The following is a 111,735-nucleotide window of genomic DNA, read 5'->3' as shown; positions in this document are numbered from 1 at the left end:
TCCAGCGACAGATCGTCCATGATCTCGTCGGTCGGGAACTCGGCGATCACGATTACGATCTCGCCGGTCAGCTTGCGAAAATCGTCCGGCAGATGCGCGTACGCCTCCAGCGCCAGAAACTCCATTTCCTCGATCGAGGGCGAGAGTTCGTCGTGCCAGGTGCGGGTCTTGTAGATGCGGGCCATGCGTTGTCCTTTGATCCCGGCATATAGGCTTTCGCACCGGACTCGGCAATGAAGCGGCAATTCCATGACGTCAATGGCTATGGAGGAATAAATTCCTTCTGACTCCGCTTGACTCTTGGAGCACCCTCTGGAATCTATAGGAACATAACAGGAACAATTGTGAGAGAAACTGACCGTTATGGCGACATCAGCCGTGGCGCGGGAGACTGTTTTTGCCCTGCGCCGCCAGATCGCGAAGATCGAGGGAACGCTGCCCGAGCGCCTGGCGGCGCCGGTTGGAGAGCGGCCTCGTGCGCGTGCTGACGACGATGTCGGCGCGCCCGACCTCGATATCGCGCCCGACATCACCATCATCCGGCGCGGCCTTGCCGTGGCGTCGCCGGATGCCTTCCTGCCCATCGGCGTCGAACGCCTCGATGCCGCGCTGAGCGGCGGCCTGCCGAAAGCCGCCCTCACCGAGATCCATGGCCTCGAGACCCGCAATGCCGGGGCGGTCGCCGGCTTTGTGCTGTCGGTGGTCAGCCTGATCCTCAGGGGGCAGAACCTGCCCGTGCTGTGGATCGGCAGCTCGGAGATTTTTCGCGAGGCCGGCTTTCCCTACGCCAGGGGATTGCAGGGCCTGTTTGGCATCGCGCCGGAGCAGTTGCTGTTTTCCGAGGCGGCGAAACTCACCGATGCGCTGTGGGTGGCCGAGGAAGCGGCAAAGATGACCGCGCTCGCCGCCATCATTCTCGAAATCCGCGGCAGCCCGCAGCGGCTCGACCTCACCGCAACGCGCCGGCTGCACGCCAGGGCGCAAACCGCCGGCCGGCCGGTGTTTCTGCTGCGCCAGGCCGGCGAGGCCGAACCGACGGCAGCACCTGTACGCCTCATCGTGTCGGCCGCAGCGGCTGCAAGCCGCCGGACCATCGCCGGGCCGCTCGCCGGCTCGATCGGCCGCCCCGCCTTCACCGTCAGCATCGGCAAGAGCCGCACCGCTCTGCCTGGACAATTCACACTGGAGTGGAACCCCGATGAACACAGTTTCGAAGAAAGACGGGAAGAACGGCCAGAGAATTCTGTCGCTGTGGTTTCCGCATCTCGGGGCAGAGCGGATCCTGCGCCAGCGCCTGGGACGGTCGTGGCGTTCCCGGCCGTCGGATCATTTGCCTCTGGTGATCAGCCATCGCGACCGCAGCGCCCAGCGCATATCGGCCCTCGACGAGCGGGCTGAGGCGCTGCACCTGAAGCGTGGCATGGGCATCGCCGACGCGCGCGCCATGCATCCCTCGATCGACATTGTCGAGGCCGATCCGGAAGCCGACCGCCGGCTGCTCGAAGGTCTCGCCGACTGGTGCGACCGCTACACGCCGCTGGTGGCGCTGGACGGCGCCGATGGCCTCTATCTCGACGTCACCGGCTGCACGCATCTGTTCGGCGGCGAGCGCGCCATGCTGGATGACATTCTTGCGCGCTTTTTCCAGCAGGGTTTCGATGTTCGCGCCGGGCTTGCCGCGACGCCGGGTGCTGCCTGGGCGGCGGCGCGCTTCTGTGGCGACCGCATCGTTCCCTCAGGCGAGGAGGAAGCGCTGCTTGCCCCTTTGCCGCTGGCCGCGCTACGCATCGAAGCCGATATCCGCGCCAGCCTGGAAAGTGTGGGCCTCCGCACCGCCGGCGCGGTCATGGCTGCACTGCGCGCGCCGCTCGCCCGCCGCTTCGGCGCCACCTTGCTGTTGCGGCTAGACCAGGCGCTCGGCCGTCTCGACGAGGCGGTGTCGCCGCGCCTGCCGGTGGCGCCGCTTTCGGTCGAGCGCCACCTCGCCGAGCCGGTCGTGTTGACCGCCGAGATCGAGCGGCTGGTGGAAATGCTGGCGGTGACGCTGAAGATCGATCTCGAGCGCCGCGGCGAAGGCGCCAGGATGCTGGCGCTGCTGTTGTTTCGCGTCGACGGCGCCGTCATCCGCATCGCCGTCGGCACCTCACGGCCCCTGCGCGAGCCGAAGCTGATCCAGCGCCTGTTCCACGAGCGGCTGACCGCGCTCGAGCAGGACATCGATGCCGGCTACGGCTTCGATCTGGTGCGGCTTTCCGTGCTGGCGGCCGCCGCCTTCGACATGCAGCAGGCCGATTTGACCGGAGAGACCGAGGACGACGGCGCCGACATCGCGCTGTTTGCCGACCGCATCCGCGCCCGGCTCGGCGACAATGCTGTGCTCAAAGCGGTCGCTGTCGAAAGCCATCTGCCGGAGCGCGCCGTCGCCACCATCCCTTTCTCGGAGGCGCCGCAGCGGACCACGCCGCCGAAAAGATCAGACAGGAAAGACGCGCCGCCGCCAACAACCATCTTCCCGCCGGAGCGGCCGATCCGGCTGTTCCGTTCGCCCGAGCCGATCGAAGTGCCGGCCACCGAAATGCCGGAGGGACCGCCGATGAATTTCCGCTGGCGCCGCGCGCTCTACCGGGTCGCCCGCGCCGAAGGGCCCGAGCGCATCGCGCCGGAATGGTGGCAGAAGGGTGAGGAGGACGCGCCGACGCGCGATTATTTCCGCATCGAGGACAGCGACGGCCGCCGCTACTGGCTCTACCGCCAGGGGCTCTACGGCGCCGGCCAGCCTTCGCCGCGCTGGTTCATGCACGGGGTCTTCGCATGAACGCGCTGACCGTCATCCCCTATGCCGAATTCGGCATCCAGTCGAATTTCTCCTTCCTGCGCGGCGCCTCCAAGCCGGAGGAACTGGTGGTGGCGGCGAAATTCCTCGGCTTCTCCTCGATCGGGCTTGCCGACCGCAACACGGTCGCCGGCGTCGTGCGCGCCTGGCAGCAGGCCAAGGTCGAGAAGCTCGCCTACCACCCCGGCTGCCGCCTGGTGTTCGGCGACGGCACGCCGGACATTCTCGCCTATCCGCAGAACCGCAAGGGCTGGGGGCATCTCTGCCGCATGCTGACGCAGGCCAATCTGCGCGACGAGAACGAGAAAGGTGCAACCCTTCTCCAGCGCGGCGACCTGCTCGAATGGGGCGACCTGCTGTCGCTGGCGGTGCTGCCCGATCTCTCGGCGAGTGCCGACGATCTCCTGGCATTGATCCGCCAGCTGAAGGAGCGTTTCGGCGCCAACCTGCGGCTTGGCGTGGCGCCGGACTACCGCGGCAATGACCGCTTCCGCATCGAGCAGGCGGCCGCCATGGCCGATATCGCCGGCGTGCCGCTGATGGCGACCAACGATGTGCTCTATCACACAGCCGAGCGGCGCTCGCTGCAGGACGTGCTTACCGCCATCCGCCTCAATGTGCCGGTCGCCGAGGTCGGGCTGGAACTGACGGCCAATGCCGAACGCCATCTGAAGCCGCCGCTGGAAATGGCCCGCCTCTTTCGCCGCCATCCGCAGGCTCTGGCCGAGACGCTGCGCTTTGCCGGCGAGCTCAGCTTCTCGCTTGGCGATCTCCAATACAATTATCCAGACGAGCCGACGCAATCGGGGCTCGGGCCGCAGGCCGAGCTCGAGCGTCTGGCCAGGGAGGGGGCCGCCACGCGCTATCCGGCGGGCGTCCCCGCTTCCGTCTCGCAGCGCATCGGCGAAGAGCTCGCTCTGATCGAGCGCCTGAACTATGCGCGTTATTTCCTCACCGTTTACGACATCGTCCAGTTCGCCCGCAACGAGGGCATTCTTTGCCAAGGCAGAGGCTCCGCCGCCAATTCGATCGTCTGCTTCTGCATTGGCATCACCGAGGTCGGCCCCGAGCGCATCGACACGTTGTTCGAGCGGTTCATTTCCGAGGAGCGCAACGAGCCGCCAGACATCGACGTCGACTTCGAGCATGAGCGGCGGGAGGAGGTGATCCAGTACATCTACTCCAAATACAGCGCCAAGCGCACCGCGCTGGCGGCGGCCGTCATCAGCTATCGCGGCCGCTCGGCGCTGCGCGAAGTGGCCAAGGCCATGGGCCTGTCGGACGATGTCCGCAGCGCGCTCTCCAGTTCGATCTGGGGCTGGTCGACCTCGGAACTCGGCGAGAAGGAAGCCCATGCCGGCGGCCTCGACCGCAACGAGACATCGACCCGTCACGTGATCGCCCACGCCAACGAGATCATGGGCTTTCCCCGGCATTTGTCGCAGCATGTCGGCGGCTTCGTCATCACCAGGGACCGGCTCGACGAGATCGTCCCCATCGTCAAGACGGCGATGGAGGCGCGCAAGATGGTCGAATGGGACAAGGACGATCTCGACGCGGTCAAGATTTTGAAGGTCGACGTGCTGGCGCTCGGCATGCTGACCTGCCTGAAACGCGCCTTCACCTTGCTCACCGATCATTATCCGGATGCGCGCGATGAGTATGGCCGGCCCTATGTGCTGGGCAGCCTCCCGCCAGAGGACAAGCATGTCTACGACATGATCGGCCGCGCCGACACGCTCGGCGTCTTCCAGATCGAATCGCGTGCCCAGATGTCGATGCTGCCGAGGCTCAAGCCGAAGGATTTCTACGACCTTGTCATCGAGGTGGCGATCGTTCGGCCGGGTCCCATCCAGGGCGACATGGTCCATCCCTATCTGCGGCGCCGGCAAGGCAAGGAGAAGGCCGAGTATCAAAAGCCGGAGCTGGAGGCGATCCTCAAGAAGACGCTGGGCGTGCCGCTGTTCCAGGAGCAGGCGATGAAGATCGCCATCGTCGCCGGCGGCTTCAAGCCGGGCGAGGCCGACGAATTGCGCCGTGCCATGGCCACCTTCAAGCGCACCGGCACCATTGGCAATTACCGCCAGCGCATGATCGACGGCATGGTCGGCAAGGGATACACCAAGGACTTCGCCGAGCGCTGCTTCAAGCAGATCGAAGGCTTCGGCGAATATGGTTTTCCCGAAAGCCATGCAGCCTCCTTCGCGCTGCTCGTCTATGCCTCGTGCTGGTTCAAGACCTTCTATCCCGACGTGTTCTGCGCCGCGATCCTCAATTCGCAGCCGATGGGGTTTTATCAGCCGGCGCAGCTGGTGCGCGACGCGCGCGACCATGGCGTCGATATCCGCGACGTCGACGTCAATTTTTCCGGCTGGGATTGCACGCTGGAGGAAGACGAATTCGACCCGGCCCGAATCCTGCCGCGCCATGCCCAGATGCGTGGTGTCATCGAGACAAAGCACGCCGTGCGGCTCGGCTTCAGGCAGATCAAGGGGCTGTCCAAGGAGCGCATGAAGCAGTTCACCGACCGGCGCGGCGCCGGCTATTCAAGTGTCAGGGATGTCTGGCTGCGCTCCGGCCTCGATGTCGACGACATCGAAAGACTGGCGCAGGCCGACGCCTTCCGCTCGCTCGGCCTCGACCGTCGTGAAGCCTTGTGGGCGGTGCGCGCGCTGGACGGCAAGAGTGCCGCCGAAAGACTGCCGCTGTTCGACCAGCCGGCGATCCGGCTGCGCGAACTCGAACCCGAAACAAAACTACCGATAATGCCGCTCGGCGAACATGTCATCCACGACTACCGTTCGCTCGGCCTGTCGTTGAAGGCGCATCCGGTCGCCTTCCTGCGCGAGCGGCTCGACCGCGCCGGCGTCATCCCCAATGCCAACCTTGGCGCGGTTCGCGACGGCAGGCGGGTTTCCGTCGCCGGCCTGGTCCTGGTGCGCCAACGCCCCGGCAAGGGCAATGCCATCTTCCTGACGCTGGAGGACGACAAGGCCGTCGCCAACGTCATTTTCTGGGAGCGGACGTTTACCCGCTTCCGTCCCATCGTCATGGGCGCGCGCTTCGTCAAGGTCACCGGCAAGCTGCAGTCGGAATCCGACGTCATCCATATCGTCGCCGAAAAGATCGAAGATCTGACGCCCTGGCTGACGGTGCTGCTGGAAGAGATGACGCCTGCCGTGCCGGTCCGGCCCGACATTGCGGCGCTGTCGGACAAGGCCGAGAGGGTCATGCCCAAGGGAAGGAATTTTCAGTAGGGCGCTTTCTCACCCTTCGAATTTAGCCGAGACACCGATCGCTTCGTCATCCTGGGGCGTTTCGGCTAATCTCGAAGGTCTGCGATTTACCGTCCAGCCTGCGCCGGCCCACTCAGCCGCGGCGGCGACAGCACGTCTTCCGCCGAAATCGTCCGCGCCTCGGAGGGCAACATGATCGGGATGCCGTCGCGTACGGGATAGGCGAGCTTGGCGATCCGCGAGATCAATTCGCCGCGCTCCGGATCCCAGACCAGCGGCCCCTTGGTCAGCGGGCAGGCCAGCAGCTCAAGCAGTTTCGGATCGACATTGGCCGTCTTGCCGTCACGCCCGTCCGCAGCCATCGTTCCTCTTCCCGGCCAATCACCGGCCCAAGATGCCTTGACACACCCTTACTGCAAACTCGAGCCAAAGTCCTCATTCTCGCGCGCCAGCGCCATTTCGGTGATGGCGATCAGTGTCTCGGCGCGGGCTCTCAAGTCGGGCGCTTCCAACAGCGCCTGTTTCTCGGCCGGGCCGTAGGGCGCCATCATCGACAGCGCATTGACCAGCATGGCGTTTTCGGCGCGGCTGACGCTTTCCCAGTCGGCCTCGAGCTCGTTCGCCTGCAGATAGGCGCGAAACGCTTTCAAGAGCGCCGGCCGGTCGACCTCGCTCGCCGCCTGGTCTTCGCTGAGATCGGTGAGGAACGGCGCCAGCTTGCATTGCCGGAACGGTGTCTTCACCGGCAGCTCATGCGTGATGCGGAACCGGCACACACCCTGCAGCGAAATCAGATAGCGGCCGTCGCCGCTCTCGGCCATCGAGATGATGCGTCCGGCGCAGCCGACATTGCACAGTTCGGGCTCGCCATCGGCGCGCAGCGCGCCGTCGAGGCTGGGCTGGACGATGCCGATCAGCCGCGCGCCGGCGATAGCCTCGTCCACCATCTGCAGATAACGCGGCTCGAAAATGTTGAGCGGCATGCGGCCACCCGGCAGAAGCAGCGCGCCGGCAAGCGGAAACACCGGGATGGTCGACGGCAGATCCTTGCCGACCCGGTAATGTGCGTTTCCGACCTGCACTTAAGTCCTCCGATCGCTTCGGGCGCGTCAGTATCGGCCTAATCTGGCGCAGCCGACGCCGGCCGCAAGGCCCCAAAACCATTCCGCCGGTAATTTCGCCGGCGAACGGCTCAGGAAAACAGCAGCGACGACAATTTGCGCCGCGCCGCCAGCGTCGCCTCGTCGGTCATGCCCCAGGCCTCGAACAGCTTCAAGAGCTGCGCCCTGGCGCCGTCCTCGTTCCAGGTGCGGTCGGCCTTGATGATGGCCAGCAGATTGTCGGCCGCCGCATGGCGATCGCCTCGCGCATTCTGGACCATGGCAAGGTCGAAACGCGCCTGGTGGTCGCCGGGATTGGCGGCCAGGCGCTGCTCGAACTCGGCGGGATTGCCAAGCGCTGCCGCTTCAGCCGCCAGCGTCATCTTGGCACGCAGCGCGGCAAGTGCGGGCGCATCCTTCTTGGCCTCCGGCGCCGTTGCCAGCAGCGCCTCGGCGCCTTGCGCGTCGCCGGCCTCGAACAGAAGCTCGCCCAACCCGGCGATCGCCTCGATCGTCTCCGGCGCCTGCGCCAGTATGGCGTCATAGATGTCGGCTGCGGTCTGCGCATCGCCCGCCGCATGCGCCTCGGCTGCCGCGGCCAAAGCTTCTGCGACCGGCGGCGCGCCATTGCCCTTGCCGCCGACCTTGGTGATGAATTCGCCGATCTGGCTCTCGGGGATGGCGCCCATGAAGCCGTCAACCGGCTGGCCGTCCTTGAAGGCGATGACCGCCGGGATCGACTGGATGCCGAGCTGGCCGGCGATCGAGGGATGATCGTCGATGTTCATCTTGACCAGCTTGACCTTGCCGCCGGCGGCCTTGACCGCCTTTTCCAGCTGCGGCGTGAGCTGCTTGCAGGGCCCGCACCACGGCGCCCAGAAATCGACCAGCACCGGCTGTTTCCGCGATTCCTGGATGACGTCGGCGGCGAAGGCGGCGGTCGTGGTGTCCTTGATCAGGTCAGCGGCGGCTGGTGCGACGCCCAATGCCGGCTTGGCCGGCTCGGCGCCGCCATACTGCAGGGAGGTGGTGTACTGGCCGGAATTGCCGCCGAATTGGCCGCCAAACGGATTGTTGTTGTCGCTCATGTCGTCGCCCTTCCGGTCGCGCCCCTCGCCAGCGGAGCAGGCGCGACATCCATGCTAGAGGTCAGTTTTCGTCATCCATGTGGCGATCAAGCCGAGACTTTCAAGATAGCAGCATCATGTCCGGTTGCCTCGACGAATCTGATGAGGTCGGCGGAAGTGATCGACGTCGTCGCCTCATTGATCAGCGGATGCGCATTGATGACGTCATGCGCCATCAAATCCTGGTCGAGCACCACCTTGACCCGTCTTTGGGTGTCGTTGATCAGCCCGAACACGGTGACGGCGCCCGAAATGACGCCGAGCAGCTCCATCAGCATCTCCGGCTTGCCGAAGGAGACACGGCTGGCGGCGCCGATGATCGTGTGGATCTGCTTCAGGTCGACGACCGCATCCTCGCCGACGCTGACCAGGAAGAAATTGTCCTTCTTGTCCTTGAGGAACAGGTTCTTCGTGTGGCCGCCCGAAATCTCGCCGCGCAGCGACTGCGAATCGGCGACCGTGTAGAGCGGCGGATGACGCACGGTCGACACCGATATGCCGAGATCGGCAAGAAAGGCGAAAAGCTCGGCTTCAGTCTTCGGCATCGATGGTCTTTCCCTATCTGGTACAAGTCTGGCCACGCGCAAAGCCGTTTACGGCCAATGATGCCGCCGAGACAAGACCGTCATGCGGGAAGTCAATGAATGACCAGCGTGGCCAACGAGGTTCGGCCAGGCGATTTGGCGCGACCAAAAAGCCCGTCATTTCCCTGTTGCAATCGCCGCGCTCTTCAGCCATATAGGCCCGGCTTGCGGCCCTAAGGCCGTGTGAGCGGGTGTAGCTCAGGGGTAGAGCACAACCTTGCCAAGGTTGGGGTCGAGCGTTCGAATCGCTTCACCCGCTCCAATTTCCTCAAAGGGAATCAAGCGATGAAGAGGCGCCTTTCGGGGCGCCTTTTGCTTACATGGCTTTCTAAACCGGCAATGAAGGCTCATTGTAAGCGCGTTGCGGGACTCTCGTTCTACCAGAGCAATTTCAGGAAAAGTGTGTGCGGTTTTCCGTCCGGAATTGCGTAAAAACAAAGAGAGAGATCGGTTCGCCGTTTCCGCGAAACGGTGAAACGGTCTAGAACCAGGCGCGGGTAAGACGGCGTGGCGCATAATCCCTTGGTTTCCAGTTCGGCGAACGGCGGCACCGCTGCCGAAGCACTCGCGTGGGTCGCGTTGCGGAACGCCGCGTCGGATTGCGGCTCAGGTTTGCGCTCGATCGACACGCAGCCCCTGCGCGCGCTCCCGGCAGGACGCAAGTGGGCGGGTGACATCGCCAAGGTGATCGTCGATGGCCTTGTGGCGGGAAGCCTGTCGGCGCCGGCGCAATTGGCTGCCGCATGGAACAGGTTCGGCGGCGCCATCACCGAGCTGATCGTTGCACTTGGCAAGATCTGGGACAATCCTGCGGCAGCTCGCCGCATCCAGTATCACCTTGAGCAAATGCTTCTCGACGCCGACGATCTTGCCGCGCCGCGCAGGCTGGCGCGGACGCTTGGAATTCGCGTCGACGCTCGAAACCCGACCGCAACCGACCTGCCTGAAGGTATCGATCAGATCTACGCCCATCTGATGATGGATGGCCGGATCAAGGCTGTCGTGCAGTTCGGCGTACTCGGGACAGTGACAAGGGATCATTGGATTGAATTGATCCGGAATGTCGTGCCCGCTGAGCGGCCCGGCCTTGCAGCTGAGGCATTGTCGACCTCAGCAGAACGCGGGCCCGATCCGGACAGCCATTTCGGCAAACTCGCCCAATTGGCCGCGCAAGCGCGGGAGTTGGTTCGGTCAAGCGCCGAACCTGCACAGCCTCCTGCAACGCCACGCCGAGGACGAATCGCGGACAGGAGTGATCGCACGGCGTTCTGGAACAGCTATTTCGCGACCGAGGATCCGTGGAAATACGGCTCGCTCTATGAGCAGGAAAAATATCAGCGGCAGCTCGAAATCCTGCCTGCCGGTTCCATCGGTCGGGCGCTTGAGCTGGCCTGCGCGGAGGGCCATTTCACACGGCAGCTGGCGCCGCGCGTGGGCCATTTGACCGCAACCGACATCTCCGCCATAGCCATCGAGCGGGCCCGTGCGCGATGCAGCGATCAGCCGAATGTTGAGTTCAGCGTACTCGATTTCGCTGCCGACACGTTGCCGGGTGAGATGGATCTGATCTTCTGTTCGGAAGTGCTCTATTATCTGGACGATCTCGCCGAGTTGCGGCGCATCGCCAAGAAATTCGCTGCGGCGTTGGCGCCTGGCGGCAGTTTCATCAGCGCACACGCATTCGTGCTGCGTGACAATGTCGAAAAGACGGGCTTCGACTGGAACACATTCGGTGCCCAAGCGATCTCCGAGACGCTGGCGGCGACCGAAGGCCTCGTGCTCGAGCAATCGATCCAGACCGAGCTCTACCGCATAGACCGCTTCCGCCGCCTGTCGCCGGACGATGTGGCGACGGAACCCGTGATCGATCATGTGCCAATCCGCGCGCCCATCGAAATCGGGGTCGCGCGAAATATCGTCTGGGGCGGTGCCCGGGCCTTGCGCCGCGACGTCGCACGCAGCGAGCAGCGCCAACGCATCCCTGTTCTCATGTATCACGGCGTCGCCGATGAAGGTCCGGCGGCGCTCGCCCGTTTTCGGCTCGCGCCCGCCGCATTCGCCAGCCAGATGGCATGGCTGCGCGCCAATGGCTTTCACGCGATCGGGTCCCAGCAGCTGGAAGGCTTCATCGCCGACCGTCAGCCTTTCGCCGGCCGCCCGGTGGTCATCACCTTCGATGACGGCTTCCAGAATTTCGCCGACCACGCCTGGCCGATCTTGCGCGCCAACGACCTGACCGCGGAAGTGTTCCTGGTGACGGACCTGGTGGGTGAAACTGCAGGATGGGACGCCGACAGCGGTCCGCCGGCGCAGCTTATGGGCGCCGGGACGGTGCGACGCCTCGCCGCCGAAGGCGCGTTCTTCGGCAGCCATATGGCGACGCATCGCGCGATCGATGGTCTGTCGAGCTCTGACCTGGCCGCCGAACTCCTGCGCTCTCGCATGTTCATCGAACGGTGGACAGGCCGGCCAACCACTGCGTTCGCGGCACCCTTCTCTGTCACCGACCGACGGCTCGGCCGGCTGGCCAGGGAGTGCGGCTATCGAGTGGGCTTCGGCCGCAAACACGGGCCGGCGGACCTCGATAGCAATCCCATCGACCTTCCGCGCATAGAGATACGCGGGGACCGCACGCTCGATGACTTTGTCGCCACTGTCGAGGCCGTGCTCGATGAACGCTGAACGTGTCAGTGTCCCGCCCCCAATGCGCGAGATACAATCGACGAGACGCCCCGCAGCGTAAGCGCATAGTCCCGTGCCGGCGCCGCCCTAAGTCCTGAGACACGCGAAGGATTCCATCCATTCGCATCGGGCAGGATTTCTAGTAGGCTGCCGCAAGGGAAACTGAGGGTTTCGGCGTGATTGTGGTCGACGATCGTCTTCTCGAAGGCAAGATGACCGAGATCGAGCAAGCGCGAGCATGGAGCCCGCGCGTCATCTCAAAATTCGAAACGCTCATCAGGAGCGGCGACGACCAGGCGCTCTATCGTGTCAATCCGCTGGCCTTCGCCCGCGACCGCGCAATCGCCGAGCCTGAAGCAATCGACCTTTTCCTTTACGCGGCCCGCTGCGGCCTGTTCGATATGAGCTGGGACGTGCTCTGTCCCCAGTCCGGGATGGTGCTCGACAGTTTCGGCGCCCTGCGCACGCTGCAGACGCATTACGTCTGTGGCCTGTGCGACGTATCGGGCGATACCGACCTCGACGACTTCATCGAGGTCTCCTTCTCCGTGTCGCCCCATCTGCGGCGTCTTCCGTTTCACGAACCCCAAACGCTCTCTGTCGAGGATTTTCACTGGAAGCTCCACTTCGGACATGACGGGCGGCTACCGGGGCAAGACGTTCGCTTTCTCGACGTTCTGCGCGGCTTCGTCCGGGGGATGACGTTCCTGCCGCCGGGCACCACAACAATGCTGCGCGCTGATCTCGGTCCGGGCTCCCTGTCGGGCGTCAACGTGCAGACACAGGCGGCATTCGCTGTACCCATATCAGGCGATCCGGTGTTGGCGCCGACACTTCTCAAGATCAACTATGACGGTAAGCGTTTCTTGCCGGCGTTGCCGGTCGTGCCACCCGGTCCGGTCGTCATTGAGGTTGCGAATACCGGATCCGGTCGTGGCGCGTTGCTTCTCATCAACTGGCCGCCCGAGCTTGTCGCGCTGACGACCAAACCGACGCTCGATTTTGACCCATATGTTTCCGGCGGCGCGCTGCTTGCGCGGCAAACCTTCCGCCACCTCTTCCGTTCCGAGCGTGTCGACGAGAAGGAGGGGCTCGGCATCCGGCAGATCACCTTCCTGTTCACGGACCTCAAGGGGTCCACCGCCATGTATGAGCGCCTTGGCGACCTCAACGCCTATGCCCTGGTCCGCGAGCATTTCGCTCTGGTCAACGCGGCGGTTCAGCAACATTCCGGAGCGGTGGTCAAGACTATTGGAGATGCGGTGATGGCAGTATTTTCGCGGCCATCGGATGCAATCTCGGCCGCACTCCACATCTTTGAAGAAATCGATCGCTTCAACAGCGACCACGACGGGCCGGGGATCATCCTCAAGATCGGTGCCCACTGTGGACCGTCGATTGCCGTGACGCTCAACGACAACCTCGACTATTTCGGCCAGACCGTGAATGTCGCCGCGCGCGTGCAGTCGCTGGCGGAGGCCGGGCAGGTCTGTATCTCCGAGGCCCTCTATCGCGCACCCGGCGTGAGCGACCTGCTTGCGGGCCGAAGCGTCGTCGCGTTTGATGCGCCTCTTCGAGGTGTAGAGGGGAATGCAACTGTCTATCGCATCATGCGAGGATAGACCGCCTGTTTGCCTCGTTCACAAGCCTATTGGGCGACCTGAGACACGGCTGACATCAGCTCCTTCGGGTTTGGCGCGCCAAACATGTACCGCCCACCCTCCGGCACCTCGGTGAAGCTCCAGCGGACGATCCCCTGCCGGTCCAGCAGGAACTGACCGACCAATTGTCCGTGCCCCGTTGCGATCATCTGCTCGTCGGCTTCGGTCAGTTCGTAGTGGTCCTTCTTGTCGAGGATTGCGCCGGCCGTCATAGGATCCATGGGACCGGGCAATTCGCCAGGTATGTCGACCCGCATACCCATTGCTTGGGCCATCGAGACCTTGTACGGCCAGTTCGTCTCGTTTTCGGTGAATTCGAGATTGGGCAGCCCAAAAGCACGATGTGAAGCGCGTTCCGGGTCGGAGGCCGCCAGCAGATTCGGCATCGGGTGATAGCGGAAATAGAGACGCGCACGTTCGATCGGTGTGTTGACCACCGTCAGGCTCCCCACGCCCCTTTCGCGCAGCTCCGGATCGAGCCGCGCCTGCGCGGCGATGTGGCGCCGACAGAAGGCGCAATGCAGACCTCGAAACAGGCCTACCAGCACCGGCTTTTGGCCGCGAAAGTCGTCAAGCGCGATTTTGCCTTCCTGGGTAATGGCGTCGAGGACCACGTTCGGCGCACGGTCGCCCGGCTGAAGCGGCAACAAGTCACTATGCGCGGACATTTCCAACCTCCACCCCCGGCTAGTCGAGAAACGGCAGCACCACAAGCCCTTCCGGGTCGAGCCCGTGCTGGGCGCATATACCCTGCGCCAAGGAAAAGTAGCGTTCGGCCTCGGGCAGATTGTCGAGGTCGAGATTAAGCGTTGCAAGACCATCATAGCACGGAAACAGCAATTGCGGTTCGCCCGTTTCGCGGGCTACGTCCAGTGCTTCGTGGAACAAGCCAACCGCCAGGTCGGGACGGCCGTTGCACTGGTGGATCTGCCCAAGCACGATCAACGGCACCGCCAGGTGTTCGCGCTGGTCTAGCGCCCGGTCGATCTCGATGGCCTTCTCGGCAGCAGGCACGCCCTCCGTTGGGCAGCGATCCGTGAAAGTACAACAAGCCACCGCCAGATTGACGAGGAGGCGCGCCTGGAAGCCCAGATCACCAATACGGCGCGCCACTTCAAGACCGCGCCGACAGACCTCCATCGCCTTGGCCGGATCGATGGTCGTGTAAAGCACGCCGAGATTGGTGTAGCCGCGGCAGGCCGCGCCCGGCAGATCGGCGGCTTCCGCCAATTCAATGCTGCGCTCAACCTGACGCACGGCTTCAAGGTTTCGCCCAAGGCGAGCCAGTGCGACAGCCTTGGTATTGAGCGCCTCGGCTGTCACAAGAGTGGCATCGCGCCCCACCTCGGAGACATGCCCCGTTGTCAGAGTGCCTACGCAATCCAGCGCTGCATCTGCCAATTTTGCCGCGAGCGCGTGATCTCCGCTACGGAACGCCTGTCGGCCACGCTCTTGCCACAGATGCGCCTGCTCGATCGGGGCATCCGCTCCGTCGAGGAGCGCTGCCGCTTCGGCATAGCGGGTTTCTGCGTCGTCCCGCTTGCCGACGTCCCAGAGCAGTCGACCTATCTTGCGCAAAACGCGCGCCGCAGCGACGCGATCGGCTGACGCGCGGTATGCCTGCAGCACCGTCTCGTAGTGCTGGTGCGCGATCTCGCGGCGGCCTGCCGGGCTGCTCAAATCGGCAATGCGCTCTGCAATTGCCAGTTTGAGCGGTGTTTGTGCCTTCTCGCCCAAGGCGTTCAGTGCGCGCTCGTAGAAACGAAGGGCGTCGTCATTGGCGTATATCATGCGAGCGCGATCGCCCGCCGCCTGCAGGTAATGCGCCCCTCTCTCGCGCTCGGCGCTCAGTGCGAAATGGTGACCGAGCACGGTCAAATCCTCGAGCCGTTCCGGCTTGTCGCCGCACAATCGCTCCAGGGCGGCGCCGACCCGCCCGTGGATGTCGGTCCGGCGTTGCAGGAGCAGATTCTGGTAGATCACGTCCTGCAGCAATGTTTGCGTAAAGCGGTAGCTTTGCGACGAAACCGAGCCTGATCCGGCAACTTCCTCGATGATTTCCGCATCGCAAAGCAGTTCGCAGCCGGCCTCCAGCCGGCCGGGGTCGGCCGTCACGGCCTTCAGAAGCGTGGCATCGAAGCGCGGGCCGATTACCGCGGCCTCTTGAGCCAACCGGCGTACCTCCTGGGGCAGCCGGTCGACGCGAGCAAGCAACATTGCCTGGATCGTGGCCGGGATGCCGGTTGCGACTTCGCCTGCCACGGTCCGCCATTGCTGACCCTCGCGCGTCAACACACCGCGATCGATAAGGCCACGAACGATCTCCTCGATAAAAAGCGGGTTGCCGCCCGCACGCTCGAGGATTTGGTCGAGAAGCCCTCCCGCGGAGTTTACCCAGCTCTCACCGAAAAGTGCCGCCACCAGGCTGCGTCCGTCATGGCTGCTGAGCGGCGACAGCCTGAGCGCTGTGTGACTGACCCGACTTGAGTCGAGCTGGTCGTTGTCCGGCGCCGGGCGATGCGTGACCAGCAGCATCAGCCGTGTGCGCTCCAGCCTGTCCATCACGAACCGGAGTGCCTCGAGCGAGACGGCGTCGGCCCAGTGCAGGTCTTCGACGACAATCAACAGCGGCGACAACGCAAGCCGCCGCTCGATGATTGTGCGGACTGCGTAGAGAATTTGCCGCCGCAGCTGCTCGGGCTCGACATGCTGCAAAGTGGCATCGGGGTCGCCAAGGCCAAGCACATGGTAGAGCAAAGGCATCAGCCGCTTCGCCTCCTCGCCCTGCAGGCCGAGATCGGTCAGCAAGGCTGCGAGCTTGTCCCGCATTTCGTCGCCATTGTCGTTTTGCATCATCCCGGCGGCGCTGCGCACCACTGCGCCCAGGGCGCCGAATGATTGTTCGCCCAGCGGTGAGCACGTAGCCTGCCGCACGGCGACATTGCGAAAACGATCCTCGTCGCCGACGCGGGCGACGAACTCCTTCACCAGCCGCGATTTTCCGATACCGGCTTCTCCGACGAGGCGGACAAGTTGGGCCGAGCCGCCGCACGCCTGGTCAAGGCTCGCCAGCATTCTGTTGAGCTCCGCATCACGGCCTATTATCGGCGCACTGAGGCCGAGCGCCTCGAGCCCACGCGCTGCACGCGGCGCGGCCAGCGGTGCATCCAGTCGATGGACGAGCACACTGCCGGCCTTGCCGCGCAAGGCGACATCGCCCAGCGACTCGTAAGAGAAGGCATGCCGGGTCAACCTGTGCGTGAGCTCGCCCACCAGCACCTCACCCGGCGCTGCCAGCGATTGCAAGCGTTGCGCCGTGTTCACCGTGTCGCCGGTCACCGAATAGGATTTGGCGGTGCCGATGCCCAATCCGCCGGTAACGACCGGACCCGTGTTTATGCCGATGTGGAGCAACAGAGGCGAACCGGAGTGGGCTGTGCTTTCACCGAGCCGCGCCGTCCGGGCGATCATGTCGAGAGCGGCGCGAAGCGCGCGTTCCGGATCGTCCTCATGCGCGACCGGCGCACCGAACAAGGCGAGCAGTGCATCCCCGATGAATTTGTCGACGAAGCCACCAAAGTTTCGCACGGCCGCCGTCAATTCCTTGAACAGCTCGTTCTGCAGTGCTTGCATGACTTCGGGGTCGAGCTGCTCGCTGAGTGTCGTGAAGCCGCAGAGGTCGGCGAACAGGACCGTTACCGTCCGTCGATCGGCGTCGGAGACGGGGGGCTGCCCTTCCTCGCTTTCGATGTTCGGCGACGGAGTTCGAGAGGGTGGCGCAATGGTCCGGCCTGGTGTCGGAGCAGGCCGTTCGGCGGCTTTTGCGGACGCACCGACGCTTGCCCCACATTTCGGACAGAACTCGAAATCGGGTGCGCAGGCGTAGCCGCAACTGGCGCAAGGCACGGGTTGGCGCCGGCCACACTTCGGACAGAAGGCGAAGCCGCCCTCAATCTCGAAACCGCAGCCCGAGCAGTCCATGGACACCTCACCAGAGCATGATACCGAAAAGTGTAAAGCGGTTTTCGGACGACATCATGCTCTATCTCTTTGACCGGGGTGATGACGCGTGATCTCGCCACGCTCGTCACGGCCAGCACAAGGATGAACCGATAGCCGTCAACCGGCAAGCGGCTGCGCAAAGAGGGCTGCCGATACCCGGCGGCTAGCCGCTGTTTGCAAAAGTTCCCTCCCAGCCCCCATCTTCCTGTATCGTGGAGATGAGGAGGCGGACGCATGAGCGAGAACCGTAAGCTGGCCGCAATCCTGGCCGCAGACGTGGTCGGATACAGCCGACTCGCGAGCGAGGACGAAGATCGTACCTTGGCGAGGTTGCGGACGCTGCGCAGCGACCTGATCGATCCGACCATCGCAGTGCACAACGGACGGGTGATCAAGCGCACCGGGGATGGGGCACTGGTCGAGTTCCGCAGTGTGGTGGATGCCGTGCGCTGCGCCGTTGAGGTTCAGAACGGCATGGCTGAACGCAATGCCGGCGTGCCGCAGGACCGCCGCATCGAGTTCAGGATAGGCATCCATCTGGGGGATGTGGTCGAGGAAAGCGACGGCGACCTGATGGGCGACGGCGTCAACATCGCCTCGCGCCTGGAGGGCGTCGCGGCGCCCGGCGCCATCTGCCTGTCCGAGGATGCCTATCGCCAGGTCAAGGCGAGGCTCGACCTTTCGGTCAGCGATCTCGGCAGCACGCAGCTCAAGAACATCGCCGAGCCGATCCGGGTCTATTCGCTGCAAGTCGGGGCCAAGGCGGCCGCGACCCCAGAACCCGCGACGAGCCGGCCGGCCACGGCAGCGCCGCCGAAACTGTCGATCGCCGTGCTGCCGTTCGCCAACATGAGCGGTGACGCCGAACAGGACTACTTCGCCGACGGCATCTCCGAAGACATCATCACGGCGCTGTCCAAACTGTCGCAGCTCTTCGTCATCGCACGCAATTCGTCGTTCACCTTCAAGGGCCAGAACGTCCATGTGCAGGACGTCGGTGCGAAGCTGGGCGTGCGGCATGTGCTTGAGGGCAGCGTGCGCAAGTCGGGCAACAGGGTGCGCATCACCGCGCAGCTCATCGATGCAATTTCGGGCGGCCATCTGTGGGCGGAGCGGTTCGATCGCGACCTGACCGACATATTCGCCGTGCAGGACGACGTGACGCAGCAGATCGTCGGTGCGCTGGCGCTCAACCTGACGGATGGCGCCCGTCCGCGGCTGGCGCCGGAGCCCCCGCGCAACACGGAGGCGTATGACTGTTTCCTGCGCGGCCGGGAGCTGTGGCACCGGCTGACGAAGGAGACGAACACCGCGGCCCGCGACCTCTTGCAACGTGCCACCGAGCTGGACCCGAACTTTGCCTCTGCCTACGCCTTCCTTGCCCTCACGCACGGCATCGATTACCTGAACAGGTGGGGTGCGTCACCGCCGGAATCGATGGCGCAAGCCGAAGAGGCCGCAACGCGAGCGGTAACGCTGGATGACAGCGATCCCTGGGCGCACTGGGCGCTGGCGATAGCCAAGCTGTACACACGACGGCACGATGAGGCCGTCGACGAGGTCGAGCGCGCACTGGCCCTCAATCCGAACTTCGCCGAAGCGCATGTCTGCCGCGGCGAAACACTGTACTATTCAGGCAGACCCGAGGAGGCCCTCGAGAGTTTCGCCCGGGGCAAGACCTTGAACCCATACTTTCCGGATGTGGTTCTGCACTTCCAGGCTTTGGCGTTGTTTCAACTGGCAAGGTACGACGAGGCCGTCGAGCTCTTGCTGCAACGGCTGGCTCGCAACGCTACCACCGATGTCTCGCGCGCGCTTCTGGCCGCCAGCTACGGCCATCTGGGCCGTTTGGAGGAGGCTCGCGCGGCGTGGCAGGAGGTGCTTCGCGTCAATCCCGACTTTTCGCTGGAATACCGTCGCAAAGTCTTGCCTTACAAGAACCCTGCCGATTTCGAACTCATGGTCGACGGCCTCCGCAAGGCCGGTGTGGTGCAATGATCGGGTAGCGGCCTGCTCAGACGCCAAAGGCCCGGCCGATCTTGCGCCATCGGGCGTTTTCGCGAACCAGTTTCAAGTCGTCGGTCGTCTCCGCAAATGTCCGCAAACGGTATTGCTGGAGCAGATCCGGAAAGAGCGCCCCTTCCGGCAGGCCGGCAAGCTGCTCGCGGACCGAGATTTGTTCATCGATGACCCGCATGCCCCAGGCATTTTCCCGAACCTGCAGTTCCCCAGCCAGATCGCGCTCCTCGGGAGCGTTTTCATCCAGCGCAGCCAGCAGGATCGAGTGGAAAAGCGCGACATAGCCAATCTGTCTCAGGCCACCCACAACCCGCACCCGCGGCAAAATGGCGAGCACAAGGAACATCAGGAACAAGTTCGGCAAAAGCACGCCGTCCAGCAGCGCCTGCCTGAGATGCAGCCGCTCGAATGGGATGGAAACACCATGCGGCCTGTCGGGCTCGATCAGGCGCCCGTTCTCCAGCACAAGCTTGCGCACGCGCTCTTCGCGAATGCCCCAGAAATAGTCAGTGGCATTGGGCAGGAATCTGCCGAATGGGCCCGATACGGCCTCTTGCAAGGCATGGTCGAGACGCTGGCGCCTTGCGGGCTCGAGGAGCAGCCTTGAAAGCAGGCTGCCATCATCGTCCAGATGCCGCGCCATGGCGGAAGCGGCGAGCCGATCGTCGATGAAAACCGGCCGGGCCATCCCGGAACGATCCCAATCGGCGACCAGATCCCCGTTGAGTTCTGTCAGTGCATCGGCGGCGGTTGCAAACACCTTGTCCTGGCTGGCGAGCAGTGTACCCAGCCAGCTTCTGGCATCCGTCTCATCGCCCACCGCTTCGAGCGCGCGCTTGTTGAGGGAGACGGGACCGGCCGCGCAGACGCTTTTGCGGCACAGTTTGTGGCGCCCCATGCCAAACAAATTGACCTTGTCGTCGCCGACTTCGAGCCATCCCGGCCCCTCCTGGCCCACGGTCTCCATGGTCATCGTCGTTCCCATGAAGCCGAAGAAGGCCGACAGCCCGTTTTCGACCGCGCCGAGCCAGGCAAGCAGCAGGGCATCGAAGGTGATCCGGTCCATCAGAAGCAGGCAGTGCAGGCCGGACTGGATCACTGGTCTGTGCTCGAATTCGTCGAGCGCCTTGCCGATCTCTTCGGGCCGCATGATCGCAGCAAGGCGCTGATGCAGAACGTCGCGCAGGATCGAGCGGGCAGCGATCGACGGGCCCGATGCAGGCCTTGCCACCGGTCGCCACAGATGGCGGGCGTAGTCGGAAACCGGCGCATTCCAGTTCTGCTCGATGTCATGCACCACTTCCGGGCAGAGCAGCGACAGCACGGCCAGAATTTCCGCCGGAGGCGCAGGGGCTGGGGCAAGGACGGCGGTCATCAGAACCGCAGCCGCGCCATGGTCAGGAGGTCGTGGTACCGCCCGTCGGTAAAGCCGGCCTTCACATGCCGGCCTTCGACCTCGAAGCCATGGCTGGTGTAGAGGCGGATGGCCGGTTCGTTGTCGGCATAAACGGTCAATTCGACCCGCTTCAGGGCGCGCCAGTTGTCGGCCACATCAAGCAGCGCGGCGAGTATCGCAGAGCCTATGCCCTTGCCGACAAAGCCATCGTCAAGGCCGATGTTGATCTCGCCTATATGCGAACGGCGTGGCGAACCCTGCACGACCAGGCTGCCATGGCCGACCACCTTGCCGTCCATCTCGGCAACGATCCAGGTGGTTTCCGGACCGGACTTGGCGATGCGCCGCTCCACCTGCTCCACCATCTCGAACGGCATCCTAAGCGTGCCCCAGCGAAAGCCGGGCATGTTGAAGATAGCGCAAAGCGCCTCCGCATCGCTTGGCCGGACGGCCCGGAGCTGCGGCTGGATCTTCTCTAGGGATGGCGAGGTCATGGTTTTCCTGGCGAAGGCTATCAGCCCCGCACGATGCACCGGACATCACCTGAAAATCCAGCCGTCTCTGCAGCCTATGCTGCCGATTGCGCGCTGAAATACCGGGAGGCGGCGGTGAGTTTGAAGACACCGCTGATGCCGATCCAGCCGAAAAGGGCGAGCCAGCACACTGTCCCGGTCGCCGTCCAGTCGATCCGGTGCACCGCAGCGTCGGTGATGATAAGGCCAAGAATGGCAAGCAGGCCAACCAGAAACTGCGCCAGGCCGAGCACCAGCAGCTCCTCGCGCGGTGCGCTTTTCCAGACGAGATATGCGCCGCCAGCGCCGGCGAGGAAGATGGCGCTGTAGATTTGGGCGTGAAAGGGATCGACCGGCCATGGCCAGGTGCTGCTGACCATCAGGGGAAACAGCAACATGCCGACGCCATAGAGCCCAAGGATCGCCGTTTCTGCCAACATGTAGCCGCGCCATGCGGGGTTCAGGGTCACGCCTTTTGCTGAAGGACGGGCCCTGGCCCGCCACAGGAACAGCCCGGATACCGCAGCCGAGGCAAGATAGACCAGGAACCATAGCCAGGTCGCTTTTCGCCCGAAGTTGAAATAGCCGAGATTGATCAACGAAACCGCCGACACGATGACGGTGAAGATGAAGGCCATGACCAGCACCAGCCTGCCGGGCGACCAGCGATTCCAGAGCAAGAGCGCCGCCATCACCGCCATTTCGGCGGTGTAGAAGCCGCCGAGGAAGCGGGCACTGAATGGCGTGACAGGCCAGGGCCAACGCGGCTTGACCAGTGCCGGCGCGAAAAACAGGCCGGCACCCACGATCAGGACGATGATGACCCCTAAGGAGAAAATGCGCAGGGCCGCCGGAAATGGCGGGTTGTCGGATGTCGGCATGGAGCAAGCCCCCAAAATGCATGCCCAATGTACCATCATAGTGCCGCTTGCGGCCGGTGAAAATCGGCGGACGGAAATTGAACTGTCACCAGGCTTGTCTATTCGAATGGCCGTACGGCCCGTTTCGGCGTAAAATGGCGGACTCGGACCAAGGAGCGGTCCGGTCAACCCGCCTCGGGTGGCGCATTTTCCGGAGCCTGCACGATGAACGAAGCTCAGGATCTGTTCTCGCTTCTGCGGCAATCGACCGATGTCGATCCGCAGGCAATCGACGCGATCCGGCAAACCATCGCGGAAGGCAAGGACCGCGAACTTTGCCGCATCAACGCGCTGGCCTTCGCCAGCAAGCATGGGCTCGACGAGGAACGCGCCATCAGCGCCTTTCTCCATGCGGCGCGGGTGGGACTCTTCGACATTTCCTGGAATGTTCTGTGCCCCGGCTGTGGCGGCGTGCTCGACACCAACGCCACGCTGAAAACGATGCAGAAGGACGAATACACCTGCGCGCTGTGCTCCCAGGGCTATTCGCCGACCCTCGACGAGATGGTGGAGGTGACATTCACCGTCAGTCCTCGCGTGCGCAGGATTGCCGCCCACAATCCACACGAACTGCCGCTGGTGGAATATTACCGCCAGATCTACTGGGCGTCCGGCGCCGATCTTCCGGAAGAGGATTTGGCGAAACATATGGAAGCGTTCTCGCTGGAGGATATCGAGCTTGCGCCCGGCGAAAAGGCGGTTCTGCAGATACAGCTTCCGCCCGAATTCGTCATCGTCTTCGAGCCGGTCACGCATTCAGCGCAATTCATCGACGTGAAGGGCGAACCGACCAAGGAGCGCCGAAGCCTCTCCTTGGTCTTCGACCGCGACCACGTCCAGAACCAAACGCTGGAGATGCAACCCGGCCCGTTGCGCATTTCGATCGAAAACAGGACCGACACCCGCGTGCTGCCGACGGTCTTCATCGCCGGCGACGCATTGCATGATTTACTGGGCAAACGCCGGCCCTTCCTGACCGCCAAGCGGCTCCTCACCAACCAGACGTTCCGAGATCTCTATCGCGCGGATACGCTCGACATCAACCAGCGCCTGAAGATCACCAGCCTGACCTTCCTGTTCACCGACCTGCGCGGATCGACCGAGCTTTACGAGCGGGTGGGCGATCTTTCAGCCTTCGATCTCGTGCGCGAGCATTTCCAGGTGCTGCACGAGATCGTCGCGGCGGAGGCAGGCGCGGTTGTGAAGACGATCGGTGATGCGGTGATGGCGACCTTCGCGACGCCAGATCGTGCGATTGCCGCGGCCCTCAGGATGCGCGATGCCATGCGTGCGCTCAATGACAAGAGCGGGCGCGAGGACCTTCTGCTCAAGATCGGAGTCCATGCCGGGCCCTGCATCGCGGTGTCCATGAACGAGCGGCAGGACTATTTCGGCCAGACGGTCAACATTGCTTCACGGGTTCAGAACCTTGCCAAGGCACAGGCGATCTTCGCCACGCGTGCGGTGGTCGACGACAATCTCACGGCCGATCTGTTGAAAAGGAACGCGCTGACGCCCGTGCCTCACGAAGTCTCGCTGCGCGGCATTGAGCGGGAGATAGCAGTCTATACGATCCCCTAAAAGACTCGTCTCCGCCCTCACACGCGCCTGCAGAGAAAATAACGATCGGCGGGCTCCGAAGTCGGCGCCGGCAGCCGTTGCAGCTGCGGGTGATCGAGCGGCGTGCCGCTCACCGCGTAGCCACCGACGCGAAGCATGCCCGCAATCAGATCGGGAAGCCAGGTGGCCGTCACCGCATCGCGATCGTCATAGCCGGTGCCGATGTCGGCATGGACCAGAGCGGCGTCGATGCCAATGAACCTCCTCGCCGTCTCGCGTATATCGCCGAGCACGAGATTTTCAGCGTCGGGAATTGAGCTGGTGTGTGCGCCAACTTCGCGGTCGAACACCACGATCCGGCGTCCGGGCAGGCGCTCGCGCAGATGGTGGAACGTCCGGCCATTGCCGAGCCCCAGCTCCAGCACAAGCCCCTCCATCGTCGCCACTTCGGGGCAGATTTGATTGAGAATGTCGCGCTGTGCGGTCATCCTGCTGATGAAATTGTCGAGGCGACTCATATGCGATTGTATGTCCTGAACCAGCAGCCCCAATTGAGGCTTGCCGCATATAGAGGCGAATGACGAACCCTGCAACAACCGCACAGGCTGTCGACAAGGATCATACCAGGTGGAATAGGCGGCCCGCCGCCGCGCAACTGCGATGTCACTTGTAGGGGTCTGCGGCGTCCCGCAAGCCGTCGCCGAGGAAGTTGAACGCCATGATGACGAGAACGACGGGGAGCATCGGCAAAAGCAGCCATGGATAGAACGCGATCACGCTGACGCTGCGCGCCTCGGTGAGCAGGATGCCCCAGCTGGTTATCGGCGCCCTCAGGCCGAGCCCGAGGAAGCTCAGCGCCGTCTCGCCCAGGATCATGCCGGGTATCGAGAGCGTCGCCGTCGCGATCAGATGCGACATGAAACCGGGAATGAGATGCCGCCGGATGATGCGGCTGCTCCCGGCGCCCATCAATTGCGCGGCCAGAACGTAATCCTCCTCGCGCAAGGCCAGAAGCTTTGAACGCACGGCCCGCGCCAGTCCGGTCCAGTCGAGCAACCCGAGGATGACGGTGATGCCGAAATAGATCAGGATCGGACTCCAGGTTATCGGCATGATCGCCGCCAGAGCCAGCCATAGGGGAATGCTGGGGATCGATTGCAGAACTTCGATTATCCGTTGAACGATCAGATCGAAGATACCCCCGTGGTAGCCGGCCAGCCCTCCGATGACGATTCCGAGCAGGAAGCTGAAACTGATGCCGACGAGGCCGATTGTCAGAGAAATGCGTGCGCCATAGATCATGCGCGAGAGCACATCGCGCCCGAGCCTGTCAGTGCCGGCCAGAAAGAGCTGGCCGTTTTCGGCCGGGCAGACAAAATGCCTGTCACCTTCGATCAGGCCCCAGAACTGGTAACTGTCGCCCTTGCAGAAGAAACGGAGCCGCTGAACATCATCCTGTTTGTCAATGTAGTTCCGCTTGAGCGTGTCCATGTCCAGCATCATCTGGCGGCCATAGACGAACGGCCCGATGAACTCGCCGTTGTGGAACAGGTGCACCTGCTGCGGTGGCGAATAGATATAGTCCATGTTGCGCGTGTGCAGATTGTAGGGCGCCAGGAACTCGCAGATCAGTATCCCGGAATACAGCACCGCCAGGAAGATGCCGGATATAAGCGCAAGCCGGTGCTTGCGGAATTTCCACCACATCAGCCGCAGCTGCGACGCCTGGAAGACCTTCGACTGCTCCGGCGTCATCGCCTCGACCGACTGCAGGTCAAAGGGCTCGATGGAAACGTAGTGTTGCAGTGGAGCGCCCGGAGCGGGCAGCGGCGATTGCGTGTTCATTTGGTGCTGCCGCCCTGCAAACGAATTCGTGGATCAAGCATCGCCAGCGCCAGGTCGGAAATCAGCACGCCGATGACCGTCAGGAAGGCGAGAAACATCAGGAACGACCCTGCCAGATACATATCCTGGCTTTGCAGCGCCTTGATCAGCATCGGCCCGGTCGTTTCCAATGACAGCACGATCGCCGTGATTTCGGCGCCGGAGATGATGGCCGGCAGGATCGAGCCGATGTCGGAAATGAAGAAATTGAGCGCCATGCGCAGCGGATATTTGACCAGCGTCTTGAACGGATGAAGGCCCTTGGCGCGCGCGGTCACGACATATTGCTTGTGTAACTCATCGAGCAGATTGGCGCGCAGCCGCCGGATCATGCTTGCCGTGCCCCCGGTGCCGATGATCAGGACCGGGATCCAGAGATGGGCGAGGATCGACTTCGCCTTGGCCCAGCTCATCGGCTCGCCGAGATATTGCTGGTCCATGAGATGGCCGATGGACGTGCCGAACCAGATGTTGGCGAAGTACATCAGGATCAGCGCCAGCATGAAATTCGGAATGGCAAGGCCGAGAAGGCCGAGGAAAGTCAGGCCGTAGTCGCCCCAGCTGTATTGATGCGTGGCGGAGTACATGCCGATCGGAAAGGCAATGAGCCAGGTGAAGATGATCGTGACGAAGGAAACCAGCACGGTCAGCCACATTCGGTCCCCGACGACGTCGCGAACCGGCAGTTCATATTCGAAGGAATAGCCGAAATCGCCGTGTAGCATCCCGCCGACCCAGTAGAAGTAGCGAATGACCGGCGGCTGGTCGAAACCATATTCCTTGCGCATCATCTCGATGCGATCGGAATCCACCGCTTCGCCCTGGGCCCGAAGCTCGGCGACATAGCTGTCGAAATAGTCGCCCGGCGGAAGTTCGATGATCGTGAACACCAGTGCCGATATGACCAGCAGCGTTGGAACCATCACGGCGATGCGCCAGACAAGATATCGAAGCACGCTCAGGAGCCTCCAAGCCAGAATGTATCCGGCATGTAGACACCGAAATAGGCAGTCGGGTCGTAGCCGTAGAGCGCCTTGTCAGGCATATTGCGCAGCCGCGAGGACACCAGAATCGGCTGATGCGTTCCGTTCACGGTGCCTATCGAAAACACCTGATCGGTGTAGATCGACAGCATCGAATTCCAGATTTCGGCGCGCTCCGTGGTTGCGGTCGATGCGTTCCAGCGTTCGAGCAAAGCCATCAGCTCGACCACTTCAGGAAGATCGGGCGCCTCGCCCATCTTGCCATGAGACAGGTAGTGCGCACCCCAGAGCGGCCATTGCAGCTGGTCGTCGATGGTGGGAGCCAGCTGATACGGGTTCATGTCGGCGGTCGCCACGCCATTGTCGATGCCCGACCACATCGACATCATGATCTGGCCGCCAAGCGCGCGGCTGCGGAAGATGTCGCGCTGCGAAGTCCGGATGAACAAGGCGATGCCGATCTTGCGCCAGTGATCGGTGATGAGTTCGAGCGCGTCGGTTTCCAGCGTGCTTTCGCCGGCCGTTTCCACGATGATCTTCGCAGAACGTCCATCGGGAAGCATCCGCAGGCCATCACCGTCACGTGCCTGAAGGCCGGCCTCGTCGAGCAGGGCATTGGCCTGGTCGGGATCATGGGCGACCCATGCTTTCGCGAATTCCGGCCGGTAGAGCGGGCTCTCCGGAAGGACTGTATCTGCACTTTCCTGCGCCAATCCGTAGAACACGGCCAAATTGATCTCGCGCCTGTCCACAGCGAGCGAAAGGGCGCGGCGCACGCGCACGTCACGCAAAAGGCCGCGCCACACCTGGTCGGCACAGTTCAGATTGGGCAGCAGCGCCAGCCGCGAACCCTGAGTGCGTTTCCACAGATGCATCTTCACCGGGTAGCGCTTCTCCGCGTCCTTCAGGAAAGCGTAATCCGTGAAGTCAATTCCCAAGCCTTGCAGGTCGCTCTCGCCCGCGCCGGTCTTGGCGGAGATGATCGCCGATGAGCTGACATTCATGATGATCCGGTCGACATAGGGCAGTTGCCGGCCATTCTCGTCTATTCGATGGAAGAACGGGTTGCGTTCGAAGATGAACTGCTCGGCCGGCGGCTTGGTCCGGTTCTGCCAGGGATCGAGCGTCGGCAGATCAGGGTTCTCCGGGCGATACTGCCGCGACATTCGGATATGCAGGAGCGTCCATTTCTTGGCCCGGTTCTCCTTCATCAGGCCGGCGAGCCGGAATGGATCCTGGTATTTCTTGTGGAACTGCTTGAGATAGGCGGCCGGCAGAACAAGCGATAGCGGCGCAGCCGCAGCGAGCTTGGGCAGGAAGTCGGGATTGGGCGCATCCCAACTGTAGCGCACCGTCAACGGATCGACGATCTCGAAGCGTGGCGGCTTGCCGGCCGCCATCAGGGCCGGAGCGAGCCCGCCTTGCGAAAGCTCATCGTTCAGCCAGACATCTTCCCAGCAATAGCGAAAATCCTCTGGCGTCAGCAGGCTGCCGTCGGACCATTTGTGTCCTTCGCGTATCTTGAAGGTGAAGATGCGATCATCCGCTACGTCGAAACTTTCGAGGATGTCGGCTTGCAAGTTAAGCTTTTCGTCATAGCCGACCAGCCGAGAATACCCGTAGATCGTCATCATCCGGATATCTTTCTGGCTGCCGATGATCGTCCGCAGCGTGCCGCCATACTCGCCGGGTTGCCGCCCCATGGCGGCGAGATTCAACGCGCGCGGGCTCTTGGGCAAGCGCTCGGCGAGTGCCGGCAGCGCCTTGGCCGTCAGCTGCGGCTGAAGAAAATCCGGCTCCAGATCGCCAGCGCGCGACGTGCCCGGCAGGAATGCCGAAGCCACGAGGCCAAGGAGGGTGCGACGGCTGATCAATGGCGCAACTCGCTGACATCGGCGGAACGTCTGGCCAGCACGAGATGGCCGCCGCCAAGATCGAGCGGCGACAGCATATCCTCTCCGCCCTCATCGCGGAATTGCGGTCCCCATGCGCTGGTGTCGGAAGCGCCGCCGAGCTTCAGCGTCTTGAAATCCATCGGCCGGTCGAGATCGGGGAAAGGGACTGCGGCGAGCAGTGAGCGCGTGTAGGGGTGGATCGGTTTCCTGAGCAGAATTTCGCGCGGCGCAAGCTCGACGATACGCCCGCCGCACATCACCGCGATGCGGTCCGCCATGTAGTCCACCACCGCCAGATTGTGGGATATGAACAGGTAGGTCAGACCCAGTTCTTTCTGCAGGTCCTTCAGAAGGTTCAGGATCTGCGCCTGGACAGAGACATCGAGCGCCGAGACCGGCTCGTCGCAGATCAGGAGCTCAGGCCCCAGCGCCAACGCGCGCGCGATGCCGATACGCTGACGCTGCCCGCCGGAGAAACTGTGGGGATAGCGCTGGATGAAGCGCGGATCGAGCCCGATTGCCTGCATCAGGCTCTTGACCGTGGCCAGTCGGGACGCGGCATTGCCGCGTTGATGGATTTCCAACGGCTCGCTCAAGATGTTCTCCACCGTCATGCGAGGGGAGAGCGACGAAACCGGATCCTGGAAGACCATCTGGATTTTCGCGCGCAGCAACTGCAGGGCCTCTCCCTCGGCGTCCAGAACGTCGATCGGTCCTTCACGGCCGTTGAAGACCACGGAGCCGCCGCTGGGGGTGACAGCCCGCATCAGGATCTTGCTGACGGTGGTTTTGCCGCAGCCGCTTTCGCCGACCAGACCCAGGCACTCACCCCGCCTGATGTCGAAGCTCACGCCGTCCACGGCGCGAACAGAGGTTTGATGGCTCCCGCCGAACCATGCGGACTTGCGGGTGGTGTAGACCTTTTTCAGATCCCTGACCGACAGCAGGATGTCGTCCGGCCCCTTCGAGTCCGGCGCTGTCTGTTTGCCCAGCAGGTTGCCGACATTCACCGGCACCTCGCGGAGCGCCTTTAGCCTCTCGCCGGGCTTCAGGTCGAAATGCGGAACGGCTGCCATCAGGCCCTTCAGGTAAGGGTGACCTGGCCGGCGGAATATCGCCTCCACAGGTCCCGCTTCCATGATCTCGCCATGGTACATGACCACCACCTCGTCGGCGACATTGGCGACAACGCCGAGGTCGTGCGTGATCAGCAGCATCGCCATGTTCAGCTTGGTCTGAAGCCCGCGCAGCAGTTGCAGGATTTGCGCCTGGATGGTTACGTCCAACGCCGTCGTCGGCTCGTCGGCGATCAACAGAGCGGGCCGACAGATAAGCGCCATGGCGATCATGGCGCGTTGCCGCAATCCTCCCGAAAGTTCAAACGGATACATGTCATAGGCGCGCTTGGGATTGGGAAACCCGACAAGACTGAGCATCTCCTCGGTCCGCGCCTTGCGCTCCGCTCGAGCCATGGGCGTATGAATCTGCAGAGATTCGCTGACCTGATTGCCGATCGTGTGTAGCGGCGACAGGGATGTCATCGGCTCCTGAAAGATCTTGCCGATGCGGCTGCCTCTCAACGCCCGGATTTCTGGTCCATCGCGCGGCATCTTCAGGATATCCTGCGTCGTGCCGGGCTTTTCGGGATCGGAAAACAGGATGCGGCCGCGAACATGGGCTGTGTTCGGCAAAATGCCCATCACTGCCTGGCTGAGAACCGATTTTCCGGAACCGGACTCGCCAACAAGCGCGGTAACCTTGCCCGGCAGGACGCGCAGATTTGCGCGCCTGACGGCATGCAGCGGTCCCCCGACAATGGCAAACGAGATGCCAACATCCTCGATCCGCAGCAAATCAACGCCTGCACTCATGCCCAACACCAGCCCCCACTCTGGCGGCTCTCCCGGCCTGCCCAGAAGCAAGACTAGCGCATTGTCAGCCTAGAGCAACTTGGATTCGAAACGAGTTCGCCTGTGGACGGCGACCGAACTGCCGACCCAAGGCGTTCGGATCAGATCGTGACGGTTACTGGAGCTTCCTCCGGTCGCCCGCCGACAGCCGCGCGGCATCACGATGAAGCAGCATGACCTGCTCGGCGTCCGATATCCGGTCGTGAAACGGCTCCAGCGCAACGTCTTCATCGAGTGCGAGAGCACCCGACAGGTCGGGTGAAAGCACCGTCAGCTTCTGCTTGATGCCGGCCAGTTCCTCCTTGCCGAGCGTCAGCCAGCCGTTGGCGCCGCAATAGCCCGCGAACTCTTTGCTGGCGAGAACGCTGTGCGGATATTTCTTGGTCAGGGTCTGGAGGCGCTGGACCTCGTTTACAGCCGAGCCGAAGACGGAGAATGTGAGCCGGTCGGTAAGCCCGACATTGCCGAACATCACATTGCCGACATGCAGGCCGATACCAAATTTTATGTCGTCCAACCCCTGCTCTTTTCTGCGCAGATTGAGCTCCATCATACGCGTGCTGGCCTTGTGCGCTGCCGCAAGAGCGGCCTGGCAGGCGATCTCGGACTGCGCGCGGTGCCTTTCGCAGGGATAGACGGCAATGAAGCCATCCCCCAGGAAACTCATGATCTGCCCGCCTTTGCGATTGAAAGGTGCAGCAATGGCATCGAAAAACTGGTTCAGCGTATCGATATAGAGTTCGCGGCCGGAGGTTTCGGCAAGCCTCGTCGACCCGCGCATATCGCCCATGACCAGTGCGGCCCGGATTGTGTCGCCCTCGCCGCGCTTGATCTGGCCGTCCAGCACGCGCCTGCCGGCGTCGCCGCCGAGATAAGTGGTCATCATGTTGTCGGCGAGCTTGGTGAGCACAGCCATCTTGGCTGCGATAGCGAGATGGTTCTGGACGCGCAGCAGCGCCGAAATCATGCTGTCGCTGAAGCCTGAAGCACTGTCCGTGGACCAGGACCCCATCATGCCCTGACTGGTGTCGCCGTTGAAGGGATGGACGAAAGCCATGTAATCGGTGACGCCCATAAGCCTAAGGTCATCGAAAACAGGAAACTCCGACCGCACCGACGGGTCGAGCCGGCGGCGCAGATGGTCGAGCTTGTTGCTGAGCAGATGGTAGTATGGGCTGGTCAGGAATCTGTCGGAATGAACGCCGTTCTCACTGCGGAAGCCTTCCACTTCCAGGCCCTGGCCGCGAAGCCAGGTGAAGCCAAGCGCGTCATAAAGCGGATGAAGCATCGAAAAGCTCAAATGCACCCGCTTCAGTGGCACGCCGGCAGCAGCCAGCCGTTCACAAAAGCCCTTTACCAAGGTTTCCAGGTCGTCGCCGGCCAGCGCCGATTGGGTCAGCCAATCGGCAACCTTATCCATGAGAATGCTGGAAATTTCTGCTTGCGTTGTGCTCATGCTATCCCGAAACCCGTCGAAGACGAGCCGTCTCCTTTGATCTGCCAAATCCTCGAAGTCAATGAAACCGGCTTCGGGGGCAAAAGCCGGCGAAGAATTTCCCGAATGACTGTCCTTGCAGGAAGGAAACAGGCCTAACTGCGTTTACTTCGCGAAACATTATGTGGCGAGGCTGCCCTCGGAGTGCAATCCCAATCCTGACATCGGGCAAAGAATTCGCCGGCTCAGCCGCCGTCAGGCCTTCACCACTGTCTCTCGGGCGAGCCCGAGGCGGCCAAAAACATTGCGTGTGTCGACGATCAGAAGTGCGTGATCAGCGATCACCTGATAGTCGATCGTGTCGTGGTCGGTTGCGATGACGACCGCATCGAACTCCTTCAAGGCCGCCTCGGTCAGCTCGACCGAGCGACGCCCCTTGATCGCCATATGCTCGCGTGTGGTCGGAATCTCGGTAACATGCGGATCGTGGAATTCCGCCTTGCCGCCCCATTCCTCGATGAGTTCAATGAGCCGCAGTGAGGGGCTTTCGCGGATGTCGGGCACATTTTTCTTGTAGGCGAGCCCGATGATGAGAATGCGCGAGCGGCTGAGCGCCTTGCCGCGGCGCCGGTCCAGCGCCTTTGCCAGTTCATCGACCACATGACGCGGCATGGCCGTGTTGATCTCCGCCGCCAGCTCGATGAAGCGGGTCGGCAGTTCGTATTCGCGCGCCTTCCAGGTCAGGTAGAAGGGATCGATCGGAACGCAGTGCCCGCCAAGGCCTGGGCCAGGATAGAAAGGCATGTAGCCGAAGGGCTTGCTCTTTGCCGCCTCGATCACCTCCCAGATGTCGATACCCATTGCACCGAGCACGACCTTCAACTCGTTGACGAGGGCTATGTTGACCGAGCGGAAGATGTTTTCAGTCAGCTTGACCGCCTCGGCGGTCGCCGTGCTGGAAACCGGAACGACGGTCTTGACCACGCTTTGATAGAAAGCCTGTACAAGCGTCGCTGCCTCAACGCCGTCGCCCGCCACGACCTTGGGGATCGTCGCGACTTCAAAGCTGCGGTTGCCGGGATCCTCGCGTTCGGGCGAGAAGCCGAGGAAGAAGTCCGTCTTCGAATGCAAGCCGGTTTCTTCCAGTATGGGCTTGATCACGTCGTCGGTGGTGCCGGGATAGGTGGTGGATTCCAGCACGATCAGCTGGCCGAGGCGCAGATGCTTGGCGATGGTGCCTGCCGTGTTCCTGACAAAGGAGAGGTCCGGTTCACGGTGTTTCGTCAGCGGTGTCGGAACGCAGATGATGATGACATCGCAGACGGCCAGTTCGGCAAAATCCGCGGTGGCGCGGAACCGTCCGCTCGCCACATGACCGGCAAGGGCCGTCGACGTTACGGCCTCGATATAGGATTGGCCGCTGTTCAGGCTCTCGACCTTCCCTGCTTCGATGTCGAAGCCGGAAACCGGGAAGCCGGCGCGTGCGATCGCAACCGACAGCGGCAACCCGACATAGCCCAGTCCGATCACACCGACTTGCGCGGTACGCGTCGAAATCCGGTTCAGAAGAGGGTCATATGTCGATCGTGAGGCGTCCAAAAATCTGCTTTCCCGTCAATTCGGACAGACTATCCGCTCCGTGGCGAGGCTCACCTGGTCCCGAGAACCGTGGCCGAGGCATATTGCGGAAAACCGATTTCCGCAAGCCGTCATCAAGCCGGCGCCTTGGCCTTCAGGCTCGCGGCAGCCATCGCATAGCCGCCGTCGGCGCCATCGATGAAATGAACGTGATCGGGCTGCAGCGGCGAGATGACGAGGCATGTCATCAAGGCCGATTTCTGGCGGTGCAGGCCATAGCTGCAGATGCCCGCTTCCTCCGCTTGTTTCAGCCGGCTCTCGATCCGTTGCAACACATCCGCGTCAACGTCGATGGTCATCTTCAAGCCGTCGTCGAACTTGCGGAAATCCGAATTGCTGGCCACCTCGCGTTTGTAGACCTTCGGATCGAAACGGCCGATCGTCCAGCCAAATCTGTCGGTGACGGCGGTAAGCGTCATCAGGAATATCACCCACAGCTTCGCCAGCCACCGCCGCCCTGGCGGCGCCGTGGCCCGCGCCTCGACATCGAGGCCGGCGGGCAGCAGACTGTAGGCCGGCCCGTCTACCGGCACCGGGTGGCCATCGCGTTCCTGCCTGCCGGCAAGGGCGATGATGTCGGACGCCAGAAACTGAAAACCGCGCAAATCTCGCGAAGCCCCTGGTATGGCTATGATCGAGACAATTTCGCCGTGCCGGGCTTCGATCGGGTTCCAGCGGCAGGAGAGGCCGGTCAGATCCGGCCGCGCGCCGGCCGGCGCGGGGTCGATGCGGTAGCGCCCCGCTTTCATCTCGGCTTCCGCCCAACTGCCGCCACCGCCGGCGAACATGGCATAGAACGCCGCTTCGGAGGCCTGGAACCGCGCCACGCGAACGTCGAGGCCTTGCGCTCTTATGTCCTTTATCGGCACGATAGCCGCACGCAAGGTCAGGTCCAGTTCGTCCGCCACCCATCTCTGGACAGAAGCCAGCGCGTTGCGAGCGATCTCCAGCGCCGAGCCGGGAAACGCCACGAGTGCGCCGTCGCCGCCGAAGACATAGGGAAGATCTTGCCGACCCAGCGCGTTGAGCAGCGCCGAAATGACGCTGGCGCCGGCCATATTGACGGTTTTATAGCGCCCGGCCCCGATCGCCTTGGTCGAGCCGACTATGTCGGCGGTGGCCAGCGCCCAGCCATCGGGGAGCGGCCGATAGTTATCGATATCGGCAACGCTTTCGAACTTTGCGAAGACCGGCAAAGAAGCGACAAACGGGTCGGACGCGACAGCTGTTTCCATGAGCATCAGATAGCATATTCCAGCGCTTGAAGGTGAAGTCGATCATGCGTCGAAATTGACTTGGCACAACTTTGCGATGATAGGATCGCGCAATGCGAATTGCCTTTTACGCGCCGCTGAAGTCGCCCAATGATCCCGTTGTCTCCGGCGACCGCCAGATGGCACGGATGCTGGTCAAGGCGCTGCAGCACGGCGGGCATAGCGTCGAACTGGCATCGGAGTTGCGCTTCTATCTACGCCAGCCGGAGCCGAAAAGTTTCGATGCGCTCAAGATCGAGGCCCGGGACGAAGCCGCGCGGCTGACAAGGCTTTGGCAGCGTGACGGCAAGCCCGATCTCTGGTTCTGCTATCATCCCTACTACAAGGCGCCCGACCTGATCGGGCCCGAGCTGGCGTCGGCCTTTGCTGTCCCCTATGTGACGGCGGAAGCCTCCTATTCCAGGCGGCGCAATGCCGGCTTGTGGGCCGATAGCCAGGCGTTGGTGGCGCGAGCCATCGAACAGGCGGCGCTGAACATCTGCTTCACGCAAAGGGATCGGCAGGGACTGGCGGATGTGATTCCTGACGCCGCTCTCGGCATGCTTTCGCCTTTCATCGACACATCGGCATTCCGGGAAATGCCGGCCCGGGGTTGTCCGACGCGCCTCGTCACCGTTGCCATGATGCGCCCGGGCGACAAAGTCGACAGCTATCGAATGCTGGCGCAAGCGCTCGGCTCGATCGGCCACCTGCCCTGGACCATGTCGGTCGTCGGCGACGGGCCTGCCCGTGACGAGGTCAAGGCGCAATTCGCCGGCTTGCCCGCCGACCGTATCGAATGGCTTGGCGCGATCGAGCCGGCCACCGTGCCGGATGTCCTTTACACCAAGGGAATCTACGTCTGGCCGGGTTACGGCGAGGCCTATGGCGTTGCCTATCTTGAAGCGCAGGCCGCCGGCCTTCCGGTGGTGGCTCAGGACATTGCCGGCGTGCCGGAGGTCGTGCGGGATGGCCAGACCGGGTTTCTCACCCCGCCGGGCGATGTGGCGGCGTTCGCTTCCGCCATTGCAAGGCTTCTGGCCCATAACGACGAAAGAACCATGATGGCCGCGGAAGCCAGGCGTTTCGTCCTCGAAGAGCGCTCGCTAGGTGGTGCGGCGGCGCGTCTGGCCGAACTTCTCAAGAAGATCCCGGTCTCATGACATCCGATCCGGTCTGGCAGCCCTTGGTGGAAGAGCTGGCGCGCCTGCAACGGGCGGACCGCAAGGCGGGGTTCTGGCTGCGCGACGATGACACCGTGGATCCGACGCCTGCGCTTGATCGGCTGCTCGACCTCACCGGTGAATTCGCGGTTCCGGTCACTCTGGCTGTCATTCCGGCCGAGACCGACGGCAAGCTTGTCGTCCGGCTTGACGAGGCGCCGCATGCCACGGTCGCCATCCATGGCTGGGCGCACCGAAATCATGCGCCCGCGGACCAGAAAAAGCAGGAGCTCGGCCCGCATCGGCCACGCGAGGCGGTGCTCGACGATCTGGCTCGCGGGCTGTCGCACATCACCGGCCTGCACGGCGCACGTGCCGTTCCGATGCTGGTGCCACCCTGGAACAGGATCGACGCCGGCCTGGTATCCGACCTTGGATCCATAGGATTTGCGGCATTGTCGGTCTATGGGCCGCCGAAGCCGGCTCCCCTGGCCGTCATCAACAGCAATGTCGACATCATGGATTGGCATGGCACGCGCGGCTGCCGCGACCATGGCCTGTTGGTTCAGGCCATCATCGCGCAATTGCAGCATGCATTCGATGGCGGCGAACCGGTCGGCCTGCTCACTCACCACCTCGTCCATGATGAATCGGCCTGGCTTTTCCTTGAACGGCTATTCGCAGTCACCGCTCGGACTGAAGCCTGCACATGGCTTCCGATCCGGACATTGATCGGGCGCAGCGCCGCTAGAGCATGATCCCGAAAAGTGGAATCCGGTTTTCTCGGACAAACGGTTTCCGTTTGCCCAGAGATCATGCTCAAACAAGGAGAGAAAAATAGCTCAACGCTTTTTGTGCAATGAGACCGGGAATTGGAGCGTCTGGCCATCCCGCGCGGCAAAAGCGCCGGCAAACCTGTCCTTGGCCAGTTTCTCCATCTCGTCCAGTTGCTCGTCGGTGCGTGTCGGGTCGTGGTGAAACAGCGCGAGCCCCCGCGCACCGGCCGCCTCACAGAGCTTGACGCCCTGTTGCCATGTCGAGTGCCCGTTGCCGCGGCGGCGTTCCATTTCCTTCTCGGTGTAGGTGCAATCGTAAATGACGAGGTCGGCATCGTCGATCAGGCCGAGCACCGACTGATCGAGTTTGCCCGGCTCGTGCTCGGTGTCCGTGATCACCGCCACGACGCGGCCGCCCCATTCGACCCGGTAGCCTATGCAGCCGCCCGGATGGGTAAGGCTGCCGGTCCGAATCACCACCCCTTCGCGCGGCCGAAGCACGTCTCCTGACACAAAGTCACGGCAGTCGAGCCTTGCCTTGCAGACGTCCATTTTCACCGGAAACCACGGTGGCCGCATGAACTCATCGATCATCTGCCGGGTCGTCATGCGTCCTGCAAGATGCCCGGACCAAAGCGTAAGCTTGACGCTCGGGTCAAAGATCGGCGCAAAAGCCGGCAGCCCGATGATGTGATCGTAATGGCAATGGGTGAAAAACAGGTCGAAATCGGTCACATCCGACGCCTGAAGCGCCCTGCCGGCAGGCCGCAGGCCAGAGCCCGCGTCGAACAGAAGCGTATGCTGGCCGCATCGCATCTCAATGCAGATTGTGTTGCCGCCATAGCGAGCGAATTCTGGCCCGGATACCGCAATGCTGCCGCGCACGCCCCAAAATCGGACCAGGAAAAAATCGTCGTCCATGCTAGCTTTCGCCCATCGTAGCTCTAGGCGCTTCGTGCGTCGATCAGATCCGCAGTCGTATGGCTTAGCCGATCGGCAAGAACCCGCAATATCTCGATGGTCATCTCCGGGAACTCCTTCATAAGCCTCAGGAAATGATCCTTGCGGATTCTCAGGGCCTCCAGATCACTTGCCGCTCTGACGGTGGCAGTGCGGGAACTGTTGCACAATATGGCGATCTCGCCGACGATCGAATTTGGCAGCAGTTCGGCAACTTTTATCGGCCCGTTGTCGGAATCGACCAGAATATCCGCCGTGCCTGAAAGGATGACATAGGCAGCGTCTGCCTCGTCGCCCTGCCGGAAAAGGATCTGGCCGGCGCCGTAGTTCACGCGATCCGACGTGAACGCGAGCAGCTTGAGCTTTGCTGGCTCAATGCCAGAGAACAAGGGAACGCGTTGCAGCATTCCAACTTCATCCTTGAGCAGCATTGTCGCAAACCTTCCTAAATTCGCGTCTGCCAGACTATGACAGAAGTTCCTTGAAGATACCGTTCTCTGCCAAAAGTGTCTCGTGCGTACCGTCTTCCACCAATTGACCCGAGTCAAAGACGATAACGCGATCGAACATTGTCGCCATTGCCGGGTTCGTCACGACCCACACAATTGCCGGCGAATGGCCGTCGCGTCTGGCTTCCTCGAGCACGTTTCGCAGCACCTTGTCCTGAATGCGCTGGTCGAGCGCCGACAGCGGCCGGTTGAGAATGAGAAAATCGGGACGCTTGAGCAGAGCCCTGGCAACGTCGAGCTTCTGTCGCTGCCCACCGGTCAGCCGCCTGCCGCCGGCGCCGACGTTGAAGTCCAGGCCGACATCCAGAAGCTCGGCATAAAGCCCCAGCTCGTCAAGAATTTCATAGACGATGGAGCGTATGCGGTCCGGCGCGTCGGGATGGTTGTTGCCCACGCGCCCGAACAGGACATTGTCCATGACGGTGGCCGCGGCAATGTATTTGGCAGGATCATACCGTTCGATCGCACCCTGCAGCTCGGGCGGCAGGTTTTCATAGAACTGGCTACGTGCGGCGACGATCTTGCTCATTAGCTCTTCGGTCAGCAGGCCGAAGCGGTGCCGGGGCTCGATATAGGCAAAGCTCAAGGTGATGATCATGGCGCGGTCGGCCTCCGAAACCACCTCGTAGGGACGGTTCTTGAGCCGCTGCAGCAAGGTCTCGTAGGCGGGGATCTCCTCGGCGCTCATGAAGGCGAGCTGCTGGAAGAACTGGTGATCGGGCGGCAGGTCGGCAAACAGCTCGATCGCCTGTTCGGCGATCTCCATGCCCATTTCGTAGAGCGTGCGGTCGAGGCCGGCTTGCTTCAGCACGGAAGCAAAATAGGGATTGGCCGCCAGGGCCTTGTCGGCCAATTCGGGGCCGGCGGCAGCGCCGAAAAGCAGGTTCTGACCGATCGTCGCTTCCGTGTTGTAAGCGCCCGGCTCGAAAGGAACCACCAGTTCGCGCAGCCCTTCCTGTTCCAGCCGGGTTCGCAGCGCTGCACGCAGTTCGACGATCCGCCCGGCAAGCTTCGTGTGACGCGTGAGGTCGGCCGAAGAGCGCAAGCCAAGATCCAGAATGTCGCGCGACAGAAGAACCGCGTCGAGCACCCGGCGCACCGATTCAAAGAGGTCGTGCGGGCCGGAAGCACCGGCGGAAGCATAGTCGATCCAGTCGCTGCGGATATCGAGATCAGGATTGCCCGACCGGCGCGCCTCGTCGATGTTCCAGCGCCGCTGGTCTGCCGCGGCGCCCTCATAAGTCACCGATGTCAGCGGTGCATGCTTCAACCCGTAGAGCAGGTTATCGCGCAGGCTTGCGTGGAACAGGAAAACATCCGACGAGGCGTAGGACATACGCCGGCCGGTCACTGCTTCGGGGAGTTCAAGCAGGTCATCGGCGCCCGAAGCGACCTTTCCGCTTTCCGGCCAGTTCAGCCGCGCGAAGGCTTCTGCTAGCGCCTCCGCTCCACCTGTTGGGGTGCTGACCAGCGCCACCGTCTCAGCCGGTTTGACCTGCATGGAGATACGGTTGAGGAGCATTGCACCGCCATCGTCCGCTATGGACAGACCGACCGCCGACAGCGGGTTTGTCATCGGACCGGGATCGTCGATCGTCAGTGCTCCGATTTCCGGCGCAATGATATTCTCGACGGTGAACTGTTCAACGACCTGCTGATATTTGACCTGGACATCCTGCCGATCCTGATCCCAGTCGATCAGTTCCTTCATCGGTCCGGGCAGGTCCTTGTAGGCACCGATCACGGCCACGAGCTGGCCGACGTCCAGCCGCCCCGCGATGACCAGATAGCCGCCGATCATGTAGAACAGAAAGGGCGTGAGCTGCGCGAGAAAATTGTTGAGGAACTTTACCATGAATTTCCATTGGTAAAGATCGAAGCGGATCTTGAAGATGAGCCCGAGCCGGGCCGCTATGTCGGCGCGTTCGTAATTTGACGTGTCGTGGACGTGAACCGCGCCGATGCCGTCGACGATTTCGCCAACCCGGCCTGAAAGCGAGCGCGCCGTCAATTGCCGTTGGCGCCCGAGCACGAGCAGCCGCCGCCGCATGCGAGGGATGAGCACGATCTGGATCACCACGATCACCACCGCAATCATGCCGAGCCAGACGTTCTGGACCATGATGAACAGCATGGCTGTCAGCGCCTGGCCGCCGAGCAGCACCGGCTGCAGGAAGGCATCGCCGATGAAGCCGCCCAGCGGCTCCACCTCGTCCTTCACCATGGTCGCCACTTCGGCGGATTTCACCCGCTTGAAGTAAATCGGCGGAAAACGCAGCACACGATCGATCAGATCGAAGCGGATACGCCGCAGCATGCGTTCGCCGAGGCGGCCTTTGTAGGTATTGATGTAGAGTTTGAACAGACCGTTGATGACGACCAGCAAGAGGAACACGATGCTGAGGGCAAGCAGCGTCGCCGTGCGGTCGAGTTGAAAACCGGAAAAGAACTGGACCTCACCGATGAACGGCAGGTCATAGTGCACCCTCATGAAGGGAAGGGTCGCGCCGGGTTGCTCGAAGCCCTTGCCCTGGATCGGGCCGTTGACGATCAGCTTCGGCAGGTTGAAGGACATGAAATAAGGGATCATCGAAAGCAAGACGATCGCCAATATCCAGATCTGCTGCTTCCTGGTGTGCCTCCAGATATAGCGGGCTAGGCTGGGTTCCATATGCGACTGCGGACCCCTCAGTTGGAAGGATGCAGGCGGCCAAACGGCTGGCGGCTTGCGTGGGATTTTGGCGAATAGCCTAACAGCAGGGGGCCGCCGCTGCGCGACTCGTGCCGGCCGATGGACACCAATGGTCCGAACAGATGCAATAGGTTCCCTCCGGCAGCGGGCAATGGCAAAACGACTTGCGGCATAGTCACATCCGCAAGTCGAACAGCCTCGCGGGAGGCAAGATTGCGTTGTGTCGCCCGAAATCCCAACATAGAAGACGAATATGATGGATGTCACGCAACCACGCAATGCCGGCATGGACGGGCACGAGCAAGCCCTGGACCTCACGCGGGGAATTGCGGCCTACGTCAACCACCCTCTCGTAGCCGCGCTGGCGCGCGTCATCGCCAAGCATCCGCAGGCCGATATCGCCAATGCCTTCAACCACAAGCAGGTCGCCTGCAAGATGTGGGCGCTCGACAGGCTGTTCGAAAGCTGCGGCGGCCGGTTCGGGCGCATATGGGTTCTGGGTGGATGGTACGGCGTGTTGCCGGCAATGCTTTTCAACGACGCCCGTTTCGACATCGCGGCGGTCGACAGCATCGACATCGATCCCGAAGTCGGACCGGTCGCCCGGACCCTCAACCGGGAAGCAGGCGACCGCTTCCGGGCGCTGACGGAAGATATGTACGCACTCGACTATGCGGCCGGGCAGCCTGACCTGGTGGTCAATACCAGCTGCGAACATATAGCCGACCTCAGCGCCTGGCTTGCCCTGCTTCCGCGAGGCACGACTGTGCTGCTGCAATCGAACGATTATTTCAGCGAGCCGACGCACATCAACTGCGTGGCGTCACTGGCAGCCTTCGAAGCCATGGCGGCGCTGCGGGAGATCAGGTTTTCCGGCGAACTGCCGACAAAAAATTATACGCGCTTCATGCTGATTGGAACCGTTTGAAGCGCGTTGGGCGAATCGAACCCGCACGCGACCCGCGTCAGGTTTTCGGGGACCAGGTCCGATACCGCTCGCGCAGGATTTGCGCCGAGCGGCGCGCGCCTTCCAGATCGAGACGATGCGCGGCCGGCGTCGGTCCGGCAAGCGCCTGCTCGATCGCTTTCGCCAGACCGTCAGGCGTCAGGTCCTCTTCCGCCAGCACCGTTGCCAGACCGAGTTCTTCGAGCATCAGGGCACGGACCGTCTGTTCGGTTTCCCCGCCGGCCGCAAACGGTACAAGCAGGGAGCGACAACCCGCGCGCAGGACATCGCAGACCGTGTTGTAACCCGCCTGCGAGACCGACAGCCGGGCACCGGTCAGCAGGCTGGCGAAATCCTCGCGGAACCGGAAGATGGACAGGCCCGGCGTGGCATCGCGTGAAATCGCGTCAAACTCGTCCTTCGGCAGGTTTGGGCCGGTGATCAGACACCACTTCCAGGCGTTGTCGGTATTGTGCGCCGCCGCGATGGTGGATCGGACAAGGATCTTTCCGGCAGCCCCGCCGCCAACCGACACCAGAACGTCGAAACGCTCGGAGGCCGCGGGGGCCGGAGACGCGGCAACGAGCCCTGTGTAGGCAACCTCGGCCCTGATCGCTGCCGCCAGTGGAAATGTCTTGTCGATGGTTGCGAAAGCCGGATCGCCATGGACCATGACAAGGTCGAAATGCCTGTTGACGAGATCGACTGTTTCCTCGTTTCGACCCGGCTTGACGCGCTCCTGAAGGATATCGCGCACCGACGTCGCCAAAAGCGGCCTGGGCGACATCGCGTCGATGGCCTCGATCAGTGGCAAGAGTTCGAAACGCATCTGCCGGCGTCCGAAGGGAAACGCCTCGATGATAACGATATCAGGCCTGCAACCCCGGAATGCCTGCAGCAGCATCTCGCAACGCCGCGTCTTGAAATCATCGTCGACGGGCTTGCCTTGCAGGTCGACAAGCCCGGAAAATCCTTCATCGCCGGAGGTGACAGGCGGCAGCGTTACAGATTTTACACCAGGTCCCGGAAACCCCGCGACCGGCGTTCCGCCGGTCACGACGGTGACGTCAAACCCGTCATCGGCCAGAGCCGCCGCAATGCGGCTGGCGCGGGCGAGATGGCCGATGCCGAGCAGGTGCTGGACATAGAAGAAAGCGCGCAGCCGCTTCATTCGGCGGCCCGCCACTCCCGCTCGAACAGGTCCTTGAGCTGTCCAATGCTTGCCGTATGATCGAAATTTCCGCGCACGCGCCGCTCCGCGGCGTCGCCGAGGCGGGCGCGCAGCACGGGATCACGGATCAGGCGCTCCAGCGCCTGTGCCAGGGCAGTCGGGTCTTCCGAGGGAATCAGCAGCCCGGTTTCATCCGGCGACAAAAGCTCCGGCACGCCGGAAATATCGGTCGACACGCAGGCAAGCCGCTGGCTGGCTGCCTCCACCAGAACATTGGGCAGACCGTCCCGGTCGCCATCCGCGGTGATCCTGCAAGCGAGCGCAAAGATGTCGGCGCTGCGATAGTGCTCGAGCACCTCCTTCTGCGCCATCGCACCTTTCCAGGAGGTGCGACCCTCCAGTCCGAGCTTTCGCGCCAGCGCCTTGAGTCGTTCCAGTTCCTCGCCGCCGCCGATATGCTCGAAACGCCACGCCAGATCACCAGGCAAGAGGGCGAGAGCCTCCAGCAACGTGTCGTAACCTTTCTTTGCAACGGCGCGCCCGACGCTCAAGATGAGGACCGGTTCGTCCGGCGCCGAGCCGTCATGTTGTTTTCGCGCCGCGTCGAAACTGCCGAAGCGATCGAGGTCGAGCCCATGATAGCTCAGATGCACGGACGAGCTGCCGTTGGCGAGTTTTTTCAGGTGGTCGAAGCCGGTTTTGGTGCACGTGACCGTCCAGCGCGCCGAGGAAAGCTTGCCGGCCAGATCCCAATCCGCCGACGTCCAGATGTCCTTGGCATGGGCCGAGCAGCTCCAGGGCTGGCCAAGAAGCTGGCTGGCATAGCGCGTCACCGATGCCGGCGTGTGCACGAAATGGGCATGCAGCCAACCCGCGTCTTGCGGCCATTCGGCCGCCAGCACGAGCGCTTGCCCGAAGCGGCGCACGCGATTGCGCGTAAAGTCGCGGGGAATATCTGCAGCCAGCGATTTGAGCGCGCGCCAGAAGCCCGGGCGCGGCAGGGCGGCAAACAGCGAGCGAAGCACCCGCAACGGCTCTCTATGCAGATATTCCGGCAGATAATGGACGGGCGCTTTGATCTCGTCATGCACGGGGTGGCGTTTTGCGTCGGTCGGCCGCCTGAGCGCGAAAAGTATGAGGTCGAACCCCGCACGCTCGAGACCGAGCAGCTCCTGCGCGATGAAGGTCTCCGACAACCGCGGATAGCCCTTCAGAACCACGACGATCTTGCGGTTTTGCAACTCAGTTCATGCCTTCAATGACCGAAAGGTGATGGCCGGCCCGGCGGTCGAGCAGTTCCGCGACGATTTCGGAGATATGAGGCAGCCCTTCCAGTGTCAGATGTGGGTTGCTCTGCGATGGCCGGGGCCGGGCCGACAGCACCTTCAGCGCATCGGCAAACCGTTGGGAATCCTTGGCTTCTTCCGGCAAAAGCATCTCGACGAGGCCGAGTTCGGCGGCGCGCCGGGCGCGGATCAGCTGTTCCTCGCGGGGCGTGACGCGCGGCACGATCAGCGCCGGCTTGTCGAAAGACAGTATCTCGCAATAGGTGTTGTAGCCGCCCATCGCCACCACCGCCTTGGCACCGGCAATCAGGTCTTCCATGCGGTTGTCGAACTCGATGATCTTGACGTAGGGGATCTTGGCCCCCTTCCTGAGCAGCTTGTTGCGCTTGCGCGCCGGCATGTAGGGCCCCAGCACGATCAGCGCCCTATGCTGCAATTGCGGATCCTGCTGATAGGCATCGATGACGTCGTGGATCAGTTCAGCGCCGTCACCGCCGCCGCCGGTGGTAACGAGGATATAGTCGCCTTCGGGCCGGTGGCCGGGCAATTCATTCCGCTGCAGGCTCCGTTGCAGGAAACCGAGGAACCTCATTTTTGCCCTGACAGCCGGCGGCACATCCAGGCCGGTCAACGGATCGTAGAAATCCGGCGGGCCATAGACCCAGACCTTGTCGTAGAACAGACCGATCTTGCGCATCACATCCCTGCGTGCCCACTCCGCTTCGAGCAGATGCGGCGCGTCCATCACCTCGCGCAGGCCAAGCACGAGCGTGGTGCCCCGCGTCTTGAGGTAGGACAGTGTGTCCTCGATCTCACCGCGCAGGCCGAGCGGCTCCTTGTCGACGATGAAGATATCCGGCCGGAAGCTCTCGGCGGTGTGGCGGATGATCGACTGCCGCATCCTCAGCGTCTCATGCAGATCGATATCCTTTTCCAGCGAAGTGTATTCGCCGTTGCGCAGCTTGATGACGCTGGGGATCTTCACGAAGTCGACACGGGCGCGGTAGTCGAAGGCGCCGGCGATGGTCGCACCCGAAATGATAAGCACCTGAAGCCCGCGGAAGTCCCCGACCAGCGAATGCGCGATCGTTCGGCACCGCTGCAAATGGCCGAGCCCGAACGTGTCGTGGCTGTACATGAGAATTCGGGCGTCTTTTGCGTGCTGTGTCATGTTGAACGTCTTTTAGAATTCTCGCCGGACGGCGGGCAACCCCGCAAGCTTCGAAATCATCCGCGGGTCTAACGACCCGCTTTGAGACATGAGGGGGAACACAACGGCATTCTTCCCCTGGGCACGAATACCAAGGGGCGCTGTTTGTGGCGCGATGACTTGTCTCCGAAGACGAAATACGACCCGAGCACAAATCTCTCTCATGAGGCTTGACCCCGTGGAACTATATGCCTGCGGCCTGAGACAGGCAGAACGCACATTGCGAGAAGTTAAGGGCGACCACGGGAAACGAGGTCGCCGCACATTGTGAGGAGAACCCCGCACCTTGGAAAAATGCTTCATAATCCATTGAAACGCAACGACCGCCAGAGACCGCACGTTGCGGCCTTTTATCCTGCCATCACCCTCGACCGGTAGCAAGCCTGTCGCGTGGAAGGGTTTCCGGATAGCACCGCCGCACCTGAGCCAAGACCGGCAGGGCGCGCATGATCTGCCCAATCGGTCGACGCAGATTTCGGTGACGCGGATCGCCACAAGGTTGCAACCACAGCCGAAGTTGTTCGTGACTTTGACGCGTGCGGAGAGCAAGTCGTAGTTCTGAGACAAAAGCATCAGCCCGCCGTTGAAAGAAAACCGGGATGCGGTAGTATCGCATCAGATGTTTGCGACTGCTTGACCGGGGGGTGCAGTGGATTCGTCTTCTTTCAAGCGCTGGCCGGCAACACTGAGGGTGCGCGATCCTGCGGTCTTCCAGACTGTTTCGCGCCGTATCTTCGGGGATTTGCCATGACGGCTGAAGCCAGTACTGATCAGCTTACCAGGGAAGGCGTCGAAGCCATCGTTGCGGCGATCACGGCGCGGGTCACGGACCGCGAGGCGCTGATCTGGCTGTGGCCGCAGCTTGAAAAGCAACTGACCTCCTATGACGGCCATCTGCAGACGACATTGTTTCCCGGTTTCGAGGCGCCTGCCGTGACGGCGTTGCCGCGGGCGCTCAGCCGGCGCGAACTGGCCGCCACGCTAAGGCTGGCGCTGCTGACGACCCTGGACAGGATCAACCCTCTCGAGGCCGCCGGGTCCGCAAGTGCTGCCGACATACTGGCGGAATGGAACAAGCTTTCGGCCTTCGTCAGAAACAACATCAGCGATGGCTTTTCCGGATTTCAGAATATTCGCACCCGGCTCTATACCCAGTTCGGCGCGCCCAGCAATCCGGCCAAGGCGATCGACCGCGTCAACGCCTATTACAGCCAGCTCTCAGGTGCCGGCTTCCCCAAGGCGAGCTTCAAGTCGCCGGTGCATCCCGTGCTCAAAGCCCGGCTGGCGAACACGGTGGCGCTGCTGACGGCCAAGGGCGCCACGGCCGCGCTGACCAAGATCAAGAGCGTCGGCGGGTTCAACATCAGGCCCAATGTCAATTCGCCCGCGCGGCTCAGCAATCATTCCTTCGGCTGGGCGGTGGACATCGATCCGGCGATCAACCCCAATGTCAACAAGGATAATCTGCCATTGGCCATCATCGCCGCCTTCACCGGTGTCGACCTCTACGGCGCCGAGAGCGCCACGTTGCGCGCCGGCGGCCCTTATGACACGCTGCTGCCGGCGGCTATTGTGCTGTCAAAGGCCAACGCCGCTGTCGTTGCCGCATTCGCCAATGCCGATGGCCTCAAGGCCGCCATGGGCAACGCCATAACACGGCTGGCCGGCGTGACCCTGCCAGCGGCGAAGCTCGCCGCGGCCCATGCGCTGGCAACCGCCGTGCCGGCCAAGCAGACCGATCTCGCCACGCTGCTTCAGGGCGCCGGCGCCACCCCGGCCAAGGCCAAGTCGACCGCAAAGCTGCTGGCCGATGCCGCCGACCTCTCCTGCCGGGCGGCCAGGGTCAGCTCACCCAAGATCATCGGTACCGACGCTTCAGTTGCCCGCTTCGGCTTCTTCAACCTGGCTCCGCAAGCCGCAGCCGGTTTGGCCGCCAGCGACGGCGGCGGCCTGCGCTGGCTGGGCGCTGCCACCAAAACCAAGGACTACATGCATTTCGAGCTTGCGGAGGCCGATCAGCCGAAGCTGTTCTGACAGTACGTAGCGTCTGCGGTTTCTCGATATTTCGCTCATTAATCGAGTTTTATCGATTGTGAGCGGAACGGTCCGACCGCCTCAAAAATTTAAGTGCGCTGATAAGAGGAGCGCCAATGAGATTCGCAGCCATGCAAGATCCATGTGACCACTGGCTTGTCTACGATTTGATGTCAGCCCTGCCGGCGGAGGTGGAAGGACGATTGCTGATGGGGCTGACGCGGCGCGAAGCCGAGCAGCTTGCCGCGCAGGCCAATGCGAGCTTCGTCAGGCAGGCGACCCGTTCGCCAGTTCCCCACCCCAGCTTCGCGTAGACATGACGGCCTGACTACGCCAGCCTTGCCCTTGTCGTCCTCGGCGTCGCCAGCAGCAGGCTGGTCTCGCTGCCGGTTATGCCGGGGATGAGCCGTATCCGCCTCAGCACCGCGTCGAAATCGGTGAGCGAGGCCGTGCCGAGCTCGACCACCAGGTCCCAGCGGCCATTGGTGGTGTGAATGGTCGAAACCTCGGCGAGGCCGCCGAGCGCCCGGACCACACGGTCGGCGGCATGGCCTTCGATCTCGATCATCATCACACCGCGTATCCGCTGGTCGACGGCGTCGGCGCGCAGCACCACGGTGTAGCCGATGATCTCGCCCGACTTTTCCAGCCGCTCCATGCGCGCCCGGACTGTGGCGCGCGACACCCCGAGATCGACCGCGAGGTCGGAGATGCTGCGCCGCGCGTCGTGCCTGAGCAGCGTGACCAGCCTTTCGTCGAGCGCGTCCATGAATTCATCCATTTTGATCAATCTGACTGAGCGGAATGATAAATCAATCTTCTCGGAATGCCAATTTCGCCTGTTCAAACTGCCGGGCCGGAGTGGTTCATTCCACGCATTCATTGCGAGGACAAAAGAATCATGCGCTGCAGGATCGTTGGCGCGCCGGTGCAGGACGGCGCGGGCAGGATGGGATGCGAGATGGGGCCGAGCGCGCTGCGCACGGCAGGGCTTGTCTCGGTCCTCTCCGAACTCGGCCATGAGGTCGAGGACTGGGGCGCGGTGCAGCCGGCTGCGGCGCGCGCCATCGTCCATGGCAATCTTGCGCTGAAGGCGCTGCCGGAGATTTCCGCCTGGACCGCGGCGATCGCCGAGACCGCCTATGCGGCCTCCAAGGACGCCATGCCGATCTTCCTTGGCGGCGACCACGCGATATCAGCCGGTACCGTATCAGGCATAGCGCGCCGGGCGGCCGGGCGCGGCCGGCCGCTCTTCGTGCTGTGGCTCGACGCGCATCCGGATTTCCACACGCTCGACACCACCGTCAGCGGCAACCTGCACGGCGTGCCGCTTGCCTATGCCAGCGGCCGGCCGGGCTTCAACGGCTATTTCCCGGATTTGCCGGTCGCCGTCGATCCCGCCCACATCTGCGTCATGGGCCTGCGCAGCGTCGATCCGGCCGAGCGCCGGGCGCTGAACGAAGCGGGCGTGACCGTGCATGACATGCGCACCATCGACGAGCACGGTGTCGCGCCTTTGCTGCGCGCTTTCCTGGCCCTTGTCGAAGAGGCAAACGGCCTGCTGCATGTCAGCCTCGACGTCGACTTCCTCGATCCGTCGATCGCGCCGGCCGTCGGCACCACCGTGCCCGGCGGCGCAACCTTCCGCGAGGCGCATCTGGTGATGGAGATGCTGTCCGACAGCGGCCTGGTCTCCAGCCTCGACCTTGTCGAGCTCAACCCTTTCCTCGACGAGCGCGGCCGCACCGCCACGCTGATGGTCGACCTCACCGCCAGCCTGATGGGCCGCCGCATCATGGACCGCCCGACCCGCAGCCATTCCGGAAGCATTGCATGACCCAGCCTTCCCGCCTTGCCATCGTTCCCTTCGTCAGCGTCGACCGCATGATGAAGCTGGTTCTGACCATCGGCGTCGAGCGGTTCCTGACCGAACTCGCCGCCTATATCGAGGAGGATTTCCGCCGCTGGGAGCTGTTCGACAAGACGCCGCGCATCGCCTCGCACAGCCATGACGGCGTCATTGAGCTGATGCCGACCAGCGACGGCAAGATGTACGGCTTCAAATATGTCAACGGCCATCCGAAGAACATGCGCGAGGGCCGCCAGACCGTCACCGCCTTCGGCGTGCTCGCCGATGTCGGCTCCGGCTATCCGATGCTGCTCACCGAAATGACGATCCTGACGGCGCTGCGCACTGCGGCAACTTCGGCTGTCGCGGCCAAATATCTGGCGCCCAAGGGTTCGCGCTCCATGGCCATCATCGGCAACGGCGCCCAGTCCGAGTTCCAGGCCGTCGCCTTCAAGGCGCTGCTCGGCATCGACCGGCTGCGGCTCTACGACATCGACCGCTCCGCTTCGGAAAAATGCGCCCGCAACCTCGCCGGCAAGGGCTTTGACATCACCATCTGCACGACCGGGCAGGATGCGGTGGAAGGCGTCGACATCATCACCACGGTGACCGCCGACAAGCAGTACGCCACCATCCTCACCGACAACATGGTCGGCTCCGGCGTCCACATCAACGCGGTCGGCGGCGACTGCCCAGGGAAGACCGAGCTGCATCGCGACATCCTGCTGCGCTCCGACATCTTCGTCGAGTTCCCGCCGCAGACGCGCATCGAGGGCGAGATCCAGCAGCTCGACGCCGACCATCCGGTGACCGAGCTCTGGCAGGTGATGACCGGCCAGGCGGAGGGTCGTACGTCAGCGAAGCAGATCACGCTGTTCGATTCCGTCGGCTTCGCCACCGAGGATTTCTCGGCATTGCGCTATGTCCGCGACCAGCTCCAGGCCACCGGCCTCTATGAAGAGCTCGATCTGCTCGCCGACCCCGACGAGCCGCGCGACCTGTTCGGCATGCTGCTCAGGGCAGCGCTACAGCCGGCCGCCTGAGCGTCACGCCTCGCGGCTGTGCGAGGGCGCTTCGGTTGCTATATCCGGGTGATCGTCATGTCATTGCCAGGAGACAGGATCCCCATGACAGAAAGAACCACCATAGCCGAGTCATTGCCGGCAACGGCCGTCGTCCGCGTCTCGCGCGCCAGCTTCGACCCAAGCCGGTTCGCCGAGGTCGAGGCCGCGAGCAAGAAGACCTCGCAGTACATCATCCCGGCCATCAGGCGGCTGCCGGGGCTGCTTCACTTTTATGCGGGCGTCTCGCCGAAGGGCTCGGTCGTGCAAGTGAGTGTCTGGGACACTGACGAGCATGCGGCACAGTTGGACCATCTTAAAGAGATGGTCGTCGACGGCCGCCGGGATATGGAAGCAGCCGGCGTGACATTCACCCCGATTTTCAACCACCCGATCGACTGGACCTGGACCGTCTGACTAGAGCAATTCAAGGAAAAGTGTGAGCGGCTTTCCCGGGAAAAGCGCGTAGCGCTTTCCCTTGGGAATTGCGTCAAAACAAAGAGATAGAGTGGTTCGCCGTTTCCGCGAAACGGTGAAACGCTCTAGCCGCGCAATGGCGCGCAGCTCTCCCGTTCGACAAGCACCGGCGTGAGCACTTCGCGGCGCGAATGCGCCGCCGGCTCGGCAACCCGCGCGAGCAGCAGGCTCACGGCTCTTGTGCCGATCTTCTCGACCGGCTGCGCGATCGTCGTCAGCGGCGGCCATGTGGTGACGGCATAGGGAATGTCGTCGAAGCCGATCATCGACATGTCGTCGGGAACCCGCAGGCCCCGCGCCCGCAGCACCGTCAGCGCGCCCATGGCCATCAGATCGTTGCAGGCAAACAGCGCCGTGATGCCGGGTGCCTGCGCCATCAGCCGCTCCATCGCCGTGCGGCCGCCGGCGAAGTGATAGTCGGAATCGACTATGGCATTCGCCGGCAGGTCGAGCCCGGCTTCCTGCAGCGCCCTGGCGAAGCCGCGTAGACGAGCCGGGCTGGAGCTGGAATCGCGCGGGCCGCCGATGACGCCGATCTTCTCGTGGCCAAGCCCAACCAGATAGCGGCCGGCGAGATAGCCGCCATGATCGTGATCGACCAGCACGGTATCGACATTGACCGAATGGATCTCGCGGTCGAGCAGCACCGCCGGCACGCCGGGCAGGAGGTTGGAGAACACCCGCGCATGGTCGGACGAGCCGGCGAAGATCAGCCCGTCGATCTGCTTGGCCATCAGCACATGGAGATAACGCTCCTCCTTCTCGGCGCTGCCGTCGGAGTTGCACAGGATCACCGTATAGCCGGCAAGGAAGCCGGCATCCTCGATCTGGCGCGCCACGCTGGCGAAGAACGGGTTGGAATTGTCCGGCAAAAGCAGGCCGATGGTCTTGGTCTCGCCGCGCCTGAGGCTGCGGGCCAGCGTGTTGGGCCTGTAGCGCAGAGCGGCGATGGCCGAATGCACGCGCTCGGCCGTCTCCGGCTCGACATGGCGCGTGCGGTTCATCACATGCGAGACGGTTGCAACCGACACTCCGGCATGGCGCGCGACATCGGCAATCGTCGTCATCGTTCGTCCCTCTAATGCATGTCGCCCAAAAGTGTGCAGCGGTTTTGGGAAAACGACATGCATAAAAACAAAAGCTAAAGCGCCGCGCGCTTTAGCGGATCACCCTCAGCAGCTTTTCCCGATAGGCGTCTAGGATAACGGCAAGCACAATGACAAGGCCTATCACGATCGGCTTGAAATTGTCGCCGACGCCAAGCAGCTGCAGCCCGGTGCTCAGCACCTGCAGGATGCAGGCGCCGACCAGCGTGCCGATGATTGAGCCCTTGCCGCCGCTGAGGCTGGTGCCGCCGATGATGACGGCGGCAATGGCGTTGAGCTCGTAGCCGACGCCGGCGATCGGGCTGCCGATGTTGAGGCGCAACAGATAGACCATCGCCGCGATGCCGGCGGTCAGGCCGCTGATGGTGAAGGCCGCAATCTTGTAGAAATCCGGATTGTGGCCGGAGAGGCGAACAGCCTCGTCATTGGTGCCGACGGCGAAGATCATGCGGCCGAACACGGTGAAGCGCAACACGAACCAGCCGGCCGCGATCACCAGCACCGCGATCAGGAAGATCGACGGCAGGAAGCCGCCGATGATGAGGTTGCCGAAATCGACAAAACTCTGCGGCAGGCCGGTGATGGTCGAATTGTCGCTGACCACGCGGGCCGCGCCCGCCGCCATGTTGAGCATGCCGAGCGTGACGATGAAGGACGGGATCTTCCAGCGCGTCGAGATCCAGCCATTGAGAAAGCCGCAGACCGCACCGGTGGCCATGCAGGCGAGCAACGCCAGCAGGATCGCCACCCCCGGCGACAGGCTCTCTTCGATCATGACGGTGGCGCCGACCACCGTGCACAGCGCCAGCACCGATCCCACAGAAAGGTCGATGCCGCCGGTGAGGATGACGAAGGTCATGCCGGCGGCGAGCACCGTGTTGATGGCGATCTGCACGAAGATCTTCAGCGCATTGCCCGACGTCGCGAAATACGGCGCGGTCGCCGAGAAGAACACGGTGATCAGCACCAGCGCCAGAAGCACGCCGGCATCGCGCACCAGAAAGCGCAGGAATTTCGCGCGGCCCGGGGAAACAGGCACCGACGCAGTCACTTGCGACGTCTCGCTCATGGTCGCACATACTCCTGATAGGCGAGCGACAGGATGTGCTCCTGGTCGAACGCGGCGCGCGGCACGTCGCCGACGATCTTGTTTTTGGAAAAGACGATGATGCGGTGGCACATGCCCATCAGCTCGGGCAGGTCGGACGACACCATGATGATGCCCTTTTTTGCCGCCGCCAGCATCCACAGCAACTGGTAGATCTCGCGCCGCGCGCCGATGTCGACGCCACGCGTCGGCTCGTCGAGGATCAGCGTCGAGGTGCCCCGGAACAGCCACTTGGCCAGCACCACCTTCTGCTGGTTGCCGCCCGAGAGATTGCGCACCGCCTGCTCGATGGAACTCGCCTTGACCCTGAGCTGGCCGACCAGGTCGTTGGCGGCGGCGGCCTCCGCCCTGCGGTTCAGCAGCCCGTTGCGCGAGACTTTGCTCAGATCGGTGATGGTGATGTTCTTGTCGACAGCCATGTCGAGCAGCAGGCCCTGGCCCTTGCGATCTTCGGTGAGCAGGCTCAAGCCGTGCCGCACCGCATCCTTGGGCGCGGTGATCGCCACCGGCTTGCCGTCGATCTCGACCACGCCGTCAAGTTTCGGATCGGCCCCGAACAGCGCCCGCATGGCTTCGGTGCGGCCGCTGCCGACCAGCCCGGCGACCCCGAGGATCTCGCCATGGCGGACGGCGAAGGAGATGGCAGGGGTCTCGGTGCTGCGTTTGAGATTGGCGACGCTGAGCGCGACCGTGCCCGGCACGATGGAGGCGTCGAAGCCGTACTCGTCGGCAATGTCGCGGCCGATCATCATGCGCACCAGGTCCGGCACGGTGAGGCCCTGCAGGTCGCGGGTCGCGACCAGTTTTCCGTTGCGCAGCACCGTCACCCGGTCGCCGATCTCGAACACCTCGTGCAGGCGGTGCGAGATGTAGATGATGGTGACGCCCTTGGCCTTCAGCCGCTTGATGATGGCAAACAGCCGTTCGATCTCCGGCGGCGTCAGCGTCGCCGTCGGTTCGTCGAGGACAAGCAGCTTTGAATCATTGCTCAGCGCCTTGGCGATCTCGACCAGCTGCATCTGCGCCACGCCGAGCGCCTCGACGCGGGTGCGCGGGTCGATGTCGAGGCCGACCTCCTTCAGCAGCGCCAATGCGCGGCTGTTGAGCGCCTTGCCGTCGACGATGCCGAAGGCGCGGCGCGGCAGGTTTTCCAGCATCAGATTCTCGGCGATGCTGAGATAGGGCAAAAGGTTGAGTTCCTGATGCACGATGCGGATGCCGGAGAGCTGCGCATCATGCGGCGTCTTCGGCCGATAGGGCTGGCCGTTGAAGGCGATCGAGCCTGAGTCCGGCTGGTAGATGCCGGCCAAGAGCTTGATCAGCGTCGACTTGCCGGCGCCGTTCTCGCCCAGGATGATGTGGGTTTCGCCGCGCGCGATCGACAGCGACACGTCGCTGAGAGCGACGGCGCCGGGAAAGATCTTTCCGACCCCTTCAAGAGAGAGAATCGCATCCATGGGCAGCGGAATCCTAAACTGCGCTCTCAAGCAATTCCAGGAAAAGTGCGCAGCGGTTTTCCGTCCGGAATTGCGTAAAAACAAATAGTTAGAGCCCGCGAAAGCGGCGCGGGCGCGTCGCCATCGCCGCCGACAGTTTGCCGGCGGCGATGATGAGACAAGCGGAAACGCCGGAGGGAGTACCGGCGCCTTCGTTCGCCTCAGCCGGTGATCAGCTTGATGTCGGTCTTGACCCAGCCGGAGAACTTTTCGCCCGCAAGTTCGCGCAGGCCGTAATCGATGCCCATGGCTGCCATCTGCGCGCCATACTGCTCCACCGTTGCGAGCATCTTGCCTGCCTTGAGCAACGGACCGACGGCCGGGATGTTGTCGAAGCCGACGACCTTGATCTGGCCCGACTTGCCGGCCGCGTCGAGCGCCTTGACGACACCGAGCGCCATCGAATCGTTGGCCGCCATGACGCCCTGTATGTCCTGGTACTGGGTGAGGAAGTTGGTCATCAGCGTGTTGGCTTCCTCGGTCTCCCAATGCGCCGTCTTGGAGTCGAGCAGCTCGAGGCCGTTCTCCTTGACCGCGTCGTCGAAGCCGAGCTTGCGCTCCTTGGCGTTGTCGGCTTCCGGGTTGCCCTCGAGGATGACGACTTTGCCGCCCTTGCCCAGCGCCTTGCCCAGCGCATCGCCGGCAAGTTTGGCGCCGCCGCGATTGTCCGGGCCGAAGAAGGCGAGGTCGATGCCGGCCTTCTTCTTGGCTTCGGCATCGAGCGCGACGTCGATGTTGATGACCTTGATGCCGGCCTGCAGCGCCTTGGCGATCGGCGTCACCATGGCCTTCGAATCAGCCGGCGCGACGACGATGATGTTGTAGTTCTGGGTGATGAAGTTCTCGATGGCGTCGACCTGCGCGGCGAAGTCGCGCTCGTCCTTCATGCCGACGGCGGCGAAGTCGAACTTGTCCTTGTTCTTGGCGGCATACTCCTCGGCGCCGGCCTGCATCTGCTTGAAGAACTCATTGGCGAGCGACTTCATGACCAGGCCAACCTTCGGCTTGTCGGCGGCGAAGACCGGCCCGAGCCGCAACGCCAGCGCACCGGCGGCCAGCGCACTGGTCTTCAGGAACTGGCGGCGCGAAAATGGGCCGAGCCCATCCGTAATTGTTTTCTTGCTCATGATTTCCTCCTCTGTGATCCCTGGTAATCGGTTACGTAACCGATTACGCCGCAGGTTAGTGCTTGGCTTTGCCCGGTGTCAATATCGGCGGCGGCAACTTCGGCGCCTTGCGGTCGAACTCAGGCCACAGCGTATCCGTATCGACGGCCGCTGGAGCGCTGTATCGTTCCCAATGCCCAATGATTCCCTACCTGGTGTTTCCCGGTCCAGTGATTCCCGAGCAGACAGGAAGCCTTCATGCATGGCCTGACGCCCATACTTTCCACCGTGACCGCCTCGTTCCTCGCCTCCTTCGTCGAAGTGGTCGAGGCCTTCACCATCGTGCTTGCGGTCGGCGTCACCCGCAGCTGGCGGCCGGCGCTGACGGGCGCCGCCCTTGCGCTGGCGCTGCTGGCGGCTTTGGTGCTGGCCTTCGGACCGTTGCTGGCGCTGGTTCCCATCACGGTGCTGCAGTTCGTCGTCGGCGTGCTCCTGATCCTGTTTGGCATGCGCTGGCTAAGAAAGGCCATTTTACGCAGCGTCGGCGTCATCGCCCTGCATGACGAGGACGCCGCCTTTTCCAAGGAAACCGCCGCCTTGCAGCAACAGGCCAATGATCGCCGTGCCGATTACCTGGCCGGGCTCGCGGCTTTCAAGGCGGTGCTGCTCGAAGGCGTCGAAGTGGTGTTCATCGTCATTGCCGTGGGCGCCGCGCATGCACAGACCTTCTATGCCAGCCTTGGCGCGCTGGCGGCCTTCATCCTGGTGACGATCATCGGCCTTGCGGTGCACCGGCCGCTGGCGCGCGTGCCGGAAAATGCGCTCAAATTCGCCGTCGGCCTGATGCTGACCAGCTTCGGCATTTTCTGGACCGGCGAAGGCCTTGGCGCCGACTGGCCGGGCGCCGATCTGGCGCTGCCGGCCATCTTCGCCATCATCGCCGTCGCGTCCTTCGCCATCGTGCGCTGGTTGCGCGACCCAAAGGCTACACAAGGAACTGCCCGATGAAAGTCCTGCGCCTCATCCTGAAGGAGCTCGTCGGCATGTTCATCGACGACGGCAGCCTGGCGACGCTGGCGCTGCTGCTGATCGTGGCGATCACCGCGGCGGTGAAGCTGCTGGCGTTGCCGCCGCTTGCCGGCGGCATCCTGCTTCTGGCGGGCTGCCTCGCCATCCTGCTCAACAGCGTGCGCCGCGCGGCGCGGCGTTCCGGTCAGTAAAGGGTGAAAAACACCGGCAGCACGCCGCTGATCCGCAACTGCTCGACCGTCTCGATGGCCGGAAACAGCGCCAGGAAATAGAGCCCGTCCACGAATGTCCGCCGCAACGCCTTGGTCGAAAACCGGCGTTCGGCCTGGTCGCGAAACAGCCTCGGGTTCGGCCAGAAAGGCGGCGTGCGCTCGGCATAGGCGCTGTAGGCGGGGCCGAACTTTCCAAACAGGAACTCGGCTTCCTTGCGCGCCGTCACCCGGAACACAAGGTAACTCACCAGAGCCAGCGCCGCCGCCACCAGCACCGAGCCATACATCAACCCGATGCCCGCTGCGCCGACCGTGGAGAAGAAATAGAGCGGGTTCCGGCTCATCGAAAACGGACCGATGGTGACCAGTTCGTCGTTCTTCCTGCCGCCGACATAGAGAATGCTCCACAGCCGGCCGAGAATGCAGACCAGCACGAAGCCGATGCCCAGCGCTTCGATGTATTCGTGCCCGTTCGAGCCTTCGACGAGAAAGGGTTTTGTGAACAGCAGCGGCGCAATGGCGAGGACTGCGGCCACCTGCACGACAATCAGGCGCTTGTGCTGGTTGAAGGCTTTCGCCGCCGGCTTGGGGGGAGCGTCGCTCATCATAGTTCCTGCTCTCCGGCAGGACCCATCGCGCCGGTGTCTCGCCATCCACTAGCGCTTCCGTGCGGCGATGGCGAGGCGCCAACCGATGATTCCAGGAAAAAGCACGAGACGGCTTTTCGGCCGGAATTGCGCCAAAACAGGGCATTAGAGCGGGCGCCAATGGCCAGCGATTGGAGCAACAATGCGCCTTCTTCTCGTCGAGGACGACCCGCGCACGGCCGACTATGTCGTCAAGGGCCTGAGCGAAGCCGGCCATATCTGCGACCTGCTGCGCGATGGCCGCGACGGGCTGGTGGCAGTGACCCGCAATGCCTATGACGTGATCGTCGCCGACCGCATGTTGCCTGGCCTCGACGGCCTGTCGATGATCAAGGCGGTGCGCGCGGCTGGCGTGCGCACGCCGGCGATCTTTCTGACGTCGGTCGGCGGTGTCGACGACCGCGTCGAGGGGCTCGAGGCCGGCGGCGACGATTATCTGGTCAAGCCTTTCGCCTTTTCCGAACTGCTCGCCCGCATCAACGCGCTCGGCCGCCGCCCGGCGGCACAGGAGCAGAAGACCACGCTGCGCATCGCCGATCTCGAAATGGACCTGATCCAGCGCCGCGTCACCAGGCAGGGCCAGGCCATCGACCTGCAGCCGCGCGAATTCAGCCTGCTCGAAGTGCTGATGCGCGGCGAGGGCCGCGTCATCACCCGCACCATGCTTCTGGAACGGGTGTGGGATTTCCATTTCGACCCCAAGACCAGCGTCGTCGAAACCCATATCAGCCGGCTGCGGGCGAAGGTCGATCGGCCGTTCGAGGTGCCGCTGATCCACACCGTCCGCAACACCGGCTACAGCGTGCGCGCGCCGAGTTGAATGGGCCATGCTCGATCGCATCTCGCACGTCCAACTGGCTGTACGTATATGAGCGATATGTCGATGCTGGACTCTGCAAAGCGATGGGCGCGCGGCATCACGCGCGACACGGTGGCATTGTGGCTTGCCGCCCGCGATCCTCGTGTGCCCTGGTACGCAAAGGCCGCTGCCGGAGCGGTTGCGGCCTATGCTCTGAGCCCTATCGACCTCATTCCTGATTTTATCCCGGTCATCGGCTATCTGGATGATCTGCTGATCGTCCCGCTCGGCATCATGCTTGCGGTCAAGCTGGTGCCAGCCGGTCTCATGCAGGAATTCCGTGATGCGGCCGAGCGCCGCGCCAGGCCGGTTGGCAAGGCCGGACTGGTCTTCATAATTGCTGTCTGGATATTGGCGGCGCTGGCGTTGCTATGGCTGTTCTGGCCGAAGTCTCCCTGAAGCGATGAAGGAAACAAGCGCCAACCTGCTGCGCAGCACGCCGTTCCGGCTCGCGCTCACCTTTGCCTTGCTGTTCGTGCTCGCCTTCATCCTGTCCGGCGCCGTCGTCTACCAGCTGATGAGCGCCGAGCTTGCCGAGCGGTTGGACGAGGGGCTCAAGGAGACCTATTCCGTCGTCGCGGTCACCTATTCGCAAAGCGACCAGGAGGATCTGGTCCTGTCGGTCGACAGCCATGCCGCCCTCAGCCCCAAGAAGGAGCAGCTGTTTTCGCTGACCGACAGCAATGGCAATCGCCTGGCCGGGAATTTCACCGCGGCCGACCTTCCCGACGGCTTTTCGGATTTTGCCGCTTCCCTGCCGGGCGTGGCAGCCGGCACCCTGTACCGCGCCTGGTCCGGTTCGGTCGGGCCAAACAGCCTGACGGTTGCCTTCTCGCTCTCTGAAACCGAAGAGCTGGAGAGGATCGTGCTGATGAGCTTCGGCTGGGCAACCTTGATTATCTCGGGCCTTGGGATGGCCGGCGGTGCCTTGCTGGCGTCGCGGGTGCAACGCCGCCTCGACGGCATTGCCGCCACCATGGTCGACGTCTCCAACGGCCGGCTCTACGCCCGCATTCCGCTGCTCGGCAATGGCGACGACATTGACGGCGTCTCCTCGCAGGTGAACGCCGCGCTGGAACGGCTGGCATCCCTTGTCGACGGCATGCGCCAGGTCAGCGCCGACATCGCGCACGACCTGAAGACGCCGCTCAACCGGCTGCAAATGATTCTCGAGTCGGCCGCCGACAAGACGACGCGGGGCGAGGCCGTTGCCGACGAGCTGGCGGAGGCACGCGAAGAAAGCCTGCAGATCAACGAGACCTTCGATGCGCTGTTGCGCATTGCCCAGATCGAGGCCGGCGCCCGCAAGGCGCGCTTTGTCGATCTCGACCTCAACGGCGTCGTCGAAAGCATCGGCGAGATTTACGCCGACGTCGCCGATGACGATGGCAAGTCGCTGTCGGCGGAGATTTCGCAAAACAGTCGATGCCTGATCCACGGCGATCGCGATTTGCTGACGCAATTGTTCGCCAATCTGGTGGAAAACGCGCTGCGGCATTGCCCGAAGGGCACGACTATCCGCCTATCCGTGACGCGGCGGGCCGATCACATTCTGGCTGAGGTCGCCGACAATGGCCCCGGCATCCCGGCGCAGGAGCGCGAAAAGGTGTTCCAGCGGCTCTACCGGCTGGACACCAGCCGCACCACGCCCGGCAGCGGACTGGGCCTCAGCCTGGTGCGGGCCATCGCCGACCTGCATGGCGCATCAATCGCGCTTGAGGAGCGCCATCCCGGCCTGGCGGTGATTGTCGGTTTCCCTGCAGCAAAGGCATCGCTGGCCTCGTCGACTGCCTAGATCCTGACGTCCCACCAGGGCGTCTCACTCCGGTGCCCTGTGTGATGATGGAGTCAGGCGGCTGCTTTGCCCCTGCTCGCCATGACGAGTTCGGCGATGATGCTGTCGAGGGTCGTCACCCCTTTGACCGCCGATCGACCGTACTCGCCGAAGTCGATCCATCCCTCGTTGAAGCCGTCGAGCATGCGCATCCGCGGCAATGGATTTCGCATTCCCTGGGTGCGAAAAATGTGCTCCCAGCTCTCGCGGGGCACCGTCTCGACCCGAACCGTGCGCTCCAGAGCAGTGGCAAAGGCGCGGGCGATATCGTTTGGCGACACGCGCACAGGCCCCTCCAGCTCGACGACCCGCGTCTCGCTCCACTCCTCCTGGAGCAGCGCGGCAGCCAACCGCCCCACATCTTGCGTCGCGACCATCGGCAACGGCCTGTCGGCCGGCTGCAGGAAGCTGCGCAGCACGCCTTCGTCGCGCGCCGAGGGAATGTCCCAGAGCGCATTCTCCAGGAACCAGCCGGGCCTCAGCAAAGTGACCGGAAGCCCGATTTCCCGCAGTGACTGTTCCATCAGCGTGTGCTGGGTCAGCAGGTTTTCGTGCGGCGCATCCGCGCCGATGGTCGAAAGGTAGACGACCTTGCCGGGGCGGGCCTTGGCCAGGGCCGCCGTCACGGCCGCGATGACACGCCTGGCCTCGGGAGAGCCGGGCTCCGGGTCGAACTCGGGGGGCGGCAGGATGAAGACGCCCGCGGCGCCCGCGAAGGCTGACGTTAGGCTTGCCGCGTCCTCCATCTCGGCGAGGGCGATGTCGCAGCCCAGGTCTCGCCACTCATTCGCCTTGGCCACGTCGCGCAGAACGGCGCGGACGGGCTGTCCTTCGGCCAGAAGGCTGCGCGCCAGCGCGCCGCCGACCTTGCCGGTAATGCCGGTGATTGCATACATGATGGGTCTCCAGAAAGTTGGTGTTTTCGTTTTGGCTCAGGCGAGGCCGCGCTCGAATTCGCCGTAGAGCGCGACAATTCGCTCGCCGTAGAAGGGCAGGACCTGGGTGAAGAGCGCGCCGGTGACTTGGTTCACCAGGTCGAGCCAGAAGTAGCAGTTGAGCAGGCCGGCCCTTCTGCGTGTGAGGTCGTTCATGGCTGGCTCCTTTCCGGATCGAAGCAAACGCGGCTTGCTCGGCCGCCCGCGGTGATGCCGGAGTTGTAGGCCGCACACAGGCGTGATTCACGCGCATTAAAGTCAGTGCTATAGTGACTCAAATTCACTTCTCGCGGCGCCGATGGAGGGCTGGTCGGGCAGCTGCCGGGCGGAAGGGGGATCGAAATGGCTTTCGACACGCGGCTGCTGACCGGCGTCGGCGTCCTTGCAGCGGTGGCGGAGGCCGGGAATTTCGCCCGCGCCGCGGAGATGCTCGGCCTGACACCGTCGGCGGTCAGCCGGGCCGTCGCGCGTCTGGAGGCGCGGGTCGGCGTGCGGCTGTTCGACCGCAATCCACGCGGGGTCAGCCTCACCGAGGAAGGACGCCGCTTTCACACGCAGGTGATGCCGCTTCTTGCCGGCCTGGATGAGGCGGCCGCCGAGGCCGCGGGCGCCGCGGCGGTCGTGCGCGGCCGGCTGCGCGTCTCGGTGGACCCATGGTTCGCGCGCATGGTGCTGGCGCCGAAGCTGCAGCAGTTTCTTGCCCGCTACCCCTTGCTCTCGGTCGATTTCTCCACCAGCAACTACCGTGAGGAGATGATGGCTGGCATGGACGTGGCGGTGCGCTTCGGCCCGCCCGACGCGTCATCCCTCATCGTGCGCAAGCTGCTGGAAACCCGTGTCCTGACGGTTGCCGCGCCGGCCTATCTCGAAAAGCACGGCGAACCGCAATCGCCGGACGACCTCGTTCACCACGAAACGATCCTCTTCCGGAATCCGCAGACCGGCCTGCCGTTTGCCTGGGAGTTCCAGCGCCGCGCGGAGGTCAGCGAAGTCAAGGTCGCCAGCCGCCTGGTCATGGATGACCCTTCGGCGGCGATGGCCGCCTGCCTGGCCGGTCAAGGCATCTTCCAGAGCCTCGCGATCGGCCTGGCGCCCTTCCTGTCGCGAGGCGAGCTTGTTCAGATCCTGCCGGAATGGTCTGAGGAACGCTTTCCGCTCTACGCCTATCATCCCTCGCGCCACCTGCCGCCGGCCAAGGTCCGGGCGCTTCTGGACTTCATCCTGGAAATTGCTGTCCTGGCATGATCGCCGACCTGCCGTGGCGCCCGAGGATGGTCATCCCGGCCTGACGGTCGTCATCGGTCAACGAACAGTTGGCGCTGGCATACGGGTGAACGCCACCGGGGGACAGTAGCGGGCACCCTGGTTCGCCGCCGGCGAAGGCACTGACGCTCGGCCGCGCGTTTCCCGATGTATCGGCAAGGCTTTGGTTACCGCACCCGGCCCTCTGCCTTTGACGGTAGGACTTCAGTCTGATGCCTCCTGGGACCCTAGTCCACAGGCGGAACGATCGCACCGGGGCGCCGTTCTGCTTCCCGTAAAGTCGGCTAACAGGGAGCGAAGGCAATGGATGATCGAAACACCAGCGTCATGGAAGCTCGGTGGCTTCTTGCGGTGCCCGCCTCGCTTATCTTGACGGTTCTTTTCGCCGGCTTCTGGCTTGCGTAATTACCCAGTCGGCCGCTCAGAGGCCCGATCGTGAGGGGTGCTCGACGAACGATCGGGGCGGGCAGCCGCCAACGGAGGCGATTAGTTGTCGGAGCACAGCACCAATAATCAGCAAGCTTATGGAACAATACATATCTGACAGAGTTCCATGTTTGGGCAGTCAATGCGTAGTTCTGAAACAGCCCTTAACATCGGAAGGTTTGTCATGAAAAAGTATCTTGTCACTATCGCCGCAGGTCTTGCACTGGTCGCCGGAATTGGCGCAGCCGTAGCGGACGACGTCGTCGTTCTTAAGCCTGAGCAGCAGACGGTGGTCCGCGAATACATCCACAAGCAGAAGCTCGCATCGGTCAGCCTGCTCGGTGTTGAACTCAACGTCGGCACTGCTCTGCCGGATACGGTCGAGCTTCACCCAATCGACGTCCCCGACGTCAAGTACAAGTATACGGTCGTCGGAGACCATGCGGTCCTCGTCGACCCGGATACGCGCAAGATCGTTCAGATCATCGAGTAGCAGCTTCGGCCGGATGTCCTCCCGCTGACGACCCGCTTCCAGACTTGTCCTTTGGAAGCGGGTTTTTCGCGTCTGCCTGCGGTCACAGCCGCAAGGGCAAGGACCCGACTAAAGCGCGGTATATCCGGCGCTCGTACGCTCGCGGCGGAAATCCGACGGAGACATGCCGGCGAGCTTGCGGAACGATTTGTTGAAGGCGCTGAGCGAGCCGAAGCCTGAATCCATGGCGACGCGCAGCACATTGGCGTCTTCATGCATCAGCAGGGCCTGTGCGTAGCTCAGCCGCAACAGGTTCATATATTCGTTCAGCGTCATGCCGGTCGATTTCTTGAAGATGCTCATGGCGTATTTCGGATGGATGTCGGCCGCCGCCGCGATGTCGACGCAGTCTATGTCGTAGAGGAAATGCTCGGCGATGAAGTCGCACATGCGCCCGACATTGCGCAGCGATTGCTGGTCGAACGGGCCGCCGGTTTCCTGGCTGGCGGTTTCCGGCACCAGCCGGTAGGGCTCGAACCGCACCCGCTCCAGCCGCAGCAGCAGCTCATTCACCGCGTGCTCGGTTATGGCCGGATCGCCGGAGCGGAAGTAGCGATTCCAACGCTCGAAATTGTGATGGTCCGCGGGGTCGGTGGCCGATGTCACCAGCGTCGCGCCCGTCATCAGCCGGTGGCGGATGTCCGTCGGCAGATGCAGACGGAAGAAATGCACCAGCGGCAGATGCGCGCCGGCATAGATGGCGTCGTCGGAGAGATCGTCCATCTGGTGCGGCAGCCCGCCCCAGAACAGGCACATCTCGCCCGCCGACAGCGAAATCTCGTGCTCGGCCATGCGGTAATGCACACTGCCACGGACGATGAAATTGACCTCGACCTGGGCATGCCAATGCGGCTTGAGCATCACCAGCGGGTGATTGTGGAACATCTGCAAGGCCATCGGCAGGCCTTCGACGCTGCTGGCGCCAGGCTGGTAAAACGGCCGTTCCGGCATCTTACTTTCCGCCCATTTGTTATTCCCGTTGTCGGGGACAAGCCTTCCGCGCTGCTTAGTTTAGCCATGCTCGCGAAGAGAGAGCAAATGAAATGGGAGGATTTCAATGCGCACGACACTGATCTGTGCCGCGCTGGCGCTTGGCCTGGGCTCAGGCCCGGCCTTGGCGCAGTCTGGCGAAATCACGATCTGGAGCTGGAACATCGCCGCTTCGTCGCTGAAGTCGACGATCGCCGGCTTCAACAAGCAATATCCCGACGTCAAGGTCACCGTCCAGGATCTCGGCAACCAGCCGACCTATGACAAGTCGATCGCCGACTGTGCCGCCGGCGGCGTCGGCCTGCCGGACATCGTCTCGATCGAAAATGGCGAGGCCGAGAACTACTGGAGCCAGTTCCCCGACTGCTTCGTCGATTTGCACACACTGGGCTATACGGCGGACGACCAGAAGAAATTCCCCGATTTCAAGCGCACCGAACTGGAAGTGGGCGACAAGGCCTATGCCATGCCGTGGGATTCCGGCCCGGTCGCCGCCTTCTACCGTCGTGATTTCTACGAGAAGGCCGGCGTCGATCCGGCATCGATCAAGACCTGGGACGATTTCATTGCCGCCGGCAAGAAGATCCAGGCCGCCAATCCCGGCGTCACCATGACCAACGCCGACTTCAACGGCGACACCGAATTCTTCCGCATGATCTCCAACGAGCAGGGCTGCGGTTATTTCGCCGAGGACGGGCAGTCGATCACCGTCAACCAGCCGAAATGCGTCGATACGCTGGCCAAGATCAAGGACATGAAGGACGCCGGCATCATGTCGTCGGCCGACTGGGGCACCAAGATCACCAACAACACCGCCGGCACCGTCGCCACCCAGGTCTATGGCGGCTGGTATGAGGGCACCATCCGCACCGAATCGGCCGGCGAAAATGGCAAATGGGGCGTCTACCCGATGCCGAGCCTGACCGCCGACGGTCCGCGCGCCGCCAATCTCGGCGGCTCGTCGCTCGCCATCACCTCAGCCTCGAAGAACAAGGAAGCGGCCTACGCCTATCTGAAATACACGCTGGAGACGAATGAGGGCCAGATCACCATGCTGAAGGAGTTCGGCCTGGTGCCGTCGCTGATCTCGGCACTCGACGACCCCTATGTCTCTGAAGGCCTGCCCTATTGGGGCGGCCAGGCGGTGTGGAAGGATATTTTGGCCACCCTGCCCAAAGTGGTGCCGAGCCGCGGCACGCCGTTCCAGAGCGACGCCGAAATCATCATGCGCGCGGTGCAGACCAAATACCTCGGCGGTGGTTATCCCGACGCCAAGGCAGCGCTTGACGATGCTGCCAACCAGATCGCCTCGGCCACCGGCCTGCCGATCAAGTGACGAAGGCGGGATGTTGGCGGGACAAGGTACAGGGCAACTTGCCGGACCGTTGGCGCTGCCCCTCATTCCCCTGCCGGGACCTTCTCCCCGTATAGTGACGGGGAGAAGGGGCTGGCCACGACCTCGGTGCTATTCCGCCAACGCTGGCGATTAGCGAAACCGGCGATGACAGCACCCCTCTCCCCGTCACTATACGGGAGAGGATGCCGGCAGGCAGGTGAGGGGCGGCGCTGGCCTCGACAAATGATGCAGCCAACCGTCGAGCCGCATTGATACCAACCGCCCCTCCGGGCGTAGGACAAACAAAAGGAAGGAGGAGGAGACCATGCGCTACCAGAACGCCACGGCCTATCGCTTCCTCACGCCCTATCTGCTGATCTTCGCCATCTTCTGGGTGTGGCCGATCATTTCCTCGTTCATGATCTCGTTCCAGGCGACGCGCACCGTGCCCTGGCGTTTTGCGCCGACCTTCAACTGGGGCCGGCTGATCGGCGACCCCGCCTTCTTCAACGCGCTGAAGAACACGCTGCTCATCCTCGTCATCCAGGTGCCGGTGATGATCTCGCTGGCTATCGTCATGGCGGTGCTGCTGAACTCGCCGCTGCTGAAAGTGCGCGGCCTTTACCGCTTCGCCTTCTTCGCCCCGGTCGTCGTCGGCGAGGTCGCCTACTCCGCGGTGTTCCGGCTGATGTTCAATCTCGATTTCGGCATCATCAACAAGCTGCTTAACAGCGTCGGCCTGGCCAAGATCGACTGGTTCTCCAACGTCACCCCAGCCATGGCGCTGATCATGATCGCGGTGACCTGGCGCTGGGCCGGCTACAACGCCATCATCCTGCTCGCCGGGCTGCAGTCGATCCCCGAGGATGTCTATGAGGCGGCGACGCTCGACCGCGTCAGCAAGGTCAAACAGTTCTTCTACATCACCCTGCCGCTGCTCAAGCCGGTCATCGTCTTTTGCGCGGTGCTGTCGATCATCGGCACCATGCAGCTCTTCACCGAGCCGTTCCTGATCACCGAGCGTGGCGGCCCGGGCGGCGGCACCGAGACGCTTGGCCTTTTGCTCTACCGCCAGGGGTTCCGCTCGCTCAATTTCGGCTATGCCTCGGCCGTCGCCTACACCATGGCGGGCTTGGCCATTGCCATCACGCTGGTGCAGCTGTGGCTGACGAGAGAGCCGAAATGAGAGGGGAGCCGAAATGAGCTCGCTGTCGCAACGCCGGCTCGGCCGCAGCCTGCTGCTGCATCTGGTCCTGACGCCGCTGGCGCTGGTCTGGCTGTTTCCGCTGTGGATGATGATTGTCTTCTCGACCATGCCCGACAACGGCATCTTCAGCCCCGGCATCGAGCTTCTGCCGCACGACAATTTCGTCGCAAACTTCCACAATCTGCAGCGCGACACCGACTTTGTCGGCGCCATCGGCATTTCGGTCTCGGTGGCGGTGACCTACACCGTGCTGTCGGTGCTGCTGACCTCGATGGCCGGCTGGGCCCTGGCGCGCTACCATTTCGTCGGCAAAGGTTTTGTCGTCGCCATCATTCTCGGCACCATCACGCTGCCTTACGCGGTGGTGCTGATCCCGCAGTTCATCATGGTGGCGCGCGACTTCCAGCTCGCCAACACCTGGGTGGCGCTGATCGTGCCGCCGCTGTTCAATTCGCTCGGCGTTCTGTTCATGCGCCAGGCCTTCTCGATGATGCCGCACGATCTGTTCGATGCGGCCAGGGTAGAGGGCGTCAAGGAATGGCGCATCTTCCTGTTCGTCGCACTGCCTTTGGCGCGGCCGATGCTGGCGGCACTGGCCATCATTCTGTTCCTCGCCTCGTGGAACAATTACCTCTGGCCGCTTCTGATCAACAGCCAGCCCGGCGCGATGACGGCGCCGGTGGCGCTCGGCACGCTGATCGGCCTGACCAAGGTCTCCTGGGGCGGCCTGATGGCCGGCGCCGTCATGCTGACCGTGCCGATGCTCGTCGTCTTCGTGCTGCTGCAGCGCCACTTCATCGCCGGCATCGCCGCCGGCGCCGTCAAATAGGGACAACAGCGACATGGCGGCAGTCACCCTCACCAACGTCATCAAGCGCTTCGGCGTCTATGAGATCATCCATGGCGCCAACATCGATATCGCCGATGGCGAGTTCGTCGTCTTTGTCGGCCCGTCCGGCTGCGGCAAGTCGACCTTGCTGCGGATGATCGCCGGGCTGGAGGACATCAGCGGCGGCGAGATCGCCATTGGCGGCAAGGTGATGAACGATGTCGAGCCGGCCGACCGCGGCATCGCCATGGTGTTCCAGTCCTACGCGCTCTACCCGCACATGACGGTGGGGCAGAATCTGAGCTTTGGCCTCAGAATGACCGGCAACCCGAAGGAGGACACCGATCGGCGGGTGAAGCGGGCTTCCGAGATCCTGCGCATCAGCGAGCTGATGACGCGGCGGCCCAAGCAACTCTCCGGCGGCCAGCGCCAGCGTGTCGCCATCGGCCGCGCCATCGTGCGCGAGCCGCAAGTGTTCCTGTTCGACGAGCCGCTGAGCAATCTCGACGCCGAGTTGAGGGTGCAAATGCGGGTCGAAATCTCGCGCCTGCACAAGGAGCTCGGCACGACGATGATCTATGTCACACACGACCAGACCGAAGCGATGACGCTGGCCGACCGGATCGTCGTGCTGCGCGGCGGCCATGTCGAGCAGATCGGCCGGCCGCTCGATCTCTACGACAATCCCGACAACCAGTTTGTCGCCGGCTTTGTCGGTTCGCCGAAGATGAATTTCATCAAGGGTCGCGTGGTCGGCCGTAACACGAGAAGCGTCACCGTCGAACTGGTCGGCGAGGAAAAGGCCCGCATCACGCAACCGCTGGCTGGCGCCGTTCCGGAAACCGGAGCCAAGGTCATTGTCGGCGTGCGGCCCGAACATTTTGGCAATGCCGGCGAGGGCGATGCCGACCTCACCGTCGGCATCGATGTGATCGAGCATCTCGGCGGCACCAGCTTCATCTATGCCAGGACCGCCCATGGCGAGGACCTGGTGATCCAGCGCGACGCGGCAAAGGTCCCCGACACATCAGAGATCACCGTGTCCATCCGCAAATCCTATCTATTCGATGAAAACGGCCAGCGTCTGCGCTGAGCCCTTCAAGCCTTTTCAAGGAGAATGACCATGACTTCCACCGCGCCCATCCGTTGGGGAATCCTCGGGCCGGGCGACATCGCCAAAGCCTTTGCCGGCGGTGTGGCAGGATCGCGCACCGGAAAGCTGGCAGCGCTCGGCGCCCGCAACTCCGGCAAGGAGGGCTTAACCCAGACATTTCCCGGCGCCCGCATCCTCGACGGCTATCAGGCGCTGCTCGACGACCCCGATATCGACGCCGTCTACATCGCCATCCCGCATCCCGGCCATGCCGAATGGGCGATCAAGGCGGCCGAGGCCGGCAAGCACGTTCTGTGCGAAAAGCCGCTGGCGCTGACCGCCTTCGAGGCCGACGCCATGATCCATGCCGCGCGCAAGGCCGGCACCTTCCTCGGCGAAGCCTTCATGTACCGGCTGCACCCGCAGACGCTGAAGCTGGTCGAGCTGATCAAGTCTGGCGTCATCGGCGAAGTGCGCATGATAAAATCGAGCTTCGGCTTCGCCATGCCGGGCTTCATGCCGGAGCACCGGCTTTACGCCAACGATCTTGCCGGCGGCGGCATTCTCGACGTTGGCGGCTATCCCGTCTCGATGGTGCGGCTGATCGCAGGCGCTGCGACGGGAAAACCCTTCGCCGAGCCGGACAAGGTTGCCGGCGCCGCCCATCTCGGCCAGTCCGGCGTCGACGAATGGGCTTCGGCACTGCTGCATTTCCCGGGCGGGATCGTCGCCCAGGTGTCCTGCAGCATCTCACTCAACCAGGAGAATATGCTCTCGATCCTCGGCACAAAGGGCCGCATCGAGGTGCCGGATTTCTGGTTCGCCGGCGGCAACCGTGATGTCGGCCTCGGCAAGATCGACGTAATCCACGCCGCCGGCAGGCGCGAAGCCATCAGCGTCAACGAGAGCCGCCATCTCTATTCCTTCGAGGTCGACGCCGCCGGCGAGGCGATCCTGGCCGGGAACCAGGAATTCGCCTGGCCGGGCATGGGCTGGGCCGATAGCCTCGGCACGCTGCGGGTGCTCGACAGATGGCGCGCTGCCGTCGGCCTGGAATATGAGATCGAAAAGCCGGCTAAGCGTGTCAACACAATCTCCGGCCGGCCGCTGCGCACCGATGGCACCGCCATCGCCAAGCGCAAGATCCCGGGCTTGTCGAAACCGGCTTCCGTGGTGGCGCTCGGCTTCGAGGATTTCCGCACCTTCTCCTCGGGCTCGATCCTGCTCGACGCATTCTTCGAGGCCGGCGGCAATCTGTTCGACACCGGCTATGTCTACGGCGCCGGCTACACCGAGACGCTGCTTGGCCAGTGGCTGAAAAGCCGTGGCGTGCGCGAACAGTCGGTGATCATCGCCAAGGGCGCACACTCGCCGCTCTGCTATCCCGATGTCATCGGCAAGCAGCTCGCCCAGTCGCTGGACCGGCTGCAGACCGACCATGTCGACATCTATTTCATGCACCGCGACAACCCGGATGTGCCGGTCGGCGAGTTCGTCGATGCGATGGACGCGGAGGCCAAGGCCGGCCGCATCCGCGGCCCGTTCGGCGGCTCCAACTGGACAATGGCGCGCATGGACGAGGCGATCGCCTATGCCGAGAGGACCGGCAAGCAGAAGCCCGGCGCCCTCTCCAACAATTTCTCTCTGGCCGAGATGCTGGAGCCGATCTGGGCCGGATGCATCACCTCATCCACCGACGACTGGAAGGCATGGCTGACGAAGCGGCAGATGCCGAACTTCGCCTGGTCGAGCCAGGGCCGCGGCTTCTTCACCGACCGCGCCGGCCGCGACAAGCAGGACAATGAGGAGCTGGTGCGGGTCTGGTATTCCGAGAAAAACTTCGGCCGCCGCGACCGCGCCATCGAGCTGGCGCAGCGACTGGGCAAAAGCCCGATCCATGTCGCGCTGGCCTATGTGCTCGCGCAGCCCTTCCCGTCCGTGCCGCTGATCGGCCCACGTACGCTGGACGAGCTGGAGGACAGTTTGAAGGCGCTGGATATCAAGCTGTCGGCGGAGGATGTGGCGTGGCTGGATAATGGGCCGGAAAGGCGGCGGGCTTAGCGCTGCTAATCTCCCCCCTCGAGGGGGAGATGTCGCCGAAGGCGACAGAGGGGGTCGGCTCGCGTGGAGCGCTAACCTTCATCGGCCGCAAGGAGGTCGCATCCAGCCGAATCGACCCCCTCTGGCCTGCCCGTCCTCCGCAGCAGCTGCGCTGCAGCTGCGGAGGGTGGACCGGCCATCTCCCCCTCAAGGGGGGAGATCAGCTCCTCACCGATCAATCCTTGTCGACAAAATGATCGACGACGACGTCCGCTCGACCCCGTCCATCGCCCCGATCTCGTCCAGCAGCGCATCCAGATCCCGGATCGACGGCGCGTCGACGATGACGATCATGTCGAAATTGCCGCTCACCGAATGCAATGTCCTCACCGGCGGCAGGGCCTGCAGCGCGCGCACCACCTTGTCGGCGAGTTTCGGCGTCACGGTGAGCAGCACATGCGCCCGCACCAGCCCCTGCTCATAGTCCGGCGCCAGCCGCACGCCATAGCCGGTGATGATGCCGCGCTGTTCCAGCCGCTCGATCCGGCTTTGCACCGTAGTGCGCGACACGCCGAGCTGGCGTGCCAGCTCGGCGGTCGAGGCGCGAGCATTGGCGCGCAGCAGGGAAAGCAGCTTTTGTTCGGCGTCGCTGAGCATTTCGACGATCCTTGTCGTCTTATCGTCCAAATACGGGGTTCGTTTCGAACAATTCCACGCTTCCTTTCGCCAGGCAAGCTGCGATTCTCAAGGCCATGTCGTCCACCGCGCAGCGGTTCGGGCCAAAGGCTTTTGTGAGGGATCGAATCATGAAGAAAATCATCGTCGTCGGCGCCGGCAAGATCGGCTCGACCATTGCAGGCATGCTCGCCGACACCGGCGACTACCATGTCACCGTCGTCGACCGCGCGATGGCCCAGCTTGCCGCTGACCTCCCCGCCGGCATCGAGACGCTGGAACTCGACATCACCGCGCCCGGCGCATTGGAAGCAGCCCTTGCCGGCGCCTTCGCCGTGCTGAGCGCCGCGCCCTTCCACCTCACCACCCGCATCGCCGAGGCGGCTGCCGCCACCGGCGTCCACTATCTCGATTTGACCGAGGATGTCGTCTCTACCCGCCGCGTCAAGGAACTGGCGCGTTCGGGCAAGAGCGCCTTCATTCCGCAATGCGGCCTGGCGCCGGGCTTCATCTCCATCGTCGCCAACGATCTCGCCAGCCGTTTCGATACGCTGGAAAGCGTGCGCATGCGCGTCGGCGCGCTGCCGCAATATCCGTCGAACGCGCTGAACTACAATCTGACCTGGAGCACCGACGGCGTCATCAACGAATATTGCGAGCCCTGCGAGGCGATCGTCGAGGGCGAGCTGATCGAAGTGCCGCCGCTCGAAGAGCGCGAGGAGTTCTCGCTCGACGGCGTCACCTACGAGGCCTTCAACACCTCCGGCGGGCTCGGCACTTTGGCTGAGACGCTGAAGGGCAAGGTGCGCACGCTGAACTACCGCACCATTCGCTATCCCGGCCACGCCGCGATCATGAAGGCGCTGCTCAACGACCTCGGCCTGCGCCACCGCCGCGACGTGCTGAAGGACATTTTCGAGAGCGCTTTGCCGGCAACGCTGCAGGACGTGGTGATCGTCTTCGTCACCGTGTCGGGCCGCCGCAACGGCCGCCTGCTGCAGGAAACCTACGCCAACAAGATCTATTCGCAGCGCGTCGGCGACCAGGTCCGCAGCGCCATCCAGATCACCACCGCCTCCGGCATCTGCGCCGTGCTCGACATGCTGGCCGACGGCAGCCTGCCGGCGACCGGTTTCGTCAAGCAGGAAGACATCGCGCTCGACGCATTCCTGGCCAACCGCTTCGGCCGCGCCTACGCCCAGCACGAGATGGTAAGCCGGCTCGCGAGCTGAGCTGAATAATCTCCCCCCTTGAGGGGGAGATGGCCGGCAGGCCAGAGGGGGTCGGTTCGACTGGATGCGACCTATTTTGCTACAGACGGAGGTGAGCGCTTCATGCGCGGCGGCCCCCTCTGTCGCCTGCGGCGACATCTCCCCCTCAAGGGGGGAGATCACCCCCTAAATATGCAACGCATGCCCCAGCGCCTTCAGCGCTGCTTCCTGGAACCCTTCGCCTTGCGTCGGATGCGCATGGATCGTGCCGGCGATATCCTCCAGCCGCGCGCCCATCTCCAGCGCCAGGCCGAACGCCGCCGCCAATTCAGACACGCCTTGCCCGACCGCCTGGATGCCCAGCACCAGATGATTGTCCGCGCGCGCCACGACGCGCGCGAACCCGTCCTCGCCGAGTTTGGTCATCGCCCGGCCATTGGCCGCGAAGGGGAACTGGCCGATCTTGATTTCGCCCAGCGCCTTCGCCTCTTCCGGGGTCAGGCCGGCGGTGACCAGTTCCGGGTCGGTGAAGCAGACGGCGGGAATTGACCGCTTGTCCCAGCTGCGCTTGTGGCCGGCAGCGATCTCGGCCACCATTTCGCCTTGCGCCATCGCCCGGTGCGCCAGCATCGGCTCGCCGGTGACGTCGCCAATGGCATAGATGCCGCGCATCGAGGTGCGGCACTGGTCGTCGATTTTGATGAACTTGCCGGCCATATCGAGGTCGATCTGGTCGAGCCCCCAGCCTTCGGTCACCGGCTTGCGGCCGACCGTGACCAGGATCTTGTCGGCGGCGATTTTGGCGCTCTTGCCGTCCGCGGTCTCGACCAGCAGCGCGTCGCCCTTGATCCCCTTCGCCTTGGCGCCAGTCATGACCTCGACGCCGAGCTGGGTCAGCCGCTTCACCACGGGCCGGGTGAGTTCCGCGTCATATTGCGCCAGCACACGCGGCAAGGCTTCGACCACGGTCACCGCGGCGCCCATTTTGGCGAAGGCCATGCCGAGCTCCAGCCCGATATAGCCGCCGCCGACAACCGCGAGCTTCTTCGGCACTTCGCTGAGAGCGAGCGCTTCCGTCGATGAAATCACCGGCCCGCCAAACGGCAGGAACGGCAGCTCGACCGACGCCGAGCCGGTGGCGATCACCACGGTCTCGGCGCGGATGATCTGGGTGCCGGTCTCGGTCTCGACCGCGACGGTCTTGCCGTCGCGAAACGTCGCCCAGCCATAGACGGTTTTCACCTTGGCCTTTTTGAGCAGTCCGGCAACGCCGCCGGTCAGCCGGCTAACAATGCCGTCTTTCCAGGCGACGGTCTTGCCGAGATCGAGCGTTGGGGCATTGACCGAAATGCCGAGCGGGCTGCTGCCGCCGGCCATATGCGAGACCGCCTCAAACTCTTCCGCCGCATGGATCAGTGCCTTGGACGGGATGCAGCCGACATTGAGGCAGGTGCCGCCCGGTTTGCCGGCTTCGACGATCACCGTATCGATGCCGAGCTGGCCGGCGCGGATGGCGCAGACATAGCCGCCTGGCCCGGCGCCGATGACGAGCAGCTTGCAGGAGATTTCTTTCATGATGGCACCTTGATTGGTTGCAGCATGGGGCCTGCAAATCGTCGACCTCTGAGGTTAACCGAAACGCCCATGCCTTCGTCATCCTGGGGCGAAGCAGGAGCGAAGCGACGTCGCGAAGACCCCAGGATCCATGCCGTGACCTCCGAACGCCGCAGCGGTGCATAATTCTGTTCCGCAGCATCCTTCGGCTTCGGGCACGGCATGGATCCTCGGGTCAAGCCCGAGGATGACGAAGGCGCGGGGGCCCGCGGCCAATCGCAGATGGCGTAGGCCTGCAGTCGGGCGCTGCATTCAGGCAAAGAGCCAACTCCTTCAGCCATCGCCCTCAATCCACAAATATCAGCGCCGGTGTTTCCAGCAGCGCCTTGATGCGCTGGATGAACACCGCCGCGTCCCAGCCATCGACCACCCGGTGGTCGAAGCTCGACGACAGGTTCATCATCTTGCGCGGGACGAACTGGGTGCCGTCCCAGACCGGCCGCACCATCATCTTGTTGACGCCGACGATCGCCACTTCCGGGTGGTTGACTACCGGCGTCGTCGCCACGCCACCCATGGCGCCGAGCGAGGTGATGGTGATGGTTGATCCCGACAGCTCGTCGCGGCTGGCCGTGCCCGACTTCGCCGCCTCGGCCAGCCGGTTGAGCTCGACCGCGCAATCCCAGAGGTCGCGTGCCTCGGCATGCTTGACCACCGGCACCACCAGCCCCGACGGCGTCTGTGCGGCGATGCCGATATGGACGCCGCCATGCTGATGGATGATGCCGGCCTCGTCGTCGAACAGCGCGTTGATGTTGGGCTGGTCGGCAATCGCCTTGACCATCGCCCGCATTAGGAACGGCAGCAGCGTCAGCTTCGGCCTTTCGACACCCTTGCGCTTTTCCTTGTTGAGCGCGGCGCGCAATTCCTCAAGCGCGGTGACGTCGATCTCCTCGACATAGGTGATGTGCGGAATGCGCGATTTCGCCAGCGACATTCTCTCGGCGATCTTGCGCCGCAGCCCGATGACCTTGATGTCCTCAATGCTGTCATTGCGGGCGAGGCCCGATGCTTTCGCCACCTGCGGCCCGCGCGCCAGAAAAGCCTCGATGTCTTCATGGCTGATGCGGCCGGCCGGGCCGGTTCCCGATACCTGGCGCAGATCGATGCCTGCCTCTTTGGCCCGCAGCCGAATGGCTGGCGATGCCAAGGGCTTTTCGCCCTCCGGGCGCGGCGCGCCGGAAGGCGCTGTGCCTCCAGAAGCCGGCGCAGTACCCCCACCCCTAGCCCCTCCCCACAAGGGGGAGGGGGATCCGGTCTCTGCTGCTTGTGTGCTCTTGGCAGCGGGTGCAGCTGCCTGCGACTTGGCGTCGGATTTCGTTGCTGAAGCGCGTTCCCCTCCCCCTTGTGGGGAGGGGTTAGGGGTGGGGGTGCTCTTGGCGCTGGCCTCATCTGGCAGCGCGTCTTTCACATTGCCTTCACCGGCCACCTTCAGCCGCACGATCGGCGAGCCGATCGCCACCGTGTCGCCGATCTCGGCGCCCAGCCAAAGAATCTCGCCATCGACCGGCGAGGGGATTTCGACCGTCGCCTTGTCGGTCATCACGGCGGCAAGCACGGAATCCTCGCGCACGAGATCGCCGACCTTGACGTGCCATTCCACAAGTTCCGCCTCGGCGACGCCTTCGCCGACATCGGGCAGCTTGATGATGTGTTCGCCCATCTTAAGCTCCCATGGTTTCGAGAAGCGCGCGGCCGACACGGGCGGGGCCTGGGAAATACTCCCACTCCTGCGCATGCGGATAGGGCGTGTCCCAGCCGGTGACGCGGGCCACCGGCGCTTCGAGGTGATAGAAACAATTCTCCTGCACCAGCGCCGAAAGCTCGGCGCCGAAGCCGGAGGTCAGCGTCGCCTCGTGCACGACCACGCAGCGCCCGGTCTTCTTCACCGAGGCGACGATGGTGTCGAGGTCGAGCGGCAGCAGGGTTCTGAGATCGATGATCTCGGCATCGATGCCGGTTTCTTCCGCGGCCGCCTGCGCGACATAGACCATGGTGCCGTAGGCGAGCACGGTGACGGCGGAGCCCGCCCGGCGGATCGCCGCTTTGCCGAGCGGCACCGTGTAGTGGCCGTCCGCAACCTCGCCCAGCTCATGCTTCGACCACGGCGTCACCGGCCGATCGTGATGGCCGTCGAACGGGCCGTTATAGAGCCGCTTGGGCTCGAGGAAGATCACCGGGTCCGGGTCCTCGATCGCCGCGATCAGCAGGCCCTTGGCGTCATGCGGGTTGGACGGCACCACCGTCTTCAGACCCGACACATGAGTGAACAAGGCTTCGGGACTCTGGCTGTGCGTCTGGCCGCCGAAAATGCCGCCGCCGGTCGGCATGCGCACCACGATCGGGCAGGTGAAATCGCCATTCGAACGATAGCGCAGCCTTGCGGCTTCCTGGGTCAGCTGGTCGTAGGCCGGATACATGTAGTCGGCAAACTGAATCTCGACGCATGGTTTCAGACCGTAGGCAGCCATGCCGATGGCCGAGCCGACAATGCCGGATTCGTTGATCGGCGCGTCGAAGCAGCGGCTCTTGCCGTATTTCGCCTGCAGGCCCTGCGTGCAGCGGAAGACGCCGCCGAAGAAGCCGACATCCTCGCCATAGACGATGACGCGTTCGTCGCGCGCCATCGACACATCCATGGCGTCGCGGATCGCTTCGATCATGGTTCGTCTCGGCATGGTCAGACTCCCGCCTGCTGGCGCTGGCGCCTGAGATGCGGCGGCATCTCGGCATAGAGGCCCTCGAACATGTCGCGCGTCGACGGCTTGCCGCCGGCATGCAGCGTGCCGTGGCTTTCGGCTTCCTTCTGCGCCGCGATCACCGTTTCGAGGATTTCCGCTTCCGCCTGCGCGTGCCGTTCGTCCGACCAGACGCCGCGCTGGATCAGATGGTTCTTCAGCCGCACGACCGGGTCGCCGAGCGGCCAGGCATCGGACTCGGTCTTCGGCCGATAGGCGGACGGATCGTCCGAACTCGAATGCGCGCCGGCGCGGTAGGTGACATATTCGATCAGCGTCGGCCCGAGGTTCTGCCGCGCCCGCTCCGCCGCCCATTTGGCCACCGCGTGCACGGCGAGATAGTCATTGCCGTCGACGCGCAGCGACGGAATGCCGAAGCCGAGGCCGCGCGCGGCAAAGGTGCCGGAGCCGCCGCGCGCAATGCCTTGGAAGGTCGAGATCGCCCACTGGTTGTTGACGACATTGAGGATGACCGGCGCCTTGTAGGTCGAGGCGAACACCAGCGCCGAATGGAAATCGGATTCGGCGGTCGAGCCGTCGCCGATCCAGGCCGCGGCGATTTTCGAATCGTTGGAAATCGCCGAGGCCATAGCCCAGCCGACCGCCTGGATGTACTGCGTCGCCAGATTGCCGGAGATCGAGAAGAAGCCGTGCTCCTTCGACGAGTACATGATCGGCAGTTGCCGGCCCTTCAGCGGATCCGCCTCGTTGGAATAGATCTGGTTCATCATCGTCACCATCGGGTAGCCGTCGGCGATGAGCAGGCCAGCTTGCCGGTAGGTCGGAAAATTCATGTCGCCCGGCGCCAGCGCCTTGCGGAAGGCACAGCTCACCGCCTCTTCACCCAGATGCTGCATGTAGAACGAGGTCTTGCCCTGGCGCTGCGCCATCTGCATCCGGGCGTCGAAGCTGCGCAGCGTCATCATATTGCGCAGGCCTTCGAGCAGCTCCTCATCGGTGAGCAGCCCGGCCCACGGCCCGACCGCCTCGCCGTCGCGGTTCAGCACGCGAATGATCGAAAACGCCATGTCGCGGATGGTGCGCGGATCGACATCGATCTCGGGGCGAGGCGCTGAGCCGGCCTTCGGGATGGGCACGTTGGAAAAGTCAGGCGTCCCGCCCGGCCGCACCTCCGGCTCCGGCACATGAAACCGCAACATCCCAGCATCGGCCATGACCTTCATCCTCCAATGTTGCCCGGTCGCGTATATCAACACATCTGCGCCGCCAGACCAGTGCGATTTCGTGAGGGCCAGAACGCGCACCCATCCTCCCGGTCATCGGTCTGTTCAGGGCCGACGCGGCACGCCGCGCCAAGATGCAGATATGGCGGCGAAATTTCTTGTCGATGTTTTGCGGTGGCGCGCAATTAGGCGGAAGGTTTTGCAGGGTTTCCGGTACATAACGCACTTTACGACCTCCGGGAGCGAGGGGCCAAGGTTGGCGAACTCGCGCTTTTCCTCTCCCCCGTCGATCGGGGGAGAGGAAAGGCGCCACGGTCGCGAACGCTCCGGAGAACGTTCACTCCACGCCCGCATCATGCTAACCACCCACCATGGCGCAGAAAAAAGGATACGAGGTCGATTCGTGGCTGGCGAAGCCGGACGCGCGCATCTCGATTGTCCTGCTTTACGGCCCCGACCGCGGCCTCGTCGCTGAGCGCGCCAAAGCCTTTGCCGAAAAGACCGGCCTGCCGCTCGACGACCCTTTCTCGGTGGTCCGGCTCGACGGCGCGGAGGTCGATCGCGACCAGGGCCGGCTGCTCGACGAGGCCCGCACGGTGCCGATGTTCTCCGACCGGCGCTTGCTGTGGGTGCGTAACGCCAGCGGCCAGAAGCCGCTGGCCGAAGACGTCAAGGCGCTGACGGTAGAGCCCGCGCGCGACGCCATCATCCTGATCGAGGCCGGCGATCTCAAGAAGGGTGTCGGCCTGCGCGCCATCGTCGAGGCGGCCGACACCGCCATGGCGCTGCCTTGCTATGCCGACGAGGCCCGCGATATCGACACCGTCATCGACGATGAGCTGCGCAAGGCCGGCATGTCGATGGCGCTCGACGCCCGCCAGGCGCTGCGCCGCAATCTCGGCGGAGATCGGCTGGCGTCGCGCGGCGAGATCGAAAAGCTGGTGCTTTACGCGCACGGCCAGAGGGAAATCGGCCTCGAGGACGTCAGGGCGATGTCCGGCGACGTCTCCGGCGCCTCCTTCGATGATGCCGTCGATGCGGTGCTGGAAGGCAAAGTCAGTGACTTCGACACCGCCTTCACCCGCCACTGCCTGTCCGGCGGACAGCCTTTTCTTGTGCTGTCCTCGGCGATGCGGCAGTTCCAGCAGCTTCAGGTCATGCGTGGACAGATGGACTCCGCCGGCCGCAACGCCGCCTCCGTGGTTGCGGGTGCAAGGCCTCCGGTCTTTTTCTCCAGGCGCAAGCTGGTGGAAAAGGCGCTGGAGCGCTGGAATGTCGAGGCGCTCAGCCGCGCGTTGATCCGCCTGCAATCGGCCGTGCTACAGACCAGGCGCAGGCCGGACCTGTCCGAGGCGTTGGCGCGCCAGGCGCTGCTTGGCATTGCAGTGGAAAGCGCGAGGCTGGGGCAGCGGTAATCTCCCCCCTCGAGGGGGAGATGTCGCCGAAGGCGACAGAGGGGGTCGTCTCAGCTGCCTCGACCTCATCCTTGATGAAAAAGGGGGTCGCGCTTCACGCGATGCGACCCCTTCTGGCCTGCCGGCCGTTCGTCGCTCGAAAAGCCAAGCAATTGGCTTTCCGTCCGCTGCGCGGACCACTCCTCAACCCGTCGAGGGGGGAGATCGCTGCCTCCATCCGTCAATCCATGATCATGGCTTCCATGGGCTGGAAGGTTGGCAGCGCCTGCGGAAAGACCAACACCGCCGCGCCATAAAGGAGCAGAGCGACACCCGACAGCTTTGCGATCCTCTCCCCTGACGGCAGGGTCTTTTCTGCAAAGATCAGCAAGGTGACCACAGCCATCGCAGCGATGTTCATGATCCCGAGGGGAAAAAGAGCGAGGAACAAAAGCCAGCAGCAGCCCAGGCAAAAGAGCCCATGCTCCAGGCCCATGCGTACCGCGCCCCACTGACCATCGCGCCATGAGGTCAGGATGAAACCAATGGGCGTGCGGCATTTGGCCAGGCACAGATCCTTCAGCGGAGAAAGTTGATAGGCGCCTGCCAGCGACAGCAGCGCGCCGCCGATGCGCGCGGCCGTGGCGGCCGACATTCCCGCATGCGCCGCAATGAGCTCTCCGGCAGCCGCACCGGCAAAGGCGAGCGCACCCATCGCGCCCCACAGCAGCATGTACGCAGCCACGAAAAACCAGGTCGAGACAAAAGTCTCGCCGCGCCCCCGTTTGCCGGCCTGAACGCGATGGAAGGTCAGCACCATGGGCGCGGCGGTCGGGAACATCATGGCAATCATCATGATCACCCAGACGGCAAGAAACAGCGGCGCCTTCATCCCCATGGTGGGTGAGTACATGGGCATGTCCGCGTCCATGCCGATCCAGACAAGCACGGCCCACGCTGCCGCGGCGACAACAATCAGCAGCGCGAGAATGATGTTTCGCTGCAATATTAGCGCCATGGGCTAAGTCCGTTGCGGCCGGGAACCAGAGCGATTTCAGGAAAGGCGGTTTTCCGTCCGAGATTGCGTCAAAACAAAGAGATAGAGCGGATCGCCGTGAAACGGTGAAACGCTCTAGTGCTGGCCGGACCAATTGATCGGGGCATAGTGCCCGTTTCGACGGGAATTATCCCAGCTCATGCCGTGGTCGCTGAATGTGCTGCCTTCCGCCCCCATCGCCAGAGCGAGCCAGTCGGGGTTGACGGGATGGCCAGTGGCCGCCCACATCTGCCCATCCTCGCGCATTGTCGGCAACGGTTCGACCGCCATCTGCATGATGCCCGCAATCTGCGCCGACCGCTTCTTGCCATCGACCCGGTAGCTTATCGGCACCTTCTTGGCGCCGAGGTTCGTGCCGATCATGGGTGCCAGCACCGCCATCGGACCGCCTGCAGCGCCGGTGAAGATCGCGCCCAGCGCTTCTGTCTGCTTATCGTCGGCCCGTTCGTCGATATACGCGGCGGCCGTCCAATTGCCGTCCGCCATCGGGCCCGGCGCGTGTGCAACCATCGCAACATTGAGGCCATCCAACCGAACGTCACCGTATTTGCCCGTATCGATATGAAAGACCAGGCCAACGTCGCAAACGCCTTGCGTCGGCTTCGATGTCAGCTGGGCGTTGGTGGACAGCAGGCAAGGACAAACGACATCGCAATTGCAATTTTCGAAGTAACTTCCAGACAGTTGCCAACTGACCGCCATTTGCACCTCCCCATTTGCGTCAGGCGCGTCGGCATATCGCTTGGGCGAGGTGGTGCCGTTCACAAATGGAACGGCAATTGGCCCCGCCGCGACTGATCGGCACGCTAGGGCAATTAATGTAAGCAATATCTAATTTACGTTACGCCGTTGCCCGGCCCTGTCAAGAGATTGGCGAAAGCAGAGGCGATGGCTGATCTCCCCCCTTGAGGGGGAGATGTCGCCGAAGGCGACAGAGGGGGTCGCCGCGCGTGGAGCGCCAATCCTTTCGTGGCACGGAAGATGTAGGCGACTATGTCTGGCGACCCCTTCTGGCCTGCCGGCCATCTCCCCCTCAAGGGAGGGAGATGCGCTGCCGCGCCGATTTCGCCAACGGCCAACGCCACAAAGAAGGGCCGGCATCGCGCCAGCCCTTCATTTGTCTATCACCAATATATCAGCGCTAAAACCTAAGCTTATGCCAAAACTTCATTTGCCGGCTAAATAGCGTGGCGCCTCAACCGTCTACCGCTCGTCCTTCAACCGCCGGCACAACTCATCAAGCTGCTCCAGGCTCCGGTAGTTCACGCGAATCGCGCCGCCCTTGCCCTTGTGCTCGATGGTCACGATCATGCCGATCGTGTCGGTCATCAGCTTTTCCAGTGCCAGCGTGTCGGCATCTTTGTCCGACCCGCCCTGCGCTGGTTTTGCCTTGGGCGGCGTGCCCCCTGCCGGCGCCTGCGCCAATGCCTCGGCCTGGCGCACCGAAAGCCCTTCCTCGACAATCTGCTTGGCCAGACCGGCCGGATCCTGCGCCGTCACCAGCGTGCGGGCGTGGCCGGCCGACAACGCGCCGTCAACCAGCATGTCTCTGATGACATCGGGTAGCTTCAAAAGCCGCAGCGTGTTGGCGACATGGCTGCGGCTCTTGCCGATGACATTGCCGAGGTCGGCTTGGGTGTAGCCGTGGTCGTCGATCAGCTGCTGATAACCCAGCGCCTCCTCGACCGGGTTGAGGTCGGTGCGCTGGACGTTCTCGATGATCGCCAGTTCGAGCGCCGTGCGGTCGTTGACGTCGCGAACGATGATCGGGATCTCGGTCAGCCCGGCACGTTGCGCGGCGCGCCAGCGCCGTTCGCCGGCAATGATCTCGTAGCGGCCGGCCTGCGTCGGCGACGGCCGCGCCACCACCGGCTGCACCACGCCATGTTCGCGGATCGACTGCGCCAGGTCGGTCAGATCGGCGTCGCCAAAATGCCGGCGCGGGTTTTTCGGGTTCGGGCTCAGGAATTCGATCGGCACCTTGCCGTCGGCGCTGGCGGCCGGCTTTTCTGCCACGGCCGGACGATCGATCTCGCCGATCAGCGCCGCCAATCCCCGCCCCAGTCTTTTTCTCGAAAGGTCTTCGCTCATCTCTGTTCCAGGTCTTGAAATCGTTTCGGTATCGAATCGGCTTGGTTTATGAGCCAACCCTAATTAAGCGGCGCGCAATTTACGCTCGCGGCGGATCACTTCGGAGGCCAACTGCAGATAGGCCTGGCTGCCCGAGCACTTCAAATCATAGAGAATCGCCGGCTTGCCGTAGGACGGCGCCTCGGACACACGCACATTGCGCGGGATGATGGTCTCGTAAACCTTGTCGCCCATATGCGCCCGCACATCCTGCACCACCTGGTTGGCGAGGTTGTTGCGGCCGTCATACATGGTCAGCACGATGCCCTGGATGATCAGGTCCGGATTGATGGTGCGGCGCACCTGCTCGACCGTTTCAAGCAGTTGGCTGAGACCTTCCAGCGCGAAGAATTCGCATTGCAGCGGCACGAGAACAGAATCGGCTGCCGCCATTGAATTCAAAGTCAAAAGATTGAGCGAGGGCGGGCAGTCGATCAGCACATAGCCGAAGGGTGCGCCGCGCTCGGACGCGGCACGCAGCGCATTGCGCAGCTTCAGCACCCGGTCAGGCGCCGAGGCGATCTCCATCTCGATGCCGAGCAGGTCGAGCGTCGACGGCACGATCGACAGGCCAGGCACCGCCGTCGGGATCGCCGCGGCTTCCAGGTCAAGTTCACCGGTCAGCACGTCATAGGACGAGACGGTGCGGTCCTTGCGGTCGATACCGAGCCCCGTCGAGGCGTTGCCTTGCGGATCGAGATCGACAATCAGCACCTTTTCGCCGATGGCGGCCAGCGCCGTGGCCAGATTGATGGCGGTGGTGGTCTTGCCAACGCCGCCCTTCTGGTTGGCGACGGTGATGATGCGGGGGCCAGTTTTCATGGGTCTATGCCAAATATTCATTTCGCGGGTCGCCAAAAGGGTCGTCAAAGCGGTTGCGAAGGGAAGCCTACGCAGCCCGCAGATCGGTCACTTCGAGGATGACGCCATGGGCGTCGGTCATGCTCGGATGTTCTACCAGATCGAAGGCCCAGCGGTGAGTGCTTTCTTCCACTTCGGCGCGGTAATCCCGGCCTTTGTGGAACAGAGCGCGCGACCCCTTGGTCAGCCATGGCGCCGACAGATCGAGCAGCACGGGTAGGGCAGCAAGCGCCCTGGCCGTGACGATTTCCGGCGTGGAAACAAGAGCATAGCTGTCGTCGATGCGCCGGGCGACGGCCCGAGCCGGCAAACCGAACTGGCCGATCACCGCCTGCAGGAACGATGCTTTCTTGCGGTTGCTCTCGACCAGATCGATCGACGCCCCGTGCCGCTCGACCAACAGGAAAGCCAGCACCAGGCCCGGAAAACCGCCGCCCGAACCGAGATCGACCCAGCGTTTTGCCTCAGGTGCGATTCGCGCCAGTTGCGCGCTGTCCAGAATATGCCGGCCCCAGACATCGTCGAGCGTCGACGGTGCGGCCAGGTTGATGCTGCGGTTCCATTTCAGGAACAGCTGTTCTAACGCCACCAGGCGCTCGAATGTTTCACGTGAAACCGGCCCCGCAGCCTCTTGCAGGCTCGTCCATGAGGCAGCGCTCACGCAACGGCCCTTTGCGCAGCCGATTCGGCATTGCGGACATGCGCGACGATGATCGCGAGCGCCGCCGGCGTCATGCCTTCCATACGCTGCGCATCGGCAATCGAGCGCGGCTGCCGCGTCCGCATCTTCTGCTTCAGCTCATTAGAAAGTCCTGGAACATCGGCAAAATCGACCGAAGCCGGGATCAGCCGGCTTTCCTCATGCCGGATCTGAGCGACATCAGCCTGCTGGCGATCGAGGTAAACCGAATATTTCGCTTCCGTTTCGAGCCGCTCGGCCGTCTTGGCGTCGATGGCGCCGAACGCCGGCGCGACGCGGGCCAGCCAGCCAACATCGACGCTGGGATATGCGAGCAACTCATAGGCGGAGCGGCGCACACCATCCTTGTTGACCTCCAACCCATGCCGCGCCGCTTCATTCGGCGTCATTGTCGTGGCAATTGCCAGTTCGCGCGCCTTCTCAAGATCAACAGTGATCTGGTTGAACCGCTGCGTCCGCCGCACCGATGCAATCCCCAGCCGCATCGCCAGCGGCGTCAGCCGCTCATCGGCATTGTCGGCGCGCAGCGACAGCCGGAACTCAGCCCGTGAGGTAAACATGCGGTAGGGCTCGGCAATACCGCGGCTGGTGAGATCGTCGACCATCACGCCGATATAGGCCTCGGTGCGGCTGAGCACGATTTGGTCACTGGCGCCTGCCTTGCGCGCGGCGTTCAGCCCGGCAAGCAGGCCTTGCGCGCCGGCTTCTTCATAGCCGGTGGTGCCGTTGATCTGCCCCGCCAGGAACAGACCGGCAATGCGCTTGGTTTCCAGCGTCGGCTCGAGCTCGCGCGGATCGACATGATCGTATTCGATGGCATAACCCGGCTGCAGCATGGTTGCGCGCTCCAAGCCCGGAATGGTCTTCAGAATATCGAGTTGCACATCCTCGGGCAGGGAGGTCGAGATGCCGTTCGGGTAAACAGTGTCATCGTCGAGCCCTTCCGGCTCGAGGAAAATCTGATGGCCCTCACGATCGCCGAACTTGACGATCTTGTCCTCGATCGACGGGCAGTATCGCGGCCCAACCCCTTCGATCGAGCCGGAATACATGGCCGAGCGGCCGAGATTGGCGCGAATGAGGTCGTGCGTGGCCGGCGTCGTGCGTGTGATGCCGCAATGGATCTGCGGATTCTTGATGGTATCGGTCAGCAGCGAGAACGGAACCGGGTCCTCGTCCGCCGCCTGGCTCTCCAGCGACGCCCAATCGATGGTACGGCCATCGAGCCGCGGCGGTGTGCCGGTCTTCAGCCGGCCAAGCGCAAATCCCGCACGGCTCATCGTTGCCGACAGGCTAAGGCTCGCCTGCTCGTTCATGCGCCCGGCAACGATCTTCTTCTCACCGATGTGGATGAGGCCGCGCAGAAAAGTGCCGGTGGTCAGAACGACGGCGCCACAGGTCAGCCGCCGCCCGTTGGCCAGGATCACGGCAGCGATCCGTCCGTTGTCGATCTCGAAGTCCAAAACCTCGCCCTCGACAACGTCGAGATCGTTCTGCTGCCGAATCGCTTCGTGCATGGCCAGCCGGTAGAGCTTACGGTCGGCTTGCGTGCGCGGTCCGCGCACCGCGGGGCCCTTGCGGCGATTGAGCAGGCGGAACTGGATGCCGGCGGCATCGGCCACCCGGCCCATCAGCCCGTCCATGGCGTCGATCTCGCGCACCAGATGGCCCTTGCCGAGCCCACCGATTGCGGGATTGCAAGACATCACGCCAATCGTGTCGAAGCGCAGCGTGACCAGCGCCGTCCTGGCGCCGGCGCGCGCGGCAGCACTGGCCGCCTCGCACCCGGCATGGCCGCCGCCCACCACAACCACATCATAGTGATCGATCATCTTTCGTTCCAGATTCAGATACTGCCCGACACATGTCCCCGCGAGACGGCGCTGTCAAGGATTGCGGGCGATTCGTTTCACGTGAAACGTATAGGAGCGCTCGGCAGCAATGTTTCACGTGAGTCACCGGGGCAGAGACCTATGACCTACACAGGCTAGTGCTGCCCCTCATCTGCCTGCCGGCATCTTCTCCCCGTGAACGGGGAGAAGGTACAGCCCAGATGCCGGCTACAACTTTAGTGGCTGGCGAAGTTCCCAGTGACAGCGTCTTTCTCCCCGTCACTATACGGGGAGAAATGTCCGGCAGGACAATGAGGGGCAGCGCTGACTTCCGTCCCATTGACGCGACCCGTTTCACGTGAACCAGCTGCACTATCGATGTTTCACGTGAGTCATCTGGTGCGACGCCGCACTGTTTCACGTGAGTCACTTCCCAATGCAAAACTGCGAGAAGATCACGTCGAGCAAATCCTCGACATCGACCGCACCGACGATGCGACCTAGTCGGTCCGCGGCAAGGCGTAGTTCTTCCGCCCGCAGTTCCGGGCCGCGTTCTTGTCCCGACAAAGCCGAGGTCAGAAAGCGCATGGTCTCCTTGAGCAACTCCACATGCCGCAACCGCGACGGCAGGATGTCACCGGCATCGCCGATTGCAGCGGCGGCGCGCGTTCCGATCTCAACCAGCAGCTCGGCTAACCCTGTGCCTTCCACCGTCGATATCAACGCGTCATAGGCACCCGACGGTGGCGCGCCCTTCAGCAGGTCGACCTTGGTGCCGATCCTCAAAGCCGGGACGTCGGCCGGGACGTCGCCGGTCGCGACCGGGTTCGCCAGATCTTCTAACAGCAACATCAGATCCGCCGTCCGCGCCTTGGCGCGCGCCTTCTCGATGCCGATGGCTTCGACCTTGCCCGGCGCTTCGCGCAGGCCTGCCGTGTCGGTCACCCTTACCCGCACGCCGTTGAGGTCCAGCACCACCTCAAGCAAATCCCGCGTCGTGCCCGGTTCATCGGTGACAATCGCGGCCTCACGCCGGGCCAGCGCGTTGAACAGGCTGGACTTGCCGGCATTCGGCGCACCGAGGATGACGACCTCGAAACCGTCGCGAATGATTTCCGCGGCATGGAAACCGTCGATATGGTGGCTGATCTCATCAATCATCGCCCGGACATCCGACCAGACCGTATCCGAAACGGACCCGGGGACATCCTCCTCGTCAGAGAAGTCGATCTCGGCCTCAATCATTGCCCGTGCATGAATTAGCCGCCGGCGCCATCCGAGATAGAGCGCGCTCTGCGCGCCCTCGGCATTCTGCACCGCAAAGCGGCGCTGCGCCTCGGTTTCGGCGTTGACGAGATCGGCCAGCGCCTCCGTCTCGACCAGATCGAGCTTGCCGTTGAGAAAGGCGCGCCGGGTGAATTCGCCGGGCTCGGCATGGCGCACCCCATCAAAACTCGCAATCGTCTCCAGCATCTTGCCGGCAACGGCGCGGCCGCCATGGACATGGAACTCGGCGACATCCTCGCCGGTAAAACTGTTCGGCCCGGGAAAAAACAACACCAGGCCGTGGTCGATCAGTGAGCCGTCCGCCGCCCGGAGCTTGCGCAACGCGGCAGCACGGTCCTTAACCATGCTTCCGGCAATCGTTTCGACAACGAATCGAGTCTTCGGTCCGGAAATGCGAATGACAGCGATGCCGGCTGGGAGGCGGCCGCTGGACAGCGCAACTATCGAATCGCCTAAAATCATTTGCCCGCTCTAGCCAATCGCCCTAGCTTGAAATTAATCCCGACACCGCCAAACCGAGCTTGCCCGCCCGTGACCTTGCCTGCGCAAAACCTGCTTGCCGAAGAAGCCAGCCCCTATCTGCAACAGCACAGCGGCAATCCCGTGCATTGGCGGGCCTGGTCGCCGGCGGCACTGGCGGAAGCCAAGGCTTTGCAGCGGCCGATCCTGCTCTCGATCGGCTACGCCGCCTGCCACTGGTGCCATGTCATGGCGCATGAAAGTTTCGAAAACGACCAAGTCGCCGCCGTCATGAACCGGCTGTTCGTCAATATCAAGGTCGATCGCGAGGAGCGGCCGGACATCGACCAGATCTATATGGCCGCTCTGTCGTCGATGGGCGAGCAAGGCGGCTGGCCGCTGACCATGTTCCTTAACCCCGACGGCAAGCCATTTTGGGGCGGCACTTATTTCCCGCGCGAGGCGCGCTATGGTCGCCCGGGCTTCATCCAGGTGATGGAAGCCGTCGATAAGGCCTGGCGCGAGAAGCGGGAAAGCCTGGACCAGAGCGCCGACGGCCTGACCAATCATGTCGAGGCGCGTCTGGCGGGTGTTCACGCCAAGGCCGCGCTCGATCGCGATACACTCAGTGATCTCGCCGGCCGCATCGACGGCATGATCGACCGCGATCTCGGCGGCTTGCGCGGCGCGCCGAAGTTTCCCAACGCGCCGTTCATGCACACGCTGTGGCTGTCCTGGCTGCGCGACGGCGTCGCATCGCATCGCGACGCCGTTCTCATCAGCCTGGAAAAGATGCTGGCCGGCGGCATCTACGATCACATCGGTGGGGGCTTGAGCCGTTACTCCACTGATGCAGAGTGGCTGGTGCCGCATTTCGAGAAGATGCTCTACGACAATGCGCAGCTGATCCGACTGTGCAATTGGGCCTATGCCGCGACCGGCAATGATTTGTTCCGGATACGAATCGAAGACACGGTCGCCTGGCTGCTGCGCGAAATGCGCGTCGACGGCGGCGCCTTCGCCGCCAGCCTCGATGCCGACAGCGACGGCGAGGAGGGGTTTTTCTACACCTGGAGCAAGGATGAGATCGACACCGTGCTCGGCGACGATTCGACCTTGTTTTTCAAATACTTCACGCTCTCGGCGCCGCATGGCTGGAAAGGCAGGCCGATTGTCCATCAGACGGATGCACAGCAAAGCCAAAGCGTGCCTGACCGGAATGTATTGGTCCCGCTCAAGGAAAAGCTGCTGGCGGCACGGGAGCAGCGCGTCCGGCCGGGTAGGGACGGCAAGGCGCTGACCGACTGGAACGGCCTGATGATCGCGGCGCTTGCCGAAGCCGGCCGATCGCTGGGCCGGCGCGAGTGGATCGCCGCGGCCGCAACGGCGTTCGATCACATTGCCCAAGCCAGCCAGGACGGCCGCCTGCCTCACTCCATGCTCGGCGCCAAGAAACTGTTTCCAGCACTGTCCAGCGACTATGCCGCAATGACCAATGCGGCGATCGCGCTGTTCGAAGCGACAGGCGACTCAAGCTACGTCGATCGGGCGAGGCAGTTCATCGACCAGATGGATCGCTGGCACCGGGACAGCGACGGGACCGGTTACCACCTGACGGCGTCCGACAGCATCGATGTGCCGATCCGCATCCGCGGCGACGTCGACGAGGCGATCTCTTCGGCCACCAGCCAGATCATCGAAGCCCTGGTGCGGCTGGCCTCGGTCACCGGCGATCTCGAACTGCAGGACAAAGCATGGCGGGTCGCTGAACACGCCATGGGCCGGGCAGGTCACCAGTCCTACGGCCAGGCAGGCATCGTTAACGCCTGTTCCCTTGCGCTGGAACCACTGAAGCTGGTGCTGGTCGATTCATCAGAGAGTCCAAGCCTCGTTCCGGTTGCGAATCGGAATCCTGACCCGCGCCGGATCGACATCGTCGTGGCAATCGGAACGGATGCGAATCGACCGATTTTGCCGGGTGGTGTCTTGCCTCCGACCGATAGACCGGGTGCATGGCTGTGCACGGGGCAGGTGTGCCTGCCGGCGGTGACGGATGTTGGGGAGTTGGAGCGGCTGTTGCGGCGAAAGTAGCGCGTCTTACCCTCCCCCTGGTGGGCAGGGTCGGCTCATGATCGTAGCGGAGCGAAGATCGTGAGACGGGGTGGGGGTGCTCGTAAAGCGCCGCCTTGGCGCGGACCCCCACCCCGCTCCGCTTCGCGGATCGACCCTCCCCACAAGGGGAGGGTAAGAAACCTACGTATTCATCGAATCGAAGAAATCCGCATTCGTCTTGGTCTGCTTCAGCTTGTCGATGAGGAACTCGATCGCGTCGGTGGTGCCCATCGGCGCCAGGATGCGGCGCAGCACGAAGATCTTCTGCAGGTCCTGCTTGGAGACCAGGAGGTCTTCCTTGCGGGTGCCGGACTTCAAGATATCCATGGCCGGATAGATGCGCTTGTCCGCCACCTTGCGGTCGAGCTGGATTTCGCAGTTGCCGGTGCCCTTGAACTCTTCGAAGATGACTTCGTCCATGCGGCTGCCGGTGTCGATCAGCGCGGTGGCGATGATGGTCAGCGAGCCGCCTTCCTCGATGTTACGCGCCGCGCCGAAGAAGCGCTTCGGCCGCTGCAGCGCATTGGCATCGACACCGCCGGTCAGCACCTTGCCGGATGACGGCACCACGGTGTTGTAGGCGCGGCCGAGGCGGGTGATCGAATCGAGCAGGATGACGACGTCGCGGCCATGCTCGACCAGGCGCTTGGCCTTCTCGATGACCATTTCGGCGACCTGGACGTGACGCACCGCCGGTTCGTCGAAGGTCGAGGAGATAACCTCGCCCTTCACCGAGCGCTGCATGTCGGTCACTTCCTCCGGCCGCTCATCGATCAAAAGCACGATCAGATAGCATTCCGGATGGTTGGCGGTGATCGAATGCGCGATGTTCTGCATCAGCACGGTTTTACCGGTGCGCGGCTGCGCGTTGATCAGCGCGCGCTGTCCCTTGCCGATCGGCGCCACCAGGTCGATGACGCGCGGCGAGATGTCCTTGCTGGTCGGATTGTCGATCTCCATCTTCAGCCGCTTGGTCGGATAGAGCGGCGTCAGATTGTCGAAGTGGATCTTGTGACGGATCTTTTCGGGATCGTCGAAATTGATGGTGTTGACCTTGAGCAGGGCGAAATAGCGCTCGCCCTCTTTCGGGCTGCGGATCGGCCCTTCGACGGTGTCGCCGGTCTTCAGCGAGAAGCGTCGGATCTGCGAGGGCGAGATGTAGATATCGTCGGGACCGGGCAGGTAGTTGGCGTTGGCGGAACGCAGGAAACCGAAACCGTCCTGCAGCACCTCGACCACACCGTCACCGATGATCTCGATTTCCTGGGCGGCCAGTTTCTTCAGGATGGCAAACATCAGCTCCTGCTTGCGCATGACGCTGGCGTTTTCCACCTCGAGCGATTCGGCATAAGCGATCAGCTCTGGCGGTTTCTTGTTCTTGAACTCTGCGAGTTTCATTTCTTGCATAGACGGACTCTGAGTAGGCTTTTTGAGGGAAATATCGGCTGGATGCGACAAATGCCGGGCGCGGCCGAAAATCGAAATGGGCGGCGCATGACGGGAAGGAAGACCCGTCTTGTATCGTCGGTCGTTTGAAAGAGCAAGCTGCGTTTTGTGGCGCCGATAAAAGCAATTCCAGGAAAAGTGTTGGCGGTTTTCCCGGGAAAAGCGCGGAGCGCTTTCCCTTGGGAATTGCGTCAAACAAACGCCTAAAACGGCTTGACGACAACCAGGATCACAATGGCGATCATTAGCAATGTGGGGATCTCGTTGACGATCCGCCAGTGCCTTGCCGGTTTTTCGTTGCGATCCTCAGCAAATTTGCGCACAGCGCCCGCCAAATACCCATGCACACCCGACAACAGAAGCACCAAGCCGATCTTGGCGTGCAGCCAGCCGCCGTGAAGACCGAAGATTTTCCAAGCCATCCACAGGCCGAACACCCAGGTGATGACCATGGCCGGATTGATGATGCCGCGCAGCAGGCGCCGCTCCATCACCTTGAAGGTTTCAGACTGAACCGAGCCTTTCTCGGCATCGGCGTGATAGACCAGCAGCCGCGGCAGATAGAGCATGCCCGCCATCCAGGAGATGACGGCAAGGATATGGATCGCCTTCGCCCAGGGGTAGAAGCCCTCAGGCGCGACAAAAAACAAAAGTGCGGTGAGAACCACCAGGACAACAATGCCAATGGCCATGCGCATCATCGCCTGACCCGTGCTGCTGGCAGCGTTACCCGTGTTGTCTGAATGAGCCATCAGCGTGTCGCACTCCGCACCTGCTTCACCATAGCTTCGACATGCGCCACCGGCGTCTCCGGCGTGATGCCGTGGCCGAGATTGAAGATCAGCGGCCCGTCGCCCAGCGCCTTGAGGATCGCATCGACGCCCTCGGACAGGGCTTTGCCGCCAGCCACCAGCCGCAAGGGATCGAGATTGCCTTGCACGGCGCCACCGGCCTGCAATGCCTTCGCCGCGTCCAGGGGTACCGTCCAGTCGATCCCCAGCCCCGTTACACCCGTCTTCTCACGATAGTTTTGGTAGTGGGCGCCAGCGCCCTTGGGAAAACCGATGATCGGGACGTCCGGATGGACCGCCTTCACCTGCCGAACGATCTCGGCCACCGGCCCCACGCAGAACAAGTCGAACGACGCATCGTCGAGCACGCCCGACCAGGAATCGAAAATCTGCACCACGTCCGCACCGGCCTCGATCTGCCGGATCAAATATGCGGCGGAGTGATCGGCGAGTACTTTCAAAAGCTGTTGGAACGCGGCCGGCTCGCGATAGGCAAACAGCCTGGCCGGCGCCTGATCAGGCGTGCCATGGCCGGCGATCATATAGGTCGCCACCGTCCACGGCGCGCCGCAGAAGCCGATCAATGTCGTCTCGTCAGGCAGTTTTGCCCGCAGCCGCCGAACCGTCTCGTAGACCGGTTCGAGATTCACGTGAAACGTTTCGCTGTTGAGAGCCGAAATCTCAGTCGCCGAAATCGGCGTCAGCAGTGGCCCCCGACCCTCCTCGAAACGCACGTCACGGCCCAGCGCATGCGGCACGACTAAGATATCCGAGAACAGGATCGAGGCATCGAAGCCAAAACGTTCAATCGGCTGCAGCGTCACTTCGACGGCAAGGTCGGGATTGTAGCAGAGATCGAGAAAGGATCCGGCTCGCTTTCTGGTCTCGCGATATTCCGGCAGATAACGCCCGGCCTGACGCATCATCCAGAGCGGCGGCGGAAATGCTGCCTTGCCTCTCAGCACGTCCAGCATGATGCGGTTCTCGGGCATTGAGCGCTCTCTTCCCCTGCCTTTTCTATAATTAAATAGTCTATTTCTAGAATCTTCTGATTCTAAGAGTCTGTTGGTTGTGGTGGTTGTCACCTGTCCCGCTTTGCCCCCGAAAAGGCCAGCCAGCATATTGTCGCGTGCTTCTCTCACGGGATTGGCGGAGAGTGTGGATGACCAGGATTCCATCACTGGAGTCAAGGACTTGACGCCAGCCTCGCAAAACCGGCTCTGTGGATGAAGCGCTGGCAAAAACACCCGTCCCCAGATTTGTCCCCAGCCGCCCGACGAAGCCGACAGCGCATCGAATTGTGGACAACCCGCCTTCTGATACAGTCGCCTCCAGCCGGTCGCCTTTCCGGTCCCTGTTTATCCACACAAGCCCACAGCCCCAGGTGCCCCCTGTGAACAAACCCCAGAGCTTCTTCCACCTGCATCTGATTTCCGACGCCACCGGCGAAACGCTGCTGGCGGCCGGCCGGGCAGCCTCGGCGCAATACAAGGATGCGCGCGCCATCGAGCACATCTACCCGCTCATCCGCACCGAGAAGCAGGTGGCGAAAGTGTTCGAGGACATTGAGGAGGAACCGGGCATCATTCTTTATACGGTGGTCGACCAGAAGCTGGCGCGCGGCATTGACGAGCGTTGTGCCGCGATGGGCCTGCCCTGCGTCTCGGTGCTGGAGCCGGTGCTGACCGTCTTCCAGTCCTATCTCGGCACCCCGGCTGGCCGCCGCGTCGGCGCCCAGCATGTGCTCGACGCCGATTATTTCCGACGCATCGATGCGTTGAACTTCACCATGGAGCATGATGACGGCCAACTGCCGGCCAATATGGATGATGCCGACATCGTTCTGATCGGCATTTCCAGGACATCGAAGACGCCCACCAGCATCTATCTCGCCAACCGCGGCATCAAGACCGCCAACATCCCGATCGTGCTCGGCGTGCCGGTGCCGGAAAGCCTGGTCAGCGCCTCGAAGCCGCTGATTGTCGGCCTGATTGCCACCGCCGAGCGCATCTCGCATGTCCGCCAGAACCGCATCCTCGGCAACAGCAGCACTTACGAAGCGACCGACTATATCGACCGCGCGCTGATCACCGAAGAGCTCGCCTATGCCCGCCAGATCTGCACCCGCCACAACTGGCCGATGATCGACGTCAGCCGCCGCTCGATCGAAGAGACCGCAGCCGCGATCGTTGCCCTGCGGGGGAAGAATAGATAGATGAGCGAAGAATGAGTTTGCGCTCTTCCTGGTGGAGGTTCGGCGCTGCCCCTCACCTGCCTGCCGGCATCCTCTCCCCGTATAGTGACGGGGAGAGGGGCGCTGCCTTCGATGGTTTCGCCAATCACCAGCGTGGCAAGAAGTGGCGCGTAGACCGAAGCTGCCCTTTCTCCCCGTCACTATACGGGGAGAAATGTCCGGCAGGACAATGAGGGGCGGCGTCAACGTTGCGGATTAACGCCCGATACTCCAACCGCCCCTGTATCTGCGCCGAGTGCTAAATGACCGAAAAAATCATCCTCGCTTCCGGCAGTCCGTTCCGCAAAGCCATGCTCGTCAATGCCGGGCTCGACGTCGAAGCCGTCCCGGCCGATGTCGATGAACGCGCGCTCGAGGCGCCGTTGCAGGATAGCGGCGTGTCGCCGGAAGATGTCGCCATGATCCTCGCCGAGGCGAAGGCCACCGAGGTCAGTGAGCGCAAACCTGGCGCCCTGGTGCTCGGCTGCGACCAGACTTTGTCACTGGGAGATGAAGTGTTCCACAAACCGGCCGACATGGAAGGCGCCCGCCGACATCTGCTGGCGCTGTCGGGCAAGACCCATCAGCTGAACAGCGCCGCCGTGCTCTGCCGAAACGGCGCTGTGCTGTGGCGCCATGTCGGCGTCGCCAGTCTCACCATGCGCAAGCTCAACCCGGCTTTCATCGGCCGGCACCTGGCCCATGTCGGCGCCAAGGCGCTGGCCAGCGTCGGCGCCTACCAGATAGAGGGCGAAGGCATCCAGCTGTTCGAAAAGATCGAAGGCGACTATTTCACCATTGTCGGCCTGCCGCTCTTGCCGGTGCTGAAGGAATTGCGGGCGCTGGGAGCCATCGATGGTTGAGAAAAAAGCTTTTGTCACCGGCCACCCGATCGCGCATTCGCGCTCGCCGAAGATCCATGGCTACTGGCTGAAGAAATACGGCATCGACGGCAGCTACCGGGCGATCGATGTCGCGCCGGCTGATTTTCCCGAGTTCCTCTCCTCGCTCCATGCCAATGGGTTTCAAGGCGGCAACGTCACCATCCCGCACAAGGAAGTCGCCTTCGCCCGGGTCGAGCGCCGTGACGAAGCGGCGGAAATGATCGGCGCCGTCAACATGCTGTGGCTGGAAGACGGCCTGCTGTGGGGCGGCAATTCCGACTGGCTCGGCTTTGCCGGCAATCTCGACGAGCACGCGCCGGGCTGGGACAAAAACGGTCCGGCCGTGGTGCTCGGCGCGGGTGGGGCGTCGCGCGCGGTTATCCACGCGCTGAAAGTGCGCGGCGTCAAGGATATCCGCATCGTCAACCGCACGCTGGCGCGGGCGCAGGAACTGGCAGACCGCTTCGGCGCCGGCGTTATAGCGCGTGGTGCGGTCGGCGACCTGCTTGGCGATGCCGGTCTGCTCGTCAACACCACGGCGCTCGGCATGCATGGCGATGCCACGCTCGCCACCGATCCGGCAGGCCTGCCTGGCCACGCCATTGTCGCCGACATTGTCTATGTGCCGCTGGAGACGCCGCTTCTCGCCGCCGCCCGCGCGAGAAATCTGAAGACGGTCGACGGGCTCGGCATGCTGCTGCACCAGGCGGTGCCTGGCTTCGAACGCTGGTTCGGCAAGAGACCGGAGGTCACTGCCGAACTGCGGCAGATGATCGTCGCCGACATCGTCGGCAAATGATGGACGCCAAGACATGATCGTGCTCGGCCTTACCGGATCGATCGGCATGGGCAAGTCGACGACGGCGAAGATGTTCGCCGACGCCGGCGTGCCAGTGCATGATTCCGATGAGACCGTGCACCGGCTTTATTCCGGCAAGGTCGCGCCCTTGGTCGAAGCAGCCTTTCCCGGCACCACCGTGTCCGGCGTCGTAGACCGTGCCAAATTAGGTGCGCGGGTGCTGGGTGACGCCGCCGCGCTGAAGACATTGGAGACAATCATCCACCCGCTGGTCCGCGCCGATGCCGAAGCCTTTCTGACAAGACACCGCGCCGCCGGCGCGCCGCTGGTCGTGCTCGACATTCCGCTGCTGTTCGAGACCGGCGGCCGCAGCCGGGTCGACAAGGTCGTCGTCGTCACCGCACCGGCGGAGGTTCAGCGCACTCGCGTGCTGGCGCGGCCCGGCATGAGCGAGGAAAAGCTGGCGGCGATCCTGGCCAAGCAGGTGCCCGACGCTGAAAAACGCCGGCTGGGCGATTTCGTCATCGACACGGGTGAAGGGATGGAGGCGGCACGTGCCGCGGTCGGGGCCATCATCGCCGAGCTTTCCGAGGGCTGAACCAGCTAGCCAACTCCCGGGGGATAAGTCCGGCCCATCAGCCTCCTGACGGCAGGCTGTCGGTATAGCCCATTGCCATTTTGTTCCGCTCAATGATTCTACTCCCTTAGGAGTGAGCTGATTCGATGCGTGAGATCATCTTCGATACGGAAACCACCGGCCTCGACATGCGCGACGACCGCATTATCGAGCTTGGCGGGGTCGAACTGGTCAACCGCTTCCCGACCGGCCGCACCTTCCACAAATTCATCAATCCGCAAGGGCGCGCCGTTCATCACGAGGCGCAGGCCGTGCACGGCATCAGCGCCGCCGACCTGGTCGGCAAGCCGACCTTTGCCGAAATCGCCGAGGAGTGGCTCGCCTTCACCGACGGCGCCAAGCTCGTCGCCCACAACGCCAATTTCGATATCGGCTTCCTCAACACCGAGTTCGGCCGGCTCGGCCAGCCGGTCATCGACACCGGGCGCGTCGTCGACACGCTGGCGCTGGCGCGACGCAAGCACCCGATGGGTCCCAATTCGCTCGATGCGCTCTGCCGCCGCTACGGCATCGACAACGGCCACCGCACCAAGCACGGCGCGCTGCTCGATTCCGAACTGCTGGCCGAAGTCTACATCGAGCTCATCGGCGGCAAGCAGGCGGCGCTGATCCTCGAGACGGTGGCGGTGCAGGTCAACAGCAATGGCGACGTCGCCGACATCGACATCTCGATCGGCGCCCGGCCGATCGCCCTGCCGCCACGACTGACCGAGGGCGAGCGTGCGGCGCATGCGGGTCTGGTGTCGACGCTGGGTGAAAAGGCGCTGTGGCTGAAGGTGGCGGCGGGGTAAACAGATCGGAGAGCTAGCGTTCCATCACGCCCCCTCTCCAACAAAAAGCCCGGCACAAGGCCGGGCTTTTCAAACACTACCGGTAGAGCCTTCTCAGCTCACCTTGACCTTCGAGGCCGCCTGGTCCTCGGCCAGCTTCTGCTGGAACATCTGCGCGAAATCGATCGGGTCGAGCATCAGCGGCGGGAAGCCGCCGTTGCGGGTGGCTTCGGCGATGATCTGGCGGGCGAAGGGGAACAGGAGCCGCGGGCATTCGATGAACAGGATCGGCAGCATGTGTTCCTGCGGGAAGCCGGCGATGGAAAAGACGCCGCCATAGACCAGCTCGACGTTGAACAGCACTTCCTGGTCGAAGGACGCCTTGGCGTTCAACGTCAGATTGACGTCGAACTGCTTGTCGGAGAGCGGGTTGGCGTTGACATTGACGTTGATGGCGATGCCGGGGGCCTTGTCGCGGCCGCGCAGCGAGTTCGGCGCGCCGGGGCTTTCGAAGGACAGGTCCTTCACATACTGGGCAAGCACGTTGAGCGACGGCTGTGCCGTTTCGCCGTTGCCGTTTGCGGCGCCGACCGGCGCGTCATCTTTGCTGGCCATGAGCCTTGATCCTTTTGCCTGGGCAGCAGCGCTGACCGAATTGAAATCGGGCGTTGGCTAGCATGGTCGGCATGACAAGACAAGGTTTGCCGCCTTGCCTCTCCGTTCGTCATCCCAGGGCGAAGCAGCCGCGCAGTGGCGTCGCGGAGACCCTGGGATCCATGCCGTGACGTTAGTCGAAGGGCGCGGCGGTTCAGAATGGCCATCGTCTCCCTGACACCCCAGATTCTACACCGTTGCTGCGTTCGAAGGTCGCGGCATGGATCCTGGGGTCTGCGCGCGTCGCTTCGCTCCTTGCTCCGCCCCAGGATGACGAAGCGCAGCCTCAGTCGTCCTTCAGCCGCCGCCAGGGCGAGTTATGGTCGGGACCGCGCTTGAAATCGTCCTCGCGCGAATAATCGCCGTCGTCGAGGTCGATGACCTTGTCGCGCGACCTGCCGCGGAAACCACCGGCGGTGAAATCGGTGGCGACGACGATGCGGCCCTTGAGTCTGCTCCAGGCAAGGTCGCGCACCGGCGGCAGGAACAACAACAGGCCGATAATGTCGGTGATGAAGCCGGGAATGATCAAAAGGATCGCGGCGACCACGATCATGGCGCCGTGCGCGAGCTGGCGGCTGGGGTCGCCGCCGCCGGCCATCTCGGCGCGCACCCGCGCCATGACACCAAAACCCTGGTGCCTGAGCAGAAGCACGCCGGCAAGGCTGGAAGCCAGCACCAGGCCGACCGTCGCCAGCGCCCCGACCTCGCGGCCGACAATGACGAAACCGGCGATTTCCAGCAGCGGCAGTGCAAGCACGAACAGAGGGAGGACGGAAATGCGCAAGTCTTGACCGATCGTTTCCATGTTTTGCCGGACGGCGTACAATCGCCGCTGGCACTGAGGCCGTTAGATAGGTATGCCTGCCTTTGATTTGAATGATTGCGCCATGCGTTCTATATGCTTTGCATGTTGAACGCTATGCGACCGCGGCCCAGATTGGCCGGCGGTCCCGGCCAGGTCAGGGATTGAGTGGCGAAAGATATGGGATTCTTCGACTTCGGCACCATTTTCTTTCTGATTGCCGCAGTGGTGATCTTTTTCCAGCTGCGCAACGTGCTCGGCCGCCGCACGGGCAGCGAACGCCCCCCTTTCGATCCCTATACGGCCAGCCGCAACGACAAGGACGCGACCCAAAAGCCCGAAAATGTGGTTTCACTGCCGCGCAAGCGCCTGCCGGGCGAGACGGCTGCCGAGACCTATGCGGCCATCGACGCTTTCGCCAAGCCCGACACCGATCTGAACAAAGGCCTGCGCACCATCAAGGACAATGATCCGTCCTTCGACCCGAAGGGTTTCGTCGACGGCGCCAAGATGGCCTATGAGATGATCGTCATGGCCTATGCCGATGGCGACCGCAAAACGCTGAAGAACCTTTTGTCGCGTGAGGTTTTTGACGGTTTCGTCGCCGCCATAGGTGACCGCGAGGCGAAAGCCGAAAAGATCCAGTCCTCCTTCGTCGGCATCGACAAGGCCGACATCGTCTCGGCCGAGATGAAGGGTGGCGAGGCCCACATCACGCTGCGCATCGTCAGCGAGCTGATTTCGGCGACCCGCGACAAGGCGGGTGCTGTCATCGATGGCGATCCCGAGACGGTGGCCGAGGTCAAGGATGTCTGGACCTTCGCCCGCGACACACGCTCGCGCGATCCGAACTGGAAGCTGGTCGCCACCGAGGAAGAAGACTGAATCCCGGACATTGGCGGGGCCACGGTGTCGCTATCGTCCCTTTTCGTCGAGAAATCCTTTGATGATCTTCCCGGTTGGGCTGTGGACGATCACTTTGCCGCCTTCGAAGCCTTCCGCCGTTCGGCCTTTCATGTCCTGAACAAGCCTTATCGCACCGGTTCGCTCGGTGTCCGGTTCGACGCCTTCGCCGGCGCCTATGACGAGGCGCGTTCCGTTTCGCCGGCGAATCGGTCGGCAGCCAAGGATTTCTTCGAGCGTCATTTCGTTCCAGCCAAGGTTCAGGCTGAAAATGCGGGTCTGGTCACCGGCTTCTACGAACCCGAGGTCGAGGCCTCGCCAGTGCGCACGGATGAATTCACGGTACCGCTGCTGGCGCGGCCGGGCGATCTCATCGACATCGACGGTGCCAACCGTCCCGAGGGCATGGACGAGTATCTGGCCTTCGCCCGTGACACGCCGCAGGGGCCGGTCGAGTATTTCGACCGTGGCCAGATCGAGCGCGGCGCGCTGGCCGGCAAAGGCCTCGAAATCGCCTGGCTTGCGGAAAAAGTCGATGCCTTCTTCATCCATGTGCAGGGCGCGGCGCGGCTGAAGATGACCGACGGCCGGCTCTGCCGCGTCACCTATGCCGCTAAGTCGGGCCAACGGTTTACGGGACCAGGCAAGATCCTCGCCGATCTCGGAGAGATCCCGCTGGAAAAGGTGACGATGCAGTCGATCCGCGCCTGGTTCAGGGCGCATCCCGACCGCATTGACGAGATCCTCCGGCAGAACCGCTCCTACATCTTCTTTCGCGAAGCCGATGTCGACGACGCTACGCTCGGTCCGATCGCTGCGGCCAAGGTGCCGCTGACGCCGGGCCGCTCGCTCGCCGTCGACCGGCTGCTGCACACATTCGGCACGCCGTTCTACATCGATGCGCCGTCGCTGACCGCCTTCACGCAAAAGCCGTTCCGGCGGCTGATGATCGCGCAGGACACCGGCTCGGCCATCACCGGGCCGGCGCGCGGCGATCTCTTCGCTGGTTCAGGCGATGCCGCCGGCGAGATCGCTGGGGTCGTGCGCAACGAGGCGGATTTCTATGCGCTGATACCAAGAGCTCTCGTTTCGGAGACGAATCGATGAGCAAGCGCCCCGATAGGCTCAGCGAGGACGACCGGGTGTTGTGGAACCTGGTGGCGCGGACCGCCCGGCCGCTGAAGGGCCGGACGGCAGTAGACATCCCCGACATCGTCGCCGACCCTAAGCCGGCGCTGGCGCCGGTCGCTGTCAGCCCGGTCGCTGCCGCCAAGCCGAAGGCGCAGCATGTTTCGCATGCGCTGGACGAGCCGACGCTGGACAAGCTGAAGAAGGGCCGGCTGCCGATCGAAGGCCGCGTCGATTTGCACGGCATGACGCAGGACGAGGCCTATTCGCTGCTGTTTTCGTTTTTGCACCGGGCGCATGCCGGCGGCATCCGCTATGTCCTGATCATCACGGGAAAAGGTTCGTCGTCGGGCGGCGACGGCGTCTTGCGACGTGCCGTGCCGGCCTGGCTGTCGACGCCCGCCTTCCGGCCGCTGGTCTCCAGCCACGACCACGCCGCCCGCAACCATGGCGGTTCGGGCGCGCTCTATGTCCGGCTCAGGCGAGTACGCTAAATGACGCCGTTCGGTGAAAAACTGCGGGCGCTTCGAGCCGAGCGCGGCGTCCGCCAGAAAGACATGGCGCAGGCGATCGGTGTTTCCGCCGCCTATCTGTCGGCACTGGAGCATGGCCGCCGTGGCGCGCCGACCTGGACGCTGATCCAGAAGATCATCGGCTATTTCAACGTCATCTGGGACGATGCCGAGGAGCTGGCGCGCCTGGCCGAGGCCTCGCACCCGCGCGTAAAACTCGATACGTCGGGGCTCAGCCCAGCCGCGACGGAACTTGCCAATCTGCTGGCCGAGAACATCGAGAAGCTGGACGAAGCCGAGCTTCGCCGCATCACAGCGTCGATCCGGGCGGCGCTAGGACGCTCTAGATAGGATGGCATGAGGCGCTTGCCGGCGTTCGCCTCAATTGGAGAGGCGATCGCCGGCAAGACGTTGCATCAGTTCTTGCCGGCAGTGCTACCACGGCCGCCATTGTCGTGATGGTCGCGGCCATGGCCCTCGTGACCAAGGCAGCTCGAGTCGCCGGCGCCGCAACAACGGCCAGCCCACCAGTCGTTGGTCTGGGTGTTGGAACAGGTGATGGTCTGATCTGCCATGGCCGATCCGGCCAGGGACGACACCGCGACGGCGGCGAGGAAGGCAGTGCGCAGGAAAGAAGTCATTGGAAGTCTCCGTGGTTGGGTTCTGGTTACGGCTGTGTGTCGCCGGCGGAGACGATTTGGTTCATGGTGACTGTGAAATTTTCGGAGGGCGGTTCGGAGGCCCTGACTTTCGTCATCCACGGGCGGAGCGGAAGCGAAGCGGACGCGCAGACCCGAGGATCCATGCCGCGAACTACGAGCGTCGCGGCGGTGCAAAAAATCCACTGCCAGGCAGGAAAATCGCGCTCGGCCTTTTCCTGCGCCGCGGCGGTCTTGATCGATGTCACGGAATGGATCCTAGGGTCTCCGCGACGGAGCTTCGCTCCTGCTCCGCCCTAGGATGACGAAGCGATGAATCAGGCCGTCCGTTACTCGATCTTACTGGACCGCGCCCACCAGCACCTGCTGGCCACCGCGGATCGAAACCCAGCGGCCGGTGTTGTCGATCGCCTGCCGCTTGAGGAAGCGGTAGCCGGTGGCGTCCCAGATCTTCACCTTGTCGGTGAGATTGTCGAGGACGTAGTCGCCCTTGTCGGTGCGCACCGTCAGCACCGCATGGCCTTCGCCGTCCGGCTTGCGCACGACGGTGATCAGGAGATCGGCCAGCGACACGCCCGAGCGGGAGAGCTGGCGGCGCTTTTCCAGCACATAGTCCTCGCAATCGCCGACGCCCTTGTCGGGATAGGCCCAGACTTCGTCCTTGCCGTAAATGTCGTAGTCGCTCATCGGCTTGACGGCGGCGTTGATCCTTGATGTCACGTTGATCAGCTTGCGCATGAAGGCGTCGGTCATCGCAGCCGGGTTGAGATTGCTTGGCCGGATCGAGCATTCGCCCGGATTGGACTTGCAGAAATCATAATGGCCGATCGGCTGCGAGGTCATGCCGCCGGTCGCCATGGCGCCGCCCGCCAAAGCCGGCGCCGCCCAGCATCCCAAAACCGCCAGCCCTGTTGCCGCACACAAGCGCAGCGTCCGTGCCATCGCTGAGGAAGTCATTGTCCCCGTTCGCCCTTGTTGTTAACGAAAGGTTAAAGGGGATTTACACTCCGTGTCAATTATGGGGGGAGCTAGATTCTCCGGCATGGTTACCCGCGCCCGCCCGACAGCGTCTATTGTGCAACAGGACGCCTCTGGCGTGCGAAGCCGCCCCGCTTCTGCAGGCAATGCACGCCACAGCTGTATCGAGCCTCAGCCTTTGGCGGAGCGGACCAGCCTCGGTTTGACCGCCACACGGTTCTGGCGGCCGTAGCTGGTGATGAAATCGACAATGCGCGGCACGATTTCCGAGCGGAAACGCGAGCCGTTGAAGACGCCGTAATGGCCGACGGCCGGCTGCATGTAGTGGGCATGCCGGTCGGCCGGAATGTTGGGGCAGAGGTCGTGCGCGGCCTGGGTCTGGCCGAGCCCGGAAATGTCGTCGTTCTCGCCCTCGACCGTGAACAGCGCGACGTTGCGGATCGCCTTGGTGTCGACGATTTCGCCGCGATGCATCATCTCGCCCTTGGGCAGGGCATGGCGCACGAACACCGTGTCGACGGTCTGCAGATAGAACTCCGCCGTCAGGTCCATCACCGCCAGATATTCGTCGTAGAAGTCGCGGTGCTTCTCGGCATTGTCGCCGTCATGCTTGACCAGGTGCATGAAGAAGTCCTTGTGGGCGATGATGTGGCGGTCGAGGTTCATGCTCATGAAGCCCGACAGCTGCAGGAAGCCCGGATAGACCTCGCGGCCGAAGCCCGGCACCGGCCACGGCGCGTTCATGATGACGTTGTCGCGGAACCAGTCGATGCCCTTTTCCTTGGCCAGAAGGTTGACCGCGGTCGGGTTGCGGCGGGTATCGATCGGCCCGCCCATCAGCGTCATGGTCGAGGGGACGAAGGGATCGCCGCGTTCTTCCATCAGCGCCACCGCCGCCAGCACCGGCACCGAAGGCTGGCACACCGCCATGACATGGGTGTCAGGTCCCAGCGCATGCAGCATGTCGATGATGTAGTCGATGTAATCGTCGAGGTCGAAATGTCCGTCGGTCAGCGGCACCATGCGGGCATCGACCCAGTCGGTGATGTGAACGTCGGCATAGGGCAACATCGCCTCGACCGTGCCGCGCAGCAGCGTCGCATAATGGCCCGACATCGGCGCCACGATCAAAAGCTTGGGGTCGGCCTTGCGCCCAGCGGGAACGGATCGTTCGAAGCGGGTGAGGTTGCAGAACGGCCGCGACCACACCGTCTTTTCGCTGACCTCGACGCTTTTCCAGTCGACCACGGTCTTGGTCAGGTCGAAATGCGGCTTGCCGTAGCGGCGCGTCGTGCGCTCGAAGAGTTCGGCGGTGGCAGCCACCGAGCGGCCCCACGGCGTGTGCGAAACCGGGTTGAGCGGGTTGGTGTAGAACAGCCGCACCGCATCGGCATAAAGCCGCGCGGGCTGCAGGGCGGCATGGTTCATTTCGTAGAGCTGGTAGAACATCAGGTACTCCGCAGCTGCCGTGATCGAAGGGACGACGGACAGCGCCGAGCCTTGAATGTCTCGCGCGGAGGTTAACAAGATATTGCTGCGATGCAATACGTCACGTGGCGTGACATATGCCGTTCTTTGGTCCAAGGCGTTGAGAATCCGCTTCGAACGGGGCCAGCCGGCTCAATGTGCAGCTGCGAAAGCCGCAGCTGTTGGATATAAGGGGCAGGATGCGTCCGGCCCGGATGGGCCGGACCTGGACAGATTTAGACGCGCGCCATGCACACGGAAGTATGGCCGGAGCCGATAAAGCCGAGCTGGCCGGCGGCGCCCTTGGACAGGTCGAGCATGCGTCCCTTGATGAACGGGCCACGATCGTTGATGCGCACGATGACACTGCGGCCGTTGTTCTGGTTGGTCACCTTCAGCCTGGTGCCGAAGGGCAGGCTGCGATGCGCGGCGGTCATTGCCGACGGATTCATGCGCTCGCCATTGGCGGTCCGGGAGTGCAGCGCGTACCAGGAAGCACGGCCGCATTGGCCGGCGGCGGAGGAGGCGGATGCGCCGACCATCAGGCCAGCCGCTATCGTTACCGCGACAAGCGCGGTCTGGTTCTTCTTGTTCACTTGGGAGGCTCCTTTTACAGACCCCAGCCGGTAAGTGCTGAATAAGGCAGGAAATGCGGCAAGTGTCTGGCGGTTCCGTGGCGCTGGCACACGTTTGGAGTCACTGGGAAACAGTTTGTTAGGAATATTTCGCAGCCGGCTGCCGTATCGCTGGCGATATTTCGAGCGTCTTCACAGATGCCTTGAGCAAGACAAGACGTTATATTGCAAGTAAAAGAACACGCGATTAGACACCGTCCTTTCGCTCTTTCATCACGGCCATGGCGCAGTTGACAATCGACTTGGGAAAGGAATCTCGGCGATGAGACTGTTCAGGTATCTGCTGGCCCTGATTGTATTGGCCATCGGCGCGCTGTGGTCGCTGCAAGGCATGGGCGTGGTCGGCGGCAGCTTCATGACCGGCCAGTCGCAATGGCTTTATATCGGCATCGTCACCATGCTGGTCGGCCTGCTTGGCCTCGGATGGGCGAGCCGCTCGCGGGGGTGAGTAGGGCCGCCACCGACGGTCTCTGACGCACGATTATTCGCGATTGGCGGGAGCCTCCCAACCTTCGTCATCCTAGGGCGGAGCAGCCGCGAAGCGGCGTCGCGAAGACCCTAGGATCCATGCCGTTGCATCGACCGAAGAATGCAGCGGGGCAGATTTCTGCACCGTGGCGGTGCTCAGGAGTCCCGGCATGGATCCCAGGGTCTGCGCCGCGTCGCTTCGCTCCTTGCTTCGCCCAGGATGACGAAGCGATGAGCCTTACTGCCAATCACCAAGCCATGTGGTTTCGACTGGCATCCACCAAAACCTTGCGCCGAATGAACTACCCGAACAGCTGGTCCAGAATCCTGCCTTCCAGGCGGGCGAGCTCGACGGAACCGCGCCGACGCGGCCGCGCCACCGGCACGTCGAGGTCGAGCGCGATCCGGCCTTGGTCGATCACCACCACCCGGTCGGCAAGCGCAACCGCCTCGGCGACGTCATGCGTGACCAGCACGGCGGTGAATTTCTGCTCGACCCAGATGCGTTCCAGAAGCTGCTGCATTTCGATCCGGGTCAGCGCGTCGAGCGCACCGAGCGGCTCGTCCAGCGCCAGGATCTGCGGCTGGCCGATCAGCGCGCGCGCCAGCGCCACGCGCTGTTTCTGGCCGCCGGACAGCACCGAGGGCCATTCGTCGGCGCGATCGGCAAGCCCGACCTGGCCGAGAATCTCGAGCGCGCGCCGCCTGGCCTCAACGCCCGAGGCAATGCCAGTCAGTCCGACCTCGACGTTCTTCACCACGCTGGCCCAGGGCAGCAGCCGCGGTTCCTGGAACATGAAGCGCGTGCGGCTGTGTCCCTGCTCGTCCGCGCCGAATGTCAGCGATCCGCCCGTCGGCCAGTAGAGCCCGGCCAGCAGCCGCAAAAGCGTGCTCTTGCCGCAGCCGCTCTTGCCGATGACGGCAACGAACTGTCCGACCGGCACGTCGAGATCGATGCCGTCGAGCACCATCTTGTCGCCGAAGCGCTTCTCAACGCCCTTGAACGCAAAGGCGCGCGGGCTTTCGATCGCTTGCGCCGGCCGGGACGGCTCCGGCGCGGCGACGAAGGAGCGGACGGCGGCGAGGCTGGCGGCGGGCATCGATACCTCAAACGTTCTGGAAGGCAGGGTGCCAGCCGAGCGACAGCCGCTCGAGCAGGCGGGCGAGGCTGTCGGCAAGCTTGCCGAGCAGCGCATAGATCAGGATCGACAGCACGACGACGTCGATGAGCAGGAATTCGCGCGCCTGCATGGCCATGTAGCCGAGACCGGAACTGGCCGAAATGGTTTCCGCCACGATCAGCGTCAGCCACATGATGCCAAGTGCATAGCGCAGGCCGACGAAGATCGCCGGCAGCGCGCCGGGCAGGATCACCTGAAAAAACAGCGCGCGGCGGTCCATGCCGTAGACCCGGCCCATCTCGACCAGCTGCGGGTCGACGCTCTGGATGCCGAGCAGCGTGTTGACGTAGATCGGGAAGAACACACCGAGCGCCACCAGGAACAGTTTGGCTTCCTCGTCGATGCCGAACCAGAGGATGACCAGCGGGATCAGCGCCAGATGCGGAATGTTGCGGATCATCTGCAGCGTCGTGTCGGTCAGGCCGCGGCTCAGCGCCGACAGCCCGTTGGCAAGCCCGAGCGCGTAGCCGATCGAGCCGCCAATGGCAAAGCCGGCCAGCGCGCGCGCCGTGCTGACGCCGATGTTTTGGATCAGCTCGCCCGACAGCGTCAGCCGCCAGAAGGCCTCGGCCACCGCGCTCAGCGCCGGCAGCACATTGGCCGGCATGATTCCCGCGCGCGAAGCTGCCTCCCAGCCGGCGATGACCAGCGCCGGAAGCAGCCAGCCGATGCCGTTCTGTTTGACGCGCTGCGCAAAACTCATGACGAAGCCTGCAGGCGGTTGGCGCCGTGGAAGCCGACGGCGAATTCATTGGCGATGTTTTCATGCGCCTGCGCCCGTTTGGTCCCCAGCCCAAGCCGCGGGAACAAAAGCTCGGCGACGCGGTAGGCCTCCTCGAGATGCGGGTAGCCGGAGCCGATGATGGTGTCGATGCCGATCGCCTGGTACTCGCGGATGCGCTCGACGATCTGCTCCGGCGAGCCGACCAATGCAGTACCGGCGCCGCCGCGCACCAGGCCGACGCCGGCCCACAGATTGGGCGAAACCACCAGCCTGTCGCGACGGCCGCCATGCAGTTCCGCCATGCGCCGCTGTCCCACAGAATCCATTTCCTTGGTGAAGCGCGCCTGGGCGTTTTCGATCTGCGCATCGGTGACGTGACTGATCAGCCGGTCGGCGGCGCGCCAGGCCTCTTCCTCGGTCTCCCGGACGATGAAATGAAGCCTGATGCCGAAACGCAGTTTGCGGCCGCGCCGTTCGGCCTTGTTGCGCGCGGCAGCGAGCTTCTCTGCCACCTGCGCCGGCGGCTCGCCCCAGGTCAAATACATGTCGACCAGATCGGCGGCGAGCTCCTGGCCGGCATCCGACGAGCCGCCGAAATAGAGCGGCGGCCGCTCCTGTTGCGGCAAAAGGTCGAGGCGGCCATTGTCGACGCGGTAGTATTTGCCGTTGAAATTGACGCTTTGGCCCGACACCAGCGCGCGCCAGATGGTCAGGAATTCCTGCGCCTGGGCATAGCGCTCGTCATGCGGCAGGAAGACGCCGTCGCCGGCGAGCTCGGTCGGATTGCCGCCGACCACGACATTGAGCAGCAGCCGGCCATTGCTTAAGCGATCGAGCGCCGCGGTCTGGCGCGCTGCGAAGGTCGGCAGCGTGACGCCGGGCCGCAGCGCCACCAGGAATTTGAGCTTTTCGGTCAGCGCTGCAAGCCCGCTGGCGGTGATCCAGGAATCCTCGCAGTTTTGCCCCGTCGGCAGTAGCACGCCGGGAAAGCCGAGCCGGTCGACGGCCTGTGCGATCTCCTTGAAGTAGGCGAACTCCGGCGGGCGCTGCTGCTGTTCGGAGCCGAGGTAGGAGCCGTCGCCATGCGTCGGAATGAACCAGAAGAAATCGAGCGGCCTGGCTTGCGGAGTGGCTGGAGCGGTCATGGCGACATCCTCAAAACGGAAACGGCAAAAGGCGCCGGACGTTTCCGCCCGGCGCCGCACGCGAAAAATCAATTGCCCGGTGCGGTCCAAACGGCGTCGGAGATGCGCACCGCATTCGGGATCAGCTTGAGCTTGTAGAAGCGGTCGGCGGTCGCCTGCTGGCCGGCGATGATATCGTCGGTGATCGGGAAGATGCCGAATTTGCTGCGCTTGGCGGCGATGGTCTGTGCGTCGAGCGGCACGCCGGTCACCTCATGCAGGGCCGCGGCCACCTTGTCGCGGTTCGCGTCCGCCCATTTGGCAGCCTCGCCGAGTGCCGCGATCGTCGTGGCGACGACCTCGGGATGCGCCTTGGCGAAATCCTTGTTGCCGAGAATATAGCTGTTGACCTTGAGCACGTCGCTGGAGCGGGCCAGCACACGCGGCTGGTAGCGTGTTTCGGCGATGGCGAAGAATGGATCCCACACCGCCCAGGCGTCGATCTGGTCGCTGGCAAAAGCGGCGGCGGCGTCTGCCGGGCTGAGATAGACCGGCGTGATCTGGTCGAAGCCGACGCCCGCTTTGTCGAGCGCGGCGACGAGAAGATTATGCGCGCTGGTGCCCTTGCCGACGCCGACGCGTTTGCCCTTGAGCTCGGCGAGCGACTGGATCGGCGATGCCGGCTTGACGAAGATCGCCTCGCCATCGCCATTGGAGGGCATTGCCGCGACATAGACGATGTTGGCCCCGGCAGATTGTCCGAAGATCGGCGGCGCGTCGCCGGTGTAGCCGATATCGATGGCGCCGACATTGAGCGCCTCGACCAGCGGCGGCCCGGCGGTGAATTCGACCCATTTCACCGCGACACCCTTGTCGCTCAGCGCCTTCTCGACCACCTGCTGCTGCCGGGCGATGACCGGCAGGCCGGTCTTCTGGTAGCCGATGTTGAGTTGCTTCAGCTCTTGCGCCGAAGCACTGAGCGACAAGGCGACGCTCGCCGCCACAAGGCCGATGCCAAAAACGCGTCTGGTCAGGCTGAACATGATCCCTCGCTACGGATAGGCGCCGGAAAAACCGTGCGGCCGGTTGATTGAGGGATTAGGCTAGGTAGGTCTATAAATTTAGTAGAGAAACGATTTTGCGAGTTGGCGGTGTGGGGCGGAAATATTTTCTGCGGTCGAGCGGAGACAGCCGGTGCCGGCCTCTTTCTCCCCGTTCACGGGGAGAAATGCCCGGCAGGGCAATGAGGGGCAGCGCTGAAGTTGGCGATCCGCGCCTGCGGCGAATCTATTACCCAGGCTGGCGCCGCCCCTCACCTGCCTGCCGGCATCCTCTCCCCGTATAGAGACGGGGAGAGGGGCGCTAATCGCCACCCCTCACTGCGACCAATACTCCCACGCCCAGTAAAACCCTTCGTCGCGCGGTGGCAGGCGGTCGCGTTCGGCGTCGAGCTGCACCGGGGCTGGCGATTTCGGCTGCGGCTGTGGCAATTGGTTATCCCGCCAGGCGAGCAGCCAGTTGCCGAGATGGGCGAACAGCACGGCGGTGGATTGGGTCATGTCATCACTCCTTCTGTTCCGGGATCGGTGGTCCCCGCGCTGTGAGGTGAAGCAACCGGCCAAACCGGCGGGCCCTGTTGTCATTCGCGTCCCGCCCACGGAACCAGCTGACGCTCGATCCGGCGGATGATGAATTCCAGCACGAAGGCTATTGTCGCGATCACCAATATGCCCATCACCACGACATCGGTGACCAGGAACTGGGCGGCGGACTGGATCATGAAGCCGAGGCCGCGCGTCGCCGCCACCAGCTCGGCCGCGACCAGTGTCGACCAGCCGGCGCCGAGCGCAATGCGCAGGCCGGTCAGGATCGAAGGCAGCGCGCTGGGCAGGATGACATGGCGCACGACCTGGCGCTGCGTCGCGCCGAGGGAACGCGCCGCATCGATGCGTTCCTTCGAGACGCCGCGCACGCCGGAAGCCGTCGACAGCGCCACCGGCGCCAGCATGGCAATGGCGATGACCAGTATCTTTGACGGCTCGCCAATGCCGAACCAGATGATGACCAGCGGCAGATAGGCGAGCGGCGGGATCGGCCGCAGGAATTCGAGCAGCGGATCGAAAATGCCGCGACCGATCGTCGAGATGCCGATGGCCAGCCCAACCGGCACGCCGATGACGATGGCCGCGAGCAGCGCTGCGAAGACGCGGCCGAGGCTGGCAACGATATGCTGGAGCAGCGTGGCGTCGACGAAGCCGTCGCGGGCGACGACAATGAATTTGGTCCACACGGCGGCGGGCGAGGGCAAAAACACCGGCGACACCAGCTGCAGGCGGGCCGACAGCGCCCATGCCGCCAGCACGACCAGAATGGTAACGGCGCTGACCGCGCGGGAAGAGATCCAGCTGCGTTTAGGCCGCGGCCGCGACCACGGCACCGAGATGGCATCGGTTTCGCCGGCCTTGACGGTCGGCCGCTCATTGTACGAGGTGACGCTCATGCCGCCTCTCCTTCGAAGATCGCATCGGTGAGTTCGCCGCGCGCCCCGGCAAAGGTCGGGTCGGCCTTGATGGAGCGGATGGGCTCGCCCGCGGCATAGCGCCGGCTGAAGCCGGTCTCGAATGTCCGCACCACATGGCCAGGTCCCGGCGCCAGCACGACAATGCTTGTGGCCAGCACCAGAGCCTCCTCGATGCCGTGCGTGACCATCAGCACGCCGACTTGGGCGGCTGTCCACAAATCGAGCAGCGTCGTCTGCATGCGCTCGCGCGTCAGCGCGTCGAGCGCACCGAGAGGTTCATCGAGCAGCAGGAATTCCGGTGCGGCGGCGAGCGCGCGGGCCAACCCCACGCGCTGGCGCATGCCGCCCGA

The 111,735-nt window shown here is 63.3% G+C and carries 102 protein-coding genes and 1 tRNA gene (2 of these 103 running past the window's edge); 41 read left to right on the top strand and 62 right to left on the bottom strand.

The window, feature by feature from the left end:
* Positions 1-185: the start of a metallopeptidase family protein gene (locus AC1DXM_RS07240; RefSeq protein ID WP_112560156.1), read on the bottom strand. The gene continues 238 nt to the left of window position 1, outside the view; the window shows 185 of its 423 coding nt (coding positions 1-185); the start codon lies at positions 183-185; its stop codon lies off the left edge, out of view.
* 178 nt (positions 186-363) lie between these two features.
* Here AC1DXM_RS07240 and AC1DXM_RS07235 point away from each other — a divergent pair, with 178 nt between their 5' ends.
* The 3 genes from AC1DXM_RS07235 to AC1DXM_RS07225 are packed head-to-tail and all read left to right on the top strand — an operon-like array spanning position 364 to position 6,090.
* Positions 364-1,398 carry an ImuA family protein gene (locus AC1DXM_RS07235; RefSeq protein ID WP_477232429.1) on the top strand — a complete coding sequence of 345 codons (1,035 nt, stop codon included), beginning with the start codon at positions 364-366 and terminating at the stop codon, positions 1,396-1,398.
* Positions 1,340-2,815, top strand: a complete 1,476-nt coding sequence (locus tag AC1DXM_RS07230) for a DUF6504 family protein (RefSeq protein WP_477232428.1) — start codon at positions 1,340-1,342, stop codon at positions 2,813-2,815. The genes AC1DXM_RS07235 and AC1DXM_RS07230 overlap by 59 nt, the downstream gene beginning before the upstream one ends.
* Positions 2,812-6,090, top strand: coding sequence for an error-prone DNA polymerase (locus AC1DXM_RS07225; RefSeq protein ID WP_477232427.1), 3,279 nt, complete (start codon positions 2,812-2,814; stop codon positions 6,088-6,090). Before AC1DXM_RS07230 ends, AC1DXM_RS07225 begins: the two co-directional genes overlap by 4 nt.
* A gap of 86 nt (positions 6,091-6,176) precedes the next feature.
* Here the strand turns inward: AC1DXM_RS07225 and AC1DXM_RS07220 are convergent, their stop codons facing one another.
* The 4 genes from AC1DXM_RS07220 to AC1DXM_RS07205 all read right to left on the bottom strand — a co-directional run bounded on the left by AC1DXM_RS07220 (position 6,177) and on the right by AC1DXM_RS07205 (position 8,841).
* The gene (locus tag AC1DXM_RS07220; RefSeq protein ID WP_477232426.1) at positions 6,177-6,431 is read right to left on the bottom strand and encodes a Trm112 family protein; all 255 of its coding nucleotides are present in this window, start codon (positions 6,429-6,431) and stop codon (positions 6,177-6,179) included.
* A 48-nt stretch (positions 6,432-6,479) separates the two neighbouring features.
* A complete protein-coding gene (locus AC1DXM_RS07215) occupies positions 6,480-7,151 on the bottom strand; it encodes an LON peptidase substrate-binding domain-containing protein (protein ID WP_477232425.1) in 672 nt (223 codons plus the stop codon).
* Positions 7,152-7,261: 110 nt separating this feature from the next.
* On the bottom strand, positions 7,262-8,257 hold the full coding sequence (gene trxA / locus AC1DXM_RS07210; protein ID WP_477232424.1) for a thioredoxin: 996 nt from the start codon (positions 8,255-8,257) through the stop codon (positions 7,262-7,264).
* Between the two features lie 86 nt (positions 8,258-8,343).
* Positions 8,344-8,841, bottom strand: coding sequence for a prolyl-tRNA synthetase associated domain-containing protein (locus tag AC1DXM_RS07205; RefSeq protein ID WP_477232423.1), 498 nt, complete (start codon positions 8,839-8,841; stop codon positions 8,344-8,346).
* 226 nt (positions 8,842-9,067) lie between these two features.
* On the opposite strand from AC1DXM_RS07205, the gene AC1DXM_RS07200 reads away from it, so the two are divergent.
* The 3 genes from AC1DXM_RS07200 to AC1DXM_RS07190 all read left to right on the top strand — a co-directional run bounded on the left by AC1DXM_RS07200 (position 9,068) and on the right by AC1DXM_RS07190 (position 13,184).
* Positions 9,068-9,142 (top strand) — tRNA-Gly (locus AC1DXM_RS07200).
* A 245-nt stretch (positions 9,143-9,387) separates the two neighbouring features.
* On the top strand, positions 9,388-11,562 hold the full coding sequence (locus AC1DXM_RS07195) for an SAM-dependent methyltransferase (protein ID WP_477232422.1): 2,175 nt from the start codon (positions 9,388-9,390) through the stop codon (positions 11,560-11,562).
* 176 nt (positions 11,563-11,738) lie between these two features.
* Positions 11,739-13,184: a DUF5939 domain-containing protein gene (locus tag AC1DXM_RS07190; protein WP_477232421.1), complete on the top strand. Its 1,446-nt coding sequence runs from the start codon at positions 11,739-11,741 to the stop codon at positions 13,182-13,184.
* Between the two features lie 26 nt (positions 13,185-13,210).
* Here AC1DXM_RS07190 and AC1DXM_RS07185 read toward each other — a convergent pair whose 3' ends face one another.
* Positions 13,211-13,891 carry a peroxiredoxin-like family protein gene (locus AC1DXM_RS07185; protein ID WP_477232420.1) on the bottom strand — a complete coding sequence of 227 codons (681 nt, stop codon included), beginning with the start codon at positions 13,889-13,891 and terminating at the stop codon, positions 13,211-13,213.
* A 19-nt stretch (positions 13,892-13,910) separates the two neighbouring features.
* On the bottom strand, positions 13,911-17,204 hold the full coding sequence (locus tag AC1DXM_RS07180) for an adenylate/guanylate cyclase domain-containing protein (protein WP_477232419.1): 3,294 nt from the start codon (positions 17,202-17,204) through the stop codon (positions 13,911-13,913).
* Between the two features lie 255 nt (positions 17,205-17,459).
* Here AC1DXM_RS07180 and AC1DXM_RS07175 point away from each other — a divergent pair, with 255 nt between their 5' ends.
* On the top strand, positions 17,460-19,223 hold the full coding sequence (locus tag AC1DXM_RS07175; RefSeq protein WP_477232418.1) for an adenylate/guanylate cyclase domain-containing protein: 1,764 nt from the start codon (positions 17,460-17,462) through the stop codon (positions 19,221-19,223).
* Between the two features lie 16 nt (positions 19,224-19,239).
* Here AC1DXM_RS07175 and AC1DXM_RS07170 read toward each other — a convergent pair whose 3' ends face one another.
* The 3 genes from AC1DXM_RS07170 to AC1DXM_RS07160 all read right to left on the bottom strand — a co-directional run bounded on the left by AC1DXM_RS07170 (position 19,240) and on the right by AC1DXM_RS07160 (position 22,033).
* Positions 19,240-20,619: a hypothetical protein gene (locus tag AC1DXM_RS07170; RefSeq protein ID WP_477232417.1), complete on the bottom strand. Its 1,380-nt coding sequence runs from the start codon at positions 20,617-20,619 to the stop codon at positions 19,240-19,242.
* Complete coding sequence (locus AC1DXM_RS07165) at positions 20,619-21,134, bottom strand: GNAT family N-acetyltransferase (RefSeq protein WP_477232416.1); 516 nt, start codon at positions 21,132-21,134, stop codon at positions 20,619-20,621. Before AC1DXM_RS07165 ends, AC1DXM_RS07170 begins: the two co-directional genes overlap by 1 nt.
* Positions 21,135-21,208: 74 nt before the next feature.
* Positions 21,209-22,033, bottom strand: coding sequence for a hypothetical protein (locus tag AC1DXM_RS07160; protein WP_477232415.1), 825 nt, complete (start codon positions 22,031-22,033; stop codon positions 21,209-21,211).
* A gap of 204 nt (positions 22,034-22,237) precedes the next feature.
* Here AC1DXM_RS07160 and AC1DXM_RS07155 point away from each other — a divergent pair, with 204 nt between their 5' ends.
* Positions 22,238-23,653 (top strand): DUF5939 domain-containing protein, encoded by a 1,416-nt coding sequence (locus AC1DXM_RS07155; protein WP_477232414.1) that lies wholly within the window; start codon positions 22,238-22,240, stop codon positions 23,651-23,653.
* Positions 23,654-23,670: 17 nt separating this feature from the next.
* Here AC1DXM_RS07155 and AC1DXM_RS07150 read toward each other — a convergent pair whose 3' ends face one another.
* The 8 genes from AC1DXM_RS07150 to AC1DXM_RS07115 all read right to left on the bottom strand — a co-directional run bounded on the left by AC1DXM_RS07150 (position 23,671) and on the right by AC1DXM_RS07115 (position 34,618).
* On the bottom strand, positions 23,671-24,150 hold the full coding sequence (locus tag AC1DXM_RS07150; RefSeq protein ID WP_477232476.1) for a class I SAM-dependent methyltransferase: 480 nt from the start codon (positions 24,148-24,150) through the stop codon (positions 23,671-23,673).
* 145 nt (positions 24,151-24,295) lie between these two features.
* Positions 24,296-25,477: an ABC transporter permease gene (locus AC1DXM_RS07145; protein ID WP_477232413.1), complete on the bottom strand. Its 1,182-nt coding sequence runs from the start codon at positions 25,475-25,477 to the stop codon at positions 24,296-24,298.
* Positions 25,474-26,472, bottom strand: coding sequence for an ABC transporter permease (locus tag AC1DXM_RS07140; protein WP_477232412.1), 999 nt, complete (start codon positions 26,470-26,472; stop codon positions 25,474-25,476). Before AC1DXM_RS07140 ends, AC1DXM_RS07145 begins: the two co-directional genes overlap by 4 nt.
* A 2-nt stretch (positions 26,473-26,474) precedes the next feature.
* Positions 26,475-28,373: an ABC transporter substrate-binding protein gene (locus AC1DXM_RS07135; RefSeq protein ID WP_477232411.1), complete on the bottom strand. Its 1,899-nt coding sequence runs from the start codon at positions 28,371-28,373 to the stop codon at positions 26,475-26,477.
* Positions 28,370-30,265 (bottom strand): ABC transporter ATP-binding protein, encoded by a 1,896-nt coding sequence (locus AC1DXM_RS07130; RefSeq protein WP_203280077.1) that lies wholly within the window; start codon positions 30,263-30,265, stop codon positions 28,370-28,372. The genes AC1DXM_RS07135 and AC1DXM_RS07130 overlap by 4 nt, the downstream gene beginning before the upstream one ends.
* 154 nt (positions 30,266-30,419) lie before the next feature.
* On the bottom strand, positions 30,420-31,760 hold the full coding sequence (locus tag AC1DXM_RS07125; protein WP_477232410.1) for an adenylate/guanylate cyclase domain-containing protein: 1,341 nt from the start codon (positions 31,758-31,760) through the stop codon (positions 30,420-30,422).
* 234 nt (positions 31,761-31,994) lie between these two features.
* Positions 31,995-33,338, bottom strand: a complete 1,344-nt coding sequence (locus AC1DXM_RS07120) for a nucleotide sugar dehydrogenase (protein ID WP_477232409.1) — start codon at positions 33,336-33,338, stop codon at positions 31,995-31,997.
* A 113-nt stretch (positions 33,339-33,451) separates the two neighbouring features.
* The gene (locus AC1DXM_RS07115) at positions 33,452-34,618 is read right to left on the bottom strand and encodes a DUF3095 domain-containing protein (RefSeq protein ID WP_477232408.1); all 1,167 of its coding nucleotides are present in this window, start codon (positions 34,616-34,618) and stop codon (positions 33,452-33,454) included.
* 86 nt (positions 34,619-34,704) lie between these two features.
* On the opposite strand from AC1DXM_RS07115, the gene AC1DXM_RS07110 reads away from it, so the two are divergent.
* Both AC1DXM_RS07110 and AC1DXM_RS07105 read left to right on the top strand, forming a co-directional pair.
* Complete coding sequence (locus tag AC1DXM_RS07110; RefSeq protein WP_477232407.1) at positions 34,705-35,793, top strand: glycosyltransferase family 4 protein; 1,089 nt, start codon at positions 34,705-34,707, stop codon at positions 35,791-35,793.
* Positions 35,790-36,551 carry a polysaccharide deacetylase family protein gene (locus tag AC1DXM_RS07105; RefSeq protein WP_477232406.1) on the top strand — a complete coding sequence of 254 codons (762 nt, stop codon included), beginning with the start codon at positions 35,790-35,792 and terminating at the stop codon, positions 36,549-36,551. Before AC1DXM_RS07110 ends, AC1DXM_RS07105 begins: the two co-directional genes overlap by 4 nt.
* A gap of 84 nt (positions 36,552-36,635) precedes the next feature.
* Here the strand turns inward: AC1DXM_RS07105 and AC1DXM_RS07100 are convergent, their stop codons facing one another.
* The 3 genes from AC1DXM_RS07100 to AC1DXM_RS07090 are packed head-to-tail and all read right to left on the bottom strand — an operon-like array spanning position 36,636 to position 40,709.
* Entirely contained in the window at positions 36,636-37,490 is an 855-nt protein-coding gene (locus AC1DXM_RS07100) for an MBL fold metallo-hydrolase (RefSeq protein ID WP_477232405.1), read from the bottom strand.
* Between the two features lie 23 nt (positions 37,491-37,513).
* Entirely contained in the window at positions 37,514-37,960 is a 447-nt protein-coding gene (locus tag AC1DXM_RS07095; RefSeq protein ID WP_477232404.1) for a cyclic nucleotide-binding domain-containing protein, read from the bottom strand.
* Positions 37,961-37,994: 34 nt separating this feature from the next.
* Positions 37,995-40,709 (bottom strand): ABC transporter transmembrane domain-containing protein, encoded by a 2,715-nt coding sequence (locus tag AC1DXM_RS07090; RefSeq protein WP_477232403.1) that lies wholly within the window; start codon positions 40,707-40,709, stop codon positions 37,995-37,997.
* Between the two features lie 274 nt (positions 40,710-40,983).
* On the opposite strand from AC1DXM_RS07090, the gene AC1DXM_RS07085 reads away from it, so the two are divergent.
* Complete coding sequence (locus AC1DXM_RS07085) at positions 40,984-41,658, top strand: class I SAM-dependent methyltransferase (protein WP_477232402.1); 675 nt, start codon at positions 40,984-40,986, stop codon at positions 41,656-41,658.
* Between the two features lie 37 nt (positions 41,659-41,695).
* Here the strand turns inward: AC1DXM_RS07085 and AC1DXM_RS07080 are convergent, their stop codons facing one another.
* The 3 genes from AC1DXM_RS07080 to AC1DXM_RS07070 are packed head-to-tail and all read right to left on the bottom strand — an operon-like array spanning position 41,696 to position 45,304.
* Entirely contained in the window at positions 41,696-42,847 is a 1,152-nt protein-coding gene (locus AC1DXM_RS07080; protein ID WP_477232401.1) for a glycosyltransferase family protein, read from the bottom strand.
* Positions 42,844-44,088, bottom strand: a complete 1,245-nt coding sequence (locus tag AC1DXM_RS07075) for a glycosyltransferase family 4 protein (protein WP_477232400.1) — start codon at positions 44,086-44,088, stop codon at positions 42,844-42,846. The genes AC1DXM_RS07080 and AC1DXM_RS07075 overlap by 4 nt, the downstream gene beginning before the upstream one ends.
* Position 44,089: 1 nt before the next feature.
* On the bottom strand, positions 44,090-45,304 hold the full coding sequence (locus AC1DXM_RS07070; protein WP_477232399.1) for a glycosyltransferase family protein: 1,215 nt from the start codon (positions 45,302-45,304) through the stop codon (positions 44,090-44,092).
* A gap of 786 nt (positions 45,305-46,090) precedes the next feature.
* Here AC1DXM_RS07070 and AC1DXM_RS07065 point away from each other — a divergent pair.
* Positions 46,091-47,377 (top strand): M15 family metallopeptidase, encoded by a 1,287-nt coding sequence (locus tag AC1DXM_RS07065; RefSeq protein WP_477232398.1) that lies wholly within the window; start codon positions 46,091-46,093, stop codon positions 47,375-47,377.
* A gap of 131 nt (positions 47,378-47,508) precedes the next feature.
* Entirely contained in the window at positions 47,509-47,691 is a 183-nt protein-coding gene (locus AC1DXM_RS07060) for a hypothetical protein (RefSeq protein ID WP_477232397.1), read from the top strand.
* 14 nt (positions 47,692-47,705) lie between these two features.
* Here AC1DXM_RS07060 and AC1DXM_RS07055 read toward each other — a convergent pair whose 3' ends face one another.
* On the bottom strand, positions 47,706-48,146 hold the full coding sequence (locus AC1DXM_RS07055) for an Lrp/AsnC family transcriptional regulator (RefSeq protein ID WP_112560188.1): 441 nt from the start codon (positions 48,144-48,146) through the stop codon (positions 47,706-47,708).
* A gap of 132 nt (positions 48,147-48,278) precedes the next feature.
* Here AC1DXM_RS07055 and rocF point away from each other — a divergent pair, with 132 nt between their 5' ends.
* The 3 genes from rocF to AC1DXM_RS07040 all read left to right on the top strand — a co-directional run bounded on the left by rocF (position 48,279) and on the right by AC1DXM_RS07040 (position 50,704).
* Entirely contained in the window at positions 48,279-49,214 is a 936-nt protein-coding gene (gene rocF / locus AC1DXM_RS07050) for an arginase (protein ID WP_477232396.1), read from the top strand.
* Positions 49,211-50,269 (top strand): ornithine cyclodeaminase, encoded by a 1,059-nt coding sequence (locus tag AC1DXM_RS07045; RefSeq protein WP_477232395.1) that lies wholly within the window; start codon positions 49,211-49,213, stop codon positions 50,267-50,269. The genes rocF and AC1DXM_RS07045 overlap by 4 nt, the downstream gene beginning before the upstream one ends.
* Before the next feature lie 84 nt (positions 50,270-50,353).
* Complete coding sequence (locus AC1DXM_RS07040; RefSeq protein WP_477232394.1) at positions 50,354-50,704, top strand: hypothetical protein; 351 nt, start codon at positions 50,354-50,356, stop codon at positions 50,702-50,704.
* A 125-nt stretch (positions 50,705-50,829) separates the two neighbouring features.
* Here the strand turns inward: AC1DXM_RS07040 and AC1DXM_RS07035 are convergent, their stop codons facing one another.
* From AC1DXM_RS07035 to AC1DXM_RS07020, 4 genes are all read right to left on the bottom strand, one after another.
* Positions 50,830-51,831 (bottom strand): LacI family DNA-binding transcriptional regulator, encoded by a 1,002-nt coding sequence (locus AC1DXM_RS07035; RefSeq protein ID WP_477232393.1) that lies wholly within the window; start codon positions 51,829-51,831, stop codon positions 50,830-50,832.
* 91 nt (positions 51,832-51,922) lie between these two features.
* A complete protein-coding gene (locus tag AC1DXM_RS07030) occupies positions 51,923-52,939 on the bottom strand; it encodes an ABC transporter permease (RefSeq protein ID WP_477232392.1) in 1,017 nt (338 codons plus the stop codon).
* A complete protein-coding gene (locus tag AC1DXM_RS07025; RefSeq protein ID WP_477232391.1) occupies positions 52,936-54,435 on the bottom strand; it encodes a sugar ABC transporter ATP-binding protein in 1,500 nt (499 codons plus the stop codon). Before AC1DXM_RS07025 ends, AC1DXM_RS07030 begins: the two co-directional genes overlap by 4 nt.
* Before the next feature lie 200 nt (positions 54,436-54,635).
* Positions 54,636-55,601: a substrate-binding domain-containing protein gene (locus tag AC1DXM_RS07020; protein WP_477232390.1), complete on the bottom strand. Its 966-nt coding sequence runs from the start codon at positions 55,599-55,601 to the stop codon at positions 54,636-54,638.
* Between the two features lie 237 nt (positions 55,602-55,838).
* Between AC1DXM_RS07020 and AC1DXM_RS07015 the strand changes: the two genes are divergently transcribed.
* Together AC1DXM_RS07015 and AC1DXM_RS07010 are read left to right on the top strand one after the other, a co-directional pair.
* Entirely contained in the window at positions 55,839-56,588 is a 750-nt protein-coding gene (locus AC1DXM_RS07015) for a COG4280 domain-containing protein (protein WP_477232389.1), read from the top strand.
* On the top strand, positions 56,585-56,800 hold the full coding sequence (locus tag AC1DXM_RS07010; RefSeq protein ID WP_477232388.1) for a hypothetical protein: 216 nt from the start codon (positions 56,585-56,587) through the stop codon (positions 56,798-56,800). The genes AC1DXM_RS07015 and AC1DXM_RS07010 overlap by 4 nt, the downstream gene beginning before the upstream one ends.
* On the opposite strand, the gene AC1DXM_RS07005 is transcribed toward AC1DXM_RS07010, so the two are convergent.
* Positions 56,794-57,426, bottom strand: coding sequence for a methyltransferase family protein (locus AC1DXM_RS07005; protein WP_477232387.1), 633 nt, complete (start codon positions 57,424-57,426; stop codon positions 56,794-56,796). The two genes, AC1DXM_RS07010 and AC1DXM_RS07005, sit on opposite strands and share 7 nt — an antisense overlap.
* Positions 57,427-57,610: 184 nt before the next feature.
* On the opposite strand from AC1DXM_RS07005, the gene AC1DXM_RS07000 reads away from it, so the two are divergent.
* The 3 genes from AC1DXM_RS07000 to AC1DXM_RS06990 are packed head-to-tail and all read left to right on the top strand — an operon-like array spanning position 57,611 to position 60,122.
* Positions 57,611-58,288 (top strand): winged helix-turn-helix domain-containing protein, encoded by a 678-nt coding sequence (locus tag AC1DXM_RS07000; RefSeq protein ID WP_477232386.1) that lies wholly within the window; start codon positions 57,611-57,613, stop codon positions 58,286-58,288.
* Between the two features lie 57 nt (positions 58,289-58,345).
* Complete coding sequence (locus AC1DXM_RS06995; RefSeq protein WP_477232475.1) at positions 58,346-58,726, top strand: YkvA family protein; 381 nt, start codon at positions 58,346-58,348, stop codon at positions 58,724-58,726.
* 4 nt (positions 58,727-58,730) lie between these two features.
* A complete protein-coding gene (locus AC1DXM_RS06990; protein ID WP_477232385.1) occupies positions 58,731-60,122 on the top strand; it encodes a HAMP domain-containing sensor histidine kinase in 1,392 nt (463 codons plus the stop codon).
* 53 nt (positions 60,123-60,175) lie between these two features.
* Here AC1DXM_RS06990 and AC1DXM_RS06985 read toward each other — a convergent pair whose 3' ends face one another.
* Complete coding sequence (locus tag AC1DXM_RS06985) at positions 60,176-61,057, bottom strand: NmrA family NAD(P)-binding protein (RefSeq protein ID WP_477232384.1); 882 nt, start codon at positions 61,055-61,057, stop codon at positions 60,176-60,178.
* Between the two features lie 36 nt (positions 61,058-61,093).
* Entirely contained in the window at positions 61,094-61,252 is a 159-nt protein-coding gene (locus tag AC1DXM_RS06980; RefSeq protein ID WP_477232383.1) for a hypothetical protein, read from the bottom strand.
* A gap of 186 nt (positions 61,253-61,438) precedes the next feature.
* On the opposite strand from AC1DXM_RS06980, the gene AC1DXM_RS06975 reads away from it, so the two are divergent.
* The gene (locus tag AC1DXM_RS06975) at positions 61,439-62,341 is read left to right on the top strand and encodes a LysR family transcriptional regulator (protein WP_477232382.1); all 903 of its coding nucleotides are present in this window, start codon (positions 61,439-61,441) and stop codon (positions 62,339-62,341) included.
* A 628-nt stretch (positions 62,342-62,969) separates the two neighbouring features.
* Complete coding sequence (locus AC1DXM_RS06970; RefSeq protein WP_477232381.1) at positions 62,970-63,278, top strand: DUF1236 domain-containing protein; 309 nt, start codon at positions 62,970-62,972, stop codon at positions 63,276-63,278.
* A 108-nt stretch (positions 63,279-63,386) separates the two neighbouring features.
* Here the strand turns inward: AC1DXM_RS06970 and AC1DXM_RS06965 are convergent, their stop codons facing one another.
* Positions 63,387-64,268, bottom strand: a complete 882-nt coding sequence (locus tag AC1DXM_RS06965) for a helix-turn-helix domain-containing protein (protein WP_477232380.1) — start codon at positions 64,266-64,268, stop codon at positions 63,387-63,389.
* 106 nt (positions 64,269-64,374) lie between these two features.
* Here AC1DXM_RS06965 and AC1DXM_RS06960 point away from each other — a divergent pair, with 106 nt between their 5' ends.
* The 5 genes from AC1DXM_RS06960 to AC1DXM_RS06940 all read left to right on the top strand — a co-directional run bounded on the left by AC1DXM_RS06960 (position 64,375) and on the right by AC1DXM_RS06940 (position 70,833).
* On the top strand, positions 64,375-65,643 hold the full coding sequence (locus AC1DXM_RS06960; RefSeq protein ID WP_477232379.1) for an ABC transporter substrate-binding protein: 1,269 nt from the start codon (positions 64,375-64,377) through the stop codon (positions 65,641-65,643).
* A 325-nt stretch (positions 65,644-65,968) separates the two neighbouring features.
* Positions 65,969-66,829: a carbohydrate ABC transporter permease gene (locus AC1DXM_RS06955; RefSeq protein WP_477232378.1), complete on the top strand. Its 861-nt coding sequence runs from the start codon at positions 65,969-65,971 to the stop codon at positions 66,827-66,829.
* A gap of 13 nt (positions 66,830-66,842) precedes the next feature.
* A complete protein-coding gene (locus AC1DXM_RS06950) occupies positions 66,843-67,679 on the top strand; it encodes a carbohydrate ABC transporter permease (RefSeq protein ID WP_477232377.1) in 837 nt (278 codons plus the stop codon).
* A gap of 13 nt (positions 67,680-67,692) precedes the next feature.
* Entirely contained in the window at positions 67,693-68,772 is a 1,080-nt protein-coding gene (locus tag AC1DXM_RS06945) for an ABC transporter ATP-binding protein (RefSeq protein ID WP_477232376.1), read from the top strand.
* Between the two features lie 30 nt (positions 68,773-68,802).
* The gene (locus AC1DXM_RS06940) at positions 68,803-70,833 is read left to right on the top strand and encodes an aldo/keto reductase (protein ID WP_477232375.1); all 2,031 of its coding nucleotides are present in this window, start codon (positions 68,803-68,805) and stop codon (positions 70,831-70,833) included.
* Between the two features lie 207 nt (positions 70,834-71,040).
* Here AC1DXM_RS06940 and AC1DXM_RS06935 read toward each other — a convergent pair whose 3' ends face one another.
* Positions 71,041-71,469: an Lrp/AsnC family transcriptional regulator gene (locus AC1DXM_RS06935; RefSeq protein ID WP_112560245.1), complete on the bottom strand. Its 429-nt coding sequence runs from the start codon at positions 71,467-71,469 to the stop codon at positions 71,041-71,043.
* 149 nt (positions 71,470-71,618) lie between these two features.
* On the opposite strand from AC1DXM_RS06935, the gene AC1DXM_RS06930 reads away from it, so the two are divergent.
* On the top strand, positions 71,619-72,719 hold the full coding sequence (locus tag AC1DXM_RS06930) for a saccharopine dehydrogenase family protein (protein ID WP_477232374.1): 1,101 nt from the start codon (positions 71,619-71,621) through the stop codon (positions 72,717-72,719).
* Between the two features lie 165 nt (positions 72,720-72,884).
* Here AC1DXM_RS06930 and lpdA read toward each other — a convergent pair whose 3' ends face one another.
* The 4 genes from lpdA to AC1DXM_RS06910 form a co-directional block, all read right to left on the bottom strand.
* Entirely contained in the window at positions 72,885-74,273 is a 1,389-nt protein-coding gene (gene lpdA / locus AC1DXM_RS06925) for a dihydrolipoyl dehydrogenase (RefSeq protein WP_477232373.1), read from the bottom strand.
* Between the two features lie 325 nt (positions 74,274-74,598).
* Positions 74,599-75,975 (bottom strand): dihydrolipoamide acetyltransferase family protein, encoded by a 1,377-nt coding sequence (locus AC1DXM_RS06920; RefSeq protein WP_477232372.1) that lies wholly within the window; start codon positions 75,973-75,975, stop codon positions 74,599-74,601.
* Between the two features lies 1 nt (position 75,976).
* Positions 75,977-76,990 carry an alpha-ketoacid dehydrogenase subunit beta gene (locus AC1DXM_RS06915; protein WP_477232371.1) on the bottom strand — a complete coding sequence of 338 codons (1,014 nt, stop codon included), beginning with the start codon at positions 76,988-76,990 and terminating at the stop codon, positions 75,977-75,979.
* Positions 76,991-76,992: 2 nt separating this feature from the next.
* Positions 76,993-78,225 (bottom strand): thiamine pyrophosphate-dependent enzyme, encoded by a 1,233-nt coding sequence (locus tag AC1DXM_RS06910; RefSeq protein WP_477232370.1) that lies wholly within the window; start codon positions 78,223-78,225, stop codon positions 76,993-76,995.
* A gap of 380 nt (positions 78,226-78,605) precedes the next feature.
* Here AC1DXM_RS06910 and holA point away from each other — a divergent pair, with 380 nt between their 5' ends.
* On the top strand, positions 78,606-79,649 hold the full coding sequence (holA, locus tag AC1DXM_RS06905; RefSeq protein ID WP_477232369.1) for a DNA polymerase III subunit delta: 1,044 nt from the start codon (positions 78,606-78,608) through the stop codon (positions 79,647-79,649).
* Between the two features lie 220 nt (positions 79,650-79,869).
* Here the strand turns inward: holA and AC1DXM_RS06900 are convergent, their stop codons facing one another.
* From AC1DXM_RS06900 to mnmE, 7 genes are all read right to left on the bottom strand, one after another.
* A complete protein-coding gene (locus AC1DXM_RS06900; protein WP_477232368.1) occupies positions 79,870-80,646 on the bottom strand; it encodes a DUF2182 domain-containing protein in 777 nt (258 codons plus the stop codon).
* Positions 80,647-80,760: 114 nt separating this feature from the next.
* Complete coding sequence (locus AC1DXM_RS06895; RefSeq protein ID WP_477232474.1) at positions 80,761-81,393, bottom strand: DUF1326 domain-containing protein; 633 nt, start codon at positions 81,391-81,393, stop codon at positions 80,761-80,763.
* Positions 81,394-81,888: 495 nt separating this feature from the next.
* Complete coding sequence (locus AC1DXM_RS06890) at positions 81,889-82,776, bottom strand: ParB/RepB/Spo0J family partition protein (protein WP_477232367.1); 888 nt, start codon at positions 82,774-82,776, stop codon at positions 81,889-81,891.
* Between the two features lie 63 nt (positions 82,777-82,839).
* Entirely contained in the window at positions 82,840-83,637 is a 798-nt protein-coding gene (locus AC1DXM_RS06885) for a ParA family protein (RefSeq protein WP_112560215.1), read from the bottom strand.
* A 67-nt stretch (positions 83,638-83,704) separates the two neighbouring features.
* Positions 83,705-84,337 (bottom strand): 16S rRNA (guanine(527)-N(7))-methyltransferase RsmG, encoded by a 633-nt coding sequence (gene rsmG, locus AC1DXM_RS06880; RefSeq protein ID WP_477232366.1) that lies wholly within the window; start codon positions 84,335-84,337, stop codon positions 83,705-83,707.
* Entirely contained in the window at positions 84,334-86,208 is a 1,875-nt protein-coding gene (gene mnmG, locus AC1DXM_RS06875) for a tRNA uridine-5-carboxymethylaminomethyl(34) synthesis enzyme MnmG (RefSeq protein WP_477232365.1), read from the bottom strand. The genes rsmG and mnmG overlap by 4 nt, the downstream gene beginning before the upstream one ends.
* A 426-nt stretch (positions 86,209-86,634) precedes the next feature.
* Positions 86,635-87,957: a tRNA uridine-5-carboxymethylaminomethyl(34) synthesis GTPase MnmE gene (mnmE, locus tag AC1DXM_RS06870; protein WP_477232364.1), complete on the bottom strand. Its 1,323-nt coding sequence runs from the start codon at positions 87,955-87,957 to the stop codon at positions 86,635-86,637.
* 69 nt (positions 87,958-88,026) lie between these two features.
* Between mnmE and AC1DXM_RS06865 the strand changes: the two genes are divergently transcribed.
* Complete coding sequence (locus AC1DXM_RS06865) at positions 88,027-90,045, top strand: thioredoxin domain-containing protein (protein ID WP_477232363.1); 2,019 nt, start codon at positions 88,027-88,029, stop codon at positions 90,043-90,045.
* 162 nt (positions 90,046-90,207) lie between these two features.
* Here the strand turns inward: AC1DXM_RS06865 and rho are convergent, their stop codons facing one another.
* The 3 genes from rho to hemE form a co-directional block, all read right to left on the bottom strand.
* The gene (rho, locus tag AC1DXM_RS06860) at positions 90,208-91,473 is read right to left on the bottom strand and encodes a transcription termination factor Rho (RefSeq protein ID WP_112560220.1); all 1,266 of its coding nucleotides are present in this window, start codon (positions 91,471-91,473) and stop codon (positions 90,208-90,210) included.
* A gap of 242 nt (positions 91,474-91,715) precedes the next feature.
* Positions 91,716-92,204, bottom strand: a complete 489-nt coding sequence (gene hemJ / locus AC1DXM_RS06855; RefSeq protein WP_477232362.1) for a protoporphyrinogen oxidase HemJ — start codon at positions 92,202-92,204, stop codon at positions 91,716-91,718.
* Between the two features lie 59 nt (positions 92,205-92,263).
* Positions 92,264-93,295 (bottom strand): uroporphyrinogen decarboxylase, encoded by a 1,032-nt coding sequence (gene hemE / locus AC1DXM_RS06850; protein WP_477232361.1) that lies wholly within the window; start codon positions 93,293-93,295, stop codon positions 92,264-92,266.
* A gap of 308 nt (positions 93,296-93,603) precedes the next feature.
* On the opposite strand from hemE, the gene AC1DXM_RS06845 reads away from it, so the two are divergent.
* From AC1DXM_RS06845 to dnaQ, 5 genes are all read left to right on the top strand, one after another.
* Positions 93,604-94,518, top strand: a complete 915-nt coding sequence (locus AC1DXM_RS06845; RefSeq protein WP_477232360.1) for a pyruvate, water dikinase regulatory protein — start codon at positions 93,604-93,606, stop codon at positions 94,516-94,518.
* A gap of 281 nt (positions 94,519-94,799) precedes the next feature.
* Entirely contained in the window at positions 94,800-95,399 is a 600-nt protein-coding gene (locus AC1DXM_RS06840) for a Maf-like protein (protein ID WP_477232359.1), read from the top strand.
* On the top strand, positions 95,392-96,219 hold the full coding sequence (locus AC1DXM_RS06835) for a shikimate dehydrogenase (protein WP_477232358.1): 828 nt from the start codon (positions 95,392-95,394) through the stop codon (positions 96,217-96,219). Before AC1DXM_RS06840 ends, AC1DXM_RS06835 begins: the two co-directional genes overlap by 8 nt.
* Before the next feature lie 13 nt (positions 96,220-96,232).
* Entirely contained in the window at positions 96,233-96,817 is a 585-nt protein-coding gene (gene coaE, locus AC1DXM_RS06830; RefSeq protein ID WP_477232357.1) for a dephospho-CoA kinase, read from the top strand.
* Between the two features lie 125 nt (positions 96,818-96,942).
* Positions 96,943-97,647 (top strand): DNA polymerase III subunit epsilon, encoded by a 705-nt coding sequence (gene dnaQ, locus AC1DXM_RS06825; RefSeq protein WP_477232356.1) that lies wholly within the window; start codon positions 96,943-96,945, stop codon positions 97,645-97,647.
* A 93-nt stretch (positions 97,648-97,740) separates the two neighbouring features.
* Here dnaQ and secB read toward each other — a convergent pair whose 3' ends face one another.
* Together secB and AC1DXM_RS06815 are read right to left on the bottom strand one after the other, a co-directional pair.
* Positions 97,741-98,241, bottom strand: a complete 501-nt coding sequence (gene secB / locus AC1DXM_RS06820) for a protein-export chaperone SecB (RefSeq protein ID WP_477232355.1) — start codon at positions 98,239-98,241, stop codon at positions 97,741-97,743.
* A gap of 325 nt (positions 98,242-98,566) precedes the next feature.
* Positions 98,567-99,067, bottom strand: coding sequence for an FxsA family protein (locus tag AC1DXM_RS06815; RefSeq protein ID WP_477232354.1), 501 nt, complete (start codon positions 99,065-99,067; stop codon positions 98,567-98,569).
* Positions 99,068-99,265: 198 nt separating this feature from the next.
* Between AC1DXM_RS06815 and AC1DXM_RS06810 the strand changes: the two genes are divergently transcribed.
* From AC1DXM_RS06810 to AC1DXM_RS06795, 4 genes are read left to right on the top strand one after another with little or no spacing between them, the layout of a single operon-like run.
* Entirely contained in the window at positions 99,266-99,970 is a 705-nt protein-coding gene (locus AC1DXM_RS06810; RefSeq protein WP_112560229.1) for a Tim44/TimA family putative adaptor protein, read from the top strand.
* A 24-nt stretch (positions 99,971-99,994) separates the two neighbouring features.
* Positions 99,995-101,095, top strand: a complete 1,101-nt coding sequence (gene mltA, locus AC1DXM_RS06805) for a murein transglycosylase A (RefSeq protein WP_477232353.1) — start codon at positions 99,995-99,997, stop codon at positions 101,093-101,095.
* Positions 101,092-101,610, top strand: coding sequence for a Smr/MutS family protein (locus AC1DXM_RS06800; RefSeq protein ID WP_477232352.1), 519 nt, complete (start codon positions 101,092-101,094; stop codon positions 101,608-101,610). The genes mltA and AC1DXM_RS06800 overlap by 4 nt, the downstream gene beginning before the upstream one ends.
* Positions 101,611-101,979, top strand: coding sequence for a helix-turn-helix domain-containing protein (locus AC1DXM_RS06795; protein WP_477232351.1), 369 nt, complete (start codon positions 101,611-101,613; stop codon positions 101,977-101,979).
* 65 nt (positions 101,980-102,044) lie between these two features.
* Here the strand turns inward: AC1DXM_RS06795 and AC1DXM_RS06790 are convergent, their stop codons facing one another.
* From AC1DXM_RS06790 to AC1DXM_RS06770, 5 genes are all read right to left on the bottom strand, one after another.
* Positions 102,045-102,269, bottom strand: coding sequence for a hypothetical protein (locus tag AC1DXM_RS06790; protein WP_477232350.1), 225 nt, complete (start codon positions 102,267-102,269; stop codon positions 102,045-102,047).
* A 26-nt stretch (positions 102,270-102,295) separates the two neighbouring features.
* A complete protein-coding gene (locus AC1DXM_RS06785) occupies positions 102,296-102,535 on the bottom strand; it encodes a hypothetical protein (RefSeq protein WP_477232349.1) in 240 nt (79 codons plus the stop codon).
* A 91-nt stretch (positions 102,536-102,626) separates the two neighbouring features.
* Positions 102,627-103,244 (bottom strand): transglutaminase-like cysteine peptidase, encoded by a 618-nt coding sequence (locus tag AC1DXM_RS06780; protein WP_477232348.1) that lies wholly within the window; start codon positions 103,242-103,244, stop codon positions 102,627-102,629.
* Positions 103,245-103,436: 192 nt separating this feature from the next.
* Entirely contained in the window at positions 103,437-104,714 is a 1,278-nt protein-coding gene (locus AC1DXM_RS06775; protein WP_477232347.1) for a polyhydroxyalkanoate depolymerase, read from the bottom strand.
* Between the two features lie 254 nt (positions 104,715-104,968).
* Entirely contained in the window at positions 104,969-105,274 is a 306-nt protein-coding gene (locus AC1DXM_RS06770; RefSeq protein WP_477232473.1) for a septal ring lytic transglycosylase RlpA family protein, read from the bottom strand.
* Between the two features lie 355 nt (positions 105,275-105,629).
* Between AC1DXM_RS06770 and AC1DXM_RS06765 the strand changes: the two genes are divergently transcribed.
* The gene (locus tag AC1DXM_RS06765) at positions 105,630-105,815 is read left to right on the top strand and encodes a hypothetical protein (RefSeq protein ID WP_477232346.1); all 186 of its coding nucleotides are present in this window, start codon (positions 105,630-105,632) and stop codon (positions 105,813-105,815) included.
* Between the two features lie 322 nt (positions 105,816-106,137).
* On the opposite strand, the gene AC1DXM_RS06760 is transcribed toward AC1DXM_RS06765, so the two are convergent.
* The 7 genes from AC1DXM_RS06760 to AC1DXM_RS06730 all read right to left on the bottom strand — a co-directional run.
* Complete coding sequence (locus tag AC1DXM_RS06760; RefSeq protein WP_477232345.1) at positions 106,138-106,935, bottom strand: ATP-binding cassette domain-containing protein; 798 nt, start codon at positions 106,933-106,935, stop codon at positions 106,138-106,140.
* Between the two features lie 7 nt (positions 106,936-106,942).
* Positions 106,943-107,719: an ABC transporter permease subunit gene (locus AC1DXM_RS06755; RefSeq protein ID WP_477232344.1), complete on the bottom strand. Its 777-nt coding sequence runs from the start codon at positions 107,717-107,719 to the stop codon at positions 106,943-106,945.
* Positions 107,716-108,885 carry an FMNH2-dependent alkanesulfonate monooxygenase gene (gene ssuD, locus AC1DXM_RS06750; RefSeq protein WP_477232343.1) on the bottom strand — a complete coding sequence of 390 codons (1,170 nt, stop codon included), beginning with the start codon at positions 108,883-108,885 and terminating at the stop codon, positions 107,716-107,718. Before ssuD ends, AC1DXM_RS06755 begins: the two co-directional genes overlap by 4 nt.
* Positions 108,886-108,953: 68 nt before the next feature.
* Positions 108,954-109,907 (bottom strand): sulfonate ABC transporter substrate-binding protein, encoded by a 954-nt coding sequence (locus tag AC1DXM_RS06745; protein ID WP_477232342.1) that lies wholly within the window; start codon positions 109,905-109,907, stop codon positions 108,954-108,956.
* Positions 109,908-110,240: 333 nt separating this feature from the next.
* Complete coding sequence (locus AC1DXM_RS06740) at positions 110,241-110,423, bottom strand: hypothetical protein (RefSeq protein ID WP_203277380.1); 183 nt, start codon at positions 110,421-110,423, stop codon at positions 110,241-110,243.
* Between the two features lie 80 nt (positions 110,424-110,503).
* Positions 110,504-111,364: an ABC transporter permease subunit gene (locus AC1DXM_RS06735; RefSeq protein WP_477232341.1), complete on the bottom strand. Its 861-nt coding sequence runs from the start codon at positions 111,362-111,364 to the stop codon at positions 110,504-110,506.
* Positions 111,361-111,735: the final stretch of a taurine ABC transporter ATP-binding protein gene (locus tag AC1DXM_RS06730; RefSeq protein WP_477232340.1), read on the bottom strand. Its footprint extends 393 nt past the window's final position; 375 of the gene's 768 nt are visible here — the last part of the coding sequence; its start codon lies beyond the right edge, outside the window; its stop codon occupies positions 111,361-111,363. The genes AC1DXM_RS06735 and AC1DXM_RS06730 overlap by 4 nt, the downstream gene beginning before the upstream one ends.

Source organism: Mesorhizobium sp. P3_A2 (genome assembly GCF_056403115.1).
This window is presented reverse-complemented; position numbering and strand designations above follow the sequence as displayed.

What these genes read in the sequence shown, in the direction of transcription:
- AC1DXM_RS07000 (WP_477232386.1), top strand. Translation starts at nt 57,611, where the DNA reads ATGCGCCTTCTTCTCGTCGAGGACGACCCGCGCACGGCCGACTATGTC.
- AC1DXM_RS06960 (WP_477232379.1), top strand. Translation starts at nt 64,375, where the DNA reads ATGCGCACGACACTGATCTGTGCCGCGCTGGCGCTTGGCCTGGGCTCA.
- AC1DXM_RS07110 (WP_477232407.1), top strand. Translation starts at nt 34,705, where the DNA reads ATGCGAATTGCCTTTTACGCGCCGCTGAAGTCGCCCAATGATCCCGTT.
- hemE (WP_477232361.1), bottom strand. Translation starts at nt 93,295, where the DNA reads ATGCCCGAGAACCGCATCATGCTGGACGTGCTGAGAGGCAAGGCAGCA.
- AC1DXM_RS06740 (WP_203277380.1), bottom strand. Translation starts at nt 110,423, where the DNA reads ATGACCCAATCCACCGCCGTGCTGTTCGCCCATCTCGGCAACTGGCTG.
- AC1DXM_RS06970 (WP_477232381.1), top strand. Translation starts at nt 62,970, where the DNA reads ATGAAAAAGTATCTTGTCACTATCGCCGCAGGTCTTGCACTGGTCGCC.
- AC1DXM_RS06910 (WP_477232370.1), bottom strand. Translation starts at nt 78,225, where the DNA reads ATGGCCGATGCTGGGATGTTGCGGTTTCATGTGCCGGAGCCGGAGGTG.
- AC1DXM_RS06975 (WP_477232382.1), top strand. Translation starts at nt 61,439, where the DNA reads ATGGCTTTCGACACGCGGCTGCTGACCGGCGTCGGCGTCCTTGCAGCG.
- AC1DXM_RS06765 (WP_477232346.1), top strand. Translation starts at nt 105,630, where the DNA reads ATGAGACTGTTCAGGTATCTGCTGGCCCTGATTGTATTGGCCATCGGC.
- AC1DXM_RS07085 (WP_477232402.1), top strand. Translation starts at nt 40,984, where the DNA reads ATGATGGATGTCACGCAACCACGCAATGCCGGCATGGACGGGCACGAG.
- lpdA (WP_477232373.1), bottom strand. Translation starts at nt 74,273, where the DNA reads ATGAAAGAAATCTCCTGCAAGCTGCTCGTCATCGGCGCCGGGCCAGGC.
- AC1DXM_RS06775 (WP_477232347.1), bottom strand. Translation starts at nt 104,714, where the DNA reads ATGTTCTACCAGCTCTACGAAATGAACCATGCCGCCCTGCAGCCCGCG.
- AC1DXM_RS06800 (WP_477232352.1), top strand. Translation starts at nt 101,092, where the DNA reads ATGAGCAAGCGCCCCGATAGGCTCAGCGAGGACGACCGGGTGTTGTGG.
- AC1DXM_RS07005 (WP_477232387.1), bottom strand. Translation starts at nt 57,426, where the DNA reads ATGAGCGACGCTCCCCCCAAGCCGGCGGCGAAAGCCTTCAACCAGCAC.
- mnmE (WP_477232364.1), bottom strand. Translation starts at nt 87,957, where the DNA reads ATGATTTTAGGCGATTCGATAGTTGCGCTGTCCAGCGGCCGCCTCCCA.
- trxA (WP_477232424.1), bottom strand. Translation starts at nt 8,257, where the DNA reads ATGAGCGACAACAACAATCCGTTTGGCGGCCAATTCGGCGGCAATTCC.
- AC1DXM_RS06780 (WP_477232348.1), bottom strand. Translation starts at nt 103,244, where the DNA reads ATGACTTCCTCAGCGATGGCACGGACGCTGCGCTTGTGTGCGGCAACA.
- AC1DXM_RS07155 (WP_477232414.1), top strand. Translation starts at nt 22,238, where the DNA reads ATGAACGAAGCTCAGGATCTGTTCTCGCTTCTGCGGCAATCGACCGAT.
- AC1DXM_RS07065 (WP_477232398.1), top strand. Translation starts at nt 46,091, where the DNA reads ATGACGGCTGAAGCCAGTACTGATCAGCTTACCAGGGAAGGCGTCGAA.
- AC1DXM_RS06840 (WP_477232359.1), top strand. Translation starts at nt 94,800, where the DNA reads ATGACCGAAAAAATCATCCTCGCTTCCGGCAGTCCGTTCCGCAAAGCC.
- AC1DXM_RS07150 (WP_477232476.1), bottom strand. Translation starts at nt 24,150, where the DNA reads ATGAGTCGCCTCGACAATTTCATCAGCAGGATGACCGCACAGCGCGAC.
- AC1DXM_RS06735 (WP_477232341.1), bottom strand. Translation starts at nt 111,364, where the DNA reads ATGAGCGTCACCTCGTACAATGAGCGGCCGACCGTCAAGGCCGGCGAA.
- AC1DXM_RS07205 (WP_477232423.1), bottom strand. Translation starts at nt 8,841, where the DNA reads ATGCCGAAGACTGAAGCCGAGCTTTTCGCCTTTCTTGCCGATCTCGGC.
- AC1DXM_RS07185 (WP_477232420.1), bottom strand. Translation starts at nt 13,891, where the DNA reads ATGTCCGCGCATAGTGACTTGTTGCCGCTTCAGCCGGGCGACCGTGCG.
- secB (WP_477232355.1), bottom strand. Translation starts at nt 98,241, where the DNA reads ATGGCCAGCAAAGATGACGCGCCGGTCGGCGCCGCAAACGGCAACGGC.
- AC1DXM_RS06995 (WP_477232475.1), top strand. Translation starts at nt 58,346, where the DNA reads ATGTCGATGCTGGACTCTGCAAAGCGATGGGCGCGCGGCATCACGCGC.
- AC1DXM_RS07055 (WP_112560188.1), bottom strand. Translation starts at nt 48,146, where the DNA reads ATGGACGCGCTCGACGAAAGGCTGGTCACGCTGCTCAGGCACGACGCG.
- rocF (WP_477232396.1), top strand. Translation starts at nt 48,279, where the DNA reads ATGCGCTGCAGGATCGTTGGCGCGCCGGTGCAGGACGGCGCGGGCAGG.
- AC1DXM_RS07095 (WP_477232404.1), bottom strand. Translation starts at nt 37,960, where the DNA reads ATGCTGCTCAAGGATGAAGTTGGAATGCTGCAACGCGTTCCCTTGTTC.
- AC1DXM_RS06950 (WP_477232377.1), top strand. Translation starts at nt 66,843, where the DNA reads ATGAGCTCGCTGTCGCAACGCCGGCTCGGCCGCAGCCTGCTGCTGCAT.
- AC1DXM_RS06915 (WP_477232371.1), bottom strand. Translation starts at nt 76,990, where the DNA reads ATGCCGAGACGAACCATGATCGAAGCGATCCGCGACGCCATGGATGTG.
- AC1DXM_RS06835 (WP_477232358.1), top strand. Translation starts at nt 95,392, where the DNA reads ATGGTTGAGAAAAAAGCTTTTGTCACCGGCCACCCGATCGCGCATTCG.
- AC1DXM_RS07225 (WP_477232427.1), top strand. Translation starts at nt 2,812, where the DNA reads ATGAACGCGCTGACCGTCATCCCCTATGCCGAATTCGGCATCCAGTCG.
- AC1DXM_RS07165 (WP_477232416.1), bottom strand. Translation starts at nt 21,134, where the DNA reads ATGACCTCGCCATCCCTAGAGAAGATCCAGCCGCAGCTCCGGGCCGTC.
- AC1DXM_RS07170 (WP_477232417.1), bottom strand. Translation starts at nt 20,619, where the DNA reads ATGACCGCCGTCCTTGCCCCAGCCCCTGCGCCTCCGGCGGAAATTCTG.
- rho (WP_112560220.1), bottom strand. Translation starts at nt 91,473, where the DNA reads ATGCAAGAAATGAAACTCGCAGAGTTCAAGAACAAGAAACCGCCAGAG.
- AC1DXM_RS06955 (WP_477232378.1), top strand. Translation starts at nt 65,969, where the DNA reads ATGCGCTACCAGAACGCCACGGCCTATCGCTTCCTCACGCCCTATCTG.
- AC1DXM_RS06985 (WP_477232384.1), bottom strand. Translation starts at nt 61,057, where the DNA reads ATGTATGCAATCACCGGCATTACCGGCAAGGTCGGCGGCGCGCTGGCG.
- AC1DXM_RS07220 (WP_477232426.1), bottom strand. Translation starts at nt 6,431, where the DNA reads ATGGCTGCGGACGGGCGTGACGGCAAGACGGCCAATGTCGATCCGAAA.
- AC1DXM_RS06935 (WP_112560245.1), bottom strand. Translation starts at nt 71,469, where the DNA reads ATGCTCAGCGACGCCGAACAAAAGCTGCTTTCCCTGCTGCGCGCCAAT.
- AC1DXM_RS06940 (WP_477232375.1), top strand. Translation starts at nt 68,803, where the DNA reads ATGACTTCCACCGCGCCCATCCGTTGGGGAATCCTCGGGCCGGGCGAC.
- AC1DXM_RS06930 (WP_477232374.1), top strand. Translation starts at nt 71,619, where the DNA reads ATGAAGAAAATCATCGTCGTCGGCGCCGGCAAGATCGGCTCGACCATT.
- AC1DXM_RS07025 (WP_477232391.1), bottom strand. Translation starts at nt 54,435, where the DNA reads ATGGATGCGATTCTCTCTCTTGAAGGGGTCGGAAAGATCTTTCCCGGC.
- AC1DXM_RS07115 (WP_477232408.1), bottom strand. Translation starts at nt 34,618, where the DNA reads ATGCTCATGGAAACAGCTGTCGCGTCCGACCCGTTTGTCGCTTCTTTG.
- AC1DXM_RS07160 (WP_477232415.1), bottom strand. Translation starts at nt 22,033, where the DNA reads ATGCCGACATCCGACAACCCGCCATTTCCGGCGGCCCTGCGCATTTTC.
- AC1DXM_RS06980 (WP_477232383.1), bottom strand. Translation starts at nt 61,252, where the DNA reads ATGAACGACCTCACACGCAGAAGGGCCGGCCTGCTCAACTGCTACTTC.
- mnmG (WP_477232365.1), bottom strand. Translation starts at nt 86,208, where the DNA reads ATGATCGATCACTATGATGTGGTTGTGGTGGGCGGCGGCCATGCCGGG.
- AC1DXM_RS06945 (WP_477232376.1), top strand. Translation starts at nt 67,693, where the DNA reads ATGGCGGCAGTCACCCTCACCAACGTCATCAAGCGCTTCGGCGTCTAT.
- AC1DXM_RS07040 (WP_477232394.1), top strand. Translation starts at nt 50,354, where the DNA reads ATGACAGAAAGAACCACCATAGCCGAGTCATTGCCGGCAACGGCCGTC.
- AC1DXM_RS07045 (WP_477232395.1), top strand. Translation starts at nt 49,211, where the DNA reads ATGACCCAGCCTTCCCGCCTTGCCATCGTTCCCTTCGTCAGCGTCGAC.
- AC1DXM_RS06795 (WP_477232351.1), top strand. Translation starts at nt 101,611, where the DNA reads ATGACGCCGTTCGGTGAAAAACTGCGGGCGCTTCGAGCCGAGCGCGGC.
- AC1DXM_RS07035 (WP_477232393.1), bottom strand. Translation starts at nt 51,831, where the DNA reads ATGACGACGATTGCCGATGTCGCGCGCCATGCCGGAGTGTCGGTTGCA.
- holA (WP_477232369.1), top strand. Translation starts at nt 78,606, where the DNA reads ATGGCGCAGAAAAAAGGATACGAGGTCGATTCGTGGCTGGCGAAGCCG.
- AC1DXM_RS06885 (WP_112560215.1), bottom strand. Translation starts at nt 83,637, where the DNA reads ATGAAAACTGGCCCCCGCATCATCACCGTCGCCAACCAGAAGGGCGGC.
- AC1DXM_RS06900 (WP_477232368.1), bottom strand. Translation starts at nt 80,646, where the DNA reads ATGGCGCTAATATTGCAGCGAAACATCATTCTCGCGCTGCTGATTGTT.
- AC1DXM_RS06745 (WP_477232342.1), bottom strand. Translation starts at nt 109,907, where the DNA reads ATGTTCAGCCTGACCAGACGCGTTTTTGGCATCGGCCTTGTGGCGGCG.
- coaE (WP_477232357.1), top strand. Translation starts at nt 96,233, where the DNA reads ATGATCGTGCTCGGCCTTACCGGATCGATCGGCATGGGCAAGTCGACG.
- AC1DXM_RS06760 (WP_477232345.1), bottom strand. Translation starts at nt 106,935, where the DNA reads ATGCCCGCCGCCAGCCTCGCCGCCGTCCGCTCCTTCGTCGCCGCGCCG.
- AC1DXM_RS07020 (WP_477232390.1), bottom strand. Translation starts at nt 55,601, where the DNA reads ATGAGCAAGAAAACAATTACGGATGGGCTCGGCCCATTTTCGCGCCGC.
- AC1DXM_RS07060 (WP_477232397.1), top strand. Translation starts at nt 47,509, where the DNA reads ATGCAAGATCCATGTGACCACTGGCTTGTCTACGATTTGATGTCAGCC.
- AC1DXM_RS06810 (WP_112560229.1), top strand. Translation starts at nt 99,266, where the DNA reads ATGGGATTCTTCGACTTCGGCACCATTTTCTTTCTGATTGCCGCAGTG.
- AC1DXM_RS07175 (WP_477232418.1), top strand. Translation starts at nt 17,460, where the DNA reads ATGAGCGAGAACCGTAAGCTGGCCGCAATCCTGGCCGCAGACGTGGTC.
- AC1DXM_RS07090 (WP_477232403.1), bottom strand. Translation starts at nt 40,709, where the DNA reads ATGGAACCCAGCCTAGCCCGCTATATCTGGAGGCACACCAGGAAGCAG.
- AC1DXM_RS07010 (WP_477232388.1), top strand. Translation starts at nt 56,585, where the DNA reads ATGAAAGTCCTGCGCCTCATCCTGAAGGAGCTCGTCGGCATGTTCATC.
- AC1DXM_RS07130 (WP_203280077.1), bottom strand. Translation starts at nt 30,265, where the DNA reads ATGAGTGCAGGCGTTGATTTGCTGCGGATCGAGGATGTTGGCATCTCG.
- AC1DXM_RS07125 (WP_477232410.1), bottom strand. Translation starts at nt 31,760, where the DNA reads ATGAGCACAACGCAAGCAGAAATTTCCAGCATTCTCATGGATAAGGTT.
- AC1DXM_RS07100 (WP_477232405.1), bottom strand. Translation starts at nt 37,490, where the DNA reads ATGGACGACGATTTTTTCCTGGTCCGATTTTGGGGCGTGCGCGGCAGC.
- ssuD (WP_477232343.1), bottom strand. Translation starts at nt 108,885, where the DNA reads ATGACCGCTCCAGCCACTCCGCAAGCCAGGCCGCTCGATTTCTTCTGG.
- AC1DXM_RS06770 (WP_477232473.1), bottom strand. Translation starts at nt 105,274, where the DNA reads ATGGTCGGCGCATCCGCCTCCTCCGCCGCCGGCCAATGCGGCCGTGCT.
- AC1DXM_RS06965 (WP_477232380.1), bottom strand. Translation starts at nt 64,268, where the DNA reads ATGCCGGAACGGCCGTTTTACCAGCCTGGCGCCAGCAGCGTCGAAGGC.
- AC1DXM_RS07145 (WP_477232413.1), bottom strand. Translation starts at nt 25,477, where the DNA reads ATGAACACGCAATCGCCGCTGCCCGCTCCGGGCGCTCCACTGCAACAC.
- AC1DXM_RS07015 (WP_477232389.1), top strand. Translation starts at nt 55,839, where the DNA reads ATGCATGGCCTGACGCCCATACTTTCCACCGTGACCGCCTCGTTCCTC.
- dnaQ (WP_477232356.1), top strand. Translation starts at nt 96,943, where the DNA reads ATGCGTGAGATCATCTTCGATACGGAAACCACCGGCCTCGACATGCGC.
- AC1DXM_RS07080 (WP_477232401.1), bottom strand. Translation starts at nt 42,847, where the DNA reads ATGAAGCGGCTGCGCGCTTTCTTCTATGTCCAGCACCTGCTCGGCATC.
- AC1DXM_RS06755 (WP_477232344.1), bottom strand. Translation starts at nt 107,719, where the DNA reads ATGAGTTTTGCGCAGCGCGTCAAACAGAACGGCATCGGCTGGCTGCTT.
- hemJ (WP_477232362.1), bottom strand. Translation starts at nt 92,204, where the DNA reads ATGGCCATTGGCATTGTTGTCCTGGTGGTTCTCACCGCACTTTTGTTT.
- AC1DXM_RS06890 (WP_477232367.1), bottom strand. Translation starts at nt 82,776, where the DNA reads ATGAGCGAAGACCTTTCGAGAAAAAGACTGGGGCGGGGATTGGCGGCG.
- AC1DXM_RS07030 (WP_477232392.1), bottom strand. Translation starts at nt 52,939, where the DNA reads ATGAGCGAGACGTCGCAAGTGACTGCGTCGGTGCCTGTTTCCCCGGGC.
- AC1DXM_RS06990 (WP_477232385.1), top strand. Translation starts at nt 58,731, where the DNA reads ATGAAGGAAACAAGCGCCAACCTGCTGCGCAGCACGCCGTTCCGGCTC.
- AC1DXM_RS06920 (WP_477232372.1), bottom strand. Translation starts at nt 75,975, where the DNA reads ATGGGCGAACACATCATCAAGCTGCCCGATGTCGGCGAAGGCGTCGCC.
- AC1DXM_RS07235 (WP_477232429.1), top strand. Translation starts at nt 364, where the DNA reads ATGGCGACATCAGCCGTGGCGCGGGAGACTGTTTTTGCCCTGCGCCGC.
- AC1DXM_RS07105 (WP_477232406.1), top strand. Translation starts at nt 35,790, where the DNA reads ATGACATCCGATCCGGTCTGGCAGCCCTTGGTGGAAGAGCTGGCGCGC.
- AC1DXM_RS07180 (WP_477232419.1), bottom strand. Translation starts at nt 17,204, where the DNA reads ATGGACTGCTCGGGCTGCGGTTTCGAGATTGAGGGCGGCTTCGCCTTC.
- AC1DXM_RS07070 (WP_477232399.1), bottom strand. Translation starts at nt 45,304, where the DNA reads ATGACACAGCACGCAAAAGACGCCCGAATTCTCATGTACAGCCACGAC.
- AC1DXM_RS06790 (WP_477232350.1), bottom strand. Translation starts at nt 102,269, where the DNA reads ATGACTTCTTTCCTGCGCACTGCCTTCCTCGCCGCCGTCGCGGTGTCG.